This window comes from Bradyrhizobium sp. IC4060, from assembly GCF_020193715.1.
GTDB lineage: Bacteria > Pseudomonadota > Alphaproteobacteria > Rhizobiales > Xanthobacteraceae > Bradyrhizobium > Bradyrhizobium yuanmingense.
In genome coordinates this window covers 279107-392693 of record NZ_JADYVJ010000001.1, presented here as the reverse complement: position 1 = coordinate 392693, position 113587 = coordinate 279107, and the positions used below count along the sequence as shown (strand labels likewise).

Below are 113587 nucleotides of genomic sequence, written 5' to 3'. Positions count from 1 at the left end.
TGATTCGCCCAAATCCCTGGACGCATTAGGCATAACGTCATGCATTGCATGCGATGTTGCAATGCGGCGGTGTATGTCGCACTGCAGCAAAATGCGCCTAAATAGGCTCCGACTCTCAAACCTCGGAGCATCACCAATGAACAAAAAGACCTTGTCGATCGCCGCCTTCCTGACGATCGCGGGCGGTACCGCGGCTTTCGCCGCCGAGCTGCCGACCTATGAGGCCAACGGATTCCCGGCTTCCCCGCTGCAGTTGCGCGTGCTCGGTGCCGCACATGTCGAGCAGCAGGTCGCAACGCCGCGCGCCAGCGGCTGCTTGGCCGGGCAGACCGGCCGGCAATAGATGCCCGTGGTCTTCACCGCCGTGAAGAAGCGGCCGTCATAGCGGGGATCGCGGCGCAGGCGCGCGGCGTTGCAGACATCAAAGCTCAGCATGATCGCATGGTAGCGCATGAGGTCGGCGGCGGAAGGGCTGCCGGATGACCGAGTCCGATTGCGGCGAGCCGCGGCTCGCACCGCGGCCTAGAAGGCGGTTCTCATCGCAACACGGCTGGAGACCCCATCGTGACCAGCCCGAGAGACGTCGTACTGAACGCCTGGAAGACCTTTTCGTCACGCGATCCCGAGCGCATCGCAGCACTCTTCACCGACGACGCCGAATGGATCGCGCCGAAGGCCAATGCCACCGCCGTCGCGCTCGATCATACCGATCACATGGTGGGAGCGCACCAGATCGCCCGCTTCATCGCGCAGGAGATGCACCGATTGTTTTCGGACATCGATATCGTCTTCCGCGGCGTGTATGTCGACGGCGATGTCGTGATCGTGGAGGAGCGGATGCGCGCCACGCTGCCCGGCGGCAAGCCGTACGAGAACGAGTATTGCTTCGTGTTCGAGGTGGTGGGCGACCGGATCAGGCAAGTGCGAGAATACATGGATACGCGCAAGGGATGGCGGATGGTCTTCGATGAGGGGCTGTAACACGCGTAGTCGGCATCGCCCTCGCGTGACAGCCCTGCAGCCGCGTGGGTTGAGCGGCTCAGCGAGCCGACATATCGAGTGATCCATGGATCAGCGGACGAGCGGCGCCGACGCTCAGAAGAAGGATACCGCGCCGGCACTGCTCGGCGTGGTCTGCGGGCTTGCCGCAGCGCTGTTCTGGGCGCTCGGCTTTGCCGCCACGCGGCACGGCCTCAAGGCCGGCTTCACGCCGGTCGATCTGCTGGTGCATCGCTATGTCTGGTCGGGGATCGCATTCCTGCCCCTGGTGTTGCGCGCCGGACTCTCCGATCTCTGCGGCATCGGCTGGGGCAGGGGGCTCGTGCTGATGGTGCTCGGTGGTCCCGTGATGTCGCTGATCTCGTACATCGGCTTCCTGTTCGTCCCGCTCGGCCATGGCAGTGTGATCCAGCCCTCTTGCGCCACGCTCGGCGGCCTCCTGCTCGCGGCGGTCGTGCTGAAGGAGCGGATCTCCGCCTCGCGCCTGACTGGCGCGCTCGTCATCGTCGGAGGCCTCGGCGTGATCGGTGCGGAATCAATCGGCCACATCGGTGCCGACGGCATTCAGGGCGATCTCATCTTCGTGCTCGCCGGATTCATGTTCGCCGGCTTCGGCGCGATGCTGCGTCGATGGCGCGTCTCGGCCTTGTCGGCTGCGCTCGTGATCAACGTGCTGTCGCTGCTGCTGGTGCCGGTCTACGTCGCCACGGTGGGTCTCGCCCACATTGCGTCGATCGGCATGACCGAGAACGCCATCCAGGCGCTGGCGCAGGGCGTGCTTGCCGGCCCCGCGGCGCTCTATCTCTACGCCGTCTCCGTCCAGCGTCTCGGCGTGGCCCGCGCCGCGGTGTTTCCGGCCTGCGTGCCCGCGCTGACGCTGCTCACCGGCTGGCTGCTGCTCGGCGAGCCGCCCACGATGCTGCAGACGGCAGGCCTCGTGACGGTGCTGTGCGGGTTCTACCTGGCGCAGCGGCAAAGCTAGCGGACCTCACGCCTTCTTCACGAACTCCGACTTCAGATTCATCGCGCCGATGCCGTCGATCTTGCAGGCGATGTTGTGGCCGTCGCTGGCGTCCTGCAGGCGGATATTGCGCACCTTGGTGCCGCCCTTGACGACCGAGGACGAGCCCTTGATCTTGAGATCCTTGATCACGATGACGCTGTCGCCGTCGGCGAGCACATTGCCGTTGGCATCGCGCACGCCCGCATCCTGCGCCGTGTCCGTGGCCGCGTCCGCCGCGCCGCTCCATTCATGGCCGCACTCCGGGCAGACCCAGAGATCGCGGTCCTGATAGGCGTGCTCGGAATTGCAGGTCGGGCATTTCATCGCGTCGGTCATGACGGTCTTGTCTCGCGCGTTCGTTCGCGGCGCGACCGTAGAGGCGGGAACCGGGAAAGCAAGCAAAAGCTGCGCACGGCGCGGGCCGAGCGTGACCTACGGGTGCGATATAACGGACCGGTGCCTGCCGGCGACTTCAACATCGCCGCCGCGCGTTGAGCTGCATCAACGGCACTGCGCGCGAGGGGCGTACCGTGTCTTCAGGAATGACCGCCGGAGGCAGCGATGGACGACACACTCAGACGAAAAATCCAGACCTTGCTGGACCAGCACCGCACGATGCGGATCGCGACGCTTCGCGCCGATGGCTGGCCGCAAGTGACGACTGTCGGCTATGCCAACGAAGGTTTCACCATCTACTTTCTCTGCGGCCCCGACAGCCAGAAGGCGCAGAACATCTCGCGGGACGAGCGCGTGTCGCTGGCGATCGATGACGATCCGGCGCAGGTGATGGAGATCACCGGCCTGTCCATGGCGGCGCGGGCGGTGGCCGTGACCGATCCGGCCGAGGCCGAGAAGGCGATCGCGCTTTTGATGGCGCGCTATCCCGAGCAGAAGGCCATCGGCCTCCCCGTGCCGAAGCCGTCCGAGGTGCGGCTGATCCGTCTCACACCGACGGTGATCTCGCTGCTCGATTATTCCAAGGGATTCGGCCACACCGATCTCGTCACGTGCTGAAGACGCGAGCTGCGAGCTGGCTTGACGCAGATCAAGCTGGCGTCGTGGTGCACATCTAAGCTGCTCCACAATTCAATGCCGTGAGGTCGGGCGATGTCGCACAATGTTCGAATCTCCATCGGCATCGCCGTCCTGATCGCGCTGTCGGTGCTGTTCCTGTTCAGCCTCGTCCACACTGCTGCCGGGGCGCCGAGGCCCGGCTCGCGCGCGGTCGCTGCAGGTCATCGCCTGGCGCAGGCGTGGTGCCAGTCGTGTCACGCGATCGAGCCGCACATGGCCGGCTTCTTCCAGGAGGCACCGAGCTTCCAATCCATCGCCGACCGCAACGGCACCACCGCGCTCTCGCTCAAGGTGTTCTGGCGGACCAGTCACCAGACCATGCCGAATCTCGTGATCTCGCCGGAGCAGGCCGAGGTGCTATCGGCCTATATCCTGAGCCTGAAGCGCAATTGAGGGCCGGCTCAAGCAAGTGTTGCGAAAACAACCCCATGCACAGTAGCCATCCCCATGGAATTGCTCGGGGTTTTTCCTGACTTCGGCAAAATCGAACAGGATTTGACCCGTCGGGCAAAACAATGGCATGATGCCATCGTGGAACGCGGTCGGGGGCGTCGGGTGCGGCACCATCCCGGATTACGCTTGCGCTCCGTCCGGGCTACGCTCGCGCCTCAACTTGCGACGAGCCGCTCATGAGCTTCCTCCTCAACATCGACGTTCCCGACGTGGCGAAAGCCACGACGTTCTACACCGAAGCCTTTGGCCTCTCGGTCGGCCGCCGCTTCGGCGCCGACTTCGTCGAGCTCAACGGCTGGCCCGCACCGGTGTATCTCTTGACCAAGCAGGCCGGCACCATCGGCGCCGGCGGCGACCGCCGCCGCTATGAGCGGCACTGGACGCCGATGCATATCGACGTCGTCGTCGACGATGTCGATGCCGCCGTCGCGCGTGCCCTCGCTGCGGGTGCGATCATGGAAGTGCCGGCGAGCGATGCGCCGTATGGGCGGATCGCGATGCTGGCCGATCCGTTCGGGCACGGTTTTTGTCTGTTGGCGTTCAGCGCGCAAGGGTATGACGCGTTGCTTGAAGGTGCGTAGCCTAATCCGGGGCCGAGCGTGCTGAGCCACCCGGATTGCGCTTTGCTCCATCCGGGCTACGATCGCCTGCGGAAGGCTGCGCCGACATCGGAGCGACATGGCAAAGAAGCTGAAGACGTACCAGACCTCGCTCGGCTTCTACGATCAGGCGATCGCCGCGCCCTCGATGAAGGCGGCGCTTGCTGCCTGGGGCGCCAGCTCCAATCTGTTCCATCAGGGTGTCGCCAGGGAGACCGACGATCCTGATGTCGTCGCTGCAACCCTGGCGAAGCCGGGCGTGGTGCTGAGGCGTCCGGTGGGTTCGGACGGCCCGTACACCGAGAGCGCTGAGCTGCCGACAGATCTCGGTGACGGCGAGACGAAGCCCAGATCCAAGAGCAAGTCGAAATCGAAAAAGCGTCCCGCCAAGACGGCCCGGAATATATCTCGCGAGATCGACGCTGCGGCCGCGCGCAAGGCCGCCGCGGCTTTCGAGAAGGAGGAGCGGCGGCGCGAGGCAGCGCGTGCCAAGGAGGAGGCCGCTCGCGCGAAGGAGCGTGCGCGGCGCGACAAGGCGGTTGCCGCGGCGGAAGCCGCACTCGATAAGGCAAGACGCGAGCACGAAGCGAAGGCCGAGGCGATCGAAGCCGAGCGGGCCGCGCTCGAGGCGCGCGCCGAAGCGGAGCAGGAGCGCTGGGACAAGCAGAGGCACAAGCTGGATCAGGCGCTGCGCCGCGCGCGCGAGTGAGGGGCAGGTGCCGACGTCCGGGGAGATTTGTTGCTCATCCAGACCACTCTTGCGTCATACTCGCCGTCATTGCGAGCGGAGCGAAGCAATCCAGGCTCCCTCCGCGGAAGGACTCTGGATTGCTTCATCGCAAGTGCTCCTCGCAATGACGGGGAGAGGTCGGAGCGCCAAAGCGCACAGCGCTTATGTCCGCACCTCGCGCGAAATTTGCTTGCCTCGGCTGGCATCCTTTTGCACTCTTTAAGCGAAGGAGACTAACGCATGACCAAGATGACTGCCGCCTGCGCGCTCGGAACCGCCCTGGTTCTGAGCAGCCTTGCAATCTCGGACGCCGAAGCCCGGACGCGGAGAGCCGTCGTCGTTCGCGCGCCGCAAGAGCGGCTCGTCATCACGGCGCCGGTGCTGAGGCCGACGCCGTGGGATTACAACATCGTGCCACGCTATCGCTATCGCCCCGAGCACGACCGGGTCGATCCCTACGGCCCGCCCTTGGTGCCGTCCTACGTGCGCTATGAGGGATGGCGCTGGCCGTATTGGTGGTGAAGGCCGACGGACGCCAAACTGATCGGCGCATGAGCGTACGCTGACAGATGCAGGACGTGCATCTGCTCGTCATGGTCTCCACTTTCCATTCGGCAGAGAAGCGAAAGGGGCGGGGCTGCGCCGCCCGTGCTCCTACGGCCGCTCCGGTCCTTGCCTCTGATAACCAGGGGTTGTACGCTGCACTGCAGAAAAGTGCAGTGTAAATGGATCGGCTGAAATGAGCGTGGTTGAGAGCGTGGCGTCCGAGCAGCTTGCGGAGCCGAAGATGCCGCCGGGCGTGCTGACCGAAGGTCCGGTGGTCGAGGCCAAGTTTCGCGATTCCTACATCTCGTTCGCCATCATGGTCGGCGGCTCGGTCGCGGCGCTGGTCTGGGCCTTCTGGCAAGGCATCGGCTGGGTCGAGGTTTCGGTCTTCGCCGGCACGTTCATCATGTCCACGATCGGGATCGGCTTCATGCATCGCTACTTCGTGCACCGCAGCTTCCGCTGCGGTCCGGTGATGCGGACGATCTTTGCCGCGCTCGCCACCATGGCGGTGCAGGGCTCGATCCTGAAATGGGTGAGCAACCACCGGCGGCACCATCTGCACTCCGACCGGCCCGGCGACGTGCACAGCCCCTATTACGACGGCGGCGGCAATCCCTATACCAGCTTCGCCAAGGGCATGACGCATGCGCAAGGCGGCTGGGTGTGGGACCGCGAGACCACCGATGCCAGCTACTACGCCAAGGACATCCTGGCCGACCCGATCGCGATGTTCTTCACCAGGACGCGCTGGTACTGGTACGCGCTCTCGGCGCTGATCATTCCGGGCGCCATCGGCTACGCCTTCGGCGGCGTGCGCACGATGATCGGCTGCATCCTGTTCGCCGGCCTGTTCCGCAGCTACCTGATGACGATGGCGACCTCGCTGGTGAACTCGGTCTGCCACAGCGATGGCCGCTGGGGCTACCGCCGCTTCGAGACCCATGACGGCACGACGAACGAGCTGGTGACCACGCTGCTCACCTTTGGCGAAGGGCTGCACAACAACCATCACCGCTATCCGCGCGATGCCTACATCTCGCACGCCTGGTACGAGGTGGACATCAACGGGTTGATCATTCTGGGATTGGGGAAGCTCGGGTTGGTGCATGATATTTTCGCGGCGGGCGGTGCCGGCCGCCAACGTGCGGCGGATGCAGGGCCGGGCGAGCCTGCGCCAGCCGCCGTCGGGAATGCCTTCGAGGGCGACGACCTTCGCGCCCCCGGAACATAATCGTGCCCGCCAATGGCGGGCGCGATGCGGATTTCCGCTGCGCAGGCGGTTCGCCGGACGTTGAGGTTGGCGACAGTGCCGGTCGAACTCGTCGTCAGGTTCGCGCGTTCGAACAGGTGCACGGAAAAATTGAAGTTTGATGGCTCGCCGTCTCTGCGTGCAGAGTTGGCGATTGGGTAAAAGTGGCAAAGTGGAGACTGTCAAGAATACATAGAGGTAGAACGGCATTTATCCCCGTAATAAACCCAATGCTGCTTGGGGTTTTCAGCGCGTATTGGGAGGACAGTCATGGCAAGTGTCGAACAATTGCACAGACGGGACGGAGTGAACTTGGTCCAACTCGAAGCGGACATCACTTCGATCCGGTCGGGAAACTCCATTACTTCAGTTAATCTGCCTGATTACGTGGAGCACACCGCGGGCGTGTCGCGCGTCGGTGCGCTCAGTGCAGAAGCGGTCATTCGCGACTATGAGTCCGCTGCAAAAGAGATCGAGGCCATGGGCACCGAGTTGATCGACGCCGCGCAAAAATGCGAGGCGCTGACGGCCCAGGTTCATGATGCGATCGCCTTCATGCGAGAAACGGCGGCAGGCTACCGAGAAGAGGGACGCAAGATCTTCAAGCGTATCGAAGAATGCGCGCTGTTCACCGAAGACGTTCGCAAGACCTGCGAACAGGTCAAACGCAGAATGGCTGAAGTCTCGGTCGGCCCTTCCGATGAGGAGCTTGCGCCGCAAGAGCCCGAGCTGACGGGGATCGCGGCCAAGGTGACGATGAGCGAGATACGCTGAGGCGCACGCAGGGTCGGGCGTCAAATCCTTGCGGGATCACCAATCCGGGTCGCCGTAATAATAAGGGTCGGCCATATAGCGCGGCGGCATCCAGCCGCCTCGCGGCGGCGGCCTCGTCCGCCGTGGCGCGGCGTCTGGTAGGTGCGCCCGGGCACGCGCAGCCGTGTCGTTGTTGACCACGCTGCGCGCGACGGGCTTGGCGGGTGCAGAGGCGGATGGCGCCGATGACGCGCTCAGTTGCGTTTGCAACGCCTGGACCTGCGCGGCGAGGCGCGCATTGTCCGCCGCGTCCCTCTCCTGCGCGGCCTTGAGCTGCTCGATTGTGGCGGCCTGGTCGCGCAGGGTCTGCTCGCTGCGGCTCTTCAGCTGCTCGAGCTTGCCGTTGATGTTCGCAAGCTCGCTCGTGATGGCATTGAGCGATTGCGCGAGCTCGGACAATGACGGCTCGGCCGCCGTGGCGGCAGGCTTCGGGGCGCTTTCGGTGTCCTTGGGCCCCGGCGGCGCAGGCACCGGACTCGGCTCATCCGCGGCCGCCAGCAGGACCGTCGCCGGCTGCGCCGGACTTTCCGCCGCGGACGCTTGCGGGGGCGCGCTCGCGAGTGGAGCCCATCGCGCCATGATGGACTTGCCGATCGATGTCGCCTCGTCGCTGTATTGCGATGCGACGGCGGCACCGAGAAGGCCGATCGCCATCACGAGAATGGCCAAAGCGCGCATCATGGCCTTGTCTCCCCTCAGGCCCTGATTGCGTGGCTTGGTGTTTAGAACCCTGGCATCCGGCGTCGGCGCCTTGTTTGCGAAGGTGGCGGCTGCCGTCGAGGCGGCGCTTGCGTGCGAGGTCCGCGGGGCTTCGCTGTTGCGTTCCATTCCGGAAACCAGCCGGTCCAGCCGCGCAAGGTCTTCCTCTGCGCTCTTGATCCGGTCGTAGGCCCGCGCCAGCCCACCGTCGGCGCGCGCCTCGTCCGGCTTGGACGCATCAGGCTTGGCGGTATCAGGCTTGGCGTTATCGGTCTTGCCGGTATCAGGCTTGGGGTCGTTCGTGTCAGGCATCGATGCGCTCTCCATCCGGTCGGGCGTCAATGGGAGGCAGTCCGATCAAGGATAGGTCTCGCCGCTGTCAGACACAACGCGTGTGCAAAGGAGAAATTATGGCGGGCGAGGGAGCGAGCGGAGTGAGGGCGTAGGATGGGTTGTCGCCGCGACTGCGCAAAGCGCATTTCGTAGGGTAGTCGAGCGGATCGAAGCTCATCAACGAATGACGATCCCAGGGGCGTCCAGCCCCGCGGCGCTATGAACGTTCGCTGAGGGGAACGGGCGCTAGTCCATTCCGTTTCCTTTGAGGGGTTTGTCAGAGGAGGACAACATGAAAGCAATGATCATCGCGCTTTCGGCTGCCGTTGTCATGGCTACCGCACCAGCCGTATTTGCTCAGGGCGTATCGAGCAAGACGCCAGGTCATGAGATGCAGCAAATGGGCAAGAAGGGCGAGCCGGGCGCTTCCAGCTACGCTCCGGGACACAAGAAGAAGCAGCACGCGAAGTCCTCGAAGAGAACCAGCCCCGGCGCGTCGAGCTACGCTCCAGGACGGACTACAGGGCAAACCACAGGTCAAACCACAGGCGCGGGCACCGGGTCGACCACCGGCACGAAGTCAGGGTACTGAACTTCAGGCGGTCCTCAGGCGCGTAGAGTGAGTTAGCTCCGCGACGGCGCAAAGCGCAGGTCGGGTAGCGCAACCCACCTCTTTAATCTCGGCGGCGGAGAGGTGGTGGGTTACGCCGGCGGACCGCGCTTCGCGCAACCGCCAGCTAACCCACCTTACGTCCCGCGGCGCCGCAATGTGCACCCGTCGTCAGTGACGTATCGTGCGGATTTCGAGCGTGGTCTGGGTGAGCCTGGCCACGAACCCCTCAAGATGCATGACCCTTTCTCTGGTCAATTGTTCATGCAGCTCGGTGATCTTCTGGGATTCGGCGACAAACGAGTCGCAGGCCTGTTTCGCGTACGCCATCTGAAGCTCAAAGGCCTCGACGGGTGAACGCGCCGTCGCGAGCTTTCCCAGGAAGCTCCAGGCTTGCTCAAGCGAGGTCCTGATGTAGTCGCTATAGGCGTCGGCAATCGCCTGCGTACTAGCCTCCAAGGGTTCGACCGGTGCGACGGGTGGGCTTGCAGCGAGCTCCATCCCGGAAGCCTCGTTCGGCAAGGCTGCAGCCGAAGGTATCTCCGCACTGATCGGTCGGCTCGGCTCTTGCCCGGTCTCGTGCCTGGTCTCCGCCGGGGCATCCGGCAATTGATGCGCTGCACTTGCGCGTTGCTCGGCGGCCCCGGTCCGATGTCCCGATTTCTTCTTGCCGCCGCGCCGGCCGGATTTTCCCCTTGGCTTGTTGTCCACCGCACTCAACATTGCAAATGGCTCCTGAATATCGATGAAGCCGCGAGCCTCCGTCGCGTTTGCGCTGAAATCGCGATTGTGGGCTGTCGCTTGCGTGGCGGTCATGTGGTGAGATTTTGCCGCTGCATCGTCGAGGCATACGGCAAGACGTCGCCGATCCAGATAGCCGCGGGGTGGCCGCCTGTGTCGCCGCCTTAGAAGGCCGCCACACGGCATCGGGTGCGGCAACTCGGTTAACACATTGGTCATTTCTTTGCGGGCATTTTCACGACCTCAGTCAGCGAGGAGGCACCATGTCCGACATCACCATTCCCGGCGGCAAGATCCGTTCCTTCGTCGAGCGGATCGAGAACCTCGACAGCGAGATGCAGGAGTTGAGCGAACAGAAGAAGGAAGTCTTTGCGGAAGCCAAGGGCGAGGGTTTTGACGTGAAGATCCTCAAGGAGATCATCAAGCTGCGCAAGGAAGACAAGAACGAGCGCGACGAGCGCGAAAGCCTGCTCGACCTCTACATGCGCGCGATGGAGACGGCCTCGCCGGAGCAGGCGAAGGCGGCGTGAGACGATTGGGTTGATCGGTGAGGAGAGATGGCCGCGATCGAAAGGATTGCGGCTGTCGGTTCGGTGGAAGCCATGCAAGCTGGAGCGCGCGCGCGAAGCGCGAGCCCGGAATCCATTGCGCCACTCGTCGTGCCGCCCGATGGATTCCGGGCTCGCGCCCAAGCGGGCGCGCCCCGGAATGACGGTGTCGGCAATCAATAGCGGCCGCCGCTGCCCTTTTGCTGCGTGATCCAGTCCGACAATGATTTCGGTTTCGATTTCACAATCCGGCCCGGTGATGCCTTCGGATTGTCGCGGACACCTTTCGTCGGACGGGTACGCGGCGCTTCCGACTGCCTGACGCCCTTCAGGGCAGCCGCCGATGCCTCCGCGGCTTCCTTCTCCAGCCGCAACTGCTTCAATCGCGCCATCTTGATGCGCTCTGCCTCGACTTCGGGTCGTTCGGCGAGAAGCGGCTTGTGCTCAGCAAGCTCGGCCGTGACGACGACGGCGAGAATGGTCGCCTCGCCGAGCGCCTTGCAGGCCTCTAACCGATGCAGTCCCTCGACCAGAACGAGGCGGTCTCCGTCGAGCCGAACGGAGATGGGGGCCTGTTGTCCGATCTCCAGAATACTTTCCGCGATCTCGGCGACGGTCTCGGGCTTGATGGCTTTCTTCTGCTTGGTGGGAACGAAGATCTTCTCGATCGGGAAGCTTTCCGGTTTGGGCATGACTTTAACTCCGCTTCTACCAGGCACGTCGGAACCCATGCCGTTGAGGGTGGGAGTTTAGGGGGGAAGGGCGCAGCCACAAAGGCAATTTCGGCGGTGGGTATTGATGAGCCTCGAAGCCGGAACCACCGCGACTGCGGTGACGGTGCAAGAACCGTCACCGAGATCCCATCCCTAGGTTCGTTGTCGATTTACAAGCCGACCTGCGCTTCTCACCATATCTGGATATTTACGGACGATCGATATTGGCTCGAATCCTTGTCGATATTGGTTTCCGTGCGCTATCGCGAACTCATCCGAAAGTCTTTGCAGGACCCATCGAGAATATGGAGCAGTGACTTCGTGGTTGAGGTCATGTAACCCCCGACTTGACTGGGAAACAAAGTCATTGGCTAGGCTTACGCCGGAGGTCATTCCGTCGGAACGCTCATGTCTCGTCGCTGGAAATCTAACTGGCCAATGATCAACGCCACCTAGCTTCTGGTGCAAGTTATTGAGGGCCGCTGAGAAGTTGTGGTCAAATGGTGCGGACTGCTTCTGTTGATGGGCGACTATCACTGGAAACAGCACGCAAATTTCAATCTTTAGACGATTGTTCCAGGCGGACACCACGCTGCGGAGAATGTCGAAGACTTGCTCGATATCCCGCAGGGGTAAACCAAAAAAGTCAAATCCGTTGCTCAAGTATGTTGCTAGGCTAGTGTTGGGGGGTAGTGAGATTTTCGTTTCATCCAAGGGCGTTTGCGACAGAATATTCTCGATGAACTGTTGTCGCGAAACACGATCGAAGTAGTAGGTCCGGTCAAAAAAGCGAGAAAGGTAGCCTTGGCTATTAAAGCCGCCCCCATAGACCCCTTCTACTGCATGACAGAGCTGTGCTGTATCGGTCGCGATAATGAAAACGACTTGATCGATGTCGAACAAGTGCTTGACGCGTTCGAGCATGGCGATAGCAAACGTTGGTCTGCACCTGTCGAGCTCATCAATGAGGATAAACAGCGGGAGCGGCTGTCCCTTCTGAGATGCCTCCTGAAGAAAGCCATGAAGGCTTCGGCGGAACCGCTCGATCGTCTTCTTGCTTTCCCGAAAGGTTGCCAAAAGGGCTTTGCCTTTCTCGTCAATGATATCTCCTAACGATTTTGCTACGTCATCGCCAGTTTTAGCGAGATCGGGCGGAGCGCCTCCTGTTGATAGAATGGCGCCAATCTCATCGATCCCACTGCCGATGAGCTTCTTTGTCGCCTGTACCGCGGCTCCCTTGGCTGCGGCGATGGCGATGGCTGCTCCAGTACGTTTGACCTCATTCCATCGGTCGCGAACATGATTCTCGTGCTCAACTAGCGGTGCGACGGCTTGATCGACGGCGTTCATCACAGACAGGAGGGGATCGTCGGCGTGATCGTCATGCCAAGCGTTTACCTCTGCGACGAGAAAGTGTTCGTCTCGCAACATCCTCGCAAAACGCGAGAGAAAGAAGGACTTTCCTTGTCCCCATTGTGCGTCGATGTTTAAAACGTACGATTCTGACAGCTTGGCTTGCTTTCGTTCGCTAAGGCGGCCTAGTAGAAAGTCTTTGAGAAAAATGGCATCTTCGGCGCGACCCAAATGATCGTCCGCCCATAGATCACTGTATTTGTCCTCGGTCATCGAACGAGTAATCTTTCTACAATAGTTCGGATTGAGCTATCACGACGGCTTGAGCGGTACATTCGTTATGATCATCGCTTCGATCTGTACTAACGTTGTAGGCTAGCCATCCTCGGGATGGTCGCCCACGTAGCCGCAACTCTCGCATCCAACTTTGGTCGCTAACGGCAGAAGCGTTTGGGATTTGCAAGCCGGACAGATCGCCTGCAAATAGTTTGGGCGTCGCTCATTCCTGCGCATTAGTGCTTGATGTGCCTCATTGGATTTGAGAACACGGGCCGCCGCTTCAGCTCTTTCGCGCTCAATTTGAAGGCGTTCGTAACAAATTTCTGCGGCTGATAAGCTGACTATGAATTCGGCCGAAATTTCGAAGGGCGATGCCAATTCTGCCGCGCGAAGATCATCAATGAGAAACGCCGATGCGAAAACCTTCGCTTGATGTTCCGCCGACTCCGAAGCGTTGATCTTCGACAGGCTGGTTGTCCCTGCGGCGCCGGTTGGTCGATGATCTATGGCGCCGGAAGTGGCATGCAATACAGCGTGCCCGAGTTCGTGAGCCAGAGTCATCCTCGGCCGGTCGTCTCCCCAACATGCTTGAGAATCGATCGTTCTCTTCGCCGTGATAACGATGGTGCCGTCTATCTCTTCGGTTCTGGCGTCCTTGGTGCCGAGAACGTGGTCGTCGACGACATGATACCGAAGAGGCTTTTCACCCCGAAGCGTCAGGATCTTGTTCGAACGAAGAATCTGGCCGATGTAGACCGGCCAGATTCTCTTGATGCCAAAATAGGCTTTTGTGTTTTGGGCAATGCGACGGCATTCGTCGTTTGAGCGACGGGTAACGCGACGATCGTCGTGTTCCTCGTGATCCATTGCCGTCCTATTTGAGTTACCTTCTCACGAACATCCCGTCGTGGACCCGCACGTATCGCACTTCATGCACGTCCCATTCCGCACCAGCGTGAAGTTGCCGCACTCTGAGCACATCTCGCCCTCGTAGCCCTTGGCCTTGGCTTCCGCGCGGCGCTCGGCCTTTGTCGGAGCGGCGGTCGCGGCGCTGCCGGCCTTGCTCCATTGCAACTGCTCGAGCTTTTCCGTCGGCGACAGGTCGTGCTGGGCTTCCTGCTTCAGGGCGACGGCGCCTTCGATGGCGTCGCCGACGCGGGCGCTAGCGCCGTGGGCGGCGAGCGCCGTGACCCGGCTGCCGCCTGACGGTGCGCTGTCGTTGCCTTGGCTGACCGCGGCCGAGCCGCCGCGCATCACGACGAGATTGTCCGTGCGCGAGCGGGTGAGGCCGCGCGAGACGAGCTTGGTCGCGTGGTGGCCGCCGTCCTCGTCCGGCTCCTTGCCTTCCTCGACGCCCTTGCCGAGCGCGTCAAAGCCCGTCTCATTGGGATCGACGTGGGCGAGATCGAAGCGGGAGAGATAGCTCACCGCGAGCTCGCGGAAGACGTAGTCCAGGATCGAGGTCGCGTACTTGATGCTGTCGTTGCCCTGCACGGGGCCCGCCGGCTCGAAGCGGGTGAAGGTGAAGGCGTCGACATATTCGTCGAGCGGCACGCCGTATTGCAGGCCGAGCGACACCGCGATGGCGAAGTTGTTGATGAAGGAGCGCAGCGCCGCGCCTTCCTTGTGCATGTCGATGAAGATCTCGCCGAGACGGCCGTCATCGTATTCGCCGGTGCGGAGATAGACTTTATGTCCGCCGACCACCGCCTTCTGGGTGTAGCCCTTGCGGCGATCGGGCATCTTCTCGCGCTCGCGCATCACGACGATGCGCTCGACCAGCTTCTCCACGACCTTCTCGGCCACATGCGTGGCGCGCGCCGCCATGGGCTTTTCGTGCAGCAGCTCGACCGCATCGTCCTCGTCCTCGTCGTCGCTGATGAGCTGCGAGTTGAGCGGCTGGGAGAGCTTGGAGCCGTCGCGATAGAGCGCGTTGGCCTTCAATGCCAGCTTCCACGACAGCATGTAGGCGGACTTGCAGTCCTCCACCGTGGCGTCGTTCGGCATGTTGATGGTCTTGGAGATCGCGCCCGAGATGAAGGGCTGCGCCGCCGCCATCATGCGGATGTGGCTCTCGACCGACAGGTAGCGCTTGCCGATCTTGCCGCAGGGATTGGCGCAGTCGAACACCGGATAGTGCTCGGCCTTGAGGTGCGGGGCACCTTCCACCGTCATCGCGCCGCAGATGTGGACGTTGGCCGCTTCGATCTCGCGCTTGGTGAAGCCGACGGCCTGGAGCAGGTCGAAGCCGGGGGCTGCAATGGCTTCCGCACCGATGCCGAGCTGGTCGCGGATGAAATCCTCGCCAAAGGTCCACTTGTTGAAGGCGAACTTGATGTCGAAGGCGGTCGGCAAGGCCTTCTCGACCTTGGCGATGGCTTCATCGGTGAAACCCTTGGCCTTCAGCGTGGTGACGTTGATGCCGGGGGCGTTCGCCAGCGAGCCGTGGCCGACGGCGTAGGCCTCGATCTCGGCGATCTCGCTCTCGCGATAGCCGAGCGCGCGCAGCGCTGCGGGGACCGCGCGGTTGATGATCTTGAAGTAGCCGCCGCCGGCGAGCTTCTTGAACTTGACCAGCGCGAAGTCGGGCTCGATGCCGGTGGTGTCGCAATCCATGACAAGGCCGATCGTGCCGGTCGGCGCGATTACCGTGGTCTGGGCGTTGCGATAGCCGTGCTTCTCGCCGAGCTCGAGCGCCGCGTCCCAGGCCGCCTGGGCATGGCTGACGAGATCGGCTTGCGGGCAGGAGACGAGGTCGAGCGGCACCGGGTTGACGCTGAGCGCTTCATAGCCGTTGGACTGGCCATGCGCGGCGCGGCGGTGGTTGCGGATCACGCGCAGCATATGCGCGGCGTTCTTCTTGTAGCCGGGGAAGGTGCCGAGCTCGGCCGCGATCTCGGCGGAGGTCTTGTAGGTGATGCCGGTCATCACAGCGGTGAGGGCGCCGCAGAGCGCGCGGCCTTCCTTGGAGTCGTAGGGCAGGCCCATGGTCATCAGCAGGCCGCCGATATTGGCGTAGCCGAGGCCGAGCGTGCGGAACTCGTAGGAGAGCTCGGCGATCGCCTTCGACGGGAACTGCGCCATCATCACGGAGATTTCGAGCACGACGGTCCAGAGCCGGCAGAGATGCTCATAGCCCTCGACGTCGAAGCGCTTGGTGTCGGTGTTGTAGAACGTCAGCAGGTTGGCCGAGGCGAGATTGCACGCCGTGTCGTCCAGGAACATGTATTCCGAGCACGGATTGGACGCGCGGATGTCGCCGGACGCCTTGCAGGTGTGCCAGTCGTTCATCGTGGTGTTGAAGTGCAGGCCCGGATCGGCCGAGGCCCAGGCGGCGTAGCCGATTTTCTCCCAGAGATCGCGCGCCTTCAGCGTCTTGGTCACCTTCTTCGAGGTGCGGGCGTTGAGATTCCAGTCGCCGTCGGTCTCGACCGCGCGCAGGAAGTCGTCCTTCAGCGAGACCGAGTTGTTGGAGTTCTGGCCCGAAACGGTGAGATAGGCTTCGCTATCCCAGTCGGTGTCGTAGGTGTCGAACTGGATGTCCTTGTAGCCTTGCTTGGCGAACTGGATGACGCGCTTGATGTAATTGTCGGGCACCAGGCTGCGGCGCGCGAGCTTGATCTCGCGGCGCAGGGCAGGGTTCTTCTCGGGGTCGAAGCAATCGTCGCCCGAGCCTTCGCAGTTGACGCAGGCCTTCAGCACGGCCTTCAAGTGCTTCTGGTTGATCTTGGAGCCCGTGACGAGGGCGGCGACCTTTTGCTCCTCCTTCACCTTCCAGTCGATATAGGTCTCGATGTCGGGGTGATCGACGTCGACGACGACCATCTTGGCCGCGCGGCGCGTGGTGCCGCCGCTCTTGATCGCGCCCGCAGCGCGGTCGCCGATCTTGAGGAAGCTCATCAGGCCGGAGGAGCGGCCGCCGCCGGAGAGCTTTTCGCCTTCGCCGCGCAGGCGCGAGAAGTTGGAGCCGGTGCCGGAGCCGTATTTGAACAGGCGGGCTTCGCGGACCCAGAGGTCCATGATGCCGCCCTCGTTGACGAGGTCGTCGCCGACGCCCTGGATGAAGCAGGCATGCGGCTGCGGATGCTCGTAGGCCGACTTGGACTTGGTCAGCTTGCCCGTGAAGGGGTCGACGTAATAATGGCCCTGGCCGGGGCCGTCGATGCCATAGGCCCAGTGCAGGCCGGTGTTGAACCATTGCGGCGAGTTCGGCGCGACCATCTGCATGGCGAGCATGTAGCGGAGCTCGTCGTAGAAGGCCTGGGCGTCGTCGTCGCTGGTGAAATAGCCACCCTTCCAGCCCCAATAGGTCCAGCAGCCGGCGAGGCGGTCGAACACCTGCTTGGCCGAGAGCTCGCTGACATAGCGCTCCTTCTCGGGGAGAGCGGCGAGGGCTTCGGTATCGGGCACGGAGCGCCACAGGAAGGAGGGGACCGATTCCTCCTCGACCTTCTTCAGGCGCGCGGCAACGCCGGCCTTGCGGAAATATTTCTGGGCCAGCACGTCGGAGGCGACCTGCGACCACTCGCTCGGCACCTCGACGTTATCAAGCTTGAACACGACCGAGCCGTCGGGATTGCGAATCTCCGACGTGGTCAGGCGGAATTCGATTCCCGCATAAGGTGACTGTCCCGAAGTGGTGTGGCGCCGCTCAATCCGCATGGTCTTGCCCCGTCCTTTTCTTTGACCGGTCCCGCCCCTCGTTGTGGGCGTGCCGGGTCGTCATTGCATCTCGCGTTGCCTTCGGCCGTTCGGCCTCGAGGCACCGCAGTTCAGCCGGTGGATCCGGCCCTGTTTTTCCCGGCGCGACCTCGATGCGTCGCATCGATCATCCCGCCGGCATGTCCACACCCATCCGCCCCCAAGGGGATGTGCGCGACATGCGTTCAACGCCCCACAACGTCACTTCGTCATCGATGCCATCCGAGCCTGTTGCCGGCCCGTTCTGGCGCCCCGAAGAGCCTGCATTCCGAGGGCAGACAAGCCCTCATCCGCAGCCTTTGGCCGGCTGGCGGAGCTGAAATTTGCGAGACCCTTTGGGGGAGTGCCGGCGGGACGCAAACTCACTCGCGCCGAACGGACCGAAAGCTAGGACTCTCCGTTGCGCCCGTCAAGAACTAGTGCGAGTTCCTGAATCAAATACTAAATATGGTGGATTGCGGGGGATAACAGGGGTCTTCGCCGCGCCTGTCGTGGACCCAAGTATCAGTGAGTCCTCAGGGATTCCCAACTGAAAAAATTTGCATGCCGTGATGACGCGGGGCCTTCATCCCGCTGTTCACAGGGCAGGTATATTTTTGAGCAATGGGATTGCGTCAGCAGGACTCACGTAGCCCTACGGACGGTGAGGGCAGGCATGCCCGCCAAAGCGGTGGTGGGACCCGCGAATCCGGGCCAAGGTGACCGCCCGATTTGCCGGACTAGCCGACATGCTTGATTCGACGACGCCGGGCGTGCGGCCGCGCATCGCCCCGGCCGGCCTGATGTTCCTTGCGATCACCTCGATCGGCTGGGGCTTCAACTGGCCGGTGACGAAATTCCTACTTGCCGAGCTGCCGCCTCTGACACTGCGCGGGGTCACCGGTGTGCTCGGCGCGCTGCTGCTGGCGCTGCTTGCGGTGATCCGGCGGCAAAGCCTGTACGTGGAGGGCGCGATCTGGCCGCGCCTGCTCACCGCGGCCGCGCTCAACGTCACCTGCTGGATGGTGCTGATGGGCCTGGCGCTGCTCTGGCTGCCGGCGAGCGAGGCGGCGCTGATCGCCTATACGATGCCGGTCTGGGCCTCGATCCTCGCCTGGCCGGTCCTGGGCGAGCGGCCGACGGTCTTGCGCACGCTTGGGCTGGTGCTGGCTTTCGCAGGGCTTGCCTCGATCATGGGGGGCAACGGCCTTGCCGCCAGCACGGAAAAGCTGCCGGGCATCATCATGGTGCTGGTCGGCGCGTTCGGCTTTGCCCTCGGCACCGTGCTCTCGAAGAAGTACCCGATTCACCTGCCGCCGCTCGCGGCGGCAGCCTGGCAGATCGGGATCGGCTGCCTGCCGATCTCGATCGTCGGCCTCCTGATCGAGACGACGCATTTGTCGCATGTGACGCCGCTCGGCTGGTGGCTGCTGGTCTATTCGGTCGTCGGGCAGTTCTGCATCGCCTATGTCAGCTGGTTCGCAGCACTGGCGCGCCTGCCGGCCTCGGTCGCCGCGATCGGCACCATGGCGGTGCCGGTGATCGGCGTCGTGGCCTCGGCGGTCGCGCTTGGCGAGCCGCTCGGGCCGGGGCAGATCGCGGGGCTGGTGTTTACGCTGGCCGCGGTGGTGCTGGCGACACGGGGGTAGCCGTCCGGACGCCGGGTTATCAGTGGTCCTGAGCCTCTTTCTCTCGCCTCCGTTGTGCCAAGCCCGGCAGTTTCGACGGAAGGTCAGCAGGTGCGACGGCAAAGACCTCGAGAGCCTGGTCGTAGCCTTTGATGGTCCGCTGTCCGAGCGATGCCATCGGGACGCTATCCCTCACTCTTCCAGCGATCGTGGGATCAGCCAGGATCTGCGCGTCCTTGGCGAGATTACAGAGCCGCGAGGCCAAATTCACCACGGCTCCCATCGCCGTGTAATCCAGCCGGCCGTTGTAACCGACCGTTCCTACCGTTGCCGGTCCCATGGCAACGCCCACACCAAAGCCGATCGCGTGGCCGGCGTCACACCATTTGCCGGCAAGGGACTGAACCGTCATTTGCAGGTCGATCGCGAGGCGGACCGCTTGAGTTGCCGGCTGTTCGCATGCGATCGGGGCATTGACCAGCAGCATGACTCCGTCGCCATCAAAGCCGATGAGCGTTGCCTCGTGACGAGTCGTCACGGCGCCGACGGCCTCGTAGTACTCTCGCATGACGGCCATGATGACATCGGGTTCATTGCGAGTGGAGAACGCCGTGAAGCCGCGCAAGTCGCCAAAAATGACAGCCACTTCACGTCGCTGCCCTTCGAGCAGTTCGTGAGAATGTTCGACCAATTCGGCGACCTGTGATGGCAGGAACTGCTTCAGCCGTTCGATCCGCGCAGATTTCTGCTGCGAGATCGCCAGTTCAGAAGCCATTTCATTGAAACGCAACGCCAGCTGCTGCAACTCGTCACCGCTGAAGATTTTGATGCGATGCTCGAATTGTCCGGTTCTGATCCGCTCCACGCCCTCTTCCAGTTGCTTGATCGGACCGGACATTCTGTGCGCGCGCCAATAGGCGAGCGCCAGCGCGACAAGAACACCAAAGGCAATGAGAATTGACGAGCGCCACAAGGCCGCCCGAATTGATGCAAAGGCTTCCGCGGTTGGCTGCATCGCGATCACCGTCCATCCCACATCGGCGGCCTGAACGGATAGCGCCACCACCGGGTTGCCTCGCTCCCCGGTTATCACCGCCGCTCCGCTCGCCGCGCCAACGAGATGCTTGATCCGGCCAAAACTGCCGGAGCTGGCGCGGCCGCGCAGAACCCGGCTGATATCGGGATGTGCGATCAGATGACCGGAATCATCGACGACAATGGCGTAGCCGGTCTCGCCGATTCTAATGGCTGCGATGACATCCCAGATCAGCTTCAGATTGACCTCGGCGATCGCAACCCCTGCGGCCGGCAGGCTCCCGGCAACCGCGATCCTCATATAGGGCTCTGAATCTTGCTGGTACTGAACCGGTCCGTACCAGACTTTGTTGCCGCGTGCGCCCAGAACAGCGGGATCCGCAGACATATCGATGCCGCGCCCGGTCCTGTTCAGAAGCAGCCTGGAAACAAAGACCCGTTCGGTGCCGGTCTCATCCAGAAGCGAAACCGAAACGATTGCAGGCACCTGCTGGAGGAGACGCAAGGCATCGATCTTATGTTGCGCATCGTCTCCGGCAGACCAGGGAAGCTGCACCATCCAACCCAGCTGATCTCGCATGCCATCGGTGAACGCCTCGATCCTGTCGGACGCCGCGCGAGCATCGGCCTGCAGCACCGCGCTGATCTGGCGACGCTGGTCTCGGTAACCGAAAGAAGCCTCGACGGCCGCGCCGAGTATCAGAGGCACGACCGCAGCGACAAACAACGTCGCGAAGTACTTGCAGAACAGCGAGCGACGCGGAGGCATCGTACACGAAGAGGGCTGCGCAGCACCGTCCTTCATAGCTACGCTCAGGAGATCACCTTGCTGGCGCGAAACAGGATCGACGACACATCCAGCTCGATACCCAGAAGCCTGGCTGTCTTCATATTGATTGCCAGTTCAAACTTCTCGGGACGCATCACCGGAAGGTCTGACGGATATTCACCGCGCAGGATGCGATCGGCATAAGTGGCAAGCCGAAAATAGGTCGTGCGCTGGTTTGCGCCGTAACTCAAGAGACCTCCAGCGTCACAATATTCAGACCAGCCAAACATCGAAGGCAGCCGGTGCGCGATTGCAAGCTCCGCAATCTTCGCACGATGCACCAGCGTCACAGCATCGGGAAACACGAGGAGAGCATCCGCGTCCACCTTGCCGGCAGCCATCAACCCATTCTCGATTTCGCGCGCGCCGCAGAACGGAACGTAGGCTGCCTCTATCCCAAGATTTCGGCACGACTCCAACGTCGCACGCCATTCCAGCGGCTCTCCCGGATGATCCGTGTTCGACAGGACCGCCAGTTTTCGCAGCTTTGGATAAATGTCCTTGAGCAGCTCAACGCGCTTTCCTGCCAGCTCGAGCGACAGGAATGTGCTGCCGGTGAAATTGGTGCCGGGGTGAGCAAGGCTCTTCACCACACCCAAAGCGACGGGGTCGCCGCTCAATGCAAACAGCACTGGGATGTCGGTGATTGCAGTCATGCCGCGTGTCGCCGGACCGCTCGAGACCACAAGGTCGACATCCCCTCGCTGCAACTCGGAGACGATCTTCCGCAGTGCCTGCGGATTTCCAGGGGCATAATGCGTCTCGAAGGTTACGGTCTTGCCTTCGACATATCCCAGGGCGCGCATTCCATCGCGAAAGCCGTCCAGGAAGGGATCCGGTTCGGACTCAGTCGAGACCCAGAAGATTCGATGCAGCTTGGCTCCGCCCTGCGCCCGTGCGATCGCAGGCCAGGCCAACCCCCCACCAATCAAAAAGATGAACTCTCGTCTTTTCATGCGAGCACCTGTCGAGGCTGGGCCTTGCAGTTCCGGCCGCAGACCAAGATCCTAGCTGTGCGTCTGATGACTGTTGCGCTCCGCAAGCGGACTGTCGCGCCACCGGCTCCGACATTTGTCCTCGTGAGCATGCTCAGAGACTGGGCTGGCGAGACGATTTGTCCTTGAGATGCGCTTGATTTTTACTTGAGACCGGCCCGGTTAAGACCAAAACGGCCTTACGCGTTGCATCGCGCGGTGTCCGAACACCTCCAGCGCGGATCCGGGCTAGCTATGGCGTCTCAAAAGGACAGTTGGAACTCACATCCTGAGCCAGTGCCCACGACCTCATAGATTGGGTGACTGCAGCGCCTTCGGCAACTCACGGGCTAGCGCGTGTACTCATACGGGCTAGGGGCTCATAAAGGCAATGTTCGCTCCTGAGGGACGAGCGGAGATATTCTGATCTGCCAGAGCATCACTGCTTGTGACCCAGAGCCATCATGACACCGATGCGCTCAATACCGCCTGACGGATCCTCATCATTGCGAGATGAACCAATCTGTACCCTGGGGTTTGGACCCGCAACGGAACATATGGCGCTAAATCGTCGGGCGCGCTGGCGATTGCCCAAGTGCCAGAAGCGCTGCGGCCAGCGCCGCCGCGGCCTTTTCGGGCCGGGCTTTCTCATAGATTGCGAACTCAAGGTCAGGAAGGCGCGGCAGCCCCTCTTGCGATCCCAGAATGCGCAAACCTGCAATGACCGCGCTCGCGGGAAGCGGCGCGATGGCGAGACCAGCGAGCGCCGCCGCGCGCACACCTGTCAGGCTGGGGCTGGTATAGATGATCTCCCACGTCAGTTCGCTGTCATTTAGCGCGGCGAGCGCTGCCTCACGCGATACTGACCGCTCGCGATAGAGCGCCAGCGGCAGCACCGCGCCCGGAACCAGATCAAACGCGTCGGCGGCGGCCCAGACCATGGGTTCGCGCCAGACCAGGCGCCCACGCGACGTACCGAGCGGACGCTTAGCGAACACGACGTCGAGTCGTCCCTTGTTCAACTGCTCGATCAATTCCGCACTAACGCCGATCTGCACCTCGAGCTTCACGCTCGCGTGCAACATGGCGAAGCGTCCCAGCGCCGATGGCAGCGAGCCGCCGGCGACTTCCTCGACCACTCCAAGACGCACGGCTCCTGACAAGCGCGGCGCTGACAGGCGATGGCGGGCCGCCTCCTCGAGTTGCAACAGACGACGGGCGTCACCCAGCAGCATCTCTCCATCGTCGGTCAGCGCGACGCTGCGGGTCGTGCGCCGGAACAGCGGACGTTTGGTTTCAAGCTCCAATCGCTTGACCTGCTGGCTGATGGTCGACTGCGTCAGATTGAGCCGTTCGGCGGCGCGGTGGAAGCCGCCGCAATCCGCGACGGCAACAAAGGAACGCAAAAGCTCGAATTCCAGCATGCCGATTGATCCAAATTCATGATCAATCATATTACAAAATATCGTTTCTATAATCAATACTGGTCACCTAACTTCTGCATCGAAGACAGCGTCGAGCGAAGGAGGTTCATCATGCACGCCACATCACGACCGGGAGCGGATCGCTCCGCGAGGCTAGCTCGGGCCGCCACGATCTGCTCTGAAAAGCTCTGCCCTGCCGAGCGCGCGACCGAGTTGCTCGAAGCGATCATCGAGCCGGGCGACCGCGTTGCCATCGAGGGCGACAATCAGAAGCAGGCCGATTTTCTTGCCGCCGCCCTGACGAGCGTGGATCCGGCGCAGATTCACGATCTGCACATGGTGCAGTCGGTGCTGGCGCTGCCCGATCATCTCGCCGTGTTCGAGCGCGGTGTCGCCAATCGGCTCGATTTTGCCTTCGCAGGTCCGCAGAGCCGCAAGCTCGCCGAACTGGTCGGCAGCGGCACGGTGAAGATCGGCGCAATCCATACCTATCTCGAGCTCTATGCTCGGATGTTGGTGGACCTGACGCCGCACGTGGCGCTGATCGTCGCCGACAAGGCCGACCGCAACGGCAATCTCTACACCGGTCCCAACACCGAAGACACGCCGACCATCGCCGAAGCCGCGGCCTTTCGCGGCGGCATTGTCTTGGCGCAAGTCAACGAGATCGTTGACCGGTTGCCGCGAGTAGACGTCCCCGGCGACTGGGTCGATTTCGTCATACCGAGCCCAAAGCCTTACGCGATCGAGCCTCTGTTCACGCGCGACCCCGCCAAGGTAAGGGACGAGAACGTGCTGATGGCGATGATGGCGATTGCTGCGGTCTATGAGCCATTTGAGGTCCGGCGGCTCAACCACGGCATCGGTTACGCCACCGCGGCGATCGAGCTGATCCTCCCGACATTTGCCGCCCGGCGGGGCCTGAAGGGCAAGATCGCGAGCCAATTCGTGCTCAACCCGCACCCGACCCTGATCCCGGCGATCGAAGCCGGCTTCGTCGACGGCGTCTATTGCTTCGGCTCCGAGCTCGGTATGGAGCGCTACGTCGCAAAGCACGCCGATATATTCCCGATCGGCGCCGACGGCAACCTGCGGTCGAACCGGGCACTGGCGCAGGTCGCCGGACAATATGCCTGCGACATGTTTGTTGGCGCCACGCTGCAAATCGACGCGCGAGGCAACAGTTCGACGGCCACGAAAGACCGGATCGCAGGCTTCGGCGGTGCGCCGAACATGGGCGCGGATGCACGCGGTCGTCGCCACGACAGCCCCACCTGGCTTCGCGCCGGTCAGGAAGCAGGCGATCTCTTACGCGGCCGCAAGCTTGTGGTGCAGATGGTGCAGACCCATCAGCCAAACGGCACGCCCAGTTTTGTCGAGCGTCTGGACGCGTTCGATCTGGCCGCCTCCGCCGGCTTCGCATTGCCGCCGGTGATGATCTATGGCGACGACGTGAGCCATGTCATCACCGAGAAGGCCGTGGCGAACCTGTTGCGCTGCCGATCACCGCAAGATCGCGAGGCGGCATTGCGCGCGATCGCCGGCGACACCGAATTTGGCAAGCGCCAATCGCCGGACACAACCGAGAGCCTCCGCCGTCGCGGCATCGTGATGTTTCCGGCAGACCTTGGCATCGACGTCGGCACGGCGACGCGCGATTTGCTCGCCGCCAAGACGATCGATGACCTCGTGGCCGCCTCGAGCGGACTCTACGCGCCACCGGCCAAGTTCCGCCGCGCCGTCACCGCCCAAGCTTGAGGAGGAATAGTCATGTCCGCAATCCGCCAAACTTTCAACGATCCATCCAGCACGACAATGCCGCCCCTCGATCGCGCGAAGCAGCTCGCAGCATCGCTGCTCTCCGAGCGCAGCCAGGCCTCAGGAGCGCTGGTCGCGCGGCAATTGCGCGAGATGCTTGGTGCACTCGACGACAACGATCGCCGCTGCTTTCAGCGCTATCTCGCCACGGAATTCCATCCTCACGGTCCGGCTTTGCGCGCGGCGGCGCAGCGCTACCTCGCCGAAGGCACCGCAGAAGCCGCGGCCGCACTCGCGCGTGCTGCCGAGCCGCCGCGCCAGGAAGTGCTGCGGCGAATCAACATGGCACCCGGCGGGATCAGCGCGCTGATCGCGATTCGCAGCGAAATTGCTTCATACATGCGCACTGACCCCGAACTGAAGTTGCTCGACGCGGATCTCAAGCATTTGTTCGCCTCATGGTTCAACCGCGGCTTCATCGAGTTGCGGCGCATCGACTGGCAGACACCGGCCGCGGTGCTGGAAAAGCTGATCGCCTACGAAGCCGTGCACGAAATCAAGGGCTGGGACGACCTGCGCCGGCGCCTTGCACCCGATCGGCGCTGCTTTGGCTTCTTTCATCCCGCACTTCCAGGCGAGCCACTGATTTTCGTCGAGGTTGCTTTGGTGGAAGGACTGGCCACGGCCGTGCAGCCGTTGTTGTCGCAGGACGACGGTGAAGCCATCGCGCAGCAGCGCGCCGCGCGCGCCGACACCGCGATCTTCTACTCGATCTCCAATTGTCAGGACGGCCTGCGCGGCGTGGCGTTCGGCAATTTCCTGATCAAGCAGGTCGTTGAAGAGCTGCAGTCGGAGTTTCCGCAGCTGAAGCGTTTTTCCACCCTATCTCCGGTACCGGGATTTCGGCAATGGCTCGCTAATCGGCTTGCAAATGCAAGTGATCCCGATGCGGCGCTGTTATCGCAACTGGAGAGCGATAGCTGGTGGAATGACCCGGCGCAGAGCGAGAAGCTGCGCGTGCCCTTGCTGCGGCTCTGCGCTAGCTATCTGACACGGAAGCCCTCGATACGCATCGACCCCGTGGCGCGTTTTCACCTCGGCAACGGCGCACGGCTCGAACGCATCAATTGGCTCGGCAATACCGCTCTGCGTGCGATTCAAGAATCCTTCGGGATCATGGTCAACTATCTTTATGACCACAACACCATTGAGACCAATCACGAAGCATTTGTACGCGACGGCACTATCATCCGTTCGCCTGATGTCGATGCTCTACTGCACATCACCGACTGAGCCGCGATCAAGTTCGTTGCGCTAGCTCGGCGCCATCCCGCCGCCGTTCAGCGCCTTGCGGATCATCTCGGCGAGCTGGTTGCGCCGATAGGGCTTGGTCAGCAGCAGCACGCCGTCGTCGAGCTTGCCGTGATGGACGATGGCGTTGTCGGTGTAGCCGGAGGTGTAGAGCACCTTCACGCCCGGCCGGCGCCTCGCCACCTCGTCGGCGAGCTCGCGGCCGCTCATGCCGCCGGGGATGACGACGTCGGTGAACAGCAGGTCGAAGCTCTGCCCGGCCTCAATCAGGTCCAGCGCCGCCTTGCCGTCGGACGCGGCGATCGTCTTGTAGCCAAGGCTCTGGAGCTGCGCGGTGACGAAGTTGCGGACCAGCGGATCGTCCTCGACCACGAAAATGGTCTCGGCGCCGCCTTCGGCCGTCGGCGTGACGCCGGTTGCGATGTCCGCTGCGCCTTCGCCCGGCGGCAGGTAGAGCTTGATCGTGGTGCCGTGGCCTTCCTCGCTGTAGATCTTGATGTGGCCGCCGGATTGCTTGACGAAGCCGTAGACCATGGAGAGGCCGAGGCCGGATCCCTTGCCGACCTCCTTGGTGGTGAAGAAGGGCTCGAACGCCTTCTGCTGCACGTCAGAGGGCATGCCGGTGCCGGTATCGCTGACCGCGAGCATGATGTAGGGGCCCGCTGCCACGTCGGCATTGGCCTGCGCATAGGCTTCGTCGAGCACGACGCGGTGGGTCTCCAGCAGCAGCTTGCCGCCGCCCGGCATGGCGTCGCGGGCGTTGATCGCCATGTTGAGCACGGCGTTGGTGAGCCTGGACGGATCGATATGCGTCGTCATCGGCCCCTGCTCCAGCACAGTCTCGATCTGGATCTGCTCGCCGAGGGTGGGGCGCAGAAGCTTTGCGATGTCCGAGATCGCGGCGTTGATGTCGACGTTGCGCGGCTCGAGCGGCTGCCGGCGCGCGAATGCCAAGAGGTGCTGGATCAGCTCGGCGCAGCGTTCGGCGGCATCGTCGATCAGCCGGGCCGTGCGCTGCAGCTCGGGCTGGTCCTTCAGGCGCTCCACCAGCGTCTCGGTGTTGCCGGAGATGACCGTGAGCATGTTGTTGAAGTCGTGCGCGACGCCGCCGGTCAGCTTGCCGATCGCATCCAGCTTCTGCGACTGGTGCAACTGCCGCTCGGTCTCGCGCGAGGTCGTCGCATCGTGATAGACCAGCACCGCGCCGGAAATGTTGCCTTGCCCGTCCCGCATCGGCCGGCCGCTGACCATGAGATGGCGCGGCGGGTTGCCGCTGTGCGGGCGGACGATCATCTCCAGCTCTTCGAACTGCTCGCCGCGCAGCACGCGCGTCGATGGCAGCTCGTCGGCCGGAAGCGGCGTGACGCCGTCGCCGTGAAACACGTCGGACAGCGCGCGCAGATTGCCGACGTTCATGCCGGTGCGATGCAGCAGCATGCGCTCGGCGGCCGGATTGGACAGCAGCACGGTGCCCTCGGCGTCGATGACCAGCACCGCCTCCGCCATGCTGCGAAACGTGCTCTGGAGCACGTTGACCGACAGGCGCAATTCGTCATGCGCGGCGACGAGGTGCTCGGTGCGTTCGGCCACCGCCGCCTCGAGCGCCGCCTTGGCGGCTTGGGTCTGCTCGAGCGAGCTCTGGAGCTCACCGGTCGTGCGGCGGCTTTCGCGCATCACCAACGCGACCAGGAGCAGGATCAGCACGGCGCCGGCGACGTCGATGCCGAGCAGCACGATGCCGGTGCGGCGCGAATCCTGGGAGCGGGCGGCGAGCAGGCGTTCTTCCTCCGCGCTCAGGCGGTCGAGATTGCGCATCACCGTGTCCATGAGGCCGCGGCCCTCGGCCTTGCTGTTGAGCGCGGCAATGCCGGCCTGGTCGTTGGCGGCCCGCAGGCGCATCGCGGTGGCGGCGATCTCGATCCGGCGCAGCGCCAGCGGCTCGGTGCCCTCAAGCAGGGCGACCTGATCGGGGGTGTCGCGCACGTCGCGCTTGAGCTCGGCGAGGGCCGGCGCGAGCTTGGCGTGCACCGCCTGGAACTCGTCGCTGAAGCCCTGGCTGCGATAGAGCTCGTAGCCGCGCGCGGCGCTCTCGGCCCGGCGCAGCAGCACGCGCAGATCGGAGATCTTCTTTTGCACCTGGACGGTGTGGTTCACCGACGCCGCGTCGGACCGCGACTTGACGTCGAGGGCGATCGAGGCCGCGGTGATGATCAGGAGGATGGCAAGTCCAACACCGAGAATGACGCGCTGCGTTGGAATCAAGGGGCTTCTTTCTGGTCCTTCGGCGGCGCGCTCTCGCCCGCGCCGGCAAGGCATTCCCGGATCGTGGTCAGCAGCGCTTCCGGCGTGAACGGCTTGCGCAGGCAGCGCGTTGCGCCGAGCTCAAGCGCCATGCGGAGAAAATCGGGAGAGGGCGAGGCGGACGAGGCGAAGGCATAGCCTGACATCGCGATCAGCGGCGTGGCAGGGGCGCGCTCGTGAAAGATGCGGATGGATTCGAAGCCGCGCATATGCGGCATGAAGATGTCGACCAGCATGACGTCGAAGGCTTGCGATTCCAGCGCAGCCAGTCCTGTTTCGCCGCCGTCGGTCAGCGTGACGTCGAAGCCCTGACGTTGGAGGAGGACCTCGATGGTCGCGCCGACCATCGGATCGTCATCAACCACGAGAATACGCGGCATGACACTTCCCAGAAGATCGAAGTCCCCACTGTGATTTGTGATATCCGCGAATCGTGGGTCCGGTCAATTTGCGATTGGATCGCGCAGGATATGCACGGTTTGGTGCATAAAGGTCCATTTGCATCGATTTGTATTTATCTGCGAGGGTGATGGAGCCGAAAGGAGCGAGGAAGGCGCCGATTGCAAAAAAGGCGCCGCATTGCTGCGACGCCTTTCGCCTCTAGTCTTCGCGATCTGCTTACGGGCAAGGATGCCGCCGGCCGTCGTAGCCGAGATAGGTGCCCGAGGCCGGGTCGTAAGATTTGAAGCGCCGCGCGCAATAAGCGGCGTCGCCGCCGCCATCCTGCACTACGGCAACCGACGGCTCGTCATAGTAGCCGTAGTAGTAGGGATCATCGTAATAGCCGTAGCCGCTGCCGTAATAGGCGTAGGAGCCGAGGCCTCCGATCGCCGCGCCAGCCGCAAAGCCCGGCCAGAAGCCGCCGTGGCGATGATGATGGTGGTGGCGACCGTGCCAGTGACGACCGCTCCAGTTGCCGCTGCCGCCCTGCCAATTGCCGCTGCCGCCCTGCCAGTTGCCCGCAACTGCAGCGCTACGGGTCCCACTGAAGCTCGGCGAGATAGCGGCACGGTCTGCCGCGCCCCCGACGAAACTGCCACCGCCCGGACGGACCGCGCCACCGCCTGCGAAATTGCCACCGCTCGGGCGCATCGCGGCTCCGCCCCCGAAACCGCCGCCACCGCCCTGGAACGCGGCGCCGCCGCCGCCCATGCGGGCGCCGCCACCGAAGCCGCCGCCTCCGCCACCGACCGCGGCACCTCCGCCACCGATCGCCGCACCACCGCCCGCTCCGACCGCGGCGGCACGACTCTGCTGCGCAAAGCTCGGGCTCGCCAAGGGAAGAACCAACGCCACCGTCGCAGCGGCACTCAACAATTTCAGACTGTTCATGGTAAACTCCTTTCCCGGAAAGCAACCCTGAGAAAGCGCGGGGGTTCCTGGGATCACGCCGGTTTGCGCGCGCATGGAGCCTCAGGTCCCGCCGCTGTACCGCGCATGAATGAATCGCGTCGGCTTTGCGGCAGGGGCGTGCGCGGCAGGCGGATTTGCGGGGGCGCCGACGCGCCTGCCGAACTGGACATTTCGGCCCCCGGATGGCATCAGGACCCCACGAAGCAGGGCCCTTGCCGCATGAAACAATTCTTCCTCAAGTTCTTCACCTGGTGGAATGGCCAGACCTTTGGCACCCAGCTCTGGACCAAGCGGTATGGCGAGCTGGTCGGGGAGGACGAGCAGGGCAACCGTTACTACCGCACGCGGGGCGGGGCGATCGATCCGGCGCTCGGCTTCGAGCGGCGCTGGGTGATCTATAACGGCTACGCGGAAGCGAGCCGGATTCCACCGTCCTGGCATGGCTGGATTCACCACGTCGTCGACAAGCCGCCGACCGAGATCGATTATCAGCCGCGCGAGTGGGAGAAGCCGCACCAGCCGAATCTCACCGGCACGGCCAAGGCCTATCGTCCCTCCGGCTCGACGCTCGCCAGCGGCAGGCGTCCCAAGGCGACCGGCGACTATCAGCCCTGGACGCCCGGCTAAGCCCCTTTCGGCCGACCCACGAATCACCATCGTCCAAAGCGGATGCACATGCATCCGCGCCGCGCCGCTGTGGACAACGGGAACAGCGGGGATGCCGCCTGCGCAGGTGTTGCCGCGAGGCGGGCGATGCGGCTCAATGATCCCATCTTACGGAGATGGGAGACCATCGCGTTCGGTTCGGGCAACAGTTCGCGACTGTCCCGAGATGCAGCGGCCGCCGAGGAAGGACTCGATCGGGAGATAGGCCCCCGGTCTGGAAGCTCCGACATCGCCCGATGTGAATGTGCAGCCACCGTGAGACAGGAAAGGCCGCTCGGGAAACCGAGCGGCCTTTTTCTGTCGTTGTTCGCCTCGCGTGTCCCGGACGCGGTGCAGCGTGCAGCGCTGCGCTGCGTCCGGGGTACAAGAGCAAGCCCGATCCTTTACGCCACCCGCTCGGCCGCGCGCTGCACCGCCTCGAGCCGCCGTGCATGGTTCTGCGCGCCGCGCTCCCTCAGCAGCGCCAGCACTTCGGCTGGCGCGGTGTCGGGCGATCCGGCATTGAACGGCGGGGCTGGATTATATTCCATCTGGAGCTGGATCGCTTCGGCCATGGTGCGATTGACCATGATCGAGACCAGCGTCAGCGCGAAATCGATCCCGGCGGTGACGCCGCCGCCGGTGATGCGGTTGCGATCGACGCAGACGCGTGTCTTGGTCGGCGTCGCGCCGAACTGTGCGAGCATCTCCATTGCGCTCCAATGGGTGGCGGCGCTGTAGCCCTTCAGAAGGCCGGCGGCGCCGAGGGCCAGCGATCCCGTGCAGACCGAGGTGACGTACTTGGCGCCTGCCGCTTGCCTGCGCAGGAATGCGAGCACGTCCTCGTCGTTGAGAAGGTCGTTGGTGCCCTGGCCGCCCGGCACGCAGATGACATCGAGCTGGGGGCAATCCGCAAAGGTCGTAGTCGGCGTCAGCGTCAGCACGGAATCGCTCGGCACCGGCTCGATCCGCTTCCAGATCAGGTGCAGCTTTGCGTCCGGGACCATGGCGAACACCTGCAAGGGGCCGGTGAAATCGAGCTGGGTGACGCGCGGAAATACCAGGATTCCGATCTGGAGCGGTGACGACATGGGAGCCTCCGATAATGCGCTTGACGCCGGCAGAATGGCATGGTGCCCTTCTGTCTGAAATGGCATAATTCCCTCGCTTTCGGACATACCAACTCTACATACCAGGCTTGGCCCATGATCGGCATCCTGATCTTCCCGGACTTCCAGCTGCTCGATGCGGCAGGTCCGATCTCGGCGTTCGAGATCGCAGCGCGCTGCCTCGGCAAGGCGCCAGCCATCCGCGTGCTGGCCGCCAAGCCGGGGCTGGTGCGCAGCTCGTCGGGCGTCGAGATGATGGCGCGCGACTTCAAGACCGCGAACGCGATCACGACGCTCGTCGTCGCCGGCGGCATGGGCGTCGCGGAGGCCGCGCGCTGCGAGGTCACGCGGGCCTTCGTGCAGCGGCTGGCACGGCGCGGCGTGCGGGTCGCGAGCGTCTGCTCGGGCGCCTTCGTGCTCGCCGCGGCGGGGCTTCTCGACGGTCGCAGAGCCACCACCCATTGGGGACGGACGCGCGATTTCATCGCGCGCTTTCCCAAGGTGAAGTTCGAGCCGGACCAGATTTTTACCCGCGACGGCAATGTGTGGACATCCGCAGGTATCACCGCGGGGATCGACCTCGCGCTGGCGATGATCACCGAGGACCACGGCGAGGAGATCGCGCAGGCAACCGCGCGGCAGCTCGTGCTCTATCACCGCCGCAGCGGTGGGCAGTCGCAATTCTCGTCGCTGTTGGAGCTGAAGGCGCCGAACGGACGCTTCGGCACGCTATTGTCCTGGGCACGCGAAAATCTCGATGCGCCGCTGACCGTGGAGGATCTCGCCGATCGCGCCGGCATGAGTGCACGGCATTTTGCCCGCGCCTTCGCCGCCGAGACCGGCACGACGCCGTCCAAGGCGATCGAGCGGCTCAGGCTCGAAGTCGCGCGCGAGCGCGTGCAGTCCTCGCGCGAGGCGATCGAGCGCGTGGCGGAGGTGACCGGTTTCCGCGACCCCGAGCGCATGCGGCGTGCCTTCATCCGCGCCTATGGCCAGCCGCCGCAGGCGCTGCGGCGCGCGGCGCGGGCGGGGTAGGACGTTTCTCTTGACCTTGGCGAGCCCTGCGGAACGGCGAAGTCGGGCGTTGCTCAGAAGCGGACTTCGGCGATGCTCACTTGTCCGGCTTCTCGCTCACGATGGCGCCGGTTTTGGGATCGGCACGGAATTCCATCTTCTGGCCGTTCTTGATGCCTTCGCCCTCCCACCGGCCATCGTCGGCTTCAAGCTTGGTGACCTCGGAATAGCCCGCCTCCAGGATCTTGGCTATCACTTGTTGCATCGGCATCCAGTCGGGGCCGGGTCGATCGGCTCTCGCGGCCGAGCCCAGCGCGAGCGAGCCGAGAACCAAAATCACGGCAAACCTCATCGCGACCTCCTTTGGGTAACAGACCTTGAACGGCCACCTTAGATTGTTGTTCCTTCACGGCGCTCCTGTGACACAAACGAGTGAACTTCGGCCTTTTTTGCCTCGCTGGACCCATTCGTGCGTGCCGTCAGGCGCCTTGCGATCGGCATCAGCATGTACGGCGCAAAGTGAATCGGAAACTGCGTCAGCGCGAAATAGAGCCAGGTCGTCGCCGGCAGCGCGCCGGCGGTGGCCGCCAGCATCAGGCCCAGATTGCGCTGTGACACCATCAGGCCGAGCGCGAACGCGCGCTCGGTGCCGGCACGTCGGAAGATCAGCGTGGTTGCGGCGAGGAGGGTGAAGTAGACCGCAAAAGCGAGCAGCGCGACGGCGATCGTGAACAGCGGATCGGCGAGAAACTCGGTTGCGACGTCGCCCATCACTGCGGAGGCGAACACCAAGAGTATGATGATGTTGAGGCCGTCGATCGGCCGCTTGTGGCGCTGGATTGCATCACTGCCCACCAGACGGCGGATGATCGTGGCGGTCACCAGTGATGCGGCGAGGATGCCGAGCAGCTTCAAGCCGAGCGTCATCGGAGAGATGCTGAGCATGCCGCCGAGAAACAGGCTCGCGTACAGCGAGGCGGTGAATGGCACGAGCGCGGTCGAGGTCACCAGCGTGACCAGCACCAGCGCGGCATCGAGGCCCATCAGCGCGGCAAGCGCTGGCGCCGCCATCATCGGCGAGGCCATGCCCTGGAGCATCAGCGCGAGAGCAAGGCCTGGAGAGCTCGTGGAGAGCCCCGTCGCGTGGGCAGCGAGGGCGAAGATTAGCGGCACACCGATCGTGGTCCAGGCGGTGGCGGCCGCGACCAGCGCCGGCCGGCGCAGATGTCCGTACAGCGCGCCGAGATCGACGCGCATGAAGGAGATGCAGAGCAGAAGGAAGATCGCCTCGGTGACGTAGGGGCGCAGCAGCGCGCCGAGCGGCGGCACCGCGACCGCGATGAAGGCAATCGCCGCCACCGCGCGCGTGCCCTGGCCACCAAGCCAGCCGAGGGCACGCAGGGGAAGGGCGAGGACGGCTCGGAGGAGGGAGGGCATTTCTGTCGGTATTATCGGCTGTGTAGCGCTTTGGAGGGTATGCTCGCCTTCGGCCATGGGGGTGCCCCGGCGAGGGGCTCAGGACTATCCCATCCGGGAGCCGGCCTGGCCAGACCGGGCCGGGAAGGGCAGGGATGCCGCCCTTCCCCCGCCGTATTCGGCGTGTTAACCGGAAGGCCTGCGAGCGGCGGTATCCCCTGTAGAATGTCCAACGAGCCCGATTCGCTGTTGAAGCCGCGCGAAATGTTCAAAACCTTTTCCCTGACCGGTCTTGCGGCGCTTTTGGCCGCCACCGCACTGACGGCTGCGACGCCGGCAAGTGCGCAGATCGGCACGATCTTCTCCGATCCGCCGCCGCTGCGGCCGCCCGGCAGCATTCCGCGCGGCCAGCCCCAGCCGCAGCAGATGCCCGAGGACGACGAAGAGGTGCCGGAGCTGCCGCCGCAGGGCCGAGTGCTGCCGTCGCGCCCGATGCCGCCGCCTCCGGGCCGGCAGGGCAACGTGATGCCCGGGCCGGTCGAGACCCAGCCCCTAGCACCGCCGCCGGGCTCGACCCTCGCGCCGCCGAACCAGCCGCCCTCGGCCGCGATCACTCCGCCGGGTCCGCAAGGCGCTCCCGGAGCGCCCGGTCAGCGCCAGCCCCAGCAGAAGGGCGGCGTGCCGCAGACGCCGGCCAGCCTCCAGCCGGGCGACGAGGTCGTGACGGAGCCGCCGGCCCAGAAGATCGTGAACAAGAAGGCGACGTTCTCCGGCCTCGACAAGATCACCGGGCGCATCATCAATTTCGACGAGGAGATCGGCGAGACCGTCCAGTTCGGTGCGCTCCGCGTCAAGACCAACGCCTGCTACACGCGTCCGGCGACTGAAGCGGCCAACACCGACGCCTTCGTCGAGGTCGACGAGATCACCTTGCAGGGCGAGGTGAAGCGGATCTTCTCGGGCTGGATGTACGCGGCGAGCCCCGGCCTGCACGGCGTCGAGCATCCGATCTACGACATCTGGCTGACCGACTGCAAAGAGCCGCAGCAGACCGTGGCGACGGCGGCACCGGATCCGGCCGCGGCCAAGCCGCCGCCACCGCCGCCCGCGCAGAAGAAGGCCGCGCCCAAGCAGGTGCAGCAGCGCCCGCCGCAGCCGCTGCCGCCGATCCAGCAGCAGCAACCGGCGCCGCCACCGCCGCCACCACCGGAGCAGCGCCCAGGCCTGTTCGGCATTCCCGGATTTGGCCGCTAACCGAGCTGTTCGTTATTGCCGCGCAGCGATGATCTCGAGGGCTCGTGCGCCCGGGATCGCTTCGCCGGCGGAGAGCTTCAGGAAATCGCCGGGCTCGCCCGCCAGCGCCTTGTCGAGCAGCGCGGTATAGCGTCGCCGCGAGATCTCGACGGCGCCGAAGCTCTTCAGGTGCTCGGTGACATATTGGGTGTCGAGCAGCTCGAAGCCGCCGTGAATGAGCCGCGCGACCAGATGCACCAGCGCGACCTTCGAGGCATCGCGCACAGTGTGGAACATGCTCTCGCCGAAGAAGGCCCGCCCCAGGCTGACGCCGTAGAGACCGCCGACCAGCTCGTCGCCCTGCCAGGCTTCGACGCTGTGGCAATGGCCGAGCTCGAACAGCCCGCCATAGAGGTCGCGGATGCGCTTGTTTATCCAGGTATCCTCGCGGCCCACTTGCGGCGCCGCGCAGCCGGCGATGGTCGCCTCGAACGCGGTGTTGACGGTGACGCGAAACTGATCCGAGCGCACGGTGCGCGCGAGGCGCGAGGCGACGCGGAAGCCGTCGAGCGGGATGACGCCGCGCAGCTCCGGCTCGACCCAGAACAGGGTCGGATCGTCGGCGCTTTCCGCCATCGGAAAGATGCCGCAGGCATAAGCGCGCAGCAGCACGGCCGGCGTGATTTCAGACGGGGCGGAGTCGCGCGAAGTCATGGCTTGCCATCATAGCAGGATCGCAATGCAGTTGCGATGGGTGCGGCCGGACCGCTCAGCTGGCGGCAGCGGTGCTGGTCTTGCCGACGCTTGCGGGCATGCGGCCGAACTTCAGCACGACCCGGGTTCCGGAATGCGCGGGATCGCGCTCGACCGCGGCGTCGAGCTTGGTGGCCATGGCCGCGACGATGCGCTGGCCCATGCCGGTGGAGCGCGGATCGGCCTTGGCGTTGTCGCCGACGCCGTCGTCGGTGATCGAGAGGAGGAGGTCATCGCCTTGCGAGATCAGCTCGACATGGATCGGGCCGGCGCCGTCGGGGTAGGCGTATTTCACCGCATTCATCACCAGCTCGTTGACGATGATGCCGACGGCGACCGCACGGTCCGGATCGATCTCGATCGGCTCGGCCTTCAGCGTCAGGCGCGACATGCGGTTGCCTTCGGCCGACCGCCTGAGATCCTCGAGCAGCGAGTCCAGATATTGATTGAGGACCACGCTCTTGAGGTCCTGCGAGGTGTAGAGGCGGCGGTGCACCTGCGCCACCGCGGCGACGCGGCCCATCGCGTTGGTCAGCGCCGCCTTGACCTCGTCCTGTGCGGCGGAGCTTGCCTGCAGGTGCAGCAGCGAGGCGATGATCTGGAGCGAGTTGCCGACGCGGTGGTTGACCTCGCGCAGCAGGAGCTCGCGTTCGGCGGCGAGCGCCGCGTAGCGGTCGCGCGAGGCGTGGATCTCGGCCTCGGCTTCCTCGCGCGCCCGTTGCAGCTCGGCCTGGCGCAGCGCGCCTTCGGCCGCGACGTGGAGGAGCGGGATGAAGTCGCCCTGGACGTCCTTGACCAGATAGTCGGCCGCTCCCGCCTTGAGCGCCGTCACCGCAATGCTGGAATCCTGCGAGGCGGTCACGAACACGACGGGCGGCGCGTCCGGGATCGCCATGATCTGCTCGAGCGTCTCGAGCCCGTCGAGGCCCGGCATGTACTGATCGAGCGCGACGACGTCGATGCCGCCTTCGGTGCTGTTCTGGGCGGCGGCGCGGCGGATGTGCTCGAGCCCTTCCTCGCCGCTCGCGGCATGGACGACCCGGAAGCCGCGCCGCGTCAGGCCGCGATCGACCAGGCGCGCCAGCGCCCCGTCGTCGTCAATGTAGAGCAGTGTCGGCGTGCGCTGGTTCATGTGGCGGCGGGCGGGACCTGGATGACCGAGAAGAACAGACCGAGCTGCCGGATGGCGTTGGCGAAATTCTCGTAGTTGACGGGCTTGGTGATGTAGACGTTGCAGCCGAGCTCGTAGCAGCGCTTGATCTCCTGGGAATCGTCGGTGGTGGTCAGCACCACCACGGGCGAGGCCTTCAGGTACTTGTTCTCCTTGATCTGCTTCAGGATGTCGATCCCGGTCATGTCGGGGAGGTTGAGGTCGAGCAGGATCAGGAGCGCGTTGCCCTTCTGCACCAGCCCGGAGCCGTCGGCGCCGAACAGGTGCCGCATGGCGTCGGTCCCGGTGGTGAAGGAGACGATCTCGTTGTTGACGCCCGAGCGGCGGATATTGCGCTCGATCAGACGGGCATGGCCCTCGTCGTCCTCGACCATGATGATGGTGACAGGCTGGGTCATCGATCTCTGTTCCGGTTGCTCACGTTCCAGGCGATCGGCAGCGTGATCGTGAAGGTGCTGCCCGTGTTGAGTTCCGATGATACCGACATGGTGCCGCCGAGGCGACGCACAAGTGCACGCACATGGGCAAGACCAATGCCCTGGCCGGGCTTGTCCTGGGTTCCCGCGCGGCGGAACAGGTCGAAGATCCGCTGGTGGTCCTTGGGATCGATGCCGCGGCCGTTGTCGCTGACCTCGAAGATAGCGTAGCCGAGCTTGGTCCGCCCGCGGATTCTGATCTCGCCGGGCACGCCGGGCTTGAGATATTTGATGGCATTGTCGATCAGGTTGGAGAAGATCTGCTCGAGGGCGAGACGGTCGCTCACGAGGTCCGGCAGGGGCTCGACGTGAATCTCGGCCTGCGCCTCGGCGGCCTGGTGCGCCAGCGTCGTCACGATGGCCTCAATCAGCTCGCGCGTGTCGACCTTCACCGGCTGGAATTCGCGCCGGCCCTCGCGGGTGAGGTTGAGGATGGCCGAGATCAGCCGGTCCATCTTGGCGATCGACGATTTGATGAAGCCGAGCGCTTCGGAGAAATCCTCCTGCAGCTGCTTGTCGGCGCCTTCGAGCGCGATCTCGCCCGGCGCGGCGGGCGCGAGCGGCGCTCCATCCGCGGGGGCGTGCGCGAGGCTGCCGATGCGGCGGAAGATGTCGCCGCCGAGCTCTTCGAGCTCGCTCGTGAAGCCCATGATGTTGACGAGCGGCGAGCGCAGATCGTGGCTGACGATATAGGCAAAGCGCTGGATCTCGTCGTTGGCTTCGCGCAGATCCGCCGTGCGCTCGTCGACGACGGCCTCGAGATTGAGGTTGGCATCGCGCAGGCGCGCTTCGGCCGCATCGCGTTCGCGTGTCGAACGCCGCACCAGCCAGATCGAGATCAGCGCCAGCACCACAACCAGGCCGGATCCGATACCGGTCATCGAGGCGGCCAGGGTCTGGCTGCGGTCGGAGTTGGCCGTGCGGAGGCGGAATAACCGTTCCTCCTCCTGAAGCATTCCCGTCGCGACTTCGGCAATCGCCGCCGTGGTATCGGCGGAGGCTAGCTCGCGCACCAACCCTGCGGCCTTCTCCGGCTGACCCTGACGGATGAAATCCATCTCCTGCGCGAATTGGCCGAGCCGCGTCTCGATCACCGAACTCAGCTTTTCGATGCTCTTGCGCTGTTGCGGATTGTCGCCGATCAGGCGTGTAAGCCTGTCGAGCGCTGGCACGATTGCAGCGATGGCCTTGTCGTGGTCTGCCTTGAAATCCGATCTTTGGGTCAGCAGGTAGCCGCGGGCGGTGCTTTCCGCACGCCGGATTTCCAAGAGGAGGGCGTTGATCTGGTTTTCAGCCTCGATGGTGTGAACCACCCACTTGCTGTCCTCCCGCGCCTTGTTGACGAGGTAGACGGAACCGGCGCTGATCACGGTCAGCACCAAAAGGCCCGCCGCGAACAGCAGGATCTGCCAGAATGCGCGCCGTCGCTGGCCTTCAGCCGTCACGACGGTTCACCTGTTTACAGGCAATGGAGTTCAAAACGCCCCCTTAGAACTGGCCCCAACCCTCCAGAACGCGATTGGAGGCAAGGGGTTCCATGAGAGGGCGTGATTATCGTGGCGCTGGTTCCACCTTGCCGGCCAGGTACTGCTCCAGCCAGTGGATGTGGTAGTCGCCGTTGATGATGTCGGCTTCGCGCACCAGCGCGCGGAACAGCGGCAGCGTGGTCTCGATGCCCTCGACCACCATCTCGTCCAAGGCGCGGCGCAGCCGCATCAGGCATTCGGCGCGGGTCTTGCCGTGCACGATCAGCTTGCCAACGAGGGAGTCGTAATAGGGCGGGATCGTGTAGCCCTGGTAGACGGCGGAATCGATCCGGACCCCGAGGCCGCCGGGCGGATGATATTGCAGGATCCGGCCGGGCGAGGGGCGGAAGGTCTGCGGATTCTCAGCGTTGATGCGGCACTCGATCGCATGGCCGATGACCTGGACCTCGTCCTGCCTGGCCGGCAGGTCGCCGCCGGCGGCGATGCGGATCTGCTCCAGCACGAGGTCGATGTCGGTGATGCTCTCGGTGACGGGATGCTCCACCTGGATGCGGGTGTTCATCTCGATGAAGTAGAACTCGCCGTCCTCGAACAGGAATTCGATGGTGCCGACACCGAGATATTTCATCTCGCGCATCGCTTTCGCGCAGGTCTCGCCGATCTTGGCGCGCGCGGCGGCAGCAAGCACGGGCGAGGGGCCTTCCTCCCAGACCTTCTGGTGGCGGCGCTGCAGCGAGCAGTCGCGCTCGCCGAGATGGATCGCGCCGCCGCGGCCGTCGCCGAGGATTTGGATCTCGATGTGGCGCGGCTTCTGCAGGTATTTTTCCAGATAGACGGAAGCATCGCCAAAGGCGGATTTGGCCTCGTTGGCCGCCGTCGATAAGGCGACCTGGAGGTCGGCCTCGCTGTGCGCGACTTTCATGCCGCGGCCGCCGCCGCCCGCCGCCGCCTTCACCAGCACGGGGAAGCCGATTTTCCTCGCGATCGCCATCGCATCGTCGTCGGGACCGACGGCGCCGTCCGAGCCGGGCACCACGGGGATGCCGAGGCGCTTGGCGGTCTTCTTGGCCTCGATCTTGTCGCCCATCAGGCGGATGTGCTCGGCCTTCGGACCGATGAAGTGCAGATTGTGCTCGGCGAGGATTTCCGCAAAGCGCGCGTTCTCGGAGAGGAAGCCGTAACCGGGATGCACGGCATCGGCACCGGTGATCTCGCAGGCCGCGAGCAGGGCGGGCACGTTGAGATAGCTGTCCTTGGACGCCGGCGGCCCGATGCAGACGCTCTCGTCCGACAGCCGCACATGCATGGCGTCGGCATCGGCGGTGGAGTGCACGGCGACGGTGGCGATCCCGAGCTCCTTGCAGGCCCTGAGGATGCGAAGGGCGATCTCGCCGCGGTTGGCTATGAGGATCTTGTCGAACATGTTGTCCTGCAGCGAATGGCGAGTGGCGAATGGCGAGTAGGGAAGGCTGACGCCATTCGCTATTCGCTATTCCCCATTCGCGTCACTCAATGATCACCAGCGGCTCGCCGTACTCGACCGGCTGGCCGTCCTCGACCAGGATCTGCGTCACCGTGCCGGCGCGCGGCGAGGGGATCTGGTTCATCGTCTTCATGGCTTCGATGATCAGCAGGGTCTGGCCGACTGAGACCTTGGTGCCGACGTCGATGAACGGCTTTGCGCCCGGCTCCGGCGCCCAATAGGCGGTGCCGACCATCGGCGAGGTCACGGCGCCGGGATGCTTCGACAGATCGGCCGCGGCAGGGGCCGCGGGGCTTGCTGCCACCGGCAGGGCGGCCGGAGGAGCCGTCACCTGCATCGGCATGGTCGCGGCAACGCTGATGTTGCGGGCAACGCGCAGTCGCAGACCCGCTCGCTCGATCTCGATCTCGGTGAGGCTGGTCTCATCGAGCAGAAGTGCCAGCTCGCGGACGAGCGCGGAATCCTCGCTGGAAAACTTTGCGGCTGCTTTGTCGTCTGGCTGGCGCGCCATGTTGTTTGATCCGAATGTTCTGTTGGAAGGGAGCGTCAGGCGTTGGGCTTGATGCCGAGCTTGGCGGCAAGGCCCTGGATGGCGAGGCGGTAGCCCTCGATGCCGAAACCGCAGAGCGAGGCGAAAGCCGCGCGCGCGGTGTAGGAATGGTGACGAAAACTCTCACGGGCGTGGATGTTGGTCACGTGCACCTCGACGGTCGGAATCTGCACCGCGAGCAGCGCATCGTGCAGTGCGATCGAGGTGTGGGAATAGCCGCCGGCATTGATGATGATGCCCTTCATCTTGCGCGCATGCGCCTCGTGAATGAAATCGATCAACTCGCCTTCGCGGTTGGATTGCCGGCAGTCCGCCTTCAGGCCGAACGTCGCGGCCGTGTCCCGGCACAGCGCCTCGACGTCGGCCAGCGTCGCATGGCCATACTTGTCGGGCTCGCGGGTCCCCAGCATGTTGAGGTTCGGCCCGTTCAGGACGAGGATCGTGTCGGTTGCAGGTTCGGCCATTCCAATCCCGGAAGAGGTGTTTCGGCGTGGCGGGGGTTATAGGTAACAAAGCGCGTGAGGGGAAGCCTTGAAGGGCCTCAGCGGCGGGTTCAACCGCCTCATCCAGTGCGCAAAAACCTGTGCGGAAACCACGGAAATTGCTTGTTAACCAGTCCGAAGCATGGCTGCCCGGCGCATGCAAAGGGGCGGGCATCGCTGCCCGCCCCTGAGATTGCCCGTGTCCGCCTTAGACGTTCAGGACGGCCACGATCTCGTAGGTGTCCGGATCGATGATGACGATCTCTTCCCGGACCAGGACGTACTTGTAGCTCCGCCATTCCGGATAGATCGACACGACCCGCGACGGCAGGGCGTGAAGGGTGATGCCCTCCCGCGGAATGCGGGTGCCGACCGAGATCGAGAAGTTCACGTTGGTCACCGGGGCGACGCGCTGCTCGCGGATCACGGACGTGATCTGCGTGCGCTGCTCAGTCGAAAGCTTGGCAGCGGCGCCGGCCTGGCCGACCGTGGTCGAGCTCTGGCCCTGAACGTTCTGGGTCGAACTGGTGCCAGTCTGGCCCTGCGCGTTCTGGTTCGTGCTGGTGCCGGTCTGGCCCTGAGCATTCTGGTTGGTGCTCGTGCCGGTGCCCTTCTGGGTCTCGGTGGTCGAGGTGCCGCTCTTGCTGCCCTCAGCCTTCATGTCCTTCTGGTCCTTAGCACCGGACTTGCTGGTGTCCTGGCTCATGCTCTTGGACTTGTCCTGCTGGGACTTGTCCATCTGGCCCTGCGTGCGATCATCGGTGCGCTGGCCCTTGGTGGTACCAGACTTGTCCTCGGCCGCGTTCTTGTTCATCGCGCCGCCCGAGGGGCGCTCGTCCTTCATCGCGCCGGACTTGTCTTCGGACTTCATCGTCCCGGAGCCGCCGGCCTGGCCAACGGTCCCCTTGTCCTGGCTCATCGAGCCACCGCGCTCAGCAGCGCCGCCGGAAGGCTGCGAATGCTGCGTCTGCGCGCCACCGGCGCCGCCGCCGCTGTCGCGGCCCATATTGCCCTGCGCGTTCGCGAGGCCAGTGCCCGCGACGAGCGCGACTGCGGCAACCGAAATCATAAAGCGGTTCAACATCGAAATTCTCCTCACGTGTTCATTCGCGTCATTGCCCGCGCCGACAACGAAAGGGGATTTGAGTTGTTCCGGAACTTCGACTGTTCCGCGGCTTTTGTTTGTTGAACGCCAGATGAATGACTTTGCACGAAGGCGCCAACGTTCAGCGCAAGAAAAAAGGCCGGCATGTCTGCCGGCCTTTTTGTGTTCTCGCTATCGTAAAACTGTGATCAGCAGGTCGCCTTGCCGCAACGGGCAATGCCGATCTTCTCCTTCAGGCTTTCAACACCGACGGCACCGATCACGATCTGCTTGCCGATCACGTAGCTCGGCGTACCGTTCATGCCCATCGCTTCGGCAAGCTTGAAATTCTCCTCGAGGGTGGCGCGCACCTCGGGGCTGGCGATGTCCTTCTCGATGCGAGCCGTGTCGAGACCGGCTTCCTTGGCGGCTTGCATCGCGCGGGCCTTGTCGGCGGCGCCGCGGCCGCTGAGCAGTTTCTGATGGAAGTCGAGATATTTCTTGCCGGAGGGATCCTGCATGCGCACGGCGACCCCGACCTGCGCCGCTTCCACCGAGCCCTGGCTCAGCACCGGAAATTCCTTCAGCACCACCTTCAGCTTCGGATCGCCCTTCATGATGGTCAGCATGTCGTCCATCGCGCGCTTGCAATAGCCGCAATTGTAGTCGAAGAACTCGACGAAGGTGACGTCGCCGTCCCTGTTGCCGAGCACGACCTGGCGCGGCGAGTTGAAGATCGCCTCGGCGTTCTGCGCGATGCTGGCCTGGTGCTTCTGCGTTTCGGCCGCGGCCTGGCGCTTGCTGAGCTCGGCCATGGCCTCCTCGAGCACCTCGGGATGGCTGACGAGATAGTTCTTGATGATCTTCTCGATCTCGGTGCGCTGGCTGTCGGAGAAACTGTCGGCCGAGGCGGGCACGGCTGCGCCGAACATGGCGAGCGCGAACAGGGCAGGAGCGAGCAGGCGCAGCGAAGGCATAGTCAAATCCTCTTATCCAAAGCGGGTTTCGAGAAACGTCCCGGCGGATTCAAGCCCGGTGTCGTGACGTCGTGGTCGGGCGTCGTTCGAGTTTGCGTCAGTTGCGCGGCGGCTTCGCCGCCACGATGTCGTCGGCCTTGACCCATCCGGGGGTGCCGACGGCGAAACGTGTTTTCGCGCGCGTGGCAAGCTCGCGGGCGGTTTTGTTGTCGCCGCGCAAATATGCGGCCTGGGCCGAGGCGAGATCTGCCTCCGCATAATCTCCCTTCCGGCCATAGGCCATCGCGAGCTGGGTATAACCGAGCGCCGCCTCGGGCTCCCGGGCCACCGCGGCGCGGAGAATCCGAACGGCATCGTCGGTGTAGGCCTTATTATCGGTTCCGACCAGAGCCTGCCCAAGTAACATCTCGATGAGGGGGGCGTTGTTCGAGAGGGCGACGGCCTTACGCAAGGGAGCGATCGCTTCGGCCGCCTTGCCGCTTTCCAGGAGCGCCTGGCCGCGCACCTCGTAGAAATACGGGTTGTTCGGCTGCACCTGGATCAGCGCGTCGATCTGGGCGAGCGCGCTGCGCAGATCACCGTGCAGATAGGTGCTGATGGCGCGGGCATAGCGCGCCGGCAGGCTGTCGTTGGTCTGGGGATAGCGGCGGTACACCGTCTCCGGCCGCTCCATGAAGGCGGAGATTTTGGCGCGGACCATGTCATGCCGAAGCTGGAGCGCGGGATCGTCCTTCTTGTTCCAGTAGGGGCTGGAGCTTGCGAACTCCTGTAGTGCGGCGACGCGCTCGGCCGGCATCGGATGCGACTGCAGATAGGGATCGGCGCCGCGCGCGGCGAACAGGCTCTCGCTGGTGAAGCGCTTGAACGTCTCGTACATGCCCTTGGGCGATTGCTGGGTCGCAGCCAGGAATTTCACGCCGGCGCGGTCGGCATTCTCCTCCTGCTGGCGCTGGTAGGACAGCAGCGTGCGGCGGATCACCTCCTGCGGAGCGGCGATGGCGGCCGCGCCAGCATTGGCGAGCCCGTTGTTGCCTACGCTGCTGCGCTGCGTGCTGCCGGCCGCAATCGCGCCGGCGCCGAGCAGCATCGCGATGATCATCTGGGTCTGGGCGGCGGCGAGCTGCTCGCGCAGCTTGGACAGATGGCCGCCCGCCAGGTGTCCGGTCTCGTGCGCGAGCACGCCGATGATCTGGTTCGGCGTCTCCGATTGCAGGATCGCGCCCCAATTGACGAAGATGCGGCGGCCATCCGCGACGAAGGCGTTGAACGAGCCGTCGTTGATGATCACCATCTGGATGTTGTGCTTCTCCAGACCCGCAACGCGCAGGATCGGACGCGTGTATTCGCGCAGCAGCTGCTCGGTCTCGGTGTCGCGCAGGACCGGCGGCCCCTTGGCCTGCGCGCGCGCGGCCGAGAACGGCGTCAGCGCGATCGCCGTGGCCGTGACGAGGGCGGTGAGGGCGGAGGCCTTCTTGCGCAATGCGATCTGGAGCGACATCAAGCGGTCTTGGTCAAAAGGGGCTCGGTCAAGTGGTCTTGGTCAAGCAGTTCAGTGATTGGTTTTGGCGATTGGCGGCGGACCGGATACGCGATATGCCCTTGTGAGCGGTGCCCTTATGAGCCGTACAATGCGGCCAGTCTGGGGCACAAGCGCCCCGTTTACGGACCGGACGGACCGGTTCGCCAGCCAATAGCAGAAATCGATGCGCGACGCGACATTGAGGAACCGGTTGGGGCAGTGGCTCGAGCCCTCCCGCCGCAGCGATGTTCCCCCGTTCATGGTGATGGATGTCATGGCCGCGGCGGCCCGAATCGAGGCCGCCGGCGGTCATGTGATCCATATGGAGGTCGGCCAGCCTGCGGCCGGCGCGCCCAGGACCGCGATCGCGGCCGCCCATGCGGCGCTCGAGGCTGGACGAATCGACTATACGTCCGCGCTCGGCATCCCTTCCTTGCGCGCGCGCATCGCGCGCCATTATCGCGACACCTATGGCTGCGATGTCAGCCCCGAGCGGATCGTGGTGACGACGGGCTCGTCCGGCGGCTTCATCTTGGCCTTCCTGTCGATGTTCGAACCTGGCGATCGTGTCGCCGTGACGGTGCCGGGCTATCCGCCGTATCGACACATCCTGACCGCGCTCGGCTGCGAGCCGGTGCTGATCGAGACCACGAACGAAACGCGTCACGCGCTGACCGGCGAGGCCCTGCTCGCAGCGCATCGCAAGGCGCCGCTGAAGGGTGTTCTGGTCGGCAGCCCCGCCAATCCGACGGGCACGATGATGTCCCGTGAAGCGCTCGCCGGCCTGATCGCGGCCGCGGAAGATGCCGGCATCCGCTTCATCTCCGATGAGATCTATCACGGGCTCGATTACGCGTTTCCGGCCGTGACTGCGGCCGCGCTGTCCGAGCACGCGTTCGTGATCAATTCGTTCTCGAAGTATTTTTGTATGACCGGTTGGCGCGTCGGCTGGATGGTGGTGCCCGAGATCCTTGTGCGGCCGATCGAGCGGCTGCAGCAGAACCTCTCGATCTCGGTGCCGGCGCTGTCGCAGATCGCGGCGGAGGCCGCCTTCGACGGCGCGGCCGAGATGGAGGAGATCAAGCACGGCTACCAGGAAAACCGGCGCGTCCTGATCGATGGTTTGCCCAAGGCGGGACTGACGAAATTCCTGCCGGCCGACGGCGCCTTCTATCTCTATGCAGACGTCTCGGACTTCACCGCCGACAGTTTCGAATTCGCAAAGCAGATGCTGGAGCAGGCGCGCGTGGCGGCAACGCCCGGCCTTGATTTCGATCCCATCCATGGCCGCTCGTTCATTCGTTTCTCCTATGCGCGCTCGCCAGGGGAGATGCGTGAGGCAGTTGACCGGATTGCTGAGTGGCTTAAATAACTGCGCCAGTTTTCTTCAGCCTTCCGGAGTTCAGCTTGTCAGACCGTTCCGTCCCGTCCGCCGCTACGCCACATTCTTCTCTCGCCGCATTGATGTGGCCGACGCGACCGGGCGAAGCCGTCGGCGCGCTGCGTGCCGTCGTGCTGGTCGCGCTCGGCACGGCGTTGATGGCGCTGTCGGCCAAGGTGAATCTGCCGCTGCCTTACGTGCCCATGACGTTGCAGACGTTGGTGGTGCTGATGATCGGCGCCGCCTATGGCTGGCGCCTCGGCAGCGCGACCATGATCGCTTACCTCGCCGAGGGCGCGATCGGGCTTCCGGTGTTCGCCGGCCCCGTGGGTGGGATCGCGCCGCTGGTCGGCCCGACCGCGGGCTATCTGTTCGGTTTCGTGCTGGCTGCGTTCGCGACCGGTTGGCTCGCCGAGCGCGGCTGGGATCGCAGCGTCGTGCTGCTGTTTGCGGCGATGGCTGTTGGCCACATCGTCATTCTCGCGGCCGGATTCGGCTGGCTGGCATTCGGCCTTGGTCTCGGCGCCGCCAAGGCCTGGCAGGTCGGCATCGTGCCTTTCATCGCGGCCTCGCTGGTCAAGAATGCGCTCGGCGCGACCCTGATGCCGGCGGCGCGCCGGATTGTCGAGCGTCGCGGATAGGATGCGCTCGCTAAAATCGCTCGGGCCGGTACGGCGTGGGATCGACCGCGGGCGTTTCGCCGCTCATCATTTCCGCGAGCAGGCGCCCGGTCGCAGGGCCCAGCGTAAAACCCTGGTGGCCGTGGCCGAAATTCATCCACAGGCCGGGGTGGCGCGGGGCTGGGCCGAGCACCGGGAGCATATCGGGCGTGCAGGGCCTCGTGCCGAACCACGGATCCGGCTCGACCCGTTTGCCGAGGTCGATCAGCTCGCGCGCCGAGGCTTCGGCGCTGGCGAGCTGCACCGGGGTTGCGAGCGCGTCCGCGCCCGTCAATTCCGCGCCGGTGGTGATGCGGATGCCCTTGGCCATCGGCCCCATGGCGTAGCCACGGGCCTTGTCGACCAGCGGCAGGTCGAGCGAAGCGCCGCCGCTGTAATGCATGTGGTAGCCGCGCTTGCGCACCAGCGGGATGCGATAGCCGAACTTGTACAATAAATCAGGCGACCACGGCCCGAGCGTCACGACGGCGTGGGCAGCGTCGATGCGGCCCTGGTCGGTGTCCACCGACCAGCCGGTCGCGGTCTGTCGCAGCGACTGCGCATCACCGAGCACGATCCTGCCGCCGAGCCGCGCGAACAACTCGGCATAGGCCGTGACCAGCGCGCCGGGATCGGACACGGTCCAGGTGTCGAGCCAATGGATCGCTCCCGGGAGATCATCGCGCAGGATCGGCTCGGCCCTGGCAAGCTCGCTGCCCGACAGCACGCGGTAGTTCACGCCGAATTCGCGCTGATCTTCCTCGGCAGCCTTGACCGAGAGATCCAACGAAGCGGCATCGCGAAACAGCGCTCGGTAGCCGGCGCGGCGGATGAGATTGTCGGCATGCGCCTCGCGGATCAGGATGTCGTGCTCGGCCGTTGCGTAGGCGATCAGCCGTGCCCAGGCCTCGATCGCCTCGCGATGCCGCCTCGGCGCCGAATGCCACCAATAGCGGAGCAGGGGCTCGATGTGGAGATGCAGCGAGGAGAGGCTGTAGCGCACGTCGTTGGTGCGGCCGGTCGCGATCTTCAAAAGCGAAGCGAGGTCGCGCGGCATCGGATAGGGGCGTACCGCTTCGGCCTGGATCATCCCCGCGTTGCCGTAGCTGGTCTCGCGGCCCGGCTCCCTGCGATCGATCAGCGTCACCCACCAGCCGCGCCGCTGCAGATGCAGCGCGGCGCCGACGCCCACCATGCCGCCGCCGAGAATGATCGCGCTTTGCATCGCAACTGACCTCATCAAATCAAAACCGCCCGGTTGGGCCGGGCGGTTTCAATTCCATTTGTCCCTTTACTCGCCGCCGCCGAAACGGCGTGACCACCAGCCGGCACGACGTGGGGTGGCCGGGGTTTCGCTTGCCGCCTCCGGCGCGGGCTCAGGTGCCGGCGCGGGTGCAGCAACCGGCTCGGTCGCCTCCGCCGCCGGCGTTGCGGGCTCCGCCTGGCTGTTCGCCAGGAAGCTCACCTTTTCGCGCACGGTGGAGCGGCGCCGCGCGGCCCTGTCGCCGGCTGACTCTTCGTCCGGCGTTGCGGTCGTCGCGGCGGGAGCGGGCTCCGGCTGGGCCGGCGCCTCGGTTCGGATCTCGGCGTGCGGCTCAGGCTCCGCAACTTGCGGCTCGCCGGTCGGCTCGGCCTGCGCGATCGAAGGCGAAGCCTGGCTGCCGAGGCCGTCGAAATCGGCCACTGCATCGGCAGCTTCCGGCGGCGGGTTGGTGCCGAGCTCGTCGCTGATGGAGCCGGCAAGACCTTCCTCGCCGCCACCGCGACGGCGGCGACCGCCGCGGCGGCCACGCCGACGCCGGCGATCACCGCTGCCCTGCTGTTCGCCACGGGCGGCCTGTTCCTCGCCTTCCTCACCGTCCTGCTCGGACTCGGTCTCCTCCTCGCTTTCGCCGGCGATCATCGCGGGCTCAGGCACGGTCGGTGCCGTATCCTCGCGCAACTCTCCTTCGCGCTGGCCGCCGCGGCCGCGCCGGCGGCGCCGGCGCTTGCGGCGCTGGCCGTCCTGCTCCGAGGCTGCCTCGCCGCCAGCCTGCTCGTCGGCAAGGCCTTCGGTCTCGTCGGTTTCGACCTCGGATTCCGTCTCCAGGTCGAAGACGTCCTCGTCGTCATAGGCCTCTTCGGCCGGTGGCGGCGGGCTCGCAGCGGCTTGCGCAACGAGCAGCGCCTTGGCGGCTTCGAGCGTATGCACCTGCTCGCCGCGGTCGATCACATAGGCCTGCGGGCCGCTGACGCCGGGATCGGCGATCACCGACAGCGTGACCTTGAAGCCGTTCTCGAGATCGCGCAGATGGCCGCGCTTGTGGTTCAGCACATAGAGCGCGACGTCGGTGCGGGTGCGGACCACAAGATTGTGGGTGGCGCCCTTCATCAGGATCTCTTCGAGGCCGCGCAGGAGCTGCAGCGCCACCGAGGACACCGAGCGGACGTGGCCGGTGCCGCCGCAATGCGGGCACGGATCGGTCGAGGATTCCAGTACGCTGGCGCGGATGCGCTGGCGCGACATCTCGAGCAGGCCGAAATGCGAGATGCGGCCGACCTGGATGCGCGCGCGATCCTGCCTGAGGCAATCGGACAGCTTGCGCTCGACCGCGCGGTTGTTGCGCTTCTCGTCCATGTCGATGAAATCGATGACGATCAGGCCGGCGAGGTCGCGTAACCGGAGCTGGCGGGCGACCTCTTCAGCCGCTTCCATGTTGGTCTTGAGCGCGGTGTCCTCGATATGGTGCTCGCGCGTCGATCGTCCCGAGTTGACGTCGATCGAGACCAGCGCCTCGGTCTGGTTGATGACGATGTAGCCGCCGGAGCGCAGCTGCACGGTCGGCGAGAACATCGCATCGAGCTGGCTCTCGACGCCCATGCGCGAGAACAGCGGCTGGCCGTCGCGATATTGCTTCACCGCGCCGACATTGGCGGGCATCAGCATCTTCATGAAGTCGCGGGCCTCGCGGTGGCCGGCTTCGCCGGCGACCAGGATCTCGTCGATCTCCTTGTTGTAGAGGTCGCGCAGCGAGCGCTTGATCAGCGAGCCTTCCTCGTAGACGAGGGTCGGGGCCTGCGATTTCAGCGTGAGGTCGCGCACCGTCTCCCACATCCGGATCAGATATTCGAAGTCGCGCTTGATCTCGGGCTTGGTCCGGGCGGCGCCCGCGGTACGCAGGATGATGCCCATGCCCTCGGGCACGTCGAGGTCCTGCACCACTTCCTTCAGGCGCGAGCGGTCCTGCGCGCTGGTGATCTTGCGGCTAATGCCGCCGCCGCGTGCGGTGTTCGGCATCAGGACGGCGTAGCGGCCGGCGAGCGAGAGGTAGGTCGTCAGCGCCGCGCCCTTGTTGCCGCGCTCTTCCTTGACGACCTGAACCAGCATCACCTGGCGGCGCTTGATGACTTCCTGGATCTTGTACTGGCGGCGCGGGCGGAAGGTGCGCTCCGGCACTTCCTCGAGCACGTCGTCGCCGCCGACGGATTCGACGACTTCCTCTTCGGCATCCTCGCCGTCCTCGTCCTCGTCGTCCTCCTCGGCTGCTTCCCCGGCGTCCGCATGCGGGGCTTCCGTGCTTTCGCCGGCGGTGTAGATGGCCTCGGCCGGCTCGGCGGCCGATGTCACGGCCTCCGCCAGAGGCTCCGCCTGCGCTTCCGCGGCATGAGCTTCTGGAGCGGGAACGTCGAAGGTTGACGCCGGCTGCGGCTCGGCAGCGGTTTCGACCGCGGGCTCGGCGCCGACCGCCGCGACAGGCGCGGGCGTCTCGTCGGCGTGATCATGATCGTGATGATCGCGTTCGTCCTCGCGGCCGTGGGCATCATCGTGAGCGTGATGGTGCTCGTCATCGCGGGCATGACGATGTTCGTCATGATCATGGTCACCATGATCGGGATCGTGGCCTTCGTGCTCGCCATGATGCTCCGTATCGGCGTGCGGATGCTCGCCCTCGGCATGCTCGGGCAGCGCGGCGCCTTCGACCGGCTGAGCGGCGGGATCGGCGCCGGCTTCGAGACCTTCGACGATGTCGCTGCGCACGCGCTCGCCATGACCGCGGCGGCGGGCGTTGCGGTGCCGCGAGCGGCGACGGCCGTGCGAGCGGTTCTCGCTTTCTTCCTCGGCCTCGCGATGGGCCTGTTCCTCGGCCTCGATCAGCGCCTGCCGGTCGGCGACCGGGATCTGGTAATAGTCGGGATGGATTTCGCTGAAGGCGAGAAAGCCGTGGCGATTGCCGCCATATTCGACGAAAGCAGCCTGGAGCGAGGGTTCGACCCTTGTGACCTTGGCGAGGTAGATATTCCCGCGCAGTTGCTTGCGTTGCGCGGTCTCGAAATCAAACTCTTCGACACGATTGCCGCGGACCACGACGACCCGGGTCTCCTCCGGGTGGGTGGCATCGATCAACATCTTGTTGGGCATGTCTTAACTCTTGGCGGCGGCGGACGCGATAAGCCGTGGGCGCGTATCGCGCCGGCGGGTGACGCGACGGTCCACCTGATTCGGGGGTGAGGGGAAGGCCGAAACGCCGTCTCTCGCGCCTTGCCGAACCGGAAGCTTCAGGACCATTGCGACGCACGGGATTGTCACTCCGCAGCGTCGCGAATGCTCCTTCAGATTTCGTCGGCACAGTCTGGCGCATCAAGCGTCGGCCCGTATGAAACACTGGGCGGCGAGGCCGCCCTTCAATCAGTTGCTGCTGGCCAGGCACGGCGCGAGCGCGCTCGCCTTGGGGATCACGAACCGCCCCCTTGGGATCAAGGGACCGGGTAATGGGTTACGCCGCTGTCAGAACCGTCCCGGCAACATGAGTGGTAGCCCGAGACCGTCCGCCGCCGGGGCTTGACCCGCTCCACCTCGCTGCCGCGCACCGCGCTGGTCATAGAGGGAAGTGGAAAACGCTGGAATTCTCAAACCTTGAGAGTTCCGGCGCTGCACCGGGAGGCTGAATGCGACACAACCGGAAATATCGGCCGTCAGCATTCCGTACATACGAGGAATGAGCCATCCGTGCAAGGGAGCGTCGCACGGCGGTCACAGTCGCCGAGTTTCGCGTTTCCGTCATTAAGGATCGATTAACCCTGTGGTTCTATTGCGTTAAGAGAGCTGCTCGGAGGCACGGAATCGGTGGCGAGCCGCACAAATCGACGGATTTTGCTGGGGGGCGTGTTGCTATGCACTGCGGCATTGCCCTGTGCCGATTCCGCGCGCCTGATCGCCGCCGAGAGCCGGCTGCAACCTGCTGCCGTTGCGGCGAATTTTCCGGTCGCCTCGGCCGCCCGCCTGGCCGGCGACGGCAAGCAGACCCGCTTCATCCTCGACCTCGACCAGACCGTCACCTTCCGCGCCGTCACGCTGGGCGACCCCTACCGCGTGGTGGTGGACGTGCCGCAGGTCAATTTTCAGCTGCCCGCCGGAACCGGAAACGGGGGGCGGGGGCTGGTCAAGGCCTTCCGCTACGGGCTCGTCATGCCCGGCGGCTCGCGAATCGTGTTCGACCTGACCGGACCGGCGAAGATCGCCAAATCCTACGTGCTGGAGGCGGCCAACGGCCAACCGGCCCGGCTCGTGCTCGAGCTGGAGGAGGTCGAGCGCACCGCCTTCGTGTCGTCACGTGCCCCCGAGAACCGTCCCGAGCTGCGGCCCGCAATCGCTGAAGCGCCGCCTGCCACGGTTCCCAGTGCCGCGGCCCCGGATGGCGCGCAGCAGAAGGCCGATACTCGACCGGTGGTGGTGATCGATCCCGGCCACGGCGGCATCGACAACGGGACGCAGTCGAGCGGCGAGAGCGAGAAAAACCTGGTGCTGGCCTTTGGCCTGGCGCTCCGCGACAAGCTGGAAAAAGCCGGCAAGTACCGTGTGGTCATGACGCGGGACGACGACACCTTCGTTCCGCTCAATGACCGCACCAAGATCGCCCGCAATCTCAAGGCGGCCTTGTTCGTCTCGATCCACGCCGATGCGCTGCCGCGGGCGGAAGGAGATGCGCAGGGCGCGACCATCTATACGCTCTCCGACAAGGCGTCCGACGCCGAGGCCCAGCGGCTGGCGGATGCGGAGAACCGCGCCGATGCGATCGCCGGCTTCAACCTCGCGGAGGAGCCGACCGACGTCGCCGACATCCTGATCGACCTCACACAGCGGGAAACCCGCACCTTTTCAAACCGTTTCGCCCGCCATTTGATGAGCGAAATGAAGCAGACGGTGCGGATGCACAAGCATCCCCTGAAATCCGCCGGCTTCCGGGTTCTGAAGGCGCCCGACGTGCCATCGGTGCTGGTCGAGATCGGCTACGTCTCCAACAAGGGCGATCTCGAGCAGCTGGTCTCCGAGGGCTGGCGCTCCCGCGCCGTGGGCTCGATGGCCCAGGCGATCGACGGATTTTTGACCAAGCGGATGGCCACGGCGGGGACGTCGAACTGAGCCGGTTTGTTCCTCCCGGCCCGAAGGCCCTAGTTTGGCCACAGCGGACGCTTTATAGAAACCGGTAGAGGGTTCCGGAATCGGCGAGAACCTGTTCGGCAAGCGTCTTAAGTCCGGCCTCGATGTGATTGCGTAAGCCGGTGAATTCGCGGCGTGAGGTTGGTACCGTTTTGTGTGCCAAAGGGCTGATACTGGGCTGATCCAGAGTTTGAACGGATAAACAGATAATGCGCTTGCTGGTGCGGTTCATGGGCTTCCTGTTCGCCGCGGGAACAGTGGTGTTCCTTGTTGGCGTCGGGGCCGTGGCAGGCCTGATCTGGCATTTCTCCAAGGACTTGCCGGACTACTCTCAGCTTCAGGATTACGAGCCGCCGGTGATGACGCGTGTGCACGCGGTCGACGGTTCGCTGGTCGGCGAATACGCCAAGGAGCGGCGGCTGTATCTGCCGATCCAGGCGGTGCCGAAGCTCGTGATCAACGCGTTCCTCGCGGCCGAGGACAAGAATTTCTACGAGCATGGCGGCATCGACTACACCGGCATGGCGCGCGCAGGCCTGCTCTATCTGCAGAATTACGGCTCCAACCGCCGTCCGCAGGGTGCGTCCACGATCACGCAGCAGGTCGCCAAGAACTTCCTGCTCACCAACGAGGTCTCCTTCTCACGCAAGATCAAGGAAGCCTTGCTGGCGATGCGCATCGAGAAGACCTATTCGAAGGACAAAATCCTCGAACTGTATCTCAACGAGATCTATCTCGGCCTCGGCGCCTACGGCATCGCGGCGGCCTCGCTGGTCTATTTCGACAAGTCGGTGAACGAGCTGACGGTGGCGGAAGCGTCCTATCTGGCGGCGCTGCCGAAGATGCCGGCGACGCTGCATCCGGTCCGCAACCGCGACCGCGCCATCGAGCGCCGCAATTACGTGATCGACCGTCTCGTGGAAAACGGCTGGATCAAGCAGGCCGACGCCGACAAGTCGCGCAAGGAGCCGCTCGCCGTCACCAGCCGTTCCAACGGCGCCCACACCTTTGCCGGCGAATATTTCGCCGAGGAAGTCCGCCGCGACATTTTCGAGCGCTACGGCGAGAAGAAGCTCTACGAGGGTGGCCTGTCGGTTCGCACCACGCTCGATCCGAAGATTCAGGTCATGGCGCGCAAGGCCATGGTCGCCGGCCTCGTGAATTATGACGAGCAGCAGGGTTATCGCGGCGCCATCAGCAAGCTCGACATCTCGGGCGACTGGGGCGTGAAGCTCGCCGAGATCAAGTCGCTGTCCGACATCTCGCCTTGGCGCATGGCGGTAGTGCTGGAGACCAGCGATCAGTCGGCACGGATCGGCTTTCAGCCTGGCCGCGAGCTCGGCGGTGCGGTGAGCAAGCAGCGCGAGACCGGCATCGTGACGGTCGACGGCGTGCGCTGGGCGCGGGCGCTGCAGGGCGGCACGAGAGGCAAGACGCCGACAGCGGTGTCGCAGGTGCTCCAGCCCGGCGACGTCATCTATGCCGATCCCCTCTACAAGGACGGCCACCCCGTCGAGGGCCAGTACCGGCTTCGCCAGATTCCGGAAGTCTCCGGCGCGATGGTGGCGATGGATCCCTGGACCGGCCGCGTGCTCGCGATGGTCGGCGGTTTCTCGTTCGACCAGAGCCAGTTCAATCGCGCCACGCAGGCCTACCGGCAGCCCGGTTCGTCGTTCAAGCCGATCGTCTATTCGGCCGCGCTCGACAACGGCTACACGCCCTCGACCGTCGTGCTCGACGCGCCCATCGAGATCGACCAGGGGCAGGGCGCCGGCGTGTGGCGGCCTGAAAACTTCTCCTCGGGCAAGTTCCAGGGACCGGTGACGCTGCGCAATGCGCTGCGGCAATCGCTCAACACCGTGACGGTGCGCCTCGCGCAGGACATCGGCATGCCCCTGATCGGCGAATATTCCCGCCGCTTCGGCGTCTATGACGAACTGCCGAACTATCTCTCCTACGCGCTCGGCGCCGGCGAGACCACGGCGATGCGCATGGTCACGGCGTACTCGATGCTCGCCAATGGCGGCCGCCGCGTGAAGCCGACGCTGATCGACCGCATCCAGGACCGTTACGGCCGCACCATCTTCAAGCACGACCAGCGCGAATGCCGCGGCTGCGACGCGCCGGGCGGCTGGAAGAACCAGCCCGAGCCGCAGCTGATCGACCGCCGCGAGCAGGTGCTGGATTCCATGACCGCCTATCAGATCACCGAGCTGATGGAGGGTGTGGTGCAGTCCGGTACGGCCACGGTGATCAAGGAGGTCGGCAAGCCCGTCGCCGGCAAGACCGGCACCACCAACGAGGCCAAGGACGCCTGGTTCGTCGGCTTCTCGCCGGACATCGCAGTCGCAGTTTACATGGGCTACGACAAGCCTCGTCCGCTCGGTAAGGGCAATGCCGCGACCGGCGGTCATCTCGCTGCTCCGATCGTGCGTGACTTCCTCAAGCTCGCGCTCGCCGACAAGCCCGCGGTCCCGTTCAAGGTGCCCGCCGGCATCAAGCTCGTTCGCGTCGTCGCCAAGACCGGCATGCGCGCCGGCCCCGGCGAGACCGGCGGAACCATCCTCGAAGCCTTCAAGCCCGGCACGGCGCCGCCGGACAATTATTCGGTCATCGGCGTTGCCGACGCCGACGGGCGCGGCATGCCGGTGCAGCAGCAGCAGCCGGATTCCGGCTTCCTCTTCCGGCCGGGCACTGGCGGGTTGTGGTAGGCCGCGGATAAGGCCGGCGATCACGGTTTGGGCGGTTGCGCTTTGCAGCCGCCGCCGCTACATCCCCTCTCGAACTGCACGCGGGATTCCGCAAGACAGAGAACAACATGCGCGCCGAAATCGAACGGTTGGTAGAAGAGATCAAGCAGTCAGTCGGGCTGCTGAGGAGGCATCTTTGACGTCGAGAAATCGACGGCGCGCCTCGCTGAGCTGAACAAGCTCGCAGAAGATCCCAATCTCTGGAACGACCCTCAGAAAGCCCAGAAGCTGATGCAGGAGCGCACCTCGCTTGAGGATGCGCTCTCAGGCATCGGCAAGGTCGAGCAGGAGCTCGAAGACGACATCGGCATGATCGAGCTCGGCGAGGCCGAGGGCGATGACGGCGTCGTCGCCGAAGCCGAAGCTGCGCTGAAGAACCTCAAGAAGGAAGTGGCGCGGCGCGAGCTCGAGGCACTGCTCTCGGGCGAAGCCGACCGCTTCGATTCCTATCTCGAAGTCCATGCCGGCGCCGGCGGCACCGAGAGCCAGGACTGGGCGCAGATGCTCCTGCGCATGTACACGCGCTGGGCCGAAACCCACGGCTTCAAGGTCGAGTATCTCGAAGAGTCCGAGGGCGAAGAGGCCGGCATCAAGTCGGCGACCATCCAGGTCTCCGGTCACAACGCCTACGGCTGGCTGAAGACTGAAGCCGGCGTGCATCGGCTGGTGCGCATCTCGCCATTCGATTCCAACGCGCGGCGGCACACCTCGTTCTCGAGCGTGCAGGTGTTCCCCGTCATCGACGACAGCATCAAGATCGACATCAAGGAATCCGACGTCCGCGTCGACACGATGCGATCGGGCGGTGCCGGCGGCCAGCACGTCAACAAGACCGAATCCGCGGTGCGCCTGACGCATATCCCGACCGGCGTCGCCGTGGTCTGCCAGGCCGGCCGCTCCCAGCACAAGAACCGGGCGCAGGCCTGGGACATGCTGCGCGCGCGTCTGTACGAGATCGAGCTGAAGAAGCGCGAGGAGAAAGCCGCCGCCGACCAGGCCGCCAAGACCGATATCGGCTGGGGCCACCAGATCCGCTCCTACGTGCTGCAGCCCTATCAGATGGTGAAGGATTTGCGCACGGGCGTGCAGACTTCCGACACATCGGGCGTGCTCAATGGCGAGCTCGACGAGTTCATGGCCGCGACCTTGGCGCAGCGCGCCTTCGGCACCACCGCCGGCGACATCGAGGACGTGGACTAGCCATGTCCCGAATCGCCTTCATCGGGCTTGGGCGGATGGGCCATGGCATGGCCGGCCGCTATCTCGATGCCGGCTTCACGGTAACGATCTGGAATCGCAGCAAGGCAAAGGCCGAGGACCTGATCGCGCGCGGCGCGATTTGGGCGACCTCGCCGGAGGATGCCGCGATCGATGCCGACGCGGTCGTGACCATGGTCGCCGACGACGAGGCCTCGCGCGCGGTCTGGCTCGGGCCTGACGGCGCCGCCAAGACGGCGAAGGCCGGCACCATCGCGATCGAATGCTCCACCGTCTCCTATGACCATTCCCGTGAGATGGGCCGCGAGCTCAACGCGCGCGGGCTGATCTATATCGACTGCCCGGTGACGGGATTGCCGGACGCGGCGGCGGCCGGGAAGTTGACGCTCTTGGTTGGCGCCGACGCGGCCGATCTCGAGCGCGCGCGGCCCTATCTGACGCCGATCGGCTCGACCATCCGCCATTTCGGCGCGGTCGGCTCCGGCACGGTCTACAAGCTGATCAACAATCTCATGGGCGCGATCCAGATCGCCGGCCTCGCCGAGGGCCTTGCGATCGCCGAGCAGGCCGGGCTCGACATGAACCTGGTGCTGGAATCGATCCAGGCAGGCGTCGCGGCGAGCCCGCAGGTAGCGCGTCACTCCAAGCGCATGGTCGCCCGCGATTTCAGCGGCGCGACCTTCACCGCAGCGCTGCGGCACAAGGATGCCGCCTACGCCGTGAAGCTCGCCGAGAGCCTGCTCGCGGGCAAGCCGCTGGTCGCGCGCGCCGCGGTCGAGGCGTACGCGCAGGCGAAAGCGGTGATGCCGGACGATGATGAAGGCAGGATGATCGAGCTGGTGTCGCGGCCGAAGAAGCCATCCTAGTCAAACCGCGCTAACCGGTGCCCCTCAGTCACTCCATTCGCGCCGAGCATCGGTTTGTAAACCGGGACCTCGTCAGAAATCGGGTGGCGACATTGATCGCACCGTTCTAGGCCATGGGGCTGAGGTAAGACCCCATGCCCGACAATGACCACCGGATCGATGCACGCGACTGGTCGTTGCTCGCTCTGCTCTCGATCCTCTGGGGCGGCTCGTTCTTCTTCAACGGCGCAGCCTTGCGGGAATTGCCGCCGCTCACACTGGTGTTTTTGCGCGTCGCGCTCGGCGCTGCAATGCTGCTGCCGCTGCTGCGCGCACATGGCATCGGCTTTCCCAGGAGCTGGACGGGCTGGGCGCCGTTCATTGCGATCGGGCTGCTCAACAACGTCGTCCCGTTTTCGCTGATCGCGATCGGCCAAACTTTCATTCCGAGCGGGCTGGCCTCGATCCTGAACGCGACCACGCCGATGTTCACGGTGGCCGTGATGATTGCAGCGGGCCAGGAGGCCTTGCAGATGCGCCGCCTGGCCGGGGTGGCGTTGGGCTTTGTCGGCGTGATCCTGCTGCGCGGATGGGGCTTCGAGACCAGGCCGGGACAGGGGCTCGGCATTCTGCTCTGCCTCGGCGGGGCACTGAGCTACGGCTTTGCGGCGCTAGCTGCGCGGCGCTTGCTGAAGGACGCAGCGCCGCTGGGGACGGCGACGTTTCAATTGATGTCATCCACGGTGATGATAGCGGTCGTCGCCGGCGTCGTGGAGCAGCCTTGGCAGTTACCGATGCCGAGCCTCACGACCTGGCTCGCCGTGCTCGGCCTCGCCGCGCTGTCGACGGCGCTCGCCTACATCGTCTTCTTCCAGATCGTGCGGCGCTCGGGTGCGAGCAACGTGATGCTGGTGACGCTGCTCATTCCCGTCACCGCCATCCTGCTGGGCTGGCTGGTGCTGGATGAGCCGATCTCCGGCCGCGAGATCGCCGGCTCGATCGTCATCGCCAGCGCGCTGCTGGTGATTGATGGGCGTGCATTCAGCTTACTGCGCAAGCTCTCGGCCGCCATCTCTGGCTCTCGGGAAGCTCTGCGCTGCGAAACTGAAAAGCGCGGGCCTAACCCGCGCTGAGCCGCACGCCGGCGCGCAGGAATTTCTGTGGATCGACCGCTTCACCTTCGATGCGGGTCTCATAATGCAGGTGCGGACCGGTGGAGCGGCCGGTCGAGCCGACGAGGCCGATGACCTGGCCGATCTTCACGACTTCGCCGACCCTGACGTTGATCTCGGAGAGATGGCCGTAGCGGGTCGAAAGCCCGTTGCCGTGGTCGACCTCGACCATGCGGCCGTAGCCGCCGGACCATCCGGCGGAAACCACCTTGCCGTAGGCGGTGACGCGGACGGGATCACCGCTGGCGGCGCGGAAATCAAGGCCGGTGTGCATCGCAGGCCGACCCAGGAAAGGATCGCTGCGCACGCCAAAGCCCGAGGTGAACTCGACCTCGCCAATGACGGGCTTGCGATACGGCACCAACGCCAGCGTGCGGTTGAGACGGTCCATCTCGGCGCGCGTGGTGTGGATGCGGTGGAGCTGCTTCTCGAACGGTCCGGCATTCGCCGTCAGCTTGACCGGGACGAACGGTCCGCCCATCGCACTGCGCGGCACGGCGGCTTCGAGATGGGCAAGGTTCAGGCCGAGGTCGCTGACCACGCTGCGCATCCGGCGCATGCGCGAATCCATGCTTTCCTCGACCGCGTTGAGCGTCGCCATCTGGCGCCGCTCGACCTGATCAAGCGAGGTCGTGAGCCGGACCAGCACGTTGTCGAAACCGCGGTTCTTGGCGAACTGGCTGGTCGGCGTTGCCGCAACGCTCGGCGCGCGCGATTCGAGGCGCGCTTCGCGATCCGGTGGCGCCACGAAGATCACGGTGTCGCTGATGGGCGACGGTTTTGGCGTGGTCGGGCTTGCATCGCTGCGCTGCGGAGCGGCGCGGGGAATCGAGCCGGTCACGTCGGGCATGGCGCCGAGCGCCGTGGCCCGGGACTCGAGCGCCGTCTGGCGCTTCATGATCTGGTCGAGCTTTTGGTCGAACTGCTCCTGGTCGAGCAATTGACGGCTGGTGGTGCGATCGATCTTGGCGCGCAGCTCGGCGATGCGGTCCTCATAGGCGTATTGCATCTCGGCCTGGCGGGCGATCAGCCGGGTCAGGACGTCGTCGCGGAACGCGAAATAGGTGGCGGTGGCGGCCGACCACAGCCCGAGCAGCACCACGGTGCCGACCACGATCCAGAACACCACGGGTCCGAAGCGGACCTGCTTGCCGGCATGCACGATGGTGTAGGCATCGTCGGTGGCGGGCAGGGGAATCGCGGTCACCGCCGCCGGGGCACCCAGAGGGCGCCGGAAAGCCCGTCCGTGGTCGTGAGGGTGATGTTGGGGGTACTGCGAGTATTGGGCAGAACTTTTCGACATCGGCACTCCCGCGCCGGTCGGATGGGTTCCTTGCGGCTCAATTGCCGCCGCAATCTGGGCCGCGCATGGTTAATTTTCCGCAAATGGGAACGCGCGAATTTAAAGGATTGGTTAAAGGCTCCTTGCCGCTTCCAGCACTTCGTCGGCATGGCCGTCGACCCGGACATTGCGCCAGATCCGCGCCACCTTACCGTCGGCCCCGACCAGGATGGTGGTGCGAAGAATCCCCAGGAAGTTCTTGCCATACATGGACTTTTCGCCCCAGGCCCCATACGCCTCCAGCATCTCATGCGTCTCGTCCGAGATGAGGGGCACGCCAAGCTTGTGCTTGTCGCGGAACTTCTCCTGGGCCCTTAACGGATCGGCGGAGATGCCGAGCACGGCGGTGCCGGCGGCCGCGAAGGCGCCCGCCAGGCGCGTGAAGTCGATCGCCTCCCGCGTGCAGCCGGGGGTGTCGGCGCGGGGGTAGAAGAACAGGACGAGCTTTCGGCCGGCGTAGTCGGCGAGCGTGACCACGTCGCCGCCATCGCGCGGCAGGCGGAAGGCCGGGGCCTTTTGGCCCTCGGCCAAGCCGGACTTCAAGCCCGACTTGGCGGCAGCCGGAGAGGAGGCGGATTTGGAGGATTTTAACTGTTTCGATGCGGCCTTATGTGATCCTGCTTTTGCTATGGTCGCAGCTGATTTGCGTGCCGGTGTGCGCTGCGTTTTCGCGGATCTTGTTTGAGTCGATGCCCGCGTTTTTGCGGACTTCTTTTCAGCGGTCGGACTGCCGGAGGGCGTTTTGGACGATTTCTTTCGGGATTTCTTGGACATACGCCTTCCTTTCGACGCTTTCGGCAGGTCAACCGAAGCGGTATTGCAGCTCTTGTCCGGCGAGCCGGAATCGTGCCCTCGGCTGGGCAAGTCTGGCGACGCCGGAGTATGGTTACAAGGAATTCCACGCACCACCCCACTGCTCGTTGAACGCGCTCCCGGGGCGAAATGACGAACAGCAGGAATATTCGAGGTATGGCGGCAGTGCCGGCGCAGGGAGCATCACTTCCCGCGAACGGCTGCGGTCCCGGCGGCGCTCAGTCCTATGACGGGCGCCTGTATCGAGAGGCAATGGCAAGGAATACGTCGCCCCAGGACTACAACCGGGATTTTGATCGGCGCGGCGGCCAACTCGAGCCGCAGGAATGGGACGACGCCGACTGGGATCCGGATCAGGAAGCGGCTGCGCGCAATCGCGCACGCCGGTTGCTGGCGCGTTCCGGTTCGGGCTTTCTTCGCTTCGGTGGTGGATTTAGCGCGCTGCGCCGCTGGACGGGTGGGGGACGCTGGCTGAAGCGCCTGGCGGTGGCCGTCGCCACCGTCATCGTCATTTTCATCGGCTGTTTCGGTGCGCTGTGGTGGCGGCTCGGTGCCGGTCCCATCAGTCTGGACATCGCAACGCCGTGGCTCGCAGCCGCGATCGAGGACAATATCGGCCACGGGAACACCGTTGAGGTCGGCGGCACCCAGATCGAGCGGGCCGGCCGGGTCCGCGTCGCCGTCCGCATCCGAGACATCATCGTTCGCGACCGCGATCACGCCGTCGTTGCCAGCGCGCCGAAGGCCGAGGTGAGGCTGTCGGGTGCGGCCCTCCTGATGGGGCACCTGCGTGCCGAGAGTCTTAACCTGGTCGATGCCGAGCTCGCCATCCGCATTGCGCCCGATGGCACCGTCACCGTGTCCGCCGGCGACACCGCAAAGCCGCTCGCGACCGGTGTCGCGTCCAAGAAGGATGCGGGCCTGCCGCCGACATTCCCGCGCAGCGGTGTCCCCCCGCCGCCATTCGCGACCGCGCCTGCGAGCTCGGACGCATCGCAGGCCGCACCGCAGGCGACCGCGCAGAGCGGCATCCTTCAGGGCCTCGACTGGCTCGACAGCCTGAGCATGACGGGCCTCGACGGTCAGAACCTCAACGAGATCGGTCTGAAAAACGGCGTCCTGATCGTCGACGATCAGCAGCGCGGCAGCAAATGGTCGTTCGAGAACATCACGCTCAGCCTGAGGCGGCCGAGCCGCGGCGGCGTCGCGCTCAGCCTCGGCGAGCAGGGCGCGCGTCCGTGGCTGCTGCGCGCCACGATCGGACCGGCCGAGAACGGCGTGCGCTCGGTCGACATCAAGGCCGACAAGGTCTCGACCTCCAACATCCTGCTGGCGCTGCGGGTGAAGGACCTCACCTACACCGCCGACCTGCCGCTGACGGGCGAGCTCAAGGGCGAACTCGGCCGCGACGGCGTGCCGACCTTCTTCCGCGGCAAGATCGCGGCCGGCGCCGGCAACATCATCGATACCGACACGCCCGACTACCCGATGGCAATCGACTCGGCCGAGATCAACGTCGAGTGGGATGCGAACCGGCGGGTGCTGGTCGCGCCGTTCAAGGTTCTCTCCGGCGCGAACCGCCTGACGCTGCTGGCCCATCTCGAGCCACCCAACGGCAACATCAACGACTGGCAGCTCGGCTTCAGCGGCGGGTCGATCCTGCTCGGCGGCATCGACAACGAGCCGCCGCTCGTCTTCAACCGCATTGCGATCGGCTTCCGCTTCGACGCCGACCACAAGCGCATCCTGCTGACACAGGCCGACGTCTCCAACGGCGAGATCGGCGTCGCCGGCACCGGCGCCCTCGACTATTCGGGCGAGCCGCGGCTCACCCTCGGTTTTGCGGGCACGCCGATGTCGGCCTCCGCCTTGAAGCGGATGTGGCCGACGCTGATCGTCCCGGAATTGCGTGAATGGGTGATCGAACGGATCGAGCGCGGAACGCTCCAGCGCATCGAGATCGGCGTCAACTCGCCGACCAGGAACCTGCCGCGCAAGGGTCCGCCCATTCCGGACGACGGCCTGTCGGTCAACATCGTGGCGAGCGGCGTTGCGGTCCGGCCCGTGGACGGCATGCCGGTGGTGCGCGATGCCGATCTGAAGGCGCGCGTGACCGGACGCACCGCGACCGTCAACATCGGGCAGGGCATTGCCGATACCCCCGCGGGCCGCAAGGTCACGATCTCCGATTTCGTCTTCGAGGTGCCCGACATGGCGCCGAAGCCGTCGCCGTCGCGGAGCAGATTCCGTGTGGAAGGGCCGGTGCCCGCGGCCGCTGAAATGCTCGCCAATGATCGGCTGAGCGACCTGTCGGCGACCGTCGTCGATCCCAACACCAGCAAGGGAACGTTCTCGGCGAACATCCAGCTCGGCATGCCGGTCAAGGGCGAGCTGACCAAGGCCGACACCACCTATGCCGTCACCGCCGATCTCAACGGTTTTGCCGCCGACAAGCTGGTGATGAACCAGAAGCTGGAAGCCAACAACCTCAAGATATCAGCCAACAACCAGGGCTATCAGGTCAAGGGCGACGTCAAGATCAACGGGCAGGCGGCCTCGCTCGATTATCGCAAGCCGGCCGAGGGCGACGCGGATGTCAGGCTGCAGGCGACGCTGGACGATGCCAGCCGCGCGCGGCTCGGCTTCGATCTCAGCCCCGCCGTCATCGGATCGTTGCCGATCAAGCTGTCGGGCAAGATCGCGAGCGGCGCGGATCAGACGACGAAGCTCGGCGTCGAGGCCGATCTGACCTCGGTCAGGCTCGACAACATCCTGCCCGGCTGGGTCAAGCTGCCGGGCAAGTCCGGCAAGGCCAGCTTCAAGGTGGTGCCGACGGCGCAATCGACGCGTTTCGAGGACATCGTCATCGAAGGCGGCGGCGCCTCGATCAAGGGCTCGCTCGAGCTAGACGCGAACAGCGATCTCGTGAACGCGAACTTCCCGACCTACGCGCCGTCCGACGGCGACAAGGCCTCGCTCAGGGTGGAGCGCAGCCAGGACGGTGTGCTACGCGGCACCATGCGTGGCGACGTGTTCGACGGCCGCGGCTTCCTGAAGTCGGCGATCTCAGGCAATTCCAAGGACGACAAGAACAAGCTGAAGAACGTCGATTTCGACATCGACGTGAAGCTCGGTGCCGTCGCCGGCTTCAACGGCGAGGCCATGCGCAGCCTCGATGCCAAGATGTCGAAGCGCAATGGGGCTATCAAGGCGTTCACGCTGAGCGGCAAGATCGGCCGCGACACGCCTGTCGCTGCCGACCTGCGCGGCGGCCGTGCCCAGGGCAACCGCGAGGTGATCTACCTGCAGACCAACGACGCCGGCGCGCTGCTGCGCTTCACCGACACCTACACCAAGGCGGCCGGCGGCCAGATGGTGGTGGCGATGGAGCCGCCGTCTTCCGAGCCGAACGCCGCGCGCGAGGGCCTGATCAATGTCCGCGACTTCACCGTGAAGGGCGAGGCGCAGCTCGAACGCGTTGCCGCCGGCGCGCCGAACGGGACCGGGAATGGCGTCTCCTTCAGCGCACTTCGCGCCGAGTTCACGCGGCAGAACGGTGCGCTCACGGTCCGTGACGGCGTGGTCAAGGGGCCGATGATCGGTGCCACCATCGAGGGCTCGATCGACTATCCCGGCAACCAGGTCTGCATGAGCGGCACCTTCGTGCCGATGTACGGCGTCAACAACATCTTCGGCCAGATCCCGCTGTTCGGCATCTTCCTCGGTGGCGGCAACAATGAGGGGCTGATCGGCGTGACCTACGAGGTCGTCGGCACGCCAGCCGCGCCCGTGATGCGCGTCAATCCGATCTCGGCGATGGCGCCGGGCCTGTTCCGCAAGATCTTCGAGTTCAACACCGGCAAGCAGAACTCGCCGTTCGAGGAATTCCCATCGCATTCGAACGACGGCTCGACCGGATCGACGCGCCAGCTGTCGAGCGGTTGCACCCTCGCGCGGCGGTAATCCCCACATTCCCAGGTGCTCGTCATTGCCCGGGCTTGTCCAGGCTTGTCCCGGGCATCCACGTTCTTCGTGCGGCGCGGCCAAAAACGTGGATGGCCGGGACAAGCCCGGCCATGACGAATGTGGCGATGCTTTCGCGCCAAACGTTTTGAGGCTGGAGCGGGGCGTCAGGCCGCGCGCACGCCCTTCAGGAATGTTCCGACTTCGCCGGAGAGCTGCTCGGCCTGCTTGGAGAGGTTGCTGGCTGCTGCGAGCACCATGCCGGCAGCGTTGCCGGTCTCGTTGGCCGCCGTGGAGACGCCGCCGATATTGGTGGTGACCTCTTTGGTCGCCTCCGCGGTCTGCGAGACGCTGCGGGCGATCTCGGCGGTGGCGGCGCCTTGCTCCTCGATGGCCGCGCCGATCGAGGTGGCGATGCGGCTGACCTCCTCGATGGTGGCGGTGATGCCGCCGATCGCATCGACAGCTTCCTTGGTGGCGCCCTGGATCTGGGCGATCTTGTCGCCGATCTCGCGGGTGGCTTCCGCGGTCTGGCTCGCCAGCGACTTCACCTCGGAAGCGACCACGGCAAAGCCGCGGCCGGCTTCGCCGGCGCGGGCGGCCTCGATGGTGGCGTTGAGCGCGAGCAGGTTGGTCTGCGCCGCGATGTTGGAGATCAGCTCGGCGACATGCTCGATCTGCTGGGCGCCGTCCGAGAGTGCGCGCACGATGGTGTCGGTGCGGCGGGCGCTGTCCACCGCACGTCCCGTGACCTCGGCCGATTGCGCGACCTGGCGGCTGATCTCGGTGATGGAGGAGGAGAGCTCCTCGGCGGCGGAGGCGACGGTCTGGACGCGCTGGCTGGCCTCATTGGCGGCCGAGCCGACCACGGCGGCGCGGCGATTGGTGCCTTCGGCGGTCGACGACATCGACTTGGCCGTGGTCTCCAATTCACCGGAGCCGGAGGCCATCAGGCCGACGAGCTGGCCGACGGAGGCATCGAAGCGGTCGGCAAGGGCGATCAGGGCCTCGCGCTTCTCCTGCTCGCTGCGGGCCTTGGCCGCGACCTGCTCGGCCTCCAGCGTGCGGGCCGTGAGCGCGGTCTGCCTGAGGATTTCGAGCGTCTCGGCCATGCGGCCGATCTCGTCGCCGCGGTCGGTCTCCTCGACCGGCTTGTCTATGGCGCCTTCGGAAATCGCCTGCATGCGGCTCTTCTGACGGTCGAGCGCGCCGAGCACGTCGCGCGCGATCAGCCAGGACAGCGCCGCCATCAGCAGCATCAGGCCGATGCCGATGGCGCCAAGCTCCAGCGTCAGGGCGCGCACGTCGGCGTCGATGTCGTCGACATAGAGGCCGTAGCTGATGATGACGTTCCAGGGCGCGAACTTGCGCGCGAACACGGTCTTGCGGACCGGCTCGGTCTGGCCGGGACGGGGATAGAGATAGGAGGTGACGCCGCCCTGCGCAGTCTCGCTGCCGGCCTTGATGATGGCGTCGGCGATCAGCACGCCGTTTGAATCCTTGGCGCCGGTGATCTTGCCTTCGAGCTGCTGATTGGCGCCGTTCACGACCAGGGAGCCGTCCGGATTGTAAACCACCGGATAGCCCTGGTTGCCGTTGAAGTTCATGCGGCGGCCGCGCTGGTGGAACAGGCTCTTGGCCTCGGCCGCCGTCAGCTTGCCGGCAGTCACCTCTTCCTGGAGCGCTTGGGCGTAGTTGTAGAGGAGCTCGACGGCAGTCCGCATCTGCTGGACGCGGTCCTCCATCATCCGGCTCTTGCTGAGCACGGCCGATACGCCGATGATGGCTGTGACCGTGAGAGCCGCAAGGCAGACCATGCTGGCAAGCTTGGTGCGGATCTTCAAATGACTCAGCAGTTTCATCACAGCCCCTACGGAATGGTTGTTATGCTCGCACCGGTAGCATGAAGTTCTTACCAATCATGAATGGAGGCATGCGGCGGCCTGCCGCGCGGACAACGTGCGCAGGCGCGTGCGCAATGGTGCAGGCAAATCGCCGTGCAGACGGACTCCAGCCCGTCTGGGGAAGGGAATCGATCTTGGGTTTTGGCAGCTAGACCGTCTGGACGGACCTGCAATGAATCGATTCGTTCATCGCATCATCATGTCTCTGCTGCTCGTCGCCGCCCTCGTTCTGATCTGGAACGTGCTGGGCGCGCGCTGAGACGGCACCGGAGATCTGCCGGCGCCATCCTCGTGCTTAGCGGATGAGATGTGCTTCAGCGGGGCGCGGATGCGCCCGCCGGTCCGGCGGCTATTTCTTGCCCATCGCTGCGTCGACGCTGACCGGGCCTCCGCCCGCCGCCGAGAGATACAGGCAGGCGAAGCAGAACAGGATCGCCAGGGTGCCGTTGTTCAGCAGCGGCAGGAAGATCGGCGTCTCGCCCCTGAACATGTGGCCCATGAAGTAGGCGAAAGCCATTTCACCGGACAAGATGAAGGCTGCGAGGCGCGAGAACAGGCCGATCATGAGCAGCCCGCCAAGCACCAGTTCGAGCGCACCGGCGGCGCCGTAAAGCGACATCAGCTCGACCTTGGCGAACATCGGGACAGCCGGAAACTTGAACAGCTTGGCGACGCCGTACTGGAACAGCAGCAGGCCGGTGATGAAGCGAAACAGGCTCAGGAGAACCGGTTGAAAGCGAGTGAGATAAGGAAAGTCCATTGGTTTGCCCTCCATCCAATGCTGGACCCAATGCTGCGACTTGGACCGCATTCGCTTCCGCCTCGCAAGCCACCCAGGATCAATTCAGCGCTGACATTTTCGTCATGTCGGACAAAACACCGCAAGGCGCCGCCACCAGCGGCACGCGACCCTCTTTTTGGCGCATGTTCGCCTTGCGCTCGTCCGTAGGATTCCGGTGAAACCAGGGTGTGCAGGTTACGTCGGGGAGACCTACTCCCGCAAAGCAGGGACGACCAGGAACGGAATCATTCCGAGGATCACGCTCGCAAGTGCGAAGGCGAGCAGGAGATCGTAGCCGTGTGTGGCATCGTGGATCAGGCCGCCGCTCCATGAACCGAAGGCCGAGCCGAGGCCGCTGCCGATCGAGATCGTGCCGAAGATGGTGCCGACGCGCTTGCCGCGAAAGATCTTCATGGCGGTGGCGCTGATCAGCGGCCCGCGGGAGCCCATCATGCTGCCGAAGCAGACGACGAAACCGGTGAGCAGAATGACGTTCGGATAGTACTGCAGCAGCCAGAGCAGAACGATGCCGAGAATCGAGATCGCGTAGCTGAGCAGCACCGACGGCCGCCGTCCGATCAGGCCGTCGAGCGCGGAGACGCCGAGCATGCCGAACACCAGCACGATTCCGGAGAAGCCCCAGGCGGTCGCAGCCTGGAGCGGCGGAAAGCCGGCGTCGATCAGATAGGCCACGATCTGCGCCGCGATCGCATACATGCCGACCGCGGTGAAGAAGAAGGTCGAGAACAGCGCCCAGAATGCGTGGTGGCGCATCGCGCTCGCAAGCGTCCAGCCGCTGTCGACGAAGTCAGGATCGCTCTTCTTGGCGACGTGCGGCGAGCCGGCCGCGAACATGCGCCAGGGCAGCAGCAGCAGCGGCGCCAGCAGCCCGAGCGCTGCAAAGCCGAACAGCTGGTAGGTCTCGCGCCAGCCGAGATGATCGATCAGGAGCTGCGAGGCCGGCAGCAAGGCCAGCACGCCGCCGCCCATCGCCGAATAGACCACCGCCATGGCGGTCGGCAGCTTTGGTCCGAACCAGCGGCCGAGCAGGATCGAGTTCGGCACATTGCCGATGAAGCCAACGCCGATGCCGACGCAGATGCCGATCGAGAGCTGGAATTGCCAGAGCGCGTGCGCATGGCTCGCGATCAGAAAGGCCGAACCGAGCAGGAGCAAGCCGAGCGCATAGACGAGCCGTGGCCCGGAATGATCGAACAGGCGCCCGACCAAGGGTGCGGTCAGCCCGCTGACGAGCCAGGTGAGGGAGTAGATCGAGACGGCCTGGGCGCGGTCCCAGCCCAGGCTTTCCGAGATCGGCTTGAGGAAGACCGTGAAGCTCTCGCTCAAGCCCCGGCCAAGAACAGCCAGCGTGAAGCAGAGGCCGAGCACGACGAGTGCGGTGCGCACCGCGTCCCGCCGGGCGCCTCCGACCCTTTCCCTGCCCGTTTCCGCTTTCGTTTCCTTGGGCCTGTCCTGTTTCATTGCCGTCAGGGAGCGCGCATCCGTGCGCCCTGACAAGCAGTGAAAAGCTCATACGCCTATGCAGGCCTGATGAGCACGTGCTTCTTCTTGCCAAAGGACAGCTTGATCACGCCTTCCGGCGTCAGGTGGCCTGCCGACAGCGCCATCTTCTCGTCGGTGACGGGCGCGTCGTTGACGCGCAGGCCGCCGCCTTTGATCTGGCGCCTCGCTTCGCCGTTGGAGCCGACGAGGCCCGCCTTGACGAAGGCGTTGAGCACGCCGAGGCCGGCGTCGAGTTCGCCGCGCGGAATTTCCACGGTCGGCAGGCTCTCGGCAAGCGCGCCTTCCTCGAAGGTGCGGCGCGCGGTCTCGGCGGCTTCGTTCGCGGCGTCGCGGCCGTGCAGCAGCGCGGTCGCTTCGGTTGCGAGCACCTTCTTGGCCTCGTTGATCTCCGAGCCGCCGAGCGCCTCGAGCCTTCTGATCTCGGCCATCGGCAGTGTCGTGAACAGTTTCAGGAACTTGCCGACGTCGGCGTCCTCGGTGTTGCGCCAGTATTGCCAGAAGTCGTAAGGGCTGAACTGGTCGGCGTTGAGCCACACCGCGCCTTGCGCGGTCTTGCCCATCTTGGCGCCCGAGGCGGTCGTCAGCAGCGGCGTCGTCAGCGCGAACAGCTGGTGGGTGCCCATGCGACGGCCGAGATCGACGCCCATGATGATGTTGCCCCACTGGTCCGAGCCGCCCATCTGGAGGCGGCAGCCGGTGCGCTTGGCCAGCTCGACGAAGTCGTAGGCCTGGCAAACCATGTAATTGAACTCGATGAAGCTCATCTCCTGCTCGCGCTCGAGGCGCAGCCGCACGGAATCCATGGTCAGCATGCGGTTGACCGAGAAGTGCCGGCCGACGTCGCGCAGCATCTCGATCCAGTTCAGCTTGGTCAGCCATTCCGCATTGTCGAGCATGACCGCGTCGCTCTTGCCCTCGCCGTAGCGCAGCACCTTGGCGAACACGCCGCGGATCGATTCCTTGTTGGCCTCGATCTCGGCGATGGTGCGCATCGCGCGCGTCTCGTCTTTGCCGGAGGGATCGCCCACCATGGTGGTGCCGCCGCCCATCAGCGTAATCGGCTTGTTGCCGGACTGCTGCAGCCAGTGCAGCATCATCATGGTCAGGTAATTGCCGATGTGCAGCGAGCGGGCGGTGCAATCGTAGCCGACATAGGTGGTGGCCTCGCCCTTGGCGGCGAGTGCGTCCAGCCCCTCGAAATCGGAGCATTGGTGGATGAATCCACGTTCCTGCAGGGTGTTGAGGAAATCCGATTTAAATGCAGTCATCTGTCGGCGTGCCTGACAATTCTTGGTTTACCGTTTTGGGGGCAATTTAAGGGTCTTCCGCGGGAACCCGGTTGGCCGCCCGCCACTTGGCGCGTTGGCATTATAAGATGTGCCCCTCTGGCACAAGATCGGCATGCCAGCGCGGGTCTCTTGAGGATGCTGGTCCATGATGTTGACGGCACTCGGTTTGATGAGCGGCACCTCGCTGGACGGGGTGGATGTCGCGCTGATCGAGACCGACGGAAAGCAGGTGCAGGCGTTCGGACCGTCCGGTTACCGGCCCTACGGCCCGGCCGAGCGCAACCTGCTGCGCCAGGCGCTGAGCGAGGCCGTGCATCTGCAGCAACGCGACGCCCGCCCGGGCAGTCTGGGCGATGCCGAGCGTGCGGTGACGCAGGCCCATGCCGAAGCGGTCGCGGCCTTCCTCGCCCAGAATCGGATGAGGGCGGAGGACGTCGACATTGTCGGCTTCCACGGCCAGACCGTGCTGCACCGGCCCGAGAGGCGGCTGACGGTGCAGATCGGCGACGCGCCGGCGCTCGCAAGGGCCATCCATATTCCCGTGATGCACGACTTCCGCGCCGCCGACGTCGAGGCTGGCGGGCAGGGCGCGCCGCTCGTGCCGGTCTACCACCGCGCGCTCGCCCATTCGCTGGAGCGCGAAGGGCCGATCGTCGTGGTCAATATCGGCGGCGTCTCCAACATCACCTATATCGACGGCAACGAAACGCTGATCGCCTGTGACACCGGCCCCGGCAACGCGCTGCTGGACGATTTCATGTACCGCAGCATGAACCAGGCGTTCGATGCCGAAGGCAAATTCGCCGCTCTCGGCAAGGTGGACGAAGCCTGGATCGCGCAGGCGCTGGAGGTGCCGTTCTTCGCAAGCCCGCCGCCGAAATCGCTCGACCGCAACGATTTTGCGGCCCTGCGGCTCGGTGACGTCGCGCCTGCCGACGGCGCAGCGACGCTGACCGCCTTCACCGCGGCCGCGATCGCCCGCGTCATTCCTCTTCTGCCGCGACGGCCGCGCAGCTGGGTTGTCTGCGGCGGCGGCGCGCGCAACCTCACCATGTTGCGCATGCTGCGGGAGCGGGTGGGCTCGGCCACGGTCGAGGCGGCCGAGACGCTCGGCTGGGCCTCGGACGCCATCGAGGCGCAGGCCTTCGGCTTTCTCGCCGTCCGCGGCATGAAGGGCCTGCCACTGTCCTATCCGGCGACCACGGGCGTGCCGATGCCGATGACCGGCGGGGTGATCGCCAGGCCGTAAAGCGGGGTGCCCGCCGGCCAGCTTTGCGAGGAGACCGAACTTGAACGATTCTACGAATGGTTTTCCTCCGGGTCCCTCTGATGGTTTGCGGGGCACCTGTCTCCATTGTCAGCATCCCATCGGCTATCATCATCTGGAGGGCGATAGGTGCAGCTGCAAAGATTGCCACTGCCCGGGATTTGAAGACTATCCCCGTCCGGCAAACTCAAACTCGAAGCTCCCGGGCTAATATTTGGTAGTTAATGCAGGTGCATGGATCTTGACGATTGGATGCAGTTGCATCTATATTGGATGCAGTCGCATCTAACTGCCGGAATCCTTGCCATGACCTCTTCCCTGAAACTGATCAGCCACAAGCTTTGTCCCTATGTGCAGCGCGCGGTGATCGCGCTGAAGGAGAAGGGCGTGCCGGTTGAGCGGATCGACATCGATCTCGCCAACAAGCCCGACTGGTTTCTCAAACTCTCGCCGCTCGGCAAGGTGCCGGTGCTGGTGGTGACGACGGAGAAGGGCGAGGTCGCGCTGTTCGAGAGCAACGTGATCTGCGAGTACATCGAGGAGACGCAGGCAGGCAGCAGGCTGCATCCGGCGGATCCGTTGCAGCGGGCCGAGCACCGTGCCTGGATGGAGTTCGGCTCGGCGATCCTCGGCGACCTCTGGGGCTTGGAGACCACAACCGATCCGGCGATCTTCGAGAGCAAGCGCCAGGCGCTCGCGGCAAAATTCGCGCGGGTCGAGGCAGCGCTCGGCGCGGGCCCGTACTTCGCCGGCGAGGCGTTCAGTCTGGTCGATGCGGTGTTCGCACCTGTCTTCCGTTACTTCGATCTGTTCGACGAACTGACCGAGCACGGCATCTTCACGGATGTTCCAAAGGTCCGTGCGTGGCGCGCCGAACTGGCGAAGCGTCCAAGTGTCCGCACCGCCGTCGGCGAAGACTATCCGCAATTGCTGCGCGCGTTCCTCGTTCGCCACGACGCGCATCTGCTCAAGCTCGCGGCGTGAGCCGATTCGATGTCGCAATCCTTCGCGTGGCTCATGCTGGTGATTGCGGGCCTGCTCGACGTCGGCTGGGCGATCGCCATGAAATATGCCGAAGGCTATACGCGCGCCGGCTGGACCATCGCCTCGCTCGTGCTGCTCGCCGCGTTCGTATTCCTGCTTGGGCGGGCCTTGAAGGTGCTCGAGGTTGGCGTCGCCTATTCGGTGTGGACCGGCATTGGCGCGGCTGGCACGTTCCTGATGGGCGTGGTGCTGTTCGGCGAGAGCTTGAGCGCGATGAAGCTTGCCGGCATCGCGCTCGTCTTGATTGGGATCGTCGCGCTCAAGCTGGCGTAGTCAGTTGCTGCGATCAGATGCACCCATCCGCGAGCAGCAGCCTGCTGGTCGTCGTCGCCTGACGCAGTTTGAACAGGGGTTGAATCTCAGGATCATCCAAGAAGGCCTGAGCCTTCTCGCGGTCCGCAAATTCGATGATGACGAGACGCTCGGGCGCCCAGTCGCCCTCAATCGTTGTCGGCTCGACGCCGCGGACGATGTATCGCCCTGCGTGCTTGGCGATGAACGCCGGAACTTCAGCGATGTAAGTCTTGAATCCGGCGTAGTCGTTCACCGAGAGATCAAGAACCAGATACGCCTTCATCGCTCGCAAATCTCCAGCGTGATGGGTTCGCAGCCATGCCGCGAACCCATCCACGTCGGAAGAATTACCGCACGTTGGCGAGGCGCATGTCGAGATAGGCCGTGATGGTTTCCATCAGCGGCTCGAGCTTGGAATCGAAGAAGTGGTTGGCGCCGGGGATGATCTGCTGATCGATCACGATGCCTTTCTGGGTCTTCAGCTTCTCGACCAGCGTGTTGACGTCCTTGGGCGGCACCACCGCATCCTTCTCGCCATGCACGATCAGACCTGAGGACGGGCAGGGCGCGAGGAACGAGAAGTCGTAGAGGTTGGCCGGCGGCGCGATCGAGATGAAGCCTTCGACCTCGGGGCGGCGCATCAAGAGCTGCATGCCGATCCAGGCGCCGAAGGAGAAGCCGGCAACCCAGCAGGCGCGCGCCTCGGGATTGATGGTCTGCGCCCAATCGAGCGCGGCGGCCGCGTCGGACAATTCGCCGGTGCCGTGGTCGAACGCGCCCTGGCTGCGGCCGACGCCGCGGAAATTGAAGCGCAGCACCGAGAAGCCGCGATGGGCGAAGGCGTAGTAGCACTGGTACACGATCTGATGGTTCATCGTGCCGTGGAACTGCGGATGCGGATGCAGGATCATCGCGATCGGCGCATTCTTCTGCTTGGCCGGGTGATAGCGGCCCTCGAGGCGGCCGGCGGGGCCGGTGAAAATGACTTCAGGCATCGATGATCTCTGATCTAAGTCCCTTGGAGGTGATCCCTGCGCAATCGTCCGATTGGGACTCTCGCAGCGTTGCCGCCGACGAGAGCACGGATGAAGGGTGGAGAGGCGCGCCCTCGGATGATGCGCGAGTGGCGCGCAGGTGAACTGACGCGCGCTTCTAACACAAGGCCAGGGTCAAAAAGCAAGCTTCTTCGACATCTCTCAATCAGCTCAAGAGCTTAGCCAGTCATTGCATTGTCATCTCTGGCTTGCCTGCCGCGACCTGGACCTGCCTGAATCAACCGAAGCACGGCAAGAGCCGGCCGTCCTGCCGAAGGGCGCTATCCAACTCATTGAAATCACGATTGTTTAGGGGGCGCCTGGGACGATTGCCGCGGGCGCGGTTCGGCTTCCGAGCGACGCGACCGCCGGCCGGTAGCGCCGGCTGCCGCCGAGCGTCTGGCCGTTGTCGAAGGCGAGCTCGAAATCCCCTGATGGCTTGAGGTCCACGCCGCGCACCCGGTCGAGATTGGCGAGCTTGGTCCGGTGGACGCGAACGATGGAAAAGCGCGCCAGCTCGCTTTCCGCCGCTGCCAGCGTGCCCCGTATGAGGTGCTGGGTGCCGTCGGCGAGGCTATATTCGATGTAATTGCCGGCTGACGCGACCCAGAGGATATCGCGCGGCACCACGCGAATGCGGCTGGTGCCGTCGCGCAGCCAGATCAGATCGGGGGACGATGGCTGCTTCGGGGTGGGCGGCGCCGACGATGCGACTGCCGCGCTCTTCAGCTCACGCCGGCTTTCGAGCAGCCAGATCGTGGCGGCGATCAGGGCAAAGGCCACGGCGTCTTTGCGGAATTCGTACAGGACCGTCGCGAGCGAGAAACGGAAATCGTAGGCGCCGCCGGCGAGCCAGAGCGCGAGCTTCCGCACCCAGACCATGCCGGTGATGTGGAGGGTGGAGAAGCCGAGCAGGGCGATCGCCCCGATGGCCGCCTGGGCGGCGAGGCCGGCTGTCCGGCGCATGCGGCGCACCGCCAAGACCAGGATCGGCAGCAACAGCAGGATGACGGCGATGCTCGACATCTCCCAGAACAACCGCCGGCCGATGTCGTAGCTGTCGCCGCGCCAGGCCGCGTCCTGAGCGAACGAAAACGCATTGACTACTCCGATCACGAGCGCGACGGCCGCGATCGCCGCGAACATCATCCGGTCGCCGCCGCTGATCCCAAAAGACCCGCGACTCGTCCCAGCCGCCGGCGGCTCATCCCCTCGCGTCCGATTCTGATCCCAAACCGGCTCGACGCGCGCCGCAGGTGGAGCATTTTCGGTGTCAGCCATTTTCGTCAGTCCTGGCCCCGAAACCGCGTTTGTCGTCCCGTCAAGGAGCAGAAAACCATGACAACACCACAGCAATCCCAAAGCTCTGAAAGGCGTATCGACCTGGATTGGGTGCGGATTTTAGCCTTCGCGCTGCTCATCTTCTACCACGTCGGCATGCTCTACGTGTCCTGGGGATTTCACATCAAGAGCGTGCACCGGCTGACCTGGCTGGAACCGGTGATGCTCTTCCTCAATCCGTGGCGGCTGTCGCTGCTATTCCTGGTATCAGGGGTTGCCACCCGCTTCATGCTCGGCAAGTCCAGCCTCGCCTCGCTTGCCGGTGCGCGATCGGCGCGGCTCCTGATCCCGCTCATTTTCGGCATGCTCGTGATCGTGCCGCCGCAGGCCTATCTCCAGATCGTCGAAAGCCTCGGCTATCCCGCCGGCTTCTTCGATTTCTACGCCAGGCACTACTTCGCCTTCGGCGCGCAATTCTGTCCGAAGCCGTGCATCGTGTTGCCGACCTGGAACCACCTCTGGTTCATGGTCTATCTGTGGGTCTACACCATGGCGTTGATCGGCGTGCTCGCGTTATGGCCGGCCGGCGCTGACTGGCTTGGCCGAAAGCTGGCTCGTGCGCTTACCGGCCCATGGCTCCTGATCGCGCCCTGCCTGCTGTACGCGGCCTGGCGCCTGGTGCTGTTCCCGGCTTTCCCGTCGACACACGCGCTGTTCGGGGACTGGTACAACCACGCGGACCACGCCACGGCCTTCCTGATCGGTTTCCTGCTGGCCAAGCAGGAGGGGATCTGGCGCGAGCTCGAACGCCTGCGCTGGGCGGCCCTGCTGGCGGCCGCCGCCTGCTTCGCTGGCTTCATCCTGGTACGCGCCGGCCTGTTTGCGCCGTCGCCCATGCTGAAGTGGTTCGCCGCCTCGGCCTATGGCTGTTATCAATGGCTCGCGATCGCCGTCGTGCTGGGCTTTGCGCGGCGCACCTTCACAGCCGACAGCCCGGCGCGGCGCTATCTGACCGACGCGATCTTCCCGTACTACATCGTGCATCAGACCGCGATCATCGTGATCGCGCATCAATTGCATGGCAGCGGTCTGTCGGCCGGCATCGAAGCGTCCATTGTCATCGTCGGGACCGCGCTCACATGTGTGGCGACCTATGAGATCGTCCGGCGCGTTGCCTGGCTGCGGCCGCTGTTCGGGTTGCGCGCGGTGCCGCCAAGTGTTGCGAGGATGGAGCAGCAGCCGGCCTGACGAGCGCACGCCCTCCGATTGGCCGGACGACAAAAGGTGCTAAGAGGGCCAGATGCCGAACCGTGTCTACCTCGACTGGAATGCGACCACGCCGCTGCGCCCCGAGGCGCGAGCGGCGATGGTCGCGGCCTTCGACCTGGTCGGCAATCCATCCTCGGTCCATGCCGAGGGGCGGGAGTCGCGGCGGCTGGTCGAAGAAGCCCGCGCGACACTCGCCGCCGCGGTGGGGGCGCAGCCGCGCAACATCGTCTTCACCTCCGCCGGAACCGAGGCCAATGCGCTGGCGCTCTCGCCGGGTTTGCGGGGCCCGTCCGGCGCACCCGTCGAGCGGCTGCTGGTCTCGGCGGTCGAGCACGCCTCGGTGCTGGCCGGCGGCCGGTTCCCGGCGGACAAGATCGGGCTGATCCAGGTCACGCGCTCCGGCTTGGTCGACCTCGATCATTTGAAGGCGCTGCTGAAGGGCGGCCCGCCGGCCCTGGTCTCGATCATGGTCGCCAACAACGAGACCGGCGCCCTTCAGCCCGTCACGGAGGCTGCAACCATCGTCCACGAGGCCGTCGGCTTGCTGCATGTCGATGCGATCCAGGCGATGGGAAAAATGCCATTTGATATCAACACGGTAGGCGCCGACCTTGCCACCTTTTCTGCGCACAAGATTGGCGGGCCCAAGGGGGTCGGCGCATTGGTGATGAGCGAAGGAATCGGCGGGCTGGAGCCGGTGCTGCGGGGCGGCGGGCAGGAGTTCAACCGCCGGGCCGGAACCGAGAACGTAGCCGGGATCGCCGCCTTTGGGGCCGCGGTGAAGGCTGCGCTTCAGGCTCTGCCGGAGGATGTGAAGCATATGGCAAGTCTCAGAGATCGCTTGGAAAATGGCCTTCGCGAGGTTCCCGGGACGACCGTTTTTGCGAAAGACGTGGCGCGGTTGCCGAATACCGTGCTTTTCACGGCGCCCGGCTTGAAGGCCGAAACCGCCGTGATCGGCTTCGATCTGGAAGGCATCGCGGTGTCTTCCGGCTCCGCCTGTTCCTCCGGTAAGGTCCAGCCGTCTCACGTCCTGTCGGCGATGGGCTATGATCCCGTGGTGGCCCAAGGAGCGGTGCGTCTCAGTCTGGGCTGGTCCACGGAACCGGCGGACATCAATAGGGCGTTAGAGGCTTGGCGAAAGCTTGGTAATACCCTACTTAAGGGTTGAGCGATGAAACACGGCTTGAACGGTTCTAAGCCCGTGCTTTCCGCAGAGAAATATCGTAATACTCGTCCGAGTTTGATCCACCGCGGTCCTTGAAACCGCGAGCGGAGGATGGAATGCCAGCCGTACAAGAGACGGTCGAGCGCGTGAAGCGCATCGACGTCGACCAGTATCGTTATGGGTTTGAGACCCTGATCGACTCCGAGAAGGCCCCGAAGGGGCTGTCGGAAGAGATCGTCAAATTCATCTCGCAGAAGAAGAACGAACCCGCCTGGATGCTCCAGTGGCGGCTCGAGGCCTATCGCCGTTGGCTGACCATGCAGGAGCCGACCTGGGCCCGCGTCGACTATCCCAAGATCGACTTCCAGGACCTCTATTACTACGCGGCGCCGAAGCCGAAGAAGACGGTCTCCTCGCTGGATGAGATCGATCCGGAGATCCTGAAGACCTACGAGAAGCTCGGCATCCCCTTGCGGGAAGTCGCCATGCTCGAAGGCGTCGAGCCCAAGCCCGGCGAGGAAGATCCGGCCCGCCGCAAGATCGCGGTCGATGCTGTCTTCGATTCGGTCTCGGTTGCGACCACGTTCAAGGCTGAGCTGAAGAAGGCCGGCGTGATCTTCATGCCGATCTCGGAAGCCATCCGCGAGCACCCCGAGCTGGTGCAGAAATATCTGGGCTCGGTGGTTCCGACCTCGGACAATTTCTATGCGACGCTGAACTCGGCGGTGTTCTCCGACGGCTCGTTTGTCTACGTGCCGCCGGGCGTGCGCTGCCCGATGGAGCTGTCGACCTATTTCCGCATCAATGAGCGCAACACCGGCCAGTTCGAGCGTACGCTGATCATCGCCGACAAGGGCTCCTACGTTTCCTATCTCGAAGGCTGCACCGCGCCGCAGCGCGACGAGAACCAGCTGCATGCCGCCGTGGTCGAGCTCGTCGCCCTCGACGACGCCGAGATCAAATATTCGACGGTGCAGAACTGGTATCCCGGCAATTCGGAAGGCAAGGGCGGCATCTACAATTTCGTCACCAAGCGTGGCGACTGCCGTGGCGCCAACTCGAAGATCTCCTGGACCCAGGTCGAGACCGGCTCCGCCATCACCTGGAAATACCCGAGCTGCATTCTGCGCGGCGACAATTCCCGTGGTGAATTCTACTCGATCGCGATCTCGAACGGCTATCAGCAGGTCGATAGCGGCACCAAGATGATCCATCTCGGCAAGAACACGTCGAGCCGGATCATCTCCAAGGGCATCGCCGCCGGCAAGTCGCAGAACACCTATCGCGGTCTCGTCACCGCGCATCGCAAGGCGACTGGCGCGCGCAACTTCACCGCCTGCGACTCGCTGCTGATCGGCGACAAATGCGGTGCGCACACCGTGCCGTACATCGAGGCGAAGAACTCGTCCGCGACGTTCGAGCACGAGGCGACCACCTCGAAGATCTCCGAGGACGTGCTGTTCTACTGCATCCAGCGCGGGCTCAGCCAGGAAGAAGCGGTCGGCCTCGTCGTCAACGGCTTCGTCAAGGACGTGCTGCAGCAGCTTCCGATGGAATTCGCGGTGGAAGCGCAGAAGCTGATCTCGATCTCGCTCGAAGGGTCGGTCGGCTAGCTCGGACCTCGTCCTGAAGAGGCCGCGCAAGCGGCCGCCTTGAAGGATGGATACCGGAAAGATTGGTGGCCTCAATCCTTCGAGACGCGCCTGCGGCGCTCCCTGGGATGAGGGGATAGATGGAAAAACATTATGGCTTTGCTTAAAGTGAAAGACCTCAAGGTTCGTGTCGAGGAGCGTGAGATCCTCCACGGGCTGACGCTGACCGTGAACGAGGGCGAGGTGCACGCGATCATGGGGCCGAACGGCTCCGGCAAGTCGACACTCTCCCATGTCATCGCCGGCAAGCCCGGCTACGAGGTCACCGACGGCCAGATCCTGTTCAGGGGCGAGGACCTGCTGGAGATGGATCCCGACGAGCGTGCCGCCAAGGGCGTGTTCCTGGCGTTCCAATATCCGGTCGAGATCCCCGGCGTCACCACCATGAATTTCCTGCGCACGGCGCTGAACGCGCAGCGCAAGGCGCGCGGCGAGAGCGAGCTGATGGTGCCGGACTTCCTCAAGAAGGTCCGCGAAGTCTCGAAGTCGCTGAACATCCCGCAGGACATGCTCAAGCGCGGTGTCAATGTCGGCTTCTCCGGCGGCGAGAAGAAGCGCAACGAGGTGCTGCAGATGGCGCTGTTCGAGCCCAGCCTGTGCATCCTCGACGAGATGGATTCGGGCCTCGACATCGACGCGCTGCGCATCGCGGCCGACGGCGTCAACGCACTGCGCTCGCCGGGGCGCGCGATGGTCGTCATCACCCATTATCAGCGGCTGCTGAACTACATCGTGCCCGACGTCGTGCACGTGATGTCCAGGGGCCGCGTCGTGAAGAGCGGCGGCAAGGAATTGGCGCTGGAGCTGGAAGCCTCCGGCTACGCCCAGTTCGAGGATGCCGCGTAAGGAATTTTAAGATGAACGTTGCTGTGGCAAAGACCGGGAGCGGCCGCGCGGTGAGCGATCTCTTCGCCAGCGCCGAAGGCCGCCTGCCGGGTTCGCCTGACGTGATGGCGGCGCGCCGCGAGGCGTTCGAGACCTATGAGCGTCTCGGTCTGCCGCACCGCCGGATCGAGGAATGGAAATACACCGACCTGCGCGCGCTGGTCGGCGAGGTGCTGCCGCTGGCCGCCGTGCCCGATGCGACCGCGCTGAAGCGCGCCGCGGACGCGGTCAAGGCGCATGCCATCGCGGGCGCCCGCAAGTTGGTGCTGGTCGACGGCGTGTTCGCGGCTGAGCTTTCAGACGTGAAGGCGCTTGCGTCCGAGGTCGGCTTCAAGACTCTGCGCGAGACGCTGGATAAGGATGCCGGTCTCCTCAAGACCGCGTCCACCGATGCCGTGATCGCGGTCAACGCGGCGCTGGCGACCGACGGCGTGGTGCTGTCGATCGCGGATGGAACGCAGCTCTCTGCGCCGGTCCAGATCATCCATGTTGCGATCGCCGCATCGGCCTCGGCTTTCACCCGCTCGCAGGTGGCGATCGGGAAGGGCGCCCGCGCCACCATCATCGAGAGCTTCGCCGCCGCCGGCGCTGCGGCCTACCAGGTCAACGACGCCGTCATCGTCTCGATCGGTGACGACGCCGACGTCGCGCATATCCGCCTGATGGACGATGCGGCCGATGCGGTGAACATCACCTCGCAGTTCGTCACCGTCGGCGCCAACACCAAGCTGAACGTCTTCAACATGACCAGCGGCGCTGCGGTCAGCCGCTTGCAGGGCTTCATTACGCTGGCGGGCGAGGGCAGCCAGCTCTCGGTCAACGGCGTCAACCTGTTGAAGAAGACCGAGCACGGCGACACCACACTGGTGGTCGACCATGCCGTGCCGAACTGCGTCAGCCGCGAGATCTTCCGTGCGGTGATCGACGACCGCGCCCATTCGGTGTTCCAGGGCCGCATCATCGTCCGTCCCGACGCGCAGAAGACCGACGGCAAGATGATGACGCGCGCGCTGCTGCTCTCGGACGAGGCCGAGGCCGACAACAAGCCCGAACTCGAGATTTTTGCCGACGACGTCTCCTGCGGCCACGGCGCCACCGCCGGCGCGCTCGACGACAGTCTGCTGTTCTACCTGAAGGCCCGTGGCCTGCCGGAGAAGCAGGCCCAGGCGCTGCTGATCCAGGCCTTTGTCGGCGAGGCGATCGAGCAGATCGCCGATGATACTTTGCGCGAGCACGTGATCGGCATCGCCGAGCGCTGGCTGGAGCGGCGGTCATGAGCACGCATCCGGCGGTCAAGAACGGCGCCTATGACGTTACGCGCGTGCGCCAGGATTTTCCGGCGCTCGCCATGCAGGTCTACGGCAAGCCGCTCGTCTATCTCGACAACGCCGCCTCGGCGCAGAAGCCGAGTGCTGTGCTCGACCGCATGACGCAGGCCTATACATCCGAATACGCCAACGTGCATCGCGGCCTGCACTACCTCGCCAATGCCGCGACCGAAGCCTATGAGGGCGGCCGCACCAAGGTGGCGCAGTTCATCAACGCTGCGCGCACCGAGGAAGTCATCTTCACCCGCAACGCGACCGAGGCGATCAACCTGGTCGCGTCCTCGTGGGGTGCCCCCAACATCGGGGAAGGCGACGAGATCGTCATCTCCATCATGGAGCACCATTCCAACATCGTGCCCTGGCATTTCCTGAGGGAACGCCAGGGTGCCGTGATCAAATGGGCACCGGTCGACGATGAGGGTAATTTCCTCATCGACGAATTCGAGAAGCTGCTGACGTCGAAGACCAAGCTGGTCGCGATCACGCAGATGTCGAACGCGCTCGGCACCATCGTGCCGGTCAAGGACGTCGTCAGGATCGCCCATGCCCGCGGCATTCCGGTGCTGGTCGACGGCAGCCAGGGCGCGGTGCATCTGCCGGTCGACGTCCAGGATATCGGCTGCGACTTCTACGTCTTCACCGGTCACAAGGTCTATGGTCCGACCGGCATCGGCGTGCTCTGGGCCAAGTACGACCATCTCGTCGCGATGCGCCCCTTCAACGGCGGCGGCGAGATGATCCGCGAGGTCTCGCGCGACGTCGTCACCTATGGCGATCCCCCGCACAAGTTCGAGGCGGGCACGCCGGCGATCGTCGAGGCCGTCGGCCTTGGCGCCGCCATCGACTACGTCAACTCGATCGGCAAGGAGCGCATCGCCGCCTACGAGGCCGACCTCACCGCCTACGCCCAGGAGCGCCTGCGCGAGATCAACTCGCTGCGGCTGATCGGCACGGCGCGGGGAAAGGGCCCCGTGATCTCCTTCGAGCTCAAGGGCGCGCACGCCCACGATGTCGCCACCGTGATCGACCGCCAGGGCATCGCGGTGCGCGCCGGCACCCATTGCGTCATGCCGCTTTTAGAGCGGTTCAACGTGACGGCGACATGCCGGGCCTCGTTCGGCATGTATAATACGCGGGAAGAAGTCGATCATCTGGCACAGGCGCTGCTGAAGGCGCGGGATTTGTTTGCATGAGTGACACGGCCGAAATCAAAGCCAATCCGATGGAGACCCATTCGGCATTGCCGCCGGAGGAGACCGAGCGGCTGACCCGCGAGATCATCGCCGGGCTCAAGACCGTGTTCGACCCGGAAATCCCCGCCGACATCTACGAGCTCGGCCTGATCTACAAGGTTGAGATCAAGGACGACCGTTCCGTGGACGTGCAGATGACGCTGACGACGCCGAACTGTCCGGCCGCCGGCGAGCTGCCGACCATGGTCGAGAACGCGGTGGCGAGCGTGCCCGGCGTCGGCGTGGTCGACGTCAAGGTCGTCTGGGAGCCGCCGTGGTCGCCGGAACGCATGAGCGACGAGGCCCGCCTCGTGCTGAACATGTGGTGACGCCCTCGGGCCGCATTGAATTCGCTCCGCAACGGACCACATAGACAACATGACCCAGATTTCGTCAGGCTCGACACCAGCATCCACTCCGAAGCCGCGGCGCCCGCGCCCGCAGGTGATGCGGCTGACGGATGCCGCTGCCCAGCGCATCACCGAGCTGACCCAACGCGCGGACTCGGAGATCGTGGGCTTGCGCGTCGGCGTGAAGAACGGCGGCTGCGCCGGCCAGTCCTACACGGTCGAATACGCCCACGACATCCGCCCGACCGACGAGGTCGTCGAGGACAAGGGCGTCAAGATCCTGGTCGATCCCAAGGCCGTGCTGTTCCTGCTCGGCACCGAGATGGACTACAAGGCCGACAAGATGCAGGCCCAGTTCGTCTTCAACAATCCCAACCAGGTCTCCGCCTGCGGTTGCGGCGAATCGGTCGAGTTGCGGCCGGCAAAGATCGACGGGTAGACTTTCCAGCGTCACTGCGAGGAGCCCGCGACAAAATTGCGAGCAATTTTGCGCTGGCGACAAAACAATCCAACCTGCCTCCGCGGCGGAAGTCTGGATTGCTTCGCTTCGCTCGCAATGACGGAAATGCTATGAAGGCTCACTTGCTTGCGCAGGGAAGCCTCCGATGGACCGCGAATTCCTGATCGACCTGTTCGCTGATTTCGGCCCGGTCACCATCCGGAAAATGTTCTCCGGCTACGGCATCTCCGCCGACGGCGTCAATTTCGCGCTGTCGCTGCGCGCCGGCCTGTTCTTTCGCGCCGACGAGACGACCATTCCCGACTTCGAGGCCGAAGGCTCGAAGCCGTTCCAGTATTCGACCCGCGCCAAGACCGTGGTTGTGAATTCCTACTGGGAGCTGCCGGCGCGCCTGTTCGACGATTCCCAGGAGCTTGCGCAATGGGCGAGGGCGGCGCTCACTGCCGCCCAGCGCGCCAAGGTGAAGAAGCGACCGAAGGCGAAGAAGGCGGCGGCGAAGAAGAAGGTTGCGCCGAAGAAGGGTGTGGCGAAGAAGGTTGCCGGGAAGGCGATGCGTGGGGTGGGTTAGCGCAGCGTAGCCCACCACTTCATACACCTTGATAGACAAGAGGTGGGTTACGCTGCGCTAACCCACCCTACAGACGCGAGGATGAACGTCACGCCACCCGGCTGTGGCTCTCGATCGCGAATTCCGGATCGGCTTCGCAGATCACGCGGTTGCGGCCGTTGCGCTTGGCGGCGTAGAGGCAGGCGTCGGCACGCTCGATCAGCGCGTCGGTGTCGTCGCCCTCCCTGAGCATGGAGACGCCGACGGAGATGGTGACGCGGCCGAGGATCTCGCCGGTCGATTTCTTCTTCAATTCCTTCGCCATCACGGCGCGGCGAATGTGATCGGCCACCGTCAGTGCCTGGCGCATCGCGGTGTTGGGGAGAACGACCGCGAATTCCTCGCCGCCGTAGCGCGCCGTGATGTCCTGGCCCTTGATGGTCTGCTTCAGCGAAAGGCCGACGAGCCGCAGCACCTGGTCGCCGGTGAGATGACCGTAGGAATCGTTGAACGACTTGAAGTGATCGATGTCGAACAGCAGCAGCGACAGCGGCTCGCCCGAGACGAGCGCGCTCTGCACTGCCATGCCGATCATGCGGTCGAAATATTTGCGATTTCCCAGGCCCGTGAGCGGATCGGTCAGGCTTTCGGCGCGGATCGCCTCCAGGCTCTGCTGGAGATTGCTGATCTCGTTCTTCGACAGCGTCAGCCGGTCTTCGAGCGCCTTGTTGGTCTCGCGCATCTCGCTAGTGGAGCGCAGCAGCGCCTCGACGATCGCCTTGACCTGGTCGCGGTTCTCGGCCGACGACAGTTTCTCGGTCGCATCCGACAGACTGGTATCGTAGGCCCCGGTCATGCCGAGCGCCTCGCCCAACACCTTCACGACGTCGTCGATCTCGCCGACGACGCGCGCGCCGACCTTGTCGATGCGGTCGGTGGTCTTGATGTGGGAGAGATAGGTCTCGTAGATCTGCTCGAGATCGGCCTCGGTCAGCTTGCCGCTGCGCGCCAGCGTCTCATTGATGATCTTGTTGAGCGGTGCGTTGTAGCCGGTGGCGTAGACGTACCAGATCTCGTAATTGCGGGGAATGGCCGTCTGTCGAAGCGATCGGATCTGGCCGAGCGCCACCTCGGCGAACGCCAGCGTGCGTTCGTGTTCGTCGAGTACCTTGATCACTGAACATCCCCACAGCGGCCGACGCGCCATCGACCGCAGCAATCCTTAAATTATGTTCGTAGGCTAACGGACGATCGTGAACGCCCCGTAAATATACGTTCACGGGAGTATCCAAAAAATTGCAGATCGATGTTTTTCAACCGAGATGTGGAGCGCCGGCGCGCTTCAAGCCCCGGCGGGGGAGCGCACCGGCCGCAGCAGAAACGCCGGCAGATGCGAGTGATCGCCCGGCTCGCTGTCGATCTCGCGCTGGCGGCGCGGCTCGGGACGGCCGATCGAGGGCACATGCGACGAATTCGCTTGCGGGCGCGCACCATTGCGCGGCTCGGATGATTGCCTGGCTTCGCGCGGAGGCCGTGCCTCGCGTGCCGGCCTCGCCTCGGGAGCCGCCCGTGCCTCGCCACGCGCCTCGCGCGGCTCGTGGCTGCGTTCGCGGTCATGACCGCGCCGCTCGCCGCGCTGCGGCTTGCCGCGTCCGCCGCGTGAACGCTCGCGGCCGCGCTGCTCGCGCGGACGCTCGCCTTGTTCGCCCGCTTCGGCGTGGACGTCATAGTCGCCTTCGGCGCGCGGAATGCTCTGGCCGATCAGCTTCTCGATCGCCGCCATCGACTTTTGGTCGAGCGGTGTCACGATCGAGATCGCGGTGCCGGTCCGGCCGGCGCGGCCGGTGCGGCCGATGCGGTGGACGTAATCGTCGGCGTGGTGGGGAACGTCGAAATTGAAGACGTGGCTGACCTCGGGAATGTCGAGGCCGCGGGCGGCGACGTCGGAGGCGACGAGGAGGGGCAGCTCACCCTTGCGGAACTGGTCGAGCGCGGCCATGCGGGCCGGCTGGTCCATGTCGCCGTGCAGGGCGCCGACGCTGAAGCCGTGCTTCTGCAGCGATTTATGAACGATCGCAACCTCGCGCTTGCGATTGCAGAAGATGATCGCGTTCTTGAGATCCTTGGCCTCGCGCAGCAAACGGCGGAGCAATTCGCGCTTCTCGTGCGCTTCGCGCCCGGCGGGCACCTGGGCTTGCGTCACGGTGACGGCGGTCGTGGCGGGCTTGGAGACTTCCACCTTCTGCGGATTGTGCAGGAAGGCTTCGGTGATGCGCCGGATTTCTGGCGGCATGGTCGCGGTGAAGAACAGGGTCTGCCGCGTGAAGGGAACGAGCTTGCAGATGCGCTCGATGTCGGGGATGAAGCCCATGTCCAGCATGCGGTCGGCTTCGTCGATGACGAGCAGTTCGACGCCGGTGAGCAACAGGCCGCCGCGCTCGGTGTGGTCGAGCAGGCGGCCGGGGGTGGCGATCAGCACGTCGACACCGCGCATCAGCTTGGCATCCTGGTCGCCGAAGGAGACGCCGCCGATCAGGAGGGCGACGTTGAGCTTCTGGCCGGCGCCGTAGCGATCGAAGTTTTCCTTCACCTGGGCCGCGAGCTCGCGGGTTGGCTCGAGGATCAGCGTGCGCGGCATGCGCGCCCGGGCGCGGCCCTTTTCGAGGATGGTGAGCATCGGCAGCACGAAGGCCGCGGTCTTGCCGGTGCCGGTCTGGGCGATGCCGAGCACGTCCTTGCGTGCGAGGACGTGGGGGATCGCCTGTTCCTGAATCGGGGTGGGGGTGGTGTAACCGGTGGCCGCCACTGCGGCGAGGACTTTTTCGGACAGTCCGAGATCTGAAAAGGACATTGAGCCTCTGGTCGAAACCGCCGTTCGGAATCGAGGGTAATAAGGCTGTCGCGTTCCACCCCGAAACGGCGCGCTCTCGAAGAAGCTGGGGGTGCTGACTCACGCGGACAAAGCGCAAGGCTCAGGAATCGCTCGTCGATCTGAGCCGCGTCGACCCGGAACATAGGCGGGAATTGGCCAAAGTCAATGGAGCGGGCGCGGGAAGGGCCTAAAAAGCCTGAGGTTTTTGCCCAAATCACGGGCGCGGCTGGGGTTTTCCCCGAGCCCCCTCCGCCTGGCCGCAACCGCCAAGACAGCAGCTAACGCCCGTCCGAGCCTTTTGCCCGGAAATCACCTGGGGCCATGCCATAGGCGGCGTTGAACACCCGGTAATAGGTCGCCAGGCTCTCGAAGCCGCACGACGACGCGATGTCGGCGATTAGCCGTTCCGGCGCCTCGCGCAGCAGGCGGCGGCTCTGTTTCAGGCGCTCGTCGGTCACCGTCTGGGAAAAGCTCTTCTCTGCCATCTCGAACAGCATGTGCAGGTGACGAACGGAGACGCCGAGCAGGTCGGCCACCATGGCCGGCGCAAGATTGGGGTCCTGAAGGTGGCGCGCGATCAGCCGCTGGGACTGCGAGAGGCGGGCGGTCCGCAGTGCCTGCTGTCCCCGCCGGCTGCCGGGCCGCACGACGCCGCGCTCGATCAGCGCCAGATGGGCCAAAGCCTGGACCAAGGACGACTGGACGGCAGACGCCGTATCGTCCGCGGCGATTTCGTTGAGATCGGCAAAGCAGGCCGCGAGCAGGGGCGCCAGGGCCGGATCGTTGAAGGTCCGGGGCGCTAGATCGCGCATGCGCTTGTCCTGCACCGGGATGTGGCTCACGGGGATCTTGAGGATCCGCAGGTGGAAGCCCCCGGTGCCCAGCGGGGCGGTGCGGTACGGCAGGTCGGTATGGCTGGTGGCGAAGCTGCCATTGGCAATGGCAAAGTCGCTTGCGCGCATGCCGCCGAACCAGCCGCCGCTGCCGAGCTGTTGGTAGACGCAGATCGCCTCACCCGGGGCATAGGCGATGTCCGACGCGCTGCGCTCGACCGCGTAGGGCGAGGCCTTCAGCTCGACGAGGCCGGCGCCGCCCAGCTTACGCAGCGAGAATTCGCCGAAGAAGTCCGCGCGCCGCTCGCGCGCGAGCTCGGCGGTGACGCCGAACAACCCCTTGGCGCGCACCTCGCGCCAATAGTCGAAGCGATCCTTCGGGTCGACCTCGTCCGTACACCAGTGCAACACGGCAGCCCCTCGCTTCCGGCGAAATTGTCCAAAAGGAAACAGATTCCAGCGGAATCGGCCATAGTCGGATCGTACAATCGGAGCCCCGGGGGCCTTGAACCGTGGTCAGGTCTTGGCCGACTATCACACAGCGGCAGGGGGTCCCATGAACTGCCGTTCCAATGGATCGGCGGCAGGGCCGGTTCTGCAACGGGAAATTTTGCGATGACGCGTCGGCTTTTCAGAATTCTGGCGGCCCTTGGCCTCGCAGCAAGCCTGAGCGGCTTTGCAGCGCCCGCTTATGCCGAGAAGCGCGTCGCGCTCGTCGTCGGCAACAACGATTACAGGAACGTGCCGAAGCTGCTCAAGGCGGTCAACGACGCCCGCACCATGGGCGACACCTTGAGGCAGCTCGGCTTCTCGGTGATGGTCGCCGAGAACCAGAGCCGGCAGCAATTCTCCGAGACCCTGCTCGCCTTCGATAAGGCGATCGAGCCCGGCGACACCGCGTTCTTCTTCTACGCCGGCCACGGCTTCGAGATCGCCGGCCAGAATTATCTGCTGCCGACCGACGTGCCGGCGGCGACCGAAGGGCAGGAAGAATTGGTGCGCGACGCCTCCATCCTGGCCGACCGCATCGTCGAGCGCCTTCAGAACAAGAAGGCGCGGACCTCGATCCTGGTGTTCGATGCCTGCCGCAACAATCCGTTCGAGCGCAAGGGCACCCGTGCAGTCGCAGGCGCCGGCGGTCTCGCACCGATGACCCAGCTGCCCGAGGGCGTGTTCTCGGTGTTCTCCGCGGGTCCCCGCCAAACGGCGCTCGATCGGCTCTCCAATGACGACGCCAATCCGAATTCGGTGTTCACGCGCACCTTCGCCAAGGAGCTGCTCAAGCCCGGCGAGAATCTGGTGCAGGTGGCGCAGCGTACCCGCCGCGCCGTCAGCGAGCTCGCCGACACCGTGAAGCACAGGCAGGTGCCTGTTTATTTCGACCAGATGGTCGACGACGTCTTCCTCAGCGGCCTTGCCAAGGACACCGCCGCGCGTTCGGACGATCCACCGCCCACGAAGCTTGCGGCGCTGCCGCCGGTGTCGGTGCCGAAGATGCCCAAGGAGGAGACCCTCAATGCGCCGATCGCGAGCTTCTCGCGTCACAATGGCGGCTGGAGCGTGACGTTCTCCTTCGCCGATCCGACGCTCGGCATTTCCTGGCGCATGGCCGGCACCAGCGATTTCCGCGAGACCGGGTTCATCGACACGCTCGATCCGCGCACCCGCAAGCGGATGCCGAACCCGTCGATCGAGCTGCCGCCGGATGCGCAGGCCGGGACCATCGAGGTCCGTTACGTCGATCAGTCCGGCGACATGCAGGGCCCGTTCCCGATCAGGTTCGATCCCGAGGCCGCGTTGATCCGCGACCAGCGCAAGATCCTTGATATGACTTCGACGAGCTGGCTGTCGTTCCGCGAGTTCAACGGGCTACTCGTCTACTACACGCATCTCGTCTCCTACCGCTGCGCCATCCGCGAGGTGCGTATCGGCGTCGACAGCGCCGTGCCCAACCAGGTGCTGAAGATGCCGCCCTGCGACATGCGCGACCCCAGCGCGGTCAGCGCCGGCATGCCGCTCTACATGAAGCTCGCGCCAAGCACGAAATCCGTCTCGGTCGAGCTGACCTATCGCGACGGCAGCGTGTCGGAGATCAAGAGCTTCAGGAGCGCGAACCGGAGTAATAATTGATGCGCTGTTCGATTGTGACGGGATGATCTTGCGCAGCGGCCGAACTTAAATCGGACAAGCCTAGGTGAAAGTGCTAGAGCCGGGAATGACAAAATTCATTATTGTCGCGCTCCTTACGACGCTTCCGGTTCTGGCTCAAACGAATCCAGCTCCCACAGCCCCACCTCTCACTGATCGCGAACGCGTCCAGGCGGACCGCGCGAAGGCCGCCGAGGATGAGAAGGGGGCTCCGGCCACGCGACCATGGGATCGCGACGCCGATGGCAAACGGCCGTGGGACCGCAAGTCGCCAAAGTCCTGAGACGAGAAGCTCGCTTCCCCTGCGGAAGGAACAACTCCTGCCGGGCTGGATTGTCTGCCAAACCAGGGAGACGATCCATGATCCGTAAATCCATCCTCGTCACGATCGCTTGTGCTGCGCTTTCGACGGCCGCCCTTGCTCAAGGAGGCGGTGGTGGCGGAGGCGGTGGTGGTGGCGCAGGCGGCGGTGGCGCAGGTGCGGGTGCCGCGGCAGGCACGGGGACCGGCGGAACCAGCGGCGGATCTGCGGCCTCATCGGGCGCCGGAATGGGAACGTCACCCAGCAGTGCCAATTCCGGGCCGTCGGCTCCCTCCGGCATGGGAACGCAGGGCACCACCACAGGCGCCAACATCAACACCAATAACAGCCCGACCAATCCCAATGTTCAAGCGCCGACTGCCGCCGGCAAGTCGCCAACGGCAGCTCAGGCCGAGCGAAACATGGGTGCCGGGCGTGCTCCGAATGGGGTGCCGATCGGCAGTCCGGGGTCCGGGACCAGCAGCGAGGATCAGAAATAGTCGAACGCGACCGTCACGGAAGGCCCGCACGAAGCGGGCCTTTCATTTGGCGCCGGTCTGCTGCTCCCAACCGGCATTGATCCAACTGCGCCCTGCATAATTAGGACTCTCTTTGACCTGAATCGCGCTAGTATCGGCGGACATCTCTTCATCGATACTCACCTCGCGGTTCGCGTCTGCAGTGACACCCAACCCACAATCTGACAGGACCATGAAAGTCCGCTGCTGCATCGTCGGCGGGGGACCTGCCGGCATGATGCTCGGCTACCTTCTGGGACGCGCCGGCATCGACGTCGTGGTGCTGGAGAAGCATGCGGATTTCTTCCGCGACTTCCGCGGCGATACCGTGCATCCGTCGACGCTTGAAGTGATGGATGAGCTCGGCCTGATCGACGGCTTCCTGAAGCTGCCGCACCAGCGCCTGCAAAAGATGGACGGCCTGTTCGGCGGCACGCCTGTGCGCATTGCCGATCTCAGCCGGCTCCATACCAAATACCCCTTCATCGCCTTCATGCCGCAATGGGACTTCTTGAATTTTCTGCGCGAGGCGGGCAGGCGCTTTGCCTCGCTCGAGGTGATGATGAGCACGGAGGCGATCGATCTGATCCGCCGCGGCGAGACGATCGCCGGCGTGCGGGCGAAGACGCCTGAGGGCATCATCGACATCGAGGCCGATCTCACCATCGCCTGCGACGGCCGGCATTCGACGGTGCGCGAGCGCGCCGGCCTTAGCGTCGAGGAGATCGGCGCGCCGATGGACGTGCTGTGGTTTCGCGCCGGCCGCACACCCGAAGAGACCGAGAACGTGTTCGCGCGGGTCGAGCCCGGCAAGATGATGATCACCTTCGACCGCGGCGAATATTGGCAGTGCGCCTATGTCATCGCCAAGGGACAGTACGATGCGGTGAAGGCGAGGGGACTTTCGGCGCTGCTCGACGACGTCGTGCGCATGGCGCCGATCCTCCGCTCCGGCATCGCCGAGGTGAAGAGCTTCGACGACGTCAAGCTGCTCACCGTCGCGATCAACCGCCTAGCGCGCTGGACGCAGCCGGGCCTATTGTGCATCGGCGACGCCGCACATGCGATGTCGCCAATCGGCGGCGTGGGCGTCAATCTCGCCGTGCAGGATGCGGTTGCGACCGCAAACCTCCTGGCGCACAAGCTGCAGCATGGCTGCCCGTCCGAGCACGAGCTCGATGCCATCAGGCGCCGTCGCGCGTTCCCGGTGAAGATGACGCAAGCTATGCAGGTGGTCGTGCAGAACAACATCATCAGTGGCGCCTTGCAGGGCGGCGACCGGCCGCTGAAGGTGCCGCTGGTCGTGCGCCTCATCACCGCGCTGCCATGGCTGCAGGGCATCCCGGCGCGCCTGCTCGCGCTCGGCGTGCGGCCCGAGCACGTGCATTTGCGCGCCGCGCCGCAATCCTAGCGGAGGACTTCGGTAGGGATAGCGCGGCGTGAATTCGCGCGCGATGCGTTGCACGCTTGCAACATCGCCATCGGATTCACGGCGCGATGCGGGCCCAACCGCCACGTTAACCGTGTTGATTTCAATTTTAGTAAGAGCCGTCTGTGACCGTGCGTCCATCAAGGACACGGGGTGTACCATGCGTAATAAGTTGATTGCCGCCTTTGCCTGCACGACGGCTCTGGTTTCGACCGGCGCGGCCTCCGCCGCCGATCTCGGTGCGCGTTACACGAAGGCGCCCGCCTATGTTGAGCCGCTGTTCAACTGGACCGGCTTCTATGTCGGCGGCCACATCGGTGGCGCATGGACCAACCAGCAGTTCATCAACAACGGCACCGGCGCGGCGTTCGGCGATCTGCTGCCGGGAGAGGGCTATCGCCAGCGCAACGCGGGCGTCATGGGCGGCGCGCAGATCGGCTACAATTGGCAGGCCAACAATTACGTGTTCGGCGTGGAAGGCACGATTTCGGGTCTCGACAACAAGGGCTCGTTCACGAACACCGTGTTTGGCGCCGCGGATGACGTGTTCTCCTGGCGTACCAACGTGCTCGCGACCGTGGTCGGGCGCGCCGGATTCGCCGTGCAGAACAACCTCTTCTACATCAAGGGCGGCTATGCCGGCGCGAACAACCGCCTCTCGGTCACCGACACCGTCGGTGTGGCGACGGGCTCGGGCGGACAAACCCATTGGGCCAATGGCTGGACCGTCGGCGCCGGCTGGGAGTACGGCGTCACCCGCAACTGGATCGTCGGCCTCGAATACAATTACGCGGCCTTCACCAGCCAGACCTATCAGCTCGGCGGCACCTCCGGAAACTACACCTTCGATGCCAAGCCGCGCGACATCCAATGGGCCGTGGTGCGCGCGAGCTACAAGTTCGACGCACCCACCATCGCCCGCTACTGAGCACGTCGACGCAACGCGACCAACGATCAAGAAAAGCACTGTCTCAATTCAAAAGCCCCGGCGTCGTCCGGGGCTTCTTTTTTGCGTTTGGATGGCGGGCAGGCCGGCTTCAGGCCATCACCGAGAATCCGCCGTCGACCGGGATCGCCGTACCCGTGACGAAATTCGACGCGGGCGACGCCAGGAACACGGCGATGCCGGCGAAGTCGTCGATGTCGCCCCAGCGCCCCGCAGGCGTGCGCGCCAGCACGCGCTCGTGCAGCCCCGAGACCTGCTGTCGCGCGCCGCGGGTGAGATCGGTGTCGATCCAGCCCGGCAGGATGGCGTTGACCTGGATGTTGTTCGGCGCCCAGGCATTGGCGCAGGCGCGCGTATACTGCACGATGCCGCCCTTGCTGGCCGCATAGGCGGTCGCGAAGCTCGCGCCGAAGATCGACATCATCGAGCCGATGTTGATCACCTTGCCGTTGCCGGACGCCTTCAGCGCCGGATAGGCCAGCTTCGAGCACATGAAGGCGCTGGTGAGGTTGGTGTCGATCACCTTGTTCCACTCGTCAAGCTCGAGCTCGTGCGGCGGCTTGCGGATGCTCATGCCGGCATTGTTGACGAGGATGTCGATGCGGCCGAGCTCCTTGACGACACGGTCGATCATGGCTGCGACCGCCGCCTTGTCGGTCACGTCGGTGGCGACGGCGATCGCCTTCACGCCGCGCTGCCTGAGATCGGCCACGGCGGCGGCGGACTTGCTCTCGTTGCGTCCGACCACGGCGATGTCGGCGCCGGCATCGGCGAGGCCGCGCGCCATGCCGAGCCCGATGCCGCCATTGCCTCCCGTGACGATCGCGACCTTGCCGCGGAGATCGAACCGGCTGGATGTCATGCTTGGATTCCCTGAGTTCTTCTATTGGTTGCTCTGCCAGATCAGCACCAGCCCGAACCCGGCCATGGCTGCGCCATAGCCGGCCCAGTGCAGCTGGTTGACCATGAAGCTCGATCGCGGCCACGGAACCGTGCCCGTGCCCTGTCCAATCCAGAGCAGCCCGAGAGCGGTTGCAAACAGGCCTGCCACCAGCAGAAATCTGCGCATGCCTTCCTCCCATCGGTCCGCTTCTGTCGCGCTCCACGGCATCAACGACTGCCGCAGCCACGAAAACTTGCCGACAGACTAGCCGTAGCTCTGGTACGGACACAATGGGCCGTGGCCGCAAGGACGCTAGCTAGGCCCAATACGAAAAAGCCCCGGCGATGCCGGGGCTTTGACGCTTGATCGTGAGATCAGATCAGTACTTCGCGACGACCGGACCGGTCCAGTTGAAGCGGTAGACCAGCGAGGTCGAGATCGTCTGGTTCCAGCTGTTGGCGCGGACGCTGTTGATGGTCGGGAGGTCGCCGATATCGGTGCGGATAGCCTCAGTCTTGGCATTGTAGAAGGCCGAACGGTACTCGGTCTTCATGAACCAGCCGGGCGAGGTGATGCCGAAGATGTTCAGGCTGTTCTCGACGCCGCCGCCGATGAACCAGCCGTGACGATCGTAGCCATTGAGGTGAACACCGGCCGGGGTACCGCCGAGCGTCGTGAAGTTGGTGCGGCCGAAGTGAGCGCCGGAGTAACCGCCGTTGACGTAGGAGAGAACGTTCGGAGCGACCAGCCAGCCGAGGCGCACGCCCGCGGCCCAAGAGGTCTCCAGCTTCTGGTTACCAGTGATGTCGAAGATCGGATCCTGGATGGTGGAGCGGATGCTGCCGAACTGAGCGTCGCCAAACACACCGGCGACCCAGGTGCCGCTGAACTGCCAGTCGTAACCCGCGCCGACCGTACCAAACCAACCGGAACCGCCCTGACGCTGGGTGATGGTCAGCGGGGTACCCGTGGCGGTGTCGACAATCTGCTGGTCAGCATTGGAGAGGCCGCCGCCGCCGCCGCCGAAGACGTAGAAGCCGGTCCAGTTGGCGACGGGCGCCGGCATCGGGGCCTTCGCGTAGGGACGGGCGCCCAAGTCGGCAGCCGAGGCCGAGCCGGTCATCGCCGCAACCGCGGTCAGAGCGAGCAATGTCTTCTTCATTTTAAATCCCCAAACCTTGTCGGCGCGAGCGCACTGAAGTCCGTGTCATCTGATGACCGGACTATAGACGGTTCTTGCCGAAATGCTGTTGCCGGACAGGCACAGTCGCCGGAAAACGCCGGTGTGGGGGTATTTTGCGGCGGCCTCGCCCAGATCTAGAAAAATTGTTATGTTTCAAGGGCTTGACCGAATTCTGGCGACTCGATTTTGAGTAAGGTTTCGTTAGCAAATTCGGTTTTGTCCGAGACGGAGGCAATCCTGCTCCCGGCCGCAGCATCCGCTGAGTCGCTGGCCGAGTCGCCGCGAGACGAATCCGGAAAGCAACGAAGATCCCGGCAGCACACAAGGCAAACTGGTCCGAAACGGCGGCCGCTGCCCCAAAGACACAGCCCCGGCTTTGGGCCGGGGCTGTGTTGGCGTGCAGCCGGTTTGGTTGCCGCCTCAAACGTCCAGCAGCTCGTCGCTGGCAAACTCGGCCTTGTCCGAGATGAAGGCAAAGCGCGCCTCGGCCTTGGTGCCCATCAGCCGCTCGACCGAATCCGCCGTGGTGTCGCGGTCGTCGGCCAGCAGCACCACCTTGAGCAGCGTCCGCCTGGCCGGGTCCATGGTGGTCTCCTTGAGCTGCGCCGGCATCATCTCGCCGAGCCCTTTGAAGCGGTTCACCTCGACCTTGGCGTTGGCGTTGAACGCGCTCTTGAGCAGCGCCTCCTTGTGCGCGTCGTCGCGGGCGTAGACCGACTTGGAGCCGTGGGTCAGCTTGTAGAGCGGCGGCACCGCGAGGAAGAGATGGCCTTCGTCGATCAGCCGCGGCATCTGGCGATAGAAGAAGGTGATCAGGAGCGAGGCGATGTGGGCGCCGTCGACGTCGGCGTCGGTCATGATGATGATGCGCTGATAGCGCAGATCCTCCTCGCGATATTGCGCGAGCGTGCCGCAGCCGATCGCCTGCACGAGGTCGGAGAGCTGCGCATTCGCCGTCAGCTTGTCCTTGCCGGCGGAGGCGACGTTGAGGATCTTGCCGCGCAGCGGCAGCACGGCCTGGGTCTTGCGGTCGCGCGCCTGCTTGGCGCTGCCGCCGGCCGAGTCGCCCTCGACGATGAACAGCTCCGAGCCCTCGGTGCCGGCATCGGTGCAGTCGGCGAGCTTGCCGGGCAGGCGCAGCTTCTTGCCGGCCGTCTTGCGTGCGGTCTCCTTCTCCTGCCGCCGCCGCAGCCGCTCCTCGGCGCGGTCGATGACGAAGTCGAGCAGTCGGTTGGCCATGTTCGGATTGCCCGACAGCCAATGGTCGAACGGGTCCTTCATCGCCTGCTCGACGATGCGTTGCGCTTCGGCGGTGGCGAGGCGATCCTTGGTCTGGCCCTGGAATTCAGGCTCGCGCACGAACACCGAAAGCATCACGGCGGCGCCCACCATCACGTCTTCCGAGGTGACGGAGGCGGCGCGCTTGCCCTGGCCGACGCGCTCGGCGTGATCCTTCAAGCCGCGCAGCAGCGCGCTGCGCAGGCCGGATTCGTGGGTGCCGCCGTCGGGCGTCGGCACGGTGTTGGTGTAGGAGGAAAGGAAGCCGTCGGCATCCGCGGTCCAGGCCACCGCCCATTCGCAGGCGCCGTGCGCGCCGTTGCGTCCCGACTTGCCGGAGAAGATGTCCGGATGCACCAGCGTGTCGGCGTGGATCGCAGCAGCGAGATAGTCCTTGAGGCCGCCCGGGAAGTGGAACGTCGCTTCCGCCGGCACGTCCTCTACGCCTTTGAGCAGCTCGGGCGCGCAGTTCCAGCGGATCTCGACGCCGCCGAACAGGTAGGCCTTCGAGCGCGTCATCTTGAACAGGCGCTGCGGCTTGAACGCGGCCTTCTGCCCGAAGATGTCGGTGTCGGGCTTGAAGCGCACGCGCGTGCCGCGGCGGTTGTTGACCTTGCCGAGGTCCTCGAGCTTGCCCTTGGGATGGCCGCGCTCGAAGGTCATGCGGTAGAGCTTCTGGCTGCGCGCGACCTCGACCTCGAGACGCGAGGAGAGGGCGTTCACCACGGAGATGCCGACGCCGTGCAGACCGCCCGAGGTCTCGTAGACCTTGCTGTCGAACTTGCCGCCCGAATGCAGCGTGCACATGATGACTTCGAGCGCCGACTTCTTCGGGAATTTCGGATGCGGATCGATGGGGATACCGCGGCCGTTGTCGGTGACGGTCAGGAAACCGTCCGCACTCAGCTCGACTCCGATGAACGTCGCATGCCCGGCCAACGCCTCGTCCATCGAGTTGTCGATGACTTCGGCGAACAGATGATGCAGCGCCTTCTCGTCGGTGCCGCCGATATACATGCCGGGCCGGCGCCGCACCGGTTCCAGCCCCTCGAGCACCTCGATGTCGGCTGCCGTGTAATCGGCTTCCCCCCCACTGCGCGGCGCCGCCTTGACGGCTGTGCGGGGCGTCGGCTCGTCACCGCCGAAGAAATCGTCTTTTGCTTTTGGCTTCAACTGCTTGGACATATATCTTGATGGGTTTTGAGGGCCGCAGAAGCGGCGAATCGGTTAAGCCGACTATGCCACTTCTGACTTGGAAAGGTTACCGTAGGGCGGACTGGGCGCTGTGGGTTGGGAGCGAATCCGGGCGATTTTACGCCGCAGCCTCGCCATTTCCCGGCAATTTGACGTGCCGGCTTGGTGATGTCTGGGTTTTGTGACTTGATGTCACACAAGTCCTTGGCTTACCAGTCCTTTTCATCGAGCAGCACCTTGAGACGGGGCGGGAAGGCTATTTTGGATGGAGCAGTTTGCGCACGCCCTCACTGACTTCGTGCGCGTTCACCAGGCTTGGGCAGCGCCAATCGTGTTCGTGCTGGCCTTCGGAGAGTCGCTCGCCTTCATCTCGCTGCTGGTCCCGGCCTGGGGCGCGCTGGTGGCAATCGGTGCGCTGATCGGGGTCAGCGGCATCAACTTTTTTCCGGTCTGGATTGCCGGCGCCCTCGGCGCGGCGCTGGGTGACTGGGTCTCCTACTGGTTCGGCTATCGCTACAAGGAGAAGGTCGCCGAGATGTGGCCGCTCTCGCGCTATCCGGGACTGCTCCCCAGAGGCGAGGCTTTCGTGCGCAGCTGGGGCGTCCCCAGCATCTTCATCGGGCGCTTCTTCGGACCCCTGCGCGCCTCGGTGCCGCTCGCGGCCGGCATCTTCGAGATGCCCTATTGGACCTTCCAGGCTGCAAACTTCGTCTCGGCCCTGATCTGGTCGGCCGTGCTCCTGCTGTTCGGCGACGTGCTCGCCAAGATCATGGAGTGGATCTGGCGGGTGATCTGACCGGGCGACGGGGCCGCCCGGTCAGGGCGTCAGGCCAAGCCTTCTAAGCAAGCCTACAGCGATGCGTTCCAGATCGCGGGGATCCAGCGATATCCGGAGCCGTCCTTCTCGACCCGGACGAGACCGGGGAAGGCGGCGTGGAAGGCCTGGATCGGCATCTTCTCGGCAATCGCCATGTCGTAGAGCTTGCGGCGCGTCTGCTGGGCCAGCGGTTTGTCGACGTCGGATGCGATGTTCCATTCGGGATGCTTCACGAACAGGAACGCTGCGCCCGCGGTGATATCCACCTGCACCAGCACCTTCTCGGCGCCGGAGGCGACGATGAAGGAATTGTGGCCTGGCGTGTGGCCGGGGCTCGCTACCGAGGTGATACCGGGCGCGACCTCCTTGCCGGCCTCATATTGTGTGACCTTGCGGCCCAGGGCATCGAACACGCGGCGGATGTTCTTGAAATTGTTCTCGAGGATCGGATTGCCCATCCCTTTGCTCATCTCGCCGTCATCCATCCAGAACTTCCATTCCACCGCCGGAACCAGGATCTCGGCATTGGGGAAGGCGGGCTTGTTCTCGGCCGCCAGCAGGCCGTTGATGTGGTCGCCATGGAAATGGGAGATGATGACAGTATCGACCGCCGCGCGGTCGATGCCGGCGGCGGCGAGATTATTCTGGAATTGGCCGACCTTGCCCTTCGACTGCGTGAACTGGTCGGGACCGAGCCCGGTATCGATGACGACGAGCTTCGGTCCGGTGTTGACCACGACCGGGTTGAAGGTGTGGGTGACCTTGTCGGCCGGCAGGTGGTGCTCGGCGAACACTTTGTTGATGTCATCCTTGCTGGCGCCGGCGGCGTAATTGTCGGTCAGATTGACGGTCGCAACGCCATCGCAGACCACCGTGACCTGGTGGGTGCCGACATTGTAGCGATAGAAGCTCGCATTCTGCTTCTCGGCCAGCGGCGCGGCGGCGCCCGCGGGCGAAATCTTCACGAAAGGCAGGAGCGCCGATGCGGCGGCGCCGGCTAGCGTTGCGCGACGAGTAATCTCGGTCATGGTGATGTCCTGAGGCTGGGTGCGAACGGCTCGGGGCCGGCGAAGAGGTTGTGTCCCGCCGGTCGTTCTCGAAAACCCCTACTTCTAGTGGAAATTCCACGGCGGGCCGATGACATCTGTGCGCGTCCTGCCGTCGCGCGTGCGGCATCCTGCCGTCCCACTGAACCGATTTGCTCTTGACCATGGAACCAGCGGGCATTATAGCCGCGCGCCATGATCAACGCCGCGACCATTCTGTTCGCCCGTCGCCGCCGCCGCAGCTTAGCGGTTTGGGCGGTCGATCGCGTTTGAGATCATCGTCTTTGCCGCTGGACCCGATCCGCGGCATCCTCTCTCCTGTCAGCGCGATCTGATCCGGCGGTCCCCCGAGGAGGCCCAGCAGGAGACCACGATGTACACGCCACCCTATTTCAAGCAGGACCGCGCCGCGAGCCTGAAATTCGCCGAGGAACGCGGCTTCGGCACGATGTGCGCCTTCGACGGAAAGCGGCCGATCGCCTCGCCGTTGCCGTTCTATTTGACCTATGCCGCAGACGGCACGCCGCGGGCCGCCTTTCATCTCGCCCGTCACAATCCGCTGCTAAAGCTGGCGGGCGGCGAGGCGTCGTGGCTGCTCGCGGTCAACGGCCCGGACGCCTATGTATCGCCGGACTGGTACGTCTCGCCGGATCAGGTTCCGACCTGGCTCTACCAGTCGGTGCATCTGAGCGGGCCGGTTCGGCTGTTGTCGGATGACGAGCTGGCGGTGCAGCTCGAGACGCTCAGCGCCAAGTTTGAGGGCTGGCTGTTGCCGAAAAAGCCGTGGACGTCGGCCAAGATGACGGCGGGTCGGCTGGAGACGATGAAGAAAGGGATCGTTGGGCTGGTCATGACCGTTGAGGAGGTCGAAGGCAGCTTCAAGCTGAACCAGCACAAGTCGGAGGCCGATTATGCAGCGATCGCGAATGCGCTTGACGGCGGCGATGCCGATGCCAAGCGGATCTCACAATTGATGCGGCAGGCAAGGCCGCAGGTTTTCGCAGACGACACGAACATGCTCGAAGGGAGCGCATCATGAGCCTCGCTGACACCACCAAAGCTCCGGCCACCAGCGCGGCAAAGAAGCCGGCCACCGTCTTCGTCGATGGCGGTTCCGGTACCACCGGCCTCGGCATCAATGAGCGGCTGAAGCTCCAAAGCGACGTCGCGGTGAAGACCATTGCCGACGACAAGCGCAAGGATCCCGCGGCCAAGAAGGCGCTGATGGAGGAGGTGGATCTCGTCATCCTCTGCCTTCCCGACGATGCCGCCAAGGAAACCGTTGCCCTGGTCGACGGCATGGGGGCTCACGCGCCGAAGGTGCTGGATGCCTCGACCGCCTACCGGGTCGCGCCGGACTGGGCTTACGGCTTTGCGGAGCTGACGCCGGACCAGGCCGGCAAGATCAAGGCCGCGAAGAAGGTCTCCAATCCCGGCTGCTATCCGACCGGCGCGATCGCGCTGCTGCGGCCGATCGTCGATGCCGGCCTGCTGCCGCCTGATTATCCCGTCACCGTCAACGCGGTGAGCGGCTATTCCGGCGGTGGCAAGTCGATGATCGCAAGCTTCGAGGATGGCAGCGCCCCGTCCTTCGAGCTCTACGGCCTCGGCTTCGAGCACAAGCATCTGCCGGAGATGCAGCTCTATTCGAACCTAACGCGGCGGCCGATCTTCATTCCCTCGGTCGGCAACTACCGGCAGGGCATGCTGGTCTCGGTGCCGCTCCAGCTCGACACGCTGCCGGGCAAGCCCGGCGGCGCCGACCTGCAGGCGGCGATGGCAAAACGTTACGCCGGCTCGAAATACGTCAAGGTGATGCCGCTGCAAAACGAGGCGAGCAAGGGCGGCCGGCTCGAGCCGGAGGCGCTCAACGAGACCAACATGCTCGAGCTCTACGTCTTCGCCAGCGACAAATATCACCAGGCGCTATTGGTCGCCCGGCTCGACAATCTCGGCAAGGGGGCATCCGGCGCAGCCGTGCAGAACATGCGGCTGATGCTCGGCCTGCCGGAGGAGTGAGGCAGGCCTCTATCCTCCGTCATTGCGAGCGAAGCGAAGCAATCCAGAGCTTCCACCGCGGAAATAGTCTGGATTGCTTCGTCGCAAGGGCTCCTCGCAATGACGTGGAAAGTGCTTCAAACCAATCCGAAGATCGCCAACACCAGCACGGCCTGGGCGAAGAAGCCGACGGTGAAGGCGAGGGTGCGGAACACCGGAATTCCGAGCGCATAGACGATGGTGTGCGCGATGCGCGACCAGAAATAGACGGCGCAGGCGAGCACCGTCCATTTCGTGGAATAGTCGATCGCGTTCAGGATCAGCACCAGCGGGGCGAAGATGACGAGGTTCTCGACCGCGTTGTCATGGGCGAACATCAGCCGGTTTGCCCACTCCGCCTGGGGCTTGTCGCCGCGCGCGGGGTTGGCCATCGCACCGCTCAAACCGCGAACCTGGCAGCGGTTGATGATGTAGGGAACCCACAGAACTCCCGTCAGGATCACCGTCAGTGTCAGCCAGAACAATTCGCGTGTCATAGTGGCGGTCCCCTGTGTCGTCGCTGGATTGGGCGAGAGCACGATCCGGAAAAGTGAGTAGCGGTTTTCCGAAAAGATCATGCTCAAACAATTAGTCTATACGAAAGCGCGCCGGATTCCGCTACGCGCGAACTCTGACATAGCTGCCGGGCGCGTCCTCGATCGGCGGAAATGCGTCGCTGCCGACCACGCGCGCCGGGACTTCCTCGGGGTCGAGCTCGCCCAGCCACTCCCGCCAGTCCGGCCACCACGAGCCCTTGTGCTCGGTGGCGCCCTTCATCCACTGCGCGACGCTGACGTTCTTGATGTTGTCGTTGGTCCAATACTGGTACTTGTTCGCGGCAGGCGGATTGACCACGCCCGCGATGTGGCCCGAGCCGGACAGCACGTATTTCACCGGGCCGCCGAAGAATTGCGACCCGTAGAGCACCGATTGCGCGGGCGCGATGTGATCCTCGCGGGTGGCGAGATTGTAGACCGGCACCTTCACCTTGGAGAGATCGAGCAGGGTGTTGTCGAGCGCCATCGTGCCGGTGGAGAGCCGGTTCTCCAGGTAGCAATTGCGCAGGTAATAGGAATGGTTGGCCTGGGTCATCCGTGTCGCATCGGAGTTCCAGTGCAACAGGTCGAACGCGCTCGGCTGCTGGCCCTTCAGATAGTTGCTGACCACGTAGGACCAGATCAGGTCGTTGGACCGCAGCATGTTGAAGGCCATGGCCATCTTCGAGCCTTCGAGCACGCCGACCGTTTTCATGTCCTGCTCGAGCGCCGCGATCTGCTCCTCGTCGACGAACACGAGCAGATCACCGGCATGAGTGAAGTCGACCTGGGCCGCGAAGAACGTCGCGGACGACACGCGCTGGCGGCGCTTCTCGGCGAGCCAGGCCAGCGTGGTCGCGAGCATCGTGCCGCCGACGCAATAGCCGGCGGTGTGCACCTTCATCTCGCCGGTGATCTTCTCGATCACGTCCATCGCCGTGAGCGGGCCTTCCTTCATGTAGTCTTCCCAGCCCTTGTTGCCGAGCCGCTTGTCGGGATTGACCCATGAGATCACGAAGACGGTGATGCCCTGGTCGACGCACCACTTGATGTAGGATTTCTCCGGCTTCAGATCGAGGATGTAGAACTTGTTGATCCAGGGCGGCACGATCAGGAGCGGGGTGCGCAGCACCTTCTCCGTCGTCGGCGAATACTGGATCAGCTGCATCATCTCGTTCTGGTAGATCACCTTGCCCGGCGTCGTCGCCATGTTGACGCCGACGGCGAGATTGTCCGGGTTGGACTGGCGGATCTTCAGCATGCCCTTGCCGGCGGCGATGTCCTCGGCCAGCATCTTCAGGCCGCGCGCGAGGTTCTCGCCGCTGGACGCCACCGTCTCGCGCAGCACTTCGGGGTTGGTCAGCACGAAGTTCGACGGCGAGAGCGCGTTGGTGACCTGCTGGACGTAGAACTCGGCCTTGCGGCGCGTGTGCGGATCGAGCCCTTCGGCGTCGCGCACCAGCTCCTGCGCCCATTTGGTCGTGAGCAGATAGAGCTGCATGACGAAGTCGAAGAACTGGTTCGACTTCCATTCCGGATCGGCAAAGCGTTTGTCGCGCGGCGAGGGCGCGATCGCGGGCTCGGCGTCCTGACCGGCCATGCGACGCACCGCCGAGCCCCACAGGTCGAGATAATCCTTGGCAAGCTTGGTCTGGAGATCGGACGAGCGGGACGTGTCCGACAGCCAATATTCGGCGACCGACGTGAACGTCTTGACGACCTCGGCAAGCTCGGCCGGCGGGCGGTCCTGCACCTCGCCGCTCTCGCGCGGCTTGAGATAGGCGGCGAGCGCCTTGCCGCCGCTCTCCATCGCCCGCGCGACGTTCATCGCAAAGGCTTCGGCGTCGAACTTCGTCTCGGGTTTCGGCGTATCGGTCGTGGCCATACTCATGAGCAGAACAGTAACGATTCATTCCGTATTCGTCACCGCGAAGCTCGCATGTTTGACGTTAAACACTCTCGAAGATGTGTTGCACTGCGACAAATCTTCTTGGTTCCGTCACAATGGAGCCGCACGGCTCGGCTTGTTGGGCATCGGTTGTTTTCTCGCTCGCACCATTTGGGCAGCAATGGTTTGAGCTTGGGCACGGTCTTGGGTAAGCTTGCCCCGGGGCCGTGCATTGGGACGAGTAGGGGATTTCCCAAGTGTTGGCGTTGTGGGACCTGCAAAAGACGCTGCCGATCTGCGGCGCGGTGCTGATCGCGGCGCTCGCCCTGGGCGGGTGTTCGAGCCAACTCGCGGATCTGGCGCCCGCGGATGCGCCGCCGCGTACCAGGGAGCCCGGGAGCTATCTGCCCGTGCACGATCTGCCGCCGGATCGCGATCAGGCGATCATCCCGCTGGAGCAGCGCGCCAAGATCGAGGCCGAGCTCGCCGCCGCGCGCGATCGCCAGGCCGCTGCCGCCAAGGACGCCAAATAGGCCCGTGGCCGCGAGACCGGCAAGGTAATCGCTGGCGCCTCCGCTTTGCCGTGCTAAAAGACCTCGGTTCAGCCTGGAGTCAGGGCGAACGACTTCAATCTTCGTTGCCGACGATTGCTCTAAGTCTTTGATTCTGAGTAATTTTCGCGATGGAGCCTGAGTGCTTTCGTGCCGGCCCTCGCGGCCTGTCGATTCTGTCCTGACCGGTTGCCCGGAGCCCAGAGAGCCATGGAAGAATTTTACCGCATTCGCCGCCTTCCGCCTTACGTGTTCGAGCAGGTCAACCGGGCCAAGGCGGCTGCGCGCAATGCCGGCGCCGACATCATCGACCTCGGCATGGGCAATCCGGACCTGCCGGCGCCGGCGCATGTGCTGGACAAGCTGAAGGAGACGCTCGGCAAGCCGCGCACCGACCGCTACTCGGCCTCGCGCGGCATCCCCGGGCTGCGCCGGGCCCAGGCCGCCTATTACGCCCGCCGCTTCGGCGTGAAGCTGAACCCCGACACCCAGGTCGTGGCGACGCTGGGTTCGAAGGAAGGTTTCGCCAATGTGGCGCAGGCGATCACCGCGCCGGGCGACGTCATCCTCTGTCCGAACCCGAGCTACCCGATTCACGCCTTCGGTTTCTTGATGGCGGGCGGCGTCATCCGCTCGGTGCCGTCGGAGCCGACGCCGCAATTCTTCGAGGCGGCGGAGCGAGCGATCGTGCATTCGATCCCCAAGCCGCTCGCGCTCGTCGTCTGCTATCCCTCGAACCCGACCGCCTATGTCGCGAGCCTCGACTTCTACAAGGACCTCGTCGCCTTCGCGAAGAAGCACGAGATCCTGATCCTGTCCGATCTCGCTTATGCCGAGGTCTATTTCGACGAGAGCAACCCGCCGCCCTCGGTGCTGGAGGTGCCGGGCGCGATGGACTGCACCGTCGAGTTCACCTCGATGTCGAAGACTTATTCGATGGCCGGCTGGCGCATGGGCTTTGCAGTCGGCAATGAGCGCGTGATCGCCGCGCTCGCCCGCGTCAAATCCTATCTCGATTATGGCGCGTTCACGCCGGTGCAGGTCGCGGCGACCGCCGCGCTGAACGGCCCCGACGATTGCATCAAGGAGATGCGCGACACTTACCGCAAGCGCCGCGACGCGCTGGTGGAATCGTTCGGCCGGGCTGGGTGGGAAATCCCGGCGCCGGAGGCCTCGATGTTCGCCTGGGTGCCGCTGCCGGAAGCCTTCCGCAGCGTCGGCAGCATGCAGTTCGCGACCCTGTTGGTGGAGAAATCCGGCGTCGCGGTCTCGCCCGGCGTCGGCTTCGGCGAGCATGGTGAAGGATATGTCCGCATCGCCATGGTGGAAAACGAGCAACGGATCAGGCAGGCCGCGCGCGGCGTCCGCCGCTTCCTTGAAAGCGGCATCGAAACGTTGCACAACGTGGTTCCTCTCGCCAATCGGCGGTAATTCTCTTCTGCAGGTTTTCTGAAGTATCATGGTCGCACCGCTGAAAGTGGGCATAGCGGGGCTCGGCACCGTGGGTGCCGAGGTTATCCGTTTGATCGAAACACAGGCGCGCGTGCTCGCAGGGCGCAGCGGCCGGGGCATCCGCGTGGTTGCGGTCACCGCGCGTTCGAAGGCGAAGAAGCGCGGCATCGACCTGCGCGGCTTCGATTGGGCGAAGGACCCGATCGCGCTCGCCACGCATCCGGAGGTCGATTGCTTCGTCGAGCTGATGGGCGGCGCCGGCGATCCCGCGCTGTCGGCGGTGGACGCTGCGCTCGGTGCCGGCAAGTCGGTCGTCACAGCCAACAAAGCGCTGCTCGCCAAGCACGGCCTCAAGCTGGCCAAGGCGGCTGAAAAGCACGGCGGTGCGCTGAATTTCGAGGCAGCGGTCGGCGCCGCGATCCCCGTCATCAAGACGTTGCGCGAAGGGCTTGCCGGAACCGGCGTCAACCGCGTCTACGGCATCCTCAACGGCACCTGCAATTACATCCTGACCCGGATGGAGCAGGAGGGCCTGTCCTTCGCCGAATGCCTCAAGGATGCCCAGCGGCTCGGCTATGCCGAGGCCAATCCGTCCTTCGACGTCGACGGCCACGACACCGCGCAGAAGCTCGCCATTCTCGCCAGCCTCGCTTTCGGCACGAAAGTTGCTCAAAGTGCGGTGTATGTCGAAGGCATCTCCTCCATCGCGCCGGAAGATCTTCGCGCCGCCGACGATCTCGGTTATCGGCTCAAACTGCTCGGTGTCGCCGTTCGCACCGCCAAGGGCATCGAGCAGCGCGTGCATCCGACCATGGTGCCGAAATCCTCCTCGATCGCGCAGGTGATGGGTGTCACCAATGCGGTCACGATCGATGGCGAAGGCATTCCGCCGATCACGCTGGTCGGCCCCGGCGCGGGCGGTGCCGCGACCGCATCCGCCGTCGTCGCCGACATCGCCGACGTCGCGCGCGGCATCCGCGCCAATCCGTTCGGCCGGCCGATCGGGCAGCTGCGCGACACCAAGAAGGCGCCGATGGAGCGCCACGAGGGCGGCTATTACATTCGCCTGCTCGCCCGCGATTTCCCCGGCACTGCGGCCGCGATCGCGACGCGGCTTGCCGAGCAGAAGATTTCGATCGAGTCGATCGTGCAGCGTCATCCCAATGGCGGCGCTGCGCCCACTGACGGCAAGGCTGTCCCGGTGCCCGTCATCCTGATCACCTATGCCACTCACGAGGATGCCGTGCGCCGTGCGCTCGCCGCCGTGCAGAAGGACAAGGTGATCAGCGGACGGCCGCAGGTGATCCGGATCGAGAAGAACTAGAGCATGACCTCGGAAAAGTGTGAGCGGTTTTCCGGTAAGGTCATGCTCAAGCCATAAGGCGGTCGTTCGTTCGAACGAACACCGGGCGTTGTGAGTTGATGCGGGCGGAGATTTCCGTCCCAAACGTTTCGAAGGAGTAAGCCGATGTCGACCCATATTGAAGTCCCCCCGCACGCCTTGCTCGAGCGCATTCTCACGCTGGAGATCGTGCGGGTGACGGAGCGGGCGGCGGTGTCGTCGGCGCGGTTGCGCGGCCACGGCAACGAGAAGGCGGCCGACCAGGCCGCCGTCGACGCCATGAGGCGCGAGCTCAACAAGCTGCCGATCCAGGGCACCATCGTGATCGGCGAGGGCGAACGCGACGAGGCGCCGATGCTCTATATCGGCGAGCAGGTCGGCCTCAAGGCAGGTCCCGAGGTCGATATCGCGGTCGACCCGCTCGAAGGCACCACGCTGTGCGCCAAGAACATGCCGGGCTCGATCGCCACCATGGCGATGGCTGACGGCGGCACGCTGCTGCACGCCCCCGACGTCTACATGCAGAAGCTCGCGATCGGCCCCGGCTACGACAAGGGCGTCGTCGATCTCGATGCCTCGCCGGCCGACAATGTCCGCCGCCTCGCCAAGGCCAAGGGCGTGAAGCCCGAGGGCATCACCGTTCTCGTGCTCGACCGTCCGCGCCATGCCGACATCATTTCGAGCGTGCGCTCGACCGGTGCGGCCGTACGCCTGATCACCGACGGCGACGTTGCCGGCGTCATCCATTGCGCCGACCCCGACAACACCGGCGTCGACATGTATCTCGGCACCGGCGGTGCACCGGAAGGCGTGCTCGCCGCCGTGGCGCTGCGCTGCATCGGCGGCCAGATGCAGTGCCGCCTCATCCTCGATTCCGAGGAGAAGCGCGAGCGCGCCGCCAAGATGGGCGTCAACGATCCCAAGATGATCTACGGCATCGAGGACATGGCACGCGGCGACTGCCTGTTCGCCGCCACCGGCGTCACCACGGGCTCGCTGCTCTCAGGCGTCAAGTTCCGCAAGGACGGTGTGATCGAGACCGAGACGGTGGTGATGCGCTCCGTCACCGGCACCGTGCGCTACATCAAGGCCGAGCATCGCGAGCTGGCAAAGTTCCATCTGGATTGAGGCCGCGGTCATCCGCGCGCGATTGCTCGGCGCTTTGGTCGCAGACGGATCCGTCGTCTGTCTGCTATGGGCTGCGATGCGGTGCCGGGGCGAACATGTGCAGGTCGCGCAACATCAGAGCCAGCATGACGGCCCCCTGGAGCTGCCCAACCTCATCGGCCCAGGGCTGAAGAATGGACTTCGCGGTCGCCATGTCTCCGCGCGCGAGCGCGCTGCGCGCGTTTATGTCGGCCTCGGCATAGGTGTCAGTTGCAATCATACGGGACAGCGCCTGCGCGAGGCCTTCATCGAAGCTCTCCAGGCGTACTTCGGAGACGTAGTGATCAGGCTTGAGACCGATTTTGTTTCTTGGATGCGCCGGATCGAAATGCCCAACCTTTGCCAGCATGATCAGCAGAGGATGATTTCCGGCGATGGAAGGAGGAATGATCGGATAGGTCCTGATTCTCCCCGATCGATCATCAAGAGATGAGAAGGAGATGACCGGCCCAAGGTTGAAGCGCGACTTGCGATGGAGCACAGCAACGCGATGGTCGATCTCGGAGTCCGGTTTGAACACCTCACCGTTCTTGAAGCTCGCGTCGGGGTCGGCAGCGATGAGAAATGCCGAGAGCTGGGCAACCCGGCCGGTGACGGTGCGTTCGTCAAGCCCGTCCACCTCAAACTCGATCTCTCGTCCAGCGAACGCGGACAATCCGAGCGTATAAGCTCCCAGGGTCTTGCCGGAACGGAAGGGGACGATGTCCATCCACAATCCGAACGGCTGATCTGGATACGCCTCGAACGCGCGGCTTGACTGCTCCAGCCACATCTCGGGGGAACGGCCGATTTTTCCGTCCCAGATGACGGCGACAACATTAGGCAGTGCCGCAACCACGGCACCCACAAAGGCGGTCGTGAGGTACGTATTCTCGGCAAAATCCAGCGCTTTCGTTTCCGTATTGCCTTCGGCAGAGCCCATCGGCGCGACCACGAGGTGCGCACGATGGCGTCGAGCGGCGTGGAAAGCTTCCGGCCACAGCCAGGAAGCCCGCTCCCACAATTGCTGATCGAAAGGTATCGGCGCAGGCATCAGGAGGATCGTCATGAGATGATCTCCTGCGCGGATGAACAGGGGACCGTCAGCACCGTCGCTCGGTGCGAAGGTGCTACGGTTCCAGCGTATGTCGGCATGACGAACGCGTAAGAACTGGATCAAAGCCTCCTCGTCCGGGAGGCGGGCATCCTCGAGCAATATGTATGCGACAGAGACGGTTGTCATGGCCGGTGCGCTTCACCCCGACGAGTTGAGGTAGGCGACCAAACTCGTCCCTCACGTGCTTGATGCGCCGAACTAGCGCTATTGTTGCATGGAACGGATCATGCTTTAAAGCCCTCGATCTCGGCCGGCTAGCCGGGCCAAAACAAAATCAGCGGAGCGAAGCATGACCACACCATCCAATCTCTCCGCCGTCAAAGCCCTCGTCTTCGACGTGTTCGGCACAGTCGTGGACTGGCGCACCAGCCTGATTACCGACTTCATGTGGTGGAGCAAGCAGCGCGGCATCACCGCCGATTGGACCGCGCTGGTCGACGGCTGGCGCGGCATGTACATGGCCTCGATGGACGACGTGCGCCAACATCCCGAGCGCGGCTACGTCATGCTCGACGATCTGCATCGCCGCTCGCTGGAGCAGTTGGTCGATCAATTCGCGATCAGGGGCCTCACCGAGGCCGATCTCGACTACCTCACCAAAGGCTGGCACCGCCTGCATCCCTGGCCCGACAGCGTCGCCGGCTTGATGCGGCTGAAATCAAAGTTCGTGATCTCGCCGCTCTCGAACGGCAACGTCGCGCTGCTCACCAACATGGCGAAGTTCGCCGGCCTGCCGTGGGACCTCATCATGTCGGCCGAGCTGTTCGAGCACTACAAGCCCGATCCGGAAACCTATCTCGGCGCAGCAAAGCTGCTCTGCCTCAAGCCGGAAGAGGTGATGATGGTCGCGGCCCACAATGGCGATCTCGCTGCCGCCCAGAAGAACGGATTGAAGACCGCCTTCGTGGCGCGACCGACCGAATACGGCCCGCTTCAGAAGGTCGATTTCGAAGCAACCGGCAAGTGGGACATCGTCGCGAAGGATTTTGGCGGCATCGCCGATCAGCTCGGCTGCTGACATTCGCGGCGCAGCGGCGATCAATGGACTACGAAAGTGCGATCGGCAGTTCGGGATTGCTCGACGAGCTGCGGGAGTTCGATCCACGCGTGGTCGGGACGCTGCCTTTGGGGCTTGCGACGCCATTGAGCGACATCGATGTCGTCTGCCATGTTCTGGACGCGGTGGCTTTCGCCGAAGTGATCTGGCGCCGGTACCGCGCCTGTGGCGGGTTTGCGCTCTACCAATGGTGCTCCAGCCGACGGCCGGTGGTCGCCCGCTTCGAATGGGACGGCTGGCCGTTCGAGCTGTTCGGCGATCCGCGGCCGGTCGATCAGCAGGAAGGGTGGCTGCACTTCGTGGTCCAGCGGAGATTGCTCGCGCTCGACGACGGGCGCCTGCGCAAAGCGGTGGCCGAACACAGGGCGCGCGGGATGAAGACCGAGCCTGCGTTTGCCGCCGTGCTCGGCATTGCCGGGGATCCGTATTCCGCATTGCTTGCACTGGGCCGTGAGAGCGACGCTCGCCTGCGGGCCCGCCTGGAGCATCTGTAAGGTTCGACCGCACAGATCCGGGCGGACCGCGCCGCCCGGATCTGAACTGATCGCTACAACGTCATCTTCATCGGCTCGGGATAGTAGCGGAACCCATCTCCGACCTTGGCGACGTGGCCGTAGCCCGGCCAGGCGAAATGATAGGACATCACCGGGATCTTGTTCGCCGCCAGCATCGTCAGCAGCTTGACGCGCGACTCGGCCGCCTGCTTGGGGTCGGAATCGTAGGAGAACTCCATCCGTGGCTTTTCCAGCAGCAGCACCGAATGATGCGAGAGATCGCCGAGGAAGGCGAACGATTTGCCGGCCGAGGAGACCATGAAAATGGTGTGGCCAACGGTGTGCCCGGGCGCCGCGATCGCCTGCACGCCGGGCAGGAATTCCTCACCGTCCTTGAAGAATTTGATCCGATCCCGGACCGGCAGCAGGTTCTTGCGGGCGTGAAGGACGAAATCCTTGGCCGCGCCGCCGAGCTTGCCTTCGTCGGTCCAGAAATCGAAATCGCTCTGGGCAATGTAGACTTGCGCGTTGGGGAACAGCGGCTTGCCGCCCTCGTCGACGATGCCGCCGATATGATCGATATGGGCATGCGAGCACACCACGGCATCGATGTCCCCCGGCTTGATGCCGGCCTCCGTCATGCTTTTCTGCTGCCGTCCGGTGCTGGTGCCGAACATCTTCGATGAGCCCATCCCGGTGTCGAACAGGATGAGCTTGTCGCCGGTGTTAACGATGGGGGAATTCTGTTCGAGCACGACATTGTCCGGCGACAGGAAATTGTCGGCCAGCATCTTCTTGACCTCTTCCTTGGGAACGCCGGTGAAGGTCCCGGAGGGGTCGCCGAGCGGAAGCGGTCCGTCGGATACGACGGTCACCTCGGCATCGCCGAGAATGAAGCGGTGCCAGTAGGGCGTCTGGGTGCCGAGCTTGGGCGCCCGTGCCATCGCGCTGCTGCCGAGCATGGCGCTGGCGCCGAGACCGGCCCCAAGTGCGAGTAGGGACCGACGCGAGACATCGAGTGTCATTCTTTTCCTCCGCTTTCGTCTTTTGTTTTGCGCAATCGTTGGCGCGGTAAGCGGCCGCCCGATCGGCCACGTGGCCGGAGGGCGGCGGAAAGCATGCTGCGCCGGTTGCGACAAGCTAGCAAGTGGAATTACCCGGTACGGCACGCTGAACGAGAACAATGGCCGGAGCGTGAAAGCGACGTGCACA

At 64.5% G+C, this 113587-nt stretch carries 100 protein-coding genes and 1 pseudogene; 51 read left to right on the top strand and 50 right to left on the bottom strand.

The genetic code is table 11. The features are described from left to right. Positions 1–136 precede the first annotated feature (136 nt). Positions 137–343 (top strand): hypothetical protein, encoded by a 207-nt coding sequence (locus tag I6F16_RS01850; RefSeq protein WP_225113949.1) that lies wholly within the window; start codon positions 137–139, stop codon positions 341–343. Between the two features lie 5 nt (positions 344–348). Here I6F16_RS01850 and I6F16_RS38145 read toward each other — a convergent pair. Beyond that, positions 349–435: pseudogene (locus I6F16_RS38145) on the bottom strand (Ada metal-binding domain-containing protein); the annotation flags it as partial. A 129-nt stretch (positions 436–564) separates the two neighbouring features. Between I6F16_RS38145 and I6F16_RS01840 the strand changes: the two are divergent. Both I6F16_RS01840 and I6F16_RS01835 read left to right on the top strand, forming a co-directional pair. Then, entirely contained in the window at positions 565–981 is a 417-nt protein-coding gene (locus tag I6F16_RS01840; protein ID WP_225113950.1) for a nuclear transport factor 2 family protein, read from the top strand. Between the two features lie 85 nt (positions 982–1066). Next, positions 1067–1981 (top strand): DMT family transporter, encoded by a 915-nt coding sequence (locus I6F16_RS01835; RefSeq protein ID WP_225173402.1) that lies wholly within the window; start codon positions 1067–1069, stop codon positions 1979–1981. Positions 1982–1987: 6 nt separating this feature from the next. Here I6F16_RS01835 and I6F16_RS01830 read toward each other — a convergent pair whose 3' ends face one another. Continuing rightward, positions 1988–2338, bottom strand: a complete 351-nt coding sequence (locus I6F16_RS01830; RefSeq protein ID WP_225113952.1) for a zinc ribbon domain-containing protein YjdM — start codon at positions 2336–2338, stop codon at positions 1988–1990. 225 nt (positions 2339–2563) lie between these two features. Between I6F16_RS01830 and I6F16_RS01825 the strand changes: the two genes are divergently transcribed. The 7 genes from I6F16_RS01825 to I6F16_RS01795 all read left to right on the top strand — a co-directional run bounded on the left by I6F16_RS01825 (position 2564) and on the right by I6F16_RS01795 (position 7430). Further along, the gene (locus I6F16_RS01825) at positions 2564–3016 is read left to right on the top strand and encodes a pyridoxamine 5'-phosphate oxidase family protein (RefSeq protein WP_225113953.1); all 453 of its coding nucleotides are present in this window, start codon (positions 2564–2566) and stop codon (positions 3014–3016) included. Between the two features lie 93 nt (positions 3017–3109). Beyond that, complete coding sequence (locus I6F16_RS01820; protein ID WP_036000186.1) at positions 3110–3469, top strand: cytochrome c; 360 nt, start codon at positions 3110–3112, stop codon at positions 3467–3469. A 236-nt stretch (positions 3470–3705) separates the two neighbouring features. Continuing rightward, entirely contained in the window at positions 3706–4110 is a 405-nt protein-coding gene (locus I6F16_RS01815; RefSeq protein ID WP_225173401.1) for a VOC family protein, read from the top strand. A 97-nt stretch (positions 4111–4207) separates the two neighbouring features. Beyond that, entirely contained in the window at positions 4208–4837 is a 630-nt protein-coding gene (locus I6F16_RS01810) for a cell envelope biogenesis protein TolA (RefSeq protein WP_225173400.1), read from the top strand. A gap of 261 nt (positions 4838–5098) precedes the next feature. Next, entirely contained in the window at positions 5099–5380 is a 282-nt protein-coding gene (locus I6F16_RS01805; RefSeq protein ID WP_225140327.1) for a hypothetical protein, read from the top strand. 217 nt (positions 5381–5597) lie between these two features. After that, positions 5598–6638, top strand: a complete 1041-nt coding sequence (locus I6F16_RS01800) for an acyl-CoA desaturase (protein ID WP_225173399.1) — start codon at positions 5598–5600, stop codon at positions 6636–6638. 288 nt (positions 6639–6926) lie between these two features. Continuing rightward, positions 6927–7430 carry a hypothetical protein gene (locus I6F16_RS01795; RefSeq protein ID WP_036022860.1) on the top strand — a complete coding sequence of 168 codons (504 nt, stop codon included), beginning with the start codon at positions 6927–6929 and terminating at the stop codon, positions 7428–7430. Between the two features lie 36 nt (positions 7431–7466). Here the strand turns inward: I6F16_RS01795 and I6F16_RS01790 are convergent, their stop codons facing one another. Next, complete coding sequence (locus tag I6F16_RS01790) at positions 7467–8480, bottom strand: hypothetical protein (RefSeq protein ID WP_225173398.1); 1014 nt, start codon at positions 8478–8480, stop codon at positions 7467–7469. 313 nt (positions 8481–8793) lie between these two features. Between I6F16_RS01790 and I6F16_RS01785 the strand changes: the two genes are divergently transcribed. Continuing rightward, positions 8794–9093: a hypothetical protein gene (locus I6F16_RS01785; RefSeq protein ID WP_128261897.1), complete on the top strand. Its 300-nt coding sequence runs from the start codon at positions 8794–8796 to the stop codon at positions 9091–9093. A 189-nt stretch (positions 9094–9282) separates the two neighbouring features. On the opposite strand, the gene I6F16_RS01780 is transcribed toward I6F16_RS01785, so the two are convergent. After that, on the bottom strand, positions 9283–9927 hold the full coding sequence (locus I6F16_RS01780) for a phasin family protein (protein WP_225173397.1): 645 nt from the start codon (positions 9925–9927) through the stop codon (positions 9283–9285). A 188-nt stretch (positions 9928–10115) separates the two neighbouring features. Here I6F16_RS01780 and I6F16_RS01775 point away from each other — a divergent pair, with 188 nt between their 5' ends. Beyond that, complete coding sequence (locus I6F16_RS01775; protein WP_025575662.1) at positions 10116–10382, top strand: DUF2312 domain-containing protein; 267 nt, start codon at positions 10116–10118, stop codon at positions 10380–10382. A gap of 194 nt (positions 10383–10576) precedes the next feature. Here I6F16_RS01775 and I6F16_RS01770 read toward each other — a convergent pair whose 3' ends face one another. From I6F16_RS01770 to I6F16_RS01755, 4 genes are all read right to left on the bottom strand, one after another. After that, positions 10577–11092 (bottom strand): ParB N-terminal domain-containing protein, encoded by a 516-nt coding sequence (locus tag I6F16_RS01770; RefSeq protein WP_225173396.1) that lies wholly within the window; start codon positions 11090–11092, stop codon positions 10577–10579. Positions 11093–11266: 174 nt separating this feature from the next. Next, complete coding sequence (locus I6F16_RS01765) at positions 11267–12739, bottom strand: P-loop NTPase fold protein (protein WP_225173395.1); 1473 nt, start codon at positions 12737–12739, stop codon at positions 11267–11269. Between the two features lie 102 nt (positions 12740–12841). Further along, positions 12842–13612, bottom strand: a complete 771-nt coding sequence (locus tag I6F16_RS01760; protein WP_225173394.1) for an ImmA/IrrE family metallo-endopeptidase — start codon at positions 13610–13612, stop codon at positions 12842–12844. A gap of 24 nt (positions 13613–13636) precedes the next feature. Further along, positions 13637–17407 carry a vitamin B12-dependent ribonucleotide reductase gene (locus I6F16_RS01755; RefSeq protein WP_225173393.1) on the bottom strand — a complete coding sequence of 1257 codons (3771 nt, stop codon included), beginning with the start codon at positions 17405–17407 and terminating at the stop codon, positions 13637–13639. A gap of 767 nt (positions 17408–18174) precedes the next feature. Between I6F16_RS01755 and I6F16_RS01750 the strand changes: the two genes are divergently transcribed. Further along, entirely contained in the window at positions 18175–19074 is a 900-nt protein-coding gene (locus I6F16_RS01750; RefSeq protein WP_225113962.1) for a DMT family transporter, read from the top strand. Positions 19075–19093: 19 nt separating this feature from the next. Here I6F16_RS01750 and I6F16_RS01745 read toward each other — a convergent pair whose 3' ends face one another. From I6F16_RS01745 to I6F16_RS01735, 3 genes are all read right to left on the bottom strand, one after another. Further along, on the bottom strand, positions 19094–20893 hold the full coding sequence (locus I6F16_RS01745; protein WP_225113963.1) for an adenylate/guanylate cyclase domain-containing protein: 1800 nt from the start codon (positions 20891–20893) through the stop codon (positions 19094–19096). Positions 20894–20901: 8 nt separating this feature from the next. Then, a complete protein-coding gene (locus tag I6F16_RS01740; RefSeq protein ID WP_109143923.1) occupies positions 20902–21873 on the bottom strand; it encodes an ABC transporter substrate-binding protein in 972 nt (323 codons plus the stop codon). Positions 21874–22454: 581 nt separating this feature from the next. Then, positions 22455–23315, bottom strand: a complete 861-nt coding sequence (locus I6F16_RS01735) for a LysR substrate-binding domain-containing protein (protein ID WP_225113964.1) — start codon at positions 23313–23315, stop codon at positions 22455–22457. A 111-nt stretch (positions 23316–23426) separates the two neighbouring features. Between I6F16_RS01735 and mdcA the strand changes: the two genes are divergently transcribed. Both mdcA and I6F16_RS01725 read left to right on the top strand, forming a co-directional pair. Continuing rightward, the gene (gene mdcA, locus I6F16_RS01730) at positions 23427–25073 is read left to right on the top strand and encodes a malonate decarboxylase subunit alpha (RefSeq protein ID WP_225113965.1); all 1647 of its coding nucleotides are present in this window, start codon (positions 23427–23429) and stop codon (positions 25071–25073) included. A gap of 12 nt (positions 25074–25085) precedes the next feature. Then, entirely contained in the window at positions 25086–26366 is a 1281-nt protein-coding gene (locus I6F16_RS01725) for a malonyl-CoA decarboxylase family protein (RefSeq protein WP_225113966.1), read from the top strand. 21 nt (positions 26367–26387) lie between these two features. Here I6F16_RS01725 and I6F16_RS01720 read toward each other — a convergent pair whose 3' ends face one another. The 3 genes from I6F16_RS01720 to I6F16_RS01710 all read right to left on the bottom strand — a co-directional run bounded on the left by I6F16_RS01720 (position 26388) and on the right by I6F16_RS01710 (position 30017). Further along, the gene (locus I6F16_RS01720; RefSeq protein WP_036000119.1) at positions 26388–28646 is read right to left on the bottom strand and encodes a CHASE3 domain-containing protein; all 2259 of its coding nucleotides are present in this window, start codon (positions 28644–28646) and stop codon (positions 26388–26390) included. Continuing rightward, the gene (locus tag I6F16_RS01715) at positions 28643–29065 is read right to left on the bottom strand and encodes a response regulator (RefSeq protein WP_036022871.1); all 423 of its coding nucleotides are present in this window, start codon (positions 29063–29065) and stop codon (positions 28643–28645) included. The genes I6F16_RS01720 and I6F16_RS01715 overlap by 4 nt, the downstream gene beginning before the upstream one ends. A gap of 238 nt (positions 29066–29303) precedes the next feature. Beyond that, a complete protein-coding gene (locus tag I6F16_RS01710; RefSeq protein ID WP_225113967.1) occupies positions 29304–30017 on the bottom strand; it encodes a BA14K family protein in 714 nt (237 codons plus the stop codon). Between the two features lie 240 nt (positions 30018–30257). Between I6F16_RS01710 and I6F16_RS01705 the strand changes: the two genes are divergently transcribed. Further along, positions 30258–30665: an NADH:ubiquinone oxidoreductase subunit NDUFA12 gene (locus I6F16_RS01705; protein ID WP_036022873.1), complete on the top strand. Its 408-nt coding sequence runs from the start codon at positions 30258–30260 to the stop codon at positions 30663–30665. 422 nt (positions 30666–31087) lie between these two features. On the opposite strand, the gene I6F16_RS01700 is transcribed toward I6F16_RS01705, so the two are convergent. Then, positions 31088–31774 carry a DJ-1/PfpI family protein gene (locus I6F16_RS01700; protein ID WP_225113968.1) on the bottom strand — a complete coding sequence of 229 codons (687 nt, stop codon included), beginning with the start codon at positions 31772–31774 and terminating at the stop codon, positions 31088–31090. A 114-nt stretch (positions 31775–31888) separates the two neighbouring features. On the opposite strand from I6F16_RS01700, the gene I6F16_RS01695 reads away from it, so the two are divergent. Next, entirely contained in the window at positions 31889–32827 is a 939-nt protein-coding gene (locus tag I6F16_RS01695) for a GlxA family transcriptional regulator (protein ID WP_225113969.1), read from the top strand. Between the two features lie 76 nt (positions 32828–32903). Here I6F16_RS01695 and I6F16_RS01690 read toward each other — a convergent pair whose 3' ends face one another. Both I6F16_RS01690 and I6F16_RS01685 read right to left on the bottom strand, forming a co-directional pair. Then, positions 32904–33158 carry a PepSY domain-containing protein gene (locus tag I6F16_RS01690; RefSeq protein ID WP_036000102.1) on the bottom strand — a complete coding sequence of 85 codons (255 nt, stop codon included), beginning with the start codon at positions 33156–33158 and terminating at the stop codon, positions 32904–32906. Positions 33159–33196: 38 nt separating this feature from the next. Continuing rightward, positions 33197–34243 carry a Na+-dependent transporter gene (locus I6F16_RS01685; protein WP_225113970.1) on the bottom strand — a complete coding sequence of 349 codons (1047 nt, stop codon included), beginning with the start codon at positions 34241–34243 and terminating at the stop codon, positions 33197–33199. A gap of 204 nt (positions 34244–34447) precedes the next feature. Between I6F16_RS01685 and I6F16_RS01680 the strand changes: the two genes are divergently transcribed. After that, positions 34448–35476, top strand: a complete 1029-nt coding sequence (locus tag I6F16_RS01680) for a DUF2155 domain-containing protein (RefSeq protein ID WP_192893224.1) — start codon at positions 34448–34450, stop codon at positions 35474–35476. 12 nt (positions 35477–35488) lie between these two features. Here the strand turns inward: I6F16_RS01680 and aat are convergent, their stop codons facing one another. From aat to I6F16_RS01630, 10 genes are all read right to left on the bottom strand, one after another. Next, complete coding sequence (aat, locus tag I6F16_RS01675; protein ID WP_225113971.1) at positions 35489–36169, bottom strand: leucyl/phenylalanyl-tRNA--protein transferase; 681 nt, start codon at positions 36167–36169, stop codon at positions 35489–35491. Between the two features lie 55 nt (positions 36170–36224). Beyond that, on the bottom strand, positions 36225–37340 hold the full coding sequence (locus I6F16_RS01670; RefSeq protein WP_225113972.1) for a histidine kinase dimerization/phosphoacceptor domain -containing protein: 1116 nt from the start codon (positions 37338–37340) through the stop codon (positions 36225–36227). Then, positions 37337–37777 carry a response regulator gene (locus tag I6F16_RS01665; RefSeq protein WP_036000093.1) on the bottom strand — a complete coding sequence of 147 codons (441 nt, stop codon included), beginning with the start codon at positions 37775–37777 and terminating at the stop codon, positions 37337–37339. The genes I6F16_RS01670 and I6F16_RS01665 overlap by 4 nt, the downstream gene beginning before the upstream one ends. Beyond that, positions 37774–39300: an ATP-binding protein gene (locus I6F16_RS01660; RefSeq protein WP_225113973.1), complete on the bottom strand. Its 1527-nt coding sequence runs from the start codon at positions 39298–39300 to the stop codon at positions 37774–37776. The genes I6F16_RS01665 and I6F16_RS01660 overlap by 4 nt, the downstream gene beginning before the upstream one ends. A 106-nt stretch (positions 39301–39406) precedes the next feature. Next, positions 39407–40765: an acetyl-CoA carboxylase biotin carboxylase subunit gene (gene accC, locus I6F16_RS01655; protein ID WP_036022882.1), complete on the bottom strand. Its 1359-nt coding sequence runs from the start codon at positions 40763–40765 to the stop codon at positions 39407–39409. 82 nt (positions 40766–40847) lie between these two features. After that, positions 40848–41336 (bottom strand): acetyl-CoA carboxylase biotin carboxyl carrier protein, encoded by a 489-nt coding sequence (accB, locus tag I6F16_RS01650; RefSeq protein WP_036022883.1) that lies wholly within the window; start codon positions 41334–41336, stop codon positions 40848–40850. Between the two features lie 35 nt (positions 41337–41371). Further along, positions 41372–41839 carry a type II 3-dehydroquinate dehydratase gene (aroQ, locus tag I6F16_RS01645; RefSeq protein ID WP_036022884.1) on the bottom strand — a complete coding sequence of 156 codons (468 nt, stop codon included), beginning with the start codon at positions 41837–41839 and terminating at the stop codon, positions 41372–41374. Positions 41840–42065: 226 nt separating this feature from the next. After that, a complete protein-coding gene (locus I6F16_RS01640; protein ID WP_225113974.1) occupies positions 42066–42941 on the bottom strand; it encodes a DUF1236 domain-containing protein in 876 nt (291 codons plus the stop codon). A gap of 209 nt (positions 42942–43150) precedes the next feature. After that, the gene (locus I6F16_RS01635) at positions 43151–43918 is read right to left on the bottom strand and encodes a DsbA family protein (protein ID WP_036022886.1); all 768 of its coding nucleotides are present in this window, start codon (positions 43916–43918) and stop codon (positions 43151–43153) included. 97 nt (positions 43919–44015) lie between these two features. Continuing rightward, positions 44016–45416, bottom strand: coding sequence for a M48 family metalloprotease (locus tag I6F16_RS01630; protein ID WP_036022887.1), 1401 nt, complete (start codon positions 45414–45416; stop codon positions 44016–44018). A 205-nt stretch (positions 45417–45621) separates the two neighbouring features. Here I6F16_RS01630 and I6F16_RS01625 point away from each other — a divergent pair, with 205 nt between their 5' ends. Both I6F16_RS01625 and I6F16_RS01620 read left to right on the top strand, forming a co-directional pair. Beyond that, complete coding sequence (locus I6F16_RS01625; RefSeq protein WP_225113975.1) at positions 45622–46809, top strand: aminotransferase class I/II-fold pyridoxal phosphate-dependent enzyme; 1188 nt, start codon at positions 45622–45624, stop codon at positions 46807–46809. 92 nt (positions 46810–46901) lie between these two features. Next, positions 46902–47459: a biotin transporter BioY gene (locus I6F16_RS01620; RefSeq protein WP_057029063.1), complete on the top strand. Its 558-nt coding sequence runs from the start codon at positions 46902–46904 to the stop codon at positions 47457–47459. A gap of 10 nt (positions 47460–47469) precedes the next feature. Here I6F16_RS01620 and I6F16_RS01615 read toward each other — a convergent pair whose 3' ends face one another. Together I6F16_RS01615 and I6F16_RS01610 are read right to left on the bottom strand one after the other, a co-directional pair. Then, positions 47470–48702, bottom strand: a complete 1233-nt coding sequence (locus I6F16_RS01615; protein WP_225113976.1) for an FAD-binding oxidoreductase — start codon at positions 48700–48702, stop codon at positions 47470–47472. Between the two features lie 66 nt (positions 48703–48768). After that, positions 48769–51876, bottom strand: coding sequence for a ribonuclease E/G (locus I6F16_RS01610; protein WP_225113977.1), 3108 nt, complete (start codon positions 51874–51876; stop codon positions 48769–48771). A gap of 705 nt (positions 51877–52581) precedes the next feature. Between I6F16_RS01610 and I6F16_RS01605 the strand changes: the two genes are divergently transcribed. The 5 genes from I6F16_RS01605 (at position 52582) to I6F16_RS01585 (ending at position 59841) form a co-directional block, all read left to right on the top strand. Next, on the top strand, positions 52582–53877 hold the full coding sequence (locus tag I6F16_RS01605) for an N-acetylmuramoyl-L-alanine amidase (RefSeq protein ID WP_036000033.1): 1296 nt from the start codon (positions 52582–52584) through the stop codon (positions 53875–53877). Positions 53878–54104: 227 nt separating this feature from the next. Then, positions 54105–56606: a penicillin-binding protein 1A gene (locus I6F16_RS01600; RefSeq protein WP_036022896.1), complete on the top strand. Its 2502-nt coding sequence runs from the start codon at positions 54105–54107 to the stop codon at positions 56604–56606. A 107-nt stretch (positions 56607–56713) separates the two neighbouring features. Beyond that, a protein-coding gene (gene prfB, locus I6F16_RS01595) for a peptide chain release factor 2 (RefSeq protein WP_225173392.1) occupies positions 56714–57845 on the top strand; the annotation gives its coding sequence in 2 pieces (ribosomal slippage) (positions 56714–56782 and positions 56784–57845; 1131 coding nt in all). Between the two features lie 2 nt (positions 57846–57847). Next, the gene (locus I6F16_RS01590) at positions 57848–58729 is read left to right on the top strand and encodes an NAD(P)-dependent oxidoreductase (protein ID WP_109143907.1); all 882 of its coding nucleotides are present in this window, start codon (positions 57848–57850) and stop codon (positions 58727–58729) included. Positions 58730–58863: 134 nt separating this feature from the next. After that, on the top strand, positions 58864–59841 hold the full coding sequence (locus I6F16_RS01585; RefSeq protein ID WP_225173391.1) for a DMT family transporter: 978 nt from the start codon (positions 58864–58866) through the stop codon (positions 59839–59841). Here I6F16_RS01585 and I6F16_RS01580 read toward each other — a convergent pair. Together I6F16_RS01580 and I6F16_RS01575 are read right to left on the bottom strand one after the other, a co-directional pair. Beyond that, entirely contained in the window at positions 59828–61183 is a 1356-nt protein-coding gene (locus tag I6F16_RS01580; protein WP_192893223.1) for a M23 family metallopeptidase, read from the bottom strand. The genes I6F16_RS01585 and I6F16_RS01580 overlap by 14 nt on opposite strands. A gap of 111 nt (positions 61184–61294) precedes the next feature. After that, the gene (locus I6F16_RS01575; RefSeq protein ID WP_225173390.1) at positions 61295–61996 is read right to left on the bottom strand and encodes a peroxiredoxin; all 702 of its coding nucleotides are present in this window, start codon (positions 61994–61996) and stop codon (positions 61295–61297) included. A 195-nt stretch (positions 61997–62191) separates the two neighbouring features. Here I6F16_RS01575 and I6F16_RS01570 point away from each other — a divergent pair, with 195 nt between their 5' ends. Then, positions 62192–65998 carry a DUF3971 domain-containing protein gene (locus I6F16_RS01570; protein WP_225173389.1) on the top strand — a complete coding sequence of 1269 codons (3807 nt, stop codon included), beginning with the start codon at positions 62192–62194 and terminating at the stop codon, positions 65996–65998. Between the two features lie 167 nt (positions 65999–66165). Here I6F16_RS01570 and I6F16_RS01565 read toward each other — a convergent pair whose 3' ends face one another. From I6F16_RS01565 to tyrS, 4 genes are all read right to left on the bottom strand, one after another. After that, positions 66166–67860: a methyl-accepting chemotaxis protein gene (locus tag I6F16_RS01565; RefSeq protein WP_225173388.1), complete on the bottom strand. Its 1695-nt coding sequence runs from the start codon at positions 67858–67860 to the stop codon at positions 66166–66168. 391 nt (positions 67861–68251) lie between these two features. Beyond that, positions 68252–68662: a DoxX family protein gene (locus I6F16_RS01560; protein ID WP_036000011.1), complete on the bottom strand. Its 411-nt coding sequence runs from the start codon at positions 68660–68662 to the stop codon at positions 68252–68254. A 231-nt stretch (positions 68663–68893) separates the two neighbouring features. Next, positions 68894–70165 (bottom strand): MFS transporter, encoded by a 1272-nt coding sequence (locus I6F16_RS01555; RefSeq protein WP_225173387.1) that lies wholly within the window; start codon positions 70163–70165, stop codon positions 68894–68896. A 56-nt stretch (positions 70166–70221) separates the two neighbouring features. Further along, positions 70222–71475 (bottom strand): tyrosine--tRNA ligase, encoded by a 1254-nt coding sequence (gene tyrS / locus I6F16_RS01550; protein WP_225135994.1) that lies wholly within the window; start codon positions 71473–71475, stop codon positions 70222–70224. Positions 71476–71641: 166 nt separating this feature from the next. Here tyrS and I6F16_RS01545 point away from each other — a divergent pair, with 166 nt between their 5' ends. The 3 genes from I6F16_RS01545 (at position 71642) to I6F16_RS01535 (ending at position 74080) form a co-directional block, all read left to right on the top strand. Beyond that, positions 71642–72745, top strand: a complete 1104-nt coding sequence (locus I6F16_RS01545) for an anhydro-N-acetylmuramic acid kinase (protein ID WP_225173386.1) — start codon at positions 71642–71644, stop codon at positions 72743–72745. Between the two features lie 324 nt (positions 72746–73069). Next, complete coding sequence (locus I6F16_RS01540; RefSeq protein ID WP_225173385.1) at positions 73070–73747, top strand: glutathione S-transferase family protein; 678 nt, start codon at positions 73070–73072, stop codon at positions 73745–73747. 9 nt (positions 73748–73756) lie between these two features. Beyond that, positions 73757–74080, top strand: coding sequence for a multidrug efflux SMR transporter (locus I6F16_RS01535; protein WP_225173384.1), 324 nt, complete (start codon positions 73757–73759; stop codon positions 74078–74080). Positions 74081–74093: 13 nt separating this feature from the next. On the opposite strand, the gene I6F16_RS01530 is transcribed toward I6F16_RS01535, so the two are convergent. From I6F16_RS01530 to I6F16_RS01520, 3 genes are all read right to left on the bottom strand, one after another. Further along, positions 74094–74384: a DUF1330 domain-containing protein gene (locus I6F16_RS01530; protein ID WP_225125548.1), complete on the bottom strand. Its 291-nt coding sequence runs from the start codon at positions 74382–74384 to the stop codon at positions 74094–74096. 64 nt (positions 74385–74448) lie between these two features. Continuing rightward, positions 74449–75096, bottom strand: coding sequence for an alpha/beta hydrolase (locus tag I6F16_RS01525; protein ID WP_035999994.1), 648 nt, complete (start codon positions 75094–75096; stop codon positions 74449–74451). Positions 75097–75444: 348 nt separating this feature from the next. Further along, complete coding sequence (locus tag I6F16_RS01520; RefSeq protein ID WP_225173383.1) at positions 75445–76281, bottom strand: LytTR family DNA-binding domain-containing protein; 837 nt, start codon at positions 76279–76281, stop codon at positions 75445–75447. A gap of 192 nt (positions 76282–76473) precedes the next feature. On the opposite strand from I6F16_RS01520, the gene I6F16_RS01515 reads away from it, so the two are divergent. The 9 genes from I6F16_RS01515 (at position 76474) to I6F16_RS01475 (ending at position 85328) form a co-directional block, all read left to right on the top strand. After that, positions 76474–77664, top strand: a complete 1191-nt coding sequence (locus tag I6F16_RS01515; protein ID WP_225173382.1) for an acyltransferase family protein — start codon at positions 76474–76476, stop codon at positions 77662–77664. A gap of 52 nt (positions 77665–77716) precedes the next feature. Continuing rightward, on the top strand, positions 77717–78856 hold the full coding sequence (locus I6F16_RS01510; RefSeq protein WP_225173381.1) for a cysteine desulfurase family protein: 1140 nt from the start codon (positions 77717–77719) through the stop codon (positions 78854–78856). A 113-nt stretch (positions 78857–78969) separates the two neighbouring features. Beyond that, entirely contained in the window at positions 78970–80466 is a 1497-nt protein-coding gene (gene sufB / locus I6F16_RS01505; protein ID WP_036033568.1) for a Fe-S cluster assembly protein SufB, read from the top strand. A 132-nt stretch (positions 80467–80598) separates the two neighbouring features. Then, positions 80599–81351 (top strand): Fe-S cluster assembly ATPase SufC, encoded by a 753-nt coding sequence (sufC, locus tag I6F16_RS01500; RefSeq protein ID WP_225173380.1) that lies wholly within the window; start codon positions 80599–80601, stop codon positions 81349–81351. An 11-nt stretch (positions 81352–81362) separates the two neighbouring features. Further along, positions 81363–82667 carry a Fe-S cluster assembly protein SufD gene (gene sufD, locus I6F16_RS01495; protein WP_225173379.1) on the top strand — a complete coding sequence of 435 codons (1305 nt, stop codon included), beginning with the start codon at positions 81363–81365 and terminating at the stop codon, positions 82665–82667. Beyond that, positions 82664–83911: a cysteine desulfurase gene (locus I6F16_RS01490; protein ID WP_036022923.1), complete on the top strand. Its 1248-nt coding sequence runs from the start codon at positions 82664–82666 to the stop codon at positions 83909–83911. Before sufD ends, I6F16_RS01490 begins: the two co-directional genes overlap by 4 nt. Then, the gene (locus I6F16_RS01485) at positions 83908–84279 is read left to right on the top strand and encodes an SUF system Fe-S cluster assembly protein (protein WP_018641712.1); all 372 of its coding nucleotides are present in this window, start codon (positions 83908–83910) and stop codon (positions 84277–84279) included. Before I6F16_RS01490 ends, I6F16_RS01485 begins: the two co-directional genes overlap by 4 nt. A 49-nt stretch (positions 84280–84328) precedes the next feature. Beyond that, entirely contained in the window at positions 84329–84739 is a 411-nt protein-coding gene (locus I6F16_RS01480; RefSeq protein WP_074447904.1) for an iron-sulfur cluster assembly accessory protein, read from the top strand. A 166-nt stretch (positions 84740–84905) separates the two neighbouring features. Then, positions 84906–85328, top strand: a complete 423-nt coding sequence (locus I6F16_RS01475; RefSeq protein ID WP_225113993.1) for a TfoX/Sxy family protein — start codon at positions 84906–84908, stop codon at positions 85326–85328. Positions 85329–85416: 88 nt separating this feature from the next. On the opposite strand, the gene I6F16_RS01470 is transcribed toward I6F16_RS01475, so the two are convergent. From I6F16_RS01470 to I6F16_RS01460, 3 genes are all read right to left on the bottom strand, one after another. Beyond that, entirely contained in the window at positions 85417–86484 is a 1068-nt protein-coding gene (locus I6F16_RS01470; RefSeq protein ID WP_036033560.1) for a GGDEF domain-containing protein, read from the bottom strand. 165 nt (positions 86485–86649) lie between these two features. Next, positions 86650–88158 (bottom strand): DEAD/DEAH box helicase, encoded by a 1509-nt coding sequence (locus I6F16_RS01465; RefSeq protein WP_225173378.1) that lies wholly within the window; start codon positions 88156–88158, stop codon positions 86650–86652. A 299-nt stretch (positions 88159–88457) separates the two neighbouring features. Further along, positions 88458–89423 carry a helix-turn-helix domain-containing protein gene (locus I6F16_RS01460; protein WP_225113995.1) on the bottom strand — a complete coding sequence of 322 codons (966 nt, stop codon included), beginning with the start codon at positions 89421–89423 and terminating at the stop codon, positions 88458–88460. Between the two features lie 204 nt (positions 89424–89627). Here I6F16_RS01460 and I6F16_RS01455 point away from each other — a divergent pair, with 204 nt between their 5' ends. The 4 genes from I6F16_RS01455 to I6F16_RS01440 all read left to right on the top strand — a co-directional run bounded on the left by I6F16_RS01455 (position 89628) and on the right by I6F16_RS01440 (position 94336). Continuing rightward, the gene (locus I6F16_RS01455; RefSeq protein WP_225113996.1) at positions 89628–91142 is read left to right on the top strand and encodes a caspase family protein; all 1515 of its coding nucleotides are present in this window, start codon (positions 89628–89630) and stop codon (positions 91140–91142) included. Between the two features lie 378 nt (positions 91143–91520). Beyond that, positions 91521–91961 carry a hypothetical protein gene (locus I6F16_RS01450; RefSeq protein WP_225173377.1) on the top strand — a complete coding sequence of 147 codons (441 nt, stop codon included), beginning with the start codon at positions 91521–91523 and terminating at the stop codon, positions 91959–91961. 211 nt (positions 91962–92172) lie between these two features. Next, entirely contained in the window at positions 92173–93390 is a 1218-nt protein-coding gene (locus tag I6F16_RS01445) for an FAD-dependent oxidoreductase (RefSeq protein ID WP_225173376.1), read from the top strand. A 178-nt stretch (positions 93391–93568) separates the two neighbouring features. Further along, on the top strand, positions 93569–94336 hold the full coding sequence (locus I6F16_RS01440; RefSeq protein ID WP_036022935.1) for an outer membrane beta-barrel protein: 768 nt from the start codon (positions 93569–93571) through the stop codon (positions 94334–94336). 109 nt (positions 94337–94445) lie between these two features. Here the strand turns inward: I6F16_RS01440 and I6F16_RS01435 are convergent, their stop codons facing one another. The 4 genes from I6F16_RS01435 to parE all read right to left on the bottom strand — a co-directional run bounded on the left by I6F16_RS01435 (position 94446) and on the right by parE (position 98883). Next, positions 94446–95216, bottom strand: a complete 771-nt coding sequence (locus I6F16_RS01435; RefSeq protein ID WP_225113551.1) for a glucose 1-dehydrogenase — start codon at positions 95214–95216, stop codon at positions 94446–94448. Between the two features lie 21 nt (positions 95217–95237). Continuing rightward, a complete protein-coding gene (locus I6F16_RS01430; protein ID WP_036000069.1) occupies positions 95238–95423 on the bottom strand; it encodes a hypothetical protein in 186 nt (61 codons plus the stop codon). A gap of 193 nt (positions 95424–95616) precedes the next feature. Beyond that, complete coding sequence (locus tag I6F16_RS01425) at positions 95617–96399, bottom strand: porin family protein (protein WP_225113552.1); 783 nt, start codon at positions 96397–96399, stop codon at positions 95617–95619. Between the two features lie 441 nt (positions 96400–96840). Then, entirely contained in the window at positions 96841–98883 is a 2043-nt protein-coding gene (gene parE, locus I6F16_RS01420) for a DNA topoisomerase IV subunit B (RefSeq protein ID WP_109143891.1), read from the bottom strand. Positions 98884–99157: 274 nt separating this feature from the next. Between parE and I6F16_RS01415 the strand changes: the two genes are divergently transcribed. Then, positions 99158–99688 (top strand): DedA family protein, encoded by a 531-nt coding sequence (locus tag I6F16_RS01415; protein ID WP_035999932.1) that lies wholly within the window; start codon positions 99158–99160, stop codon positions 99686–99688. 53 nt (positions 99689–99741) lie between these two features. Here the strand turns inward: I6F16_RS01415 and I6F16_RS01410 are convergent, their stop codons facing one another. Beyond that, positions 99742–100737, bottom strand: a complete 996-nt coding sequence (locus I6F16_RS01410; protein WP_225113553.1) for an MBL fold metallo-hydrolase — start codon at positions 100735–100737, stop codon at positions 99742–99744. 391 nt (positions 100738–101128) lie between these two features. Between I6F16_RS01410 and I6F16_RS01405 the strand changes: the two genes are divergently transcribed. Beyond that, positions 101129–101794 (top strand): FMN-binding negative transcriptional regulator, encoded by a 666-nt coding sequence (locus tag I6F16_RS01405; protein ID WP_225113554.1) that lies wholly within the window; start codon positions 101129–101131, stop codon positions 101792–101794. Beyond that, a complete protein-coding gene (gene argC / locus I6F16_RS01400; protein ID WP_036022938.1) occupies positions 101791–102774 on the top strand; it encodes an N-acetyl-gamma-glutamyl-phosphate reductase in 984 nt (327 codons plus the stop codon). The genes I6F16_RS01405 and argC overlap by 4 nt, the downstream gene beginning before the upstream one ends. A 116-nt stretch (positions 102775–102890) precedes the next feature. On the opposite strand, the gene I6F16_RS01395 is transcribed toward argC, so the two are convergent. Together I6F16_RS01395 and phaC are read right to left on the bottom strand one after the other, a co-directional pair. Further along, positions 102891–103289: an MAPEG family protein gene (locus I6F16_RS01395; protein ID WP_225113555.1), complete on the bottom strand. Its 399-nt coding sequence runs from the start codon at positions 103287–103289 to the stop codon at positions 102891–102893. Positions 103290–103410: 121 nt separating this feature from the next. Further along, positions 103411–105219 (bottom strand): class I poly(R)-hydroxyalkanoic acid synthase, encoded by a 1809-nt coding sequence (gene phaC / locus I6F16_RS01390; RefSeq protein WP_225173375.1) that lies wholly within the window; start codon positions 105217–105219, stop codon positions 103411–103413. Between the two features lie 254 nt (positions 105220–105473). Between phaC and I6F16_RS01385 the strand changes: the two genes are divergently transcribed. The 4 genes from I6F16_RS01385 to glpX all read left to right on the top strand — a co-directional run bounded on the left by I6F16_RS01385 (position 105474) and on the right by glpX (position 109689). Further along, positions 105474–105749, top strand: a complete 276-nt coding sequence (locus I6F16_RS01385) for a hypothetical protein (RefSeq protein ID WP_035999913.1) — start codon at positions 105474–105476, stop codon at positions 105747–105749. A 228-nt stretch (positions 105750–105977) separates the two neighbouring features. After that, on the top strand, positions 105978–107198 hold the full coding sequence (locus I6F16_RS01380; RefSeq protein ID WP_035999902.1) for an LL-diaminopimelate aminotransferase: 1221 nt from the start codon (positions 105978–105980) through the stop codon (positions 107196–107198). Between the two features lie 28 nt (positions 107199–107226). Continuing rightward, complete coding sequence (locus I6F16_RS01375) at positions 107227–108543, top strand: homoserine dehydrogenase (RefSeq protein ID WP_036022941.1); 1317 nt, start codon at positions 107227–107229, stop codon at positions 108541–108543. Between the two features lie 144 nt (positions 108544–108687). After that, positions 108688–109689, top strand: coding sequence for a class II fructose-bisphosphatase (gene glpX, locus I6F16_RS01370; protein WP_036022942.1), 1002 nt, complete (start codon positions 108688–108690; stop codon positions 109687–109689). A gap of 64 nt (positions 109690–109753) precedes the next feature. On the opposite strand, the gene I6F16_RS01365 is transcribed toward glpX, so the two are convergent. Beyond that, positions 109754–110776: a hypothetical protein gene (locus tag I6F16_RS01365; protein ID WP_225113557.1), complete on the bottom strand. Its 1023-nt coding sequence runs from the start codon at positions 110774–110776 to the stop codon at positions 109754–109756. Between the two features lie 337 nt (positions 110777–111113). On the opposite strand from I6F16_RS01365, the gene I6F16_RS01360 reads away from it, so the two are divergent. Then, positions 111114–111842 carry a haloacid dehalogenase type II gene (locus tag I6F16_RS01360; protein WP_036022944.1) on the top strand — a complete coding sequence of 243 codons (729 nt, stop codon included), beginning with the start codon at positions 111114–111116 and terminating at the stop codon, positions 111840–111842. Between the two features lie 23 nt (positions 111843–111865). After that, positions 111866–112375, top strand: a complete 510-nt coding sequence (locus I6F16_RS01355) for a DUF4269 domain-containing protein (protein WP_225173374.1) — start codon at positions 111866–111868, stop codon at positions 112373–112375. 53 nt (positions 112376–112428) lie between these two features. Here the strand turns inward: I6F16_RS01355 and I6F16_RS01350 are convergent, their stop codons facing one another. Further along, on the bottom strand, positions 112429–113400 hold the full coding sequence (locus I6F16_RS01350; protein ID WP_225173373.1) for an MBL fold metallo-hydrolase: 972 nt from the start codon (positions 113398–113400) through the stop codon (positions 112429–112431). Positions 113401–113587: the final 187 nt, after the last annotated feature.

What these genes read in the sequence shown, in the direction of transcription:
- I6F16_RS01575 (WP_225173390.1), bottom strand. Translation starts at nt 61,996, where the DNA reads ATGTCCAAGAAATCCCGAAAGAAATCGTCCAAAACGCCCTCCGGCAGT.
- I6F16_RS01665 (WP_036000093.1), bottom strand. Translation starts at nt 37,777, where the DNA reads ATGACCCAGCCTGTCACCATCATCATGGTCGAGGACGACGAGGGCCAT.
- I6F16_RS01480 (WP_074447904.1), top strand. Translation starts at nt 84,329, where the DNA reads ATGACCCAGATTTCGTCAGGCTCGACACCAGCATCCACTCCGAAGCCG.
- I6F16_RS01485 (WP_018641712.1), top strand. Translation starts at nt 83,908, where the DNA reads ATGAGTGACACGGCCGAAATCAAAGCCAATCCGATGGAGACCCATTCG.
- I6F16_RS01435 (WP_225113551.1), bottom strand. Translation starts at nt 95,216, where the DNA reads ATGACATCCAGCCGGTTCGATCTCCGCGGCAAGGTCGCGATCGTCACG.
- I6F16_RS01750 (WP_225113962.1), top strand. Translation starts at nt 18,175, where the DNA reads ATGCTTGATTCGACGACGCCGGGCGTGCGGCCGCGCATCGCCCCGGCC.
- I6F16_RS01700 (WP_225113968.1), bottom strand. Translation starts at nt 31,774, where the DNA reads ATGTCGTCACCGCTCCAGATCGGAATCCTGGTATTTCCGCGCGTCACC.
- I6F16_RS01810 (WP_225173400.1), top strand. Translation starts at nt 4,208, where the DNA reads ATGGCAAAGAAGCTGAAGACGTACCAGACCTCGCTCGGCTTCTACGAT.
- I6F16_RS01755 (WP_225173393.1), bottom strand. Translation starts at nt 17,407, where the DNA reads ATGCGGATTGAGCGGCGCCACACCACTTCGGGACAGTCACCTTATGCG.
- I6F16_RS01545 (WP_225173386.1), top strand. Translation starts at nt 71,642, where the DNA reads ATGATGTTGACGGCACTCGGTTTGATGAGCGGCACCTCGCTGGACGGG.
- I6F16_RS01680 (WP_192893224.1), top strand. Translation starts at nt 34,448, where the DNA reads ATGTCCAACGAGCCCGATTCGCTGTTGAAGCCGCGCGAAATGTTCAAA.
- I6F16_RS01405 (WP_225113554.1), top strand. Translation starts at nt 101,129, where the DNA reads ATGTACACGCCACCCTATTTCAAGCAGGACCGCGCCGCGAGCCTGAAA.
- I6F16_RS01820 (WP_036000186.1), top strand. Translation starts at nt 3,110, where the DNA reads ATGTCGCACAATGTTCGAATCTCCATCGGCATCGCCGTCCTGATCGCG.
- I6F16_RS01535 (WP_225173384.1), top strand. Translation starts at nt 73,757, where the DNA reads ATGTCGCAATCCTTCGCGTGGCTCATGCTGGTGATTGCGGGCCTGCTC.
- I6F16_RS01615 (WP_225113976.1), bottom strand. Translation starts at nt 48,702, where the DNA reads ATGCAAAGCGCGATCATTCTCGGCGGCGGCATGGTGGGCGTCGGCGCC.
- I6F16_RS01775 (WP_025575662.1), top strand. Translation starts at nt 10,116, where the DNA reads ATGTCCGACATCACCATTCCCGGCGGCAAGATCCGTTCCTTCGTCGAG.
- I6F16_RS01530 (WP_225125548.1), bottom strand. Translation starts at nt 74,384, where the DNA reads ATGAAGGCGTATCTGGTTCTTGATCTCTCGGTGAACGACTACGCCGGA.
- I6F16_RS01590 (WP_109143907.1), top strand. Translation starts at nt 57,848, where the DNA reads ATGTCCCGAATCGCCTTCATCGGGCTTGGGCGGATGGGCCATGGCATG.
- tyrS (WP_225135994.1), bottom strand. Translation starts at nt 71,475, where the DNA reads ATGACTGCATTTAAATCGGATTTCCTCAACACCCTGCAGGAACGTGGA.
- I6F16_RS01640 (WP_225113974.1), bottom strand. Translation starts at nt 42,941, where the DNA reads ATGTTGAACCGCTTTATGATTTCGGTTGCCGCAGTCGCGCTCGTCGCG.
- I6F16_RS01465 (WP_225173378.1), bottom strand. Translation starts at nt 88,158, where the DNA reads ATGTCCTTTTCAGATCTCGGACTGTCCGAAAAAGTCCTCGCCGCAGTG.
- I6F16_RS01585 (WP_225173391.1), top strand. Translation starts at nt 58,864, where the DNA reads ATGCCCGACAATGACCACCGGATCGATGCACGCGACTGGTCGTTGCTC.
- I6F16_RS01410 (WP_225113553.1), bottom strand. Translation starts at nt 100,737, where the DNA reads ATGACCGAGATTACTCGTCGCGCAACGCTAGCCGGCGCCGCCGCATCG.
- parE (WP_109143891.1), bottom strand. Translation starts at nt 98,883, where the DNA reads ATGTCCAAGCAGTTGAAGCCAAAAGCAAAAGACGATTTCTTCGGCGGT.
- I6F16_RS01685 (WP_225113970.1), bottom strand. Translation starts at nt 34,243, where the DNA reads ATGCCCTCCCTCCTCCGAGCCGTCCTCGCCCTTCCCCTGCGTGCCCTC.
- I6F16_RS01365 (WP_225113557.1), bottom strand. Translation starts at nt 110,776, where the DNA reads ATGACGATCCTCCTGATGCCTGCGCCGATACCTTTCGATCAGCAATTG.
- I6F16_RS01600 (WP_036022896.1), top strand. Translation starts at nt 54,105, where the DNA reads ATGCGCTTGCTGGTGCGGTTCATGGGCTTCCTGTTCGCCGCGGGAACA.
- I6F16_RS01785 (WP_128261897.1), top strand. Translation starts at nt 8,794, where the DNA reads ATGAAAGCAATGATCATCGCGCTTTCGGCTGCCGTTGTCATGGCTACC.
- I6F16_RS01455 (WP_225113996.1), top strand. Translation starts at nt 89,628, where the DNA reads ATGACGCGTCGGCTTTTCAGAATTCTGGCGGCCCTTGGCCTCGCAGCA.
- I6F16_RS01395 (WP_225113555.1), bottom strand. Translation starts at nt 103,289, where the DNA reads ATGACACGCGAATTGTTCTGGCTGACACTGACGGTGATCCTGACGGGA.
- I6F16_RS01765 (WP_225173395.1), bottom strand. Translation starts at nt 12,739, where the DNA reads ATGACCGAGGACAAATACAGTGATCTATGGGCGGACGATCATTTGGGT.
- I6F16_RS01740 (WP_109143923.1), bottom strand. Translation starts at nt 21,873, where the DNA reads ATGAAAAGACGAGAGTTCATCTTTTTGATTGGTGGGGGGTTGGCCTGG.
- I6F16_RS01735 (WP_225113964.1), bottom strand. Translation starts at nt 23,315, where the DNA reads ATGCTGGAATTCGAGCTTTTGCGTTCCTTTGTTGCCGTCGCGGATTGC.
- I6F16_RS01760 (WP_225173394.1), bottom strand. Translation starts at nt 13,612, where the DNA reads ATGGATCACGAGGAACACGACGATCGTCGCGTTACCCGTCGCTCAAAC.
- I6F16_RS01725 (WP_225113966.1), top strand. Translation starts at nt 25,086, where the DNA reads ATGTCCGCAATCCGCCAAACTTTCAACGATCCATCCAGCACGACAATG.
- I6F16_RS01510 (WP_225173381.1), top strand. Translation starts at nt 77,717, where the DNA reads ATGCCGAACCGTGTCTACCTCGACTGGAATGCGACCACGCCGCTGCGC.
- I6F16_RS01450 (WP_225173377.1), top strand. Translation starts at nt 91,521, where the DNA reads ATGATCCGTAAATCCATCCTCGTCACGATCGCTTGTGCTGCGCTTTCG.
- I6F16_RS01780 (WP_225173397.1), bottom strand. Translation starts at nt 9,927, where the DNA reads ATGACCGCCACGCAAGCGACAGCCCACAATCGCGATTTCAGCGCAAAC.
- aroQ (WP_036022884.1), bottom strand. Translation starts at nt 41,839, where the DNA reads ATGGCCGAACCTGCAACCGACACGATCCTCGTCCTGAACGGGCCGAAC.
- I6F16_RS01610 (WP_225113977.1), bottom strand. Translation starts at nt 51,876, where the DNA reads ATGCCCAACAAGATGTTGATCGATGCCACCCACCCGGAGGAGACCCGG.
- I6F16_RS01520 (WP_225173383.1), bottom strand. Translation starts at nt 76,281, where the DNA reads ATGTTCGCGGCGATCGCGGCCGTCGCGCTCGTGATCGGAGTAGTCAAT.
- I6F16_RS01445 (WP_225173376.1), top strand. Translation starts at nt 92,173, where the DNA reads ATGAAAGTCCGCTGCTGCATCGTCGGCGGGGGACCTGCCGGCATGATG.
- glpX (WP_036022942.1), top strand. Translation starts at nt 108,688, where the DNA reads ATGTCGACCCATATTGAAGTCCCCCCGCACGCCTTGCTCGAGCGCATT.
- I6F16_RS01555 (WP_225173387.1), bottom strand. Translation starts at nt 70,165, where the DNA reads ATGAAACAGGACAGGCCCAAGGAAACGAAAGCGGAAACGGGCAGGGAA.
- I6F16_RS01745 (WP_225113963.1), bottom strand. Translation starts at nt 20,893, where the DNA reads ATGAAGGACGGTGCTGCGCAGCCCTCTTCGTGTACGATGCCTCCGCGT.
- sufD (WP_225173379.1), top strand. Translation starts at nt 81,363, where the DNA reads ATGAACGTTGCTGTGGCAAAGACCGGGAGCGGCCGCGCGGTGAGCGAT.
- I6F16_RS01715 (WP_036022871.1), bottom strand. Translation starts at nt 29,065, where the DNA reads ATGCCGCGTATTCTCGTGGTTGATGACGATCCGATGGTCGGCGCGACC.
- I6F16_RS01620 (WP_057029063.1), top strand. Translation starts at nt 46,902, where the DNA reads ATGTGGCCGACGCGACCGGGCGAAGCCGTCGGCGCGCTGCGTGCCGTC.
- I6F16_RS01695 (WP_225113969.1), top strand. Translation starts at nt 31,889, where the DNA reads ATGATCGGCATCCTGATCTTCCCGGACTTCCAGCTGCTCGATGCGGCA.
- I6F16_RS01630 (WP_036022887.1), bottom strand. Translation starts at nt 45,416, where the DNA reads ATGTCGCTCCAGATCGCATTGCGCAAGAAGGCCTCCGCCCTCACCGCC.
- I6F16_RS01525 (WP_035999994.1), bottom strand. Translation starts at nt 75,096, where the DNA reads ATGCCTGAAGTCATTTTCACCGGCCCCGCCGGCCGCCTCGAGGGCCGC.
- I6F16_RS01415 (WP_035999932.1), top strand. Translation starts at nt 99,158, where the DNA reads ATGGAGCAGTTTGCGCACGCCCTCACTGACTTCGTGCGCGTTCACCAG.
- I6F16_RS01835 (WP_225173402.1), top strand. Translation starts at nt 1,067, where the DNA reads ATGGATCAGCGGACGAGCGGCGCCGACGCTCAGAAGAAGGATACCGCG.
- accC (WP_036022882.1), bottom strand. Translation starts at nt 40,765, where the DNA reads ATGTTCGACAAGATCCTCATAGCCAACCGCGGCGAGATCGCCCTTCGC.
- I6F16_RS01490 (WP_036022923.1), top strand. Translation starts at nt 82,664, where the DNA reads ATGAGCACGCATCCGGCGGTCAAGAACGGCGCCTATGACGTTACGCGC.
- I6F16_RS01710 (WP_225113967.1), bottom strand. Translation starts at nt 30,017, where the DNA reads ATGAACAGTCTGAAATTGTTGAGTGCCGCTGCGACGGTGGCGTTGGTT.
- I6F16_RS01580 (WP_192893223.1), bottom strand. Translation starts at nt 61,183, where the DNA reads ATGTCGAAAAGTTCTGCCCAATACTCGCAGTACCCCCAACATCACCCT.
- phaC (WP_225173375.1), bottom strand. Translation starts at nt 105,219, where the DNA reads ATGAGTATGGCCACGACCGATACGCCGAAACCCGAGACGAAGTTCGAC.
- I6F16_RS01830 (WP_225113952.1), bottom strand. Translation starts at nt 2,338, where the DNA reads ATGACCGACGCGATGAAATGCCCGACCTGCAATTCCGAGCACGCCTAT.
- I6F16_RS01705 (WP_036022873.1), top strand. Translation starts at nt 30,258, where the DNA reads ATGAAACAATTCTTCCTCAAGTTCTTCACCTGGTGGAATGGCCAGACC.
- I6F16_RS01825 (WP_225113953.1), top strand. Translation starts at nt 2,564, where the DNA reads ATGGACGACACACTCAGACGAAAAATCCAGACCTTGCTGGACCAGCAC.
- I6F16_RS01540 (WP_225173385.1), top strand. Translation starts at nt 73,070, where the DNA reads ATGACCTCTTCCCTGAAACTGATCAGCCACAAGCTTTGTCCCTATGTG.
- I6F16_RS01795 (WP_036022860.1), top strand. Translation starts at nt 6,927, where the DNA reads ATGGCAAGTGTCGAACAATTGCACAGACGGGACGGAGTGAACTTGGTC.
- I6F16_RS01375 (WP_036022941.1), top strand. Translation starts at nt 107,227, where the DNA reads ATGGTCGCACCGCTGAAAGTGGGCATAGCGGGGCTCGGCACCGTGGGT.
- I6F16_RS01670 (WP_225113972.1), bottom strand. Translation starts at nt 37,340, where the DNA reads ATGAACCAGCGCACGCCGACACTGCTCTACATTGACGACGACGGGGCG.
- I6F16_RS01515 (WP_225173382.1), top strand. Translation starts at nt 76,474, where the DNA reads ATGACAACACCACAGCAATCCCAAAGCTCTGAAAGGCGTATCGACCTG.
- I6F16_RS01565 (WP_225173388.1), bottom strand. Translation starts at nt 67,860, where the DNA reads ATGAAACTGCTGAGTCATTTGAAGATCCGCACCAAGCTTGCCAGCATG.
- I6F16_RS01805 (WP_225140327.1), top strand. Translation starts at nt 5,099, where the DNA reads ATGACCAAGATGACTGCCGCCTGCGCGCTCGGAACCGCCCTGGTTCTG.
- I6F16_RS01635 (WP_036022886.1), bottom strand. Translation starts at nt 43,918, where the DNA reads ATGCCTTCGCTGCGCCTGCTCGCTCCTGCCCTGTTCGCGCTCGCCATG.
- I6F16_RS01560 (WP_036000011.1), bottom strand. Translation starts at nt 68,662, where the DNA reads ATGGACTTTCCTTATCTCACTCGCTTTCAACCGGTTCTCCTGAGCCTG.
- I6F16_RS01800 (WP_225173399.1), top strand. Translation starts at nt 5,598, where the DNA reads ATGAGCGTGGTTGAGAGCGTGGCGTCCGAGCAGCTTGCGGAGCCGAAG.
- accB (WP_036022883.1), bottom strand. Translation starts at nt 41,336, where the DNA reads ATGGCGCGCCAGCCAGACGACAAAGCAGCCGCAAAGTTTTCCAGCGAG.
- I6F16_RS01350 (WP_225173373.1), bottom strand. Translation starts at nt 113,400, where the DNA reads ATGACACTCGATGTCTCGCGTCGGTCCCTACTCGCACTTGGGGCCGGT.
- I6F16_RS01690 (WP_036000102.1), bottom strand. Translation starts at nt 33,158, where the DNA reads ATGAGGTTTGCCGTGATTTTGGTTCTCGGCTCGCTCGCGCTGGGCTCG.
- I6F16_RS01355 (WP_225173374.1), top strand. Translation starts at nt 111,866, where the DNA reads ATGGACTACGAAAGTGCGATCGGCAGTTCGGGATTGCTCGACGAGCTG.
- I6F16_RS01425 (WP_225113552.1), bottom strand. Translation starts at nt 96,399, where the DNA reads ATGAAGAAGACATTGCTCGCTCTGACCGCGGTTGCGGCGATGACCGGC.
- I6F16_RS01790 (WP_225173398.1), bottom strand. Translation starts at nt 8,480, where the DNA reads ATGCCTGACACGAACGACCCCAAGCCTGATACCGGCAAGACCGATAAC.
- I6F16_RS01380 (WP_035999902.1), top strand. Translation starts at nt 105,978, where the DNA reads ATGGAAGAATTTTACCGCATTCGCCGCCTTCCGCCTTACGTGTTCGAG.
- sufC (WP_225173380.1), top strand. Translation starts at nt 80,599, where the DNA reads ATGGCTTTGCTTAAAGTGAAAGACCTCAAGGTTCGTGTCGAGGAGCGT.
- mdcA (WP_225113965.1), top strand. Translation starts at nt 23,427, where the DNA reads ATGCACGCCACATCACGACCGGGAGCGGATCGCTCCGCGAGGCTAGCT.
- sufB (WP_036033568.1), top strand. Translation starts at nt 78,970, where the DNA reads ATGCCAGCCGTACAAGAGACGGTCGAGCGCGTGAAGCGCATCGACGTC.
- I6F16_RS01475 (WP_225113993.1), top strand. Translation starts at nt 84,906, where the DNA reads ATGGACCGCGAATTCCTGATCGACCTGTTCGCTGATTTCGGCCCGGTC.
- argC (WP_036022938.1), top strand. Translation starts at nt 101,791, where the DNA reads ATGAGCCTCGCTGACACCACCAAAGCTCCGGCCACCAGCGCGGCAAAG.
- aat (WP_225113971.1), bottom strand. Translation starts at nt 36,169, where the DNA reads ATGACTTCGCGCGACTCCGCCCCGTCTGAAATCACGCCGGCCGTGCTG.
- I6F16_RS01440 (WP_036022935.1), top strand. Translation starts at nt 93,569, where the DNA reads ATGCGTAATAAGTTGATTGCCGCCTTTGCCTGCACGACGGCTCTGGTT.
- I6F16_RS01360 (WP_036022944.1), top strand. Translation starts at nt 111,114, where the DNA reads ATGACCACACCATCCAATCTCTCCGCCGTCAAAGCCCTCGTCTTCGAC.
- I6F16_RS01625 (WP_225113975.1), top strand. Translation starts at nt 45,622, where the DNA reads ATGCGCGACGCGACATTGAGGAACCGGTTGGGGCAGTGGCTCGAGCCC.
- I6F16_RS01850 (WP_225113949.1), top strand. Translation starts at nt 137, where the DNA reads ATGAACAAAAAGACCTTGTCGATCGCCGCCTTCCTGACGATCGCGGGC.
- I6F16_RS01430 (WP_036000069.1), bottom strand. Translation starts at nt 95,423, where the DNA reads ATGCGCAGATTTCTGCTGGTGGCAGGCCTGTTTGCAACCGCTCTCGGG.
- I6F16_RS01570 (WP_225173389.1), top strand. Translation starts at nt 62,192, where the DNA reads ATGGCGGCAGTGCCGGCGCAGGGAGCATCACTTCCCGCGAACGGCTGC.
- I6F16_RS01770 (WP_225173396.1), bottom strand. Translation starts at nt 11,092, where the DNA reads ATGCCCAAACCGGAAAGCTTCCCGATCGAGAAGATCTTCGTTCCCACC.
- I6F16_RS01815 (WP_225173401.1), top strand. Translation starts at nt 3,706, where the DNA reads ATGAGCTTCCTCCTCAACATCGACGTTCCCGACGTGGCGAAAGCCACG.